Source organism: Streptomyces sp. NPDC046712 (genome assembly GCF_040645695.1).
Lineage (GTDB): Bacteria > Actinomycetota > Actinomycetes > Streptomycetales > Streptomycetaceae > Streptomyces.
Genome location: NZ_JBEYYW010000002.1, coordinates 115344 through 229979 on the forward strand (window position 1 = coordinate 115344; position 114636 = coordinate 229979).

General features: G+C 71.5%; 104 protein-coding genes and 2 pseudogenes (2 of these 106 running past the window's edge). 63 read left to right on the forward strand and 43 right to left on the reverse strand.

The annotated features are described in order from the left end of the window. The 3 genes from ABZ939_RS02795 to ABZ939_RS02805 all read left to right on the forward strand — a co-directional run. A protein-coding gene (locus ABZ939_RS02795) for a helix-turn-helix domain-containing protein (RefSeq protein ID WP_361848225.1) crosses the window boundary here: on the forward strand, positions 1 to 431 show its 3' portion. 214 nt of this gene lie to the left of the window's left edge; only the last 431 of its 645 coding nucleotides appear in the window; its start codon lies beyond the left edge, outside the window; the stop codon is at positions 429 to 431. A gap of 3 nt (positions 432 to 434) precedes the next feature. Next, positions 435 to 1700 carry an MFS transporter gene (locus ABZ939_RS02800; RefSeq protein ID WP_361848228.1) on the forward strand — a complete coding sequence of 422 codons (1266 nt, stop codon included), beginning with the start codon at positions 435 to 437 and terminating at the stop codon, positions 1698 to 1700. A 68-nt stretch (positions 1701 to 1768) separates the two neighbouring features. Next, positions 1769 to 2584 (forward strand): arylamine N-acetyltransferase, encoded by an 816-nt coding sequence (locus ABZ939_RS02805; RefSeq protein ID WP_361848230.1) that lies wholly within the window; start codon positions 1769 to 1771, stop codon positions 2582 to 2584. A 149-nt stretch (positions 2585 to 2733) separates the two neighbouring features. On the opposite strand, the gene ABZ939_RS02810 is transcribed toward ABZ939_RS02805, so the two are convergent. Further along, entirely contained in the window at positions 2734 to 2976 is a 243-nt protein-coding gene (locus tag ABZ939_RS02810; protein ID WP_361848233.1) for a hypothetical protein, read from the reverse strand. Between the two features lie 50 nt (positions 2977 to 3026). Here ABZ939_RS02810 and holA point away from each other — a divergent pair, with 50 nt between their 5' ends. Further along, positions 3027 to 4013 carry a DNA polymerase III subunit delta gene (holA, locus tag ABZ939_RS02815; RefSeq protein ID WP_361848236.1) on the forward strand — a complete coding sequence of 329 codons (987 nt, stop codon included), beginning with the start codon at positions 3027 to 3029 and terminating at the stop codon, positions 4011 to 4013. Positions 4014 to 4302: 289 nt separating this feature from the next. On the opposite strand, the gene rpsT is transcribed toward holA, so the two are convergent. Then, the gene (gene rpsT, locus ABZ939_RS02820; protein WP_137989361.1) at positions 4303 to 4569 is read right to left on the reverse strand and encodes a 30S ribosomal protein S20; all 267 of its coding nucleotides are present in this window, start codon (positions 4567 to 4569) and stop codon (positions 4303 to 4305) included. 185 nt (positions 4570 to 4754) lie between these two features. On the opposite strand from rpsT, the gene lepA reads away from it, so the two are divergent. The 3 genes from lepA (at position 4755) to hemW (ending at position 10031) form a co-directional block, all read left to right on the forward strand. Next, positions 4755 to 6626 carry a translation elongation factor 4 gene (gene lepA / locus ABZ939_RS02825; protein WP_361848239.1) on the forward strand — a complete coding sequence of 624 codons (1872 nt, stop codon included), beginning with the start codon at positions 4755 to 4757 and terminating at the stop codon, positions 6624 to 6626. Positions 6627 to 6858: 232 nt separating this feature from the next. After that, positions 6859 to 8733, forward strand: coding sequence for an AMP-dependent synthetase/ligase (locus tag ABZ939_RS02830; protein WP_361848242.1), 1875 nt, complete (start codon positions 6859 to 6861; stop codon positions 8731 to 8733). A 65-nt stretch (positions 8734 to 8798) separates the two neighbouring features. Beyond that, positions 8799 to 10031, forward strand: a complete 1233-nt coding sequence (gene hemW / locus ABZ939_RS02835) for a radical SAM family heme chaperone HemW (protein WP_361848245.1) — start codon at positions 8799 to 8801, stop codon at positions 10029 to 10031. 287 nt (positions 10032 to 10318) lie between these two features. Here the strand turns inward: hemW and ABZ939_RS02840 are convergent, their stop codons facing one another. Continuing rightward, positions 10319 to 11122: a DUF3097 domain-containing protein gene (locus ABZ939_RS02840; protein WP_361848248.1), complete on the reverse strand. Its 804-nt coding sequence runs from the start codon at positions 11120 to 11122 to the stop codon at positions 10319 to 10321. 10 nt (positions 11123 to 11132) lie between these two features. Further along, positions 11133 to 11855, reverse strand: a complete 723-nt coding sequence (locus ABZ939_RS02845) for an MBL fold metallo-hydrolase (protein WP_361848251.1) — start codon at positions 11853 to 11855, stop codon at positions 11133 to 11135. A 142-nt stretch (positions 11856 to 11997) separates the two neighbouring features. Between ABZ939_RS02845 and hrcA the strand changes: the two genes are divergently transcribed. The 4 genes from hrcA (at position 11998) to ABZ939_RS02865 (ending at position 16150) form a co-directional block, all read left to right on the forward strand. After that, entirely contained in the window at positions 11998 to 13017 is a 1020-nt protein-coding gene (gene hrcA, locus ABZ939_RS02850) for a heat-inducible transcriptional repressor HrcA (protein ID WP_329120693.1), read from the forward strand. After that, positions 13018 to 14157: a molecular chaperone DnaJ gene (gene dnaJ, locus ABZ939_RS02855; protein WP_361848255.1), complete on the forward strand. Its 1140-nt coding sequence runs from the start codon at positions 13018 to 13020 to the stop codon at positions 14155 to 14157. It begins immediately after the preceding gene. A gap of 176 nt (positions 14158 to 14333) precedes the next feature. Next, positions 14334 to 15410 carry a nitronate monooxygenase gene (locus ABZ939_RS02860; RefSeq protein WP_361848258.1) on the forward strand — a complete coding sequence of 359 codons (1077 nt, stop codon included), beginning with the start codon at positions 14334 to 14336 and terminating at the stop codon, positions 15408 to 15410. Beyond that, complete coding sequence (locus ABZ939_RS02865) at positions 15407 to 16150, forward strand: 16S rRNA (uracil(1498)-N(3))-methyltransferase (RefSeq protein WP_361848261.1); 744 nt, start codon at positions 15407 to 15409, stop codon at positions 16148 to 16150. The genes ABZ939_RS02860 and ABZ939_RS02865 overlap by 4 nt, the downstream gene beginning before the upstream one ends. Before the next feature lie 50 nt (positions 16151 to 16200). Here ABZ939_RS02865 and ABZ939_RS02870 read toward each other — a convergent pair whose 3' ends face one another. After that, a complete protein-coding gene (locus tag ABZ939_RS02870) occupies positions 16201 to 16632 on the reverse strand; it encodes a hypothetical protein (protein WP_361848264.1) in 432 nt (143 codons plus the stop codon). Between the two features lie 109 nt (positions 16633 to 16741). Here ABZ939_RS02870 and ABZ939_RS02875 point away from each other — a divergent pair, with 109 nt between their 5' ends. The 8 genes from ABZ939_RS02875 (at position 16742) to ABZ939_RS02910 (ending at position 24550) form a co-directional block, all read left to right on the forward strand. Further along, a complete protein-coding gene (locus ABZ939_RS02875) occupies positions 16742 to 18127 on the forward strand; it encodes an ATP-binding protein (RefSeq protein WP_361848267.1) in 1386 nt (461 codons plus the stop codon). Continuing rightward, entirely contained in the window at positions 18124 to 19182 is a 1059-nt protein-coding gene (locus tag ABZ939_RS02880) for a tetratricopeptide repeat protein (protein WP_361848270.1), read from the forward strand. The genes ABZ939_RS02875 and ABZ939_RS02880 overlap by 4 nt, the downstream gene beginning before the upstream one ends. After that, positions 19092 to 20255 (forward strand): tetratricopeptide repeat protein, encoded by a 1164-nt coding sequence (locus ABZ939_RS02885; RefSeq protein ID WP_361848273.1) that lies wholly within the window; start codon positions 19092 to 19094, stop codon positions 20253 to 20255. The genes ABZ939_RS02880 and ABZ939_RS02885 overlap by 91 nt, the downstream gene beginning before the upstream one ends. Before the next feature lie 109 nt (positions 20256 to 20364). Continuing rightward, entirely contained in the window at positions 20365 to 20724 is a 360-nt protein-coding gene (locus ABZ939_RS02890) for a histidine triad nucleotide-binding protein (RefSeq protein ID WP_361849092.1), read from the forward strand. A gap of 3 nt (positions 20725 to 20727) precedes the next feature. Next, on the forward strand, positions 20728 to 21630 hold the full coding sequence (locus ABZ939_RS02895; RefSeq protein ID WP_361848276.1) for a ribonuclease Z: 903 nt from the start codon (positions 20728 to 20730) through the stop codon (positions 21628 to 21630). A 29-nt stretch (positions 21631 to 21659) separates the two neighbouring features. After that, positions 21660 to 22658: an adenosine deaminase gene (locus ABZ939_RS02900; protein WP_361848279.1), complete on the forward strand. Its 999-nt coding sequence runs from the start codon at positions 21660 to 21662 to the stop codon at positions 22656 to 22658. Positions 22659 to 22829: 171 nt separating this feature from the next. Further along, positions 22830 to 24287, forward strand: coding sequence for a cytosine permease (locus tag ABZ939_RS02905; protein WP_361848282.1), 1458 nt, complete (start codon positions 22830 to 22832; stop codon positions 24285 to 24287). After that, entirely contained in the window at positions 24284 to 24550 is a 267-nt protein-coding gene (locus ABZ939_RS02910; RefSeq protein WP_361848285.1) for a hypothetical protein, read from the forward strand. Before ABZ939_RS02905 ends, ABZ939_RS02910 begins: the two co-directional genes overlap by 4 nt. A gap of 15 nt (positions 24551 to 24565) precedes the next feature. Here ABZ939_RS02910 and ABZ939_RS02915 read toward each other — a convergent pair whose 3' ends face one another. Next, the gene (locus tag ABZ939_RS02915) at positions 24566 to 25909 is read right to left on the reverse strand and encodes an MFS transporter (protein ID WP_361848288.1); all 1344 of its coding nucleotides are present in this window, start codon (positions 25907 to 25909) and stop codon (positions 24566 to 24568) included. A gap of 260 nt (positions 25910 to 26169) precedes the next feature. Here ABZ939_RS02915 and ABZ939_RS02920 point away from each other — a divergent pair, with 260 nt between their 5' ends. From ABZ939_RS02920 to ABZ939_RS02940, 5 genes are all read left to right on the forward strand, one after another. Continuing rightward, complete coding sequence (locus ABZ939_RS02920; protein WP_361848291.1) at positions 26170 to 27285, forward strand: PfkB family carbohydrate kinase; 1116 nt, start codon at positions 26170 to 26172, stop codon at positions 27283 to 27285. Between the two features lie 106 nt (positions 27286 to 27391). Beyond that, on the forward strand, positions 27392 to 28414 hold the full coding sequence (locus ABZ939_RS02925) for a PhoH family protein (protein ID WP_361848294.1): 1023 nt from the start codon (positions 27392 to 27394) through the stop codon (positions 28412 to 28414). Between the two features lie 12 nt (positions 28415 to 28426). Next, a complete protein-coding gene (ybeY, locus tag ABZ939_RS02930; RefSeq protein WP_361848297.1) occupies positions 28427 to 28924 on the forward strand; it encodes an rRNA maturation RNase YbeY in 498 nt (165 codons plus the stop codon). A 7-nt stretch (positions 28925 to 28931) separates the two neighbouring features. Further along, positions 28932 to 30239 (forward strand): hemolysin family protein, encoded by a 1308-nt coding sequence (locus ABZ939_RS02935; protein ID WP_361848300.1) that lies wholly within the window; start codon positions 28932 to 28934, stop codon positions 30237 to 30239. Beyond that, the gene (locus ABZ939_RS02940) at positions 30229 to 30582 is read left to right on the forward strand and encodes an MmcQ/YjbR family DNA-binding protein (protein WP_361848303.1); all 354 of its coding nucleotides are present in this window, start codon (positions 30229 to 30231) and stop codon (positions 30580 to 30582) included. Before ABZ939_RS02935 ends, ABZ939_RS02940 begins: the two co-directional genes overlap by 11 nt. 3 nt (positions 30583 to 30585) lie before the next feature. On the opposite strand, the gene ABZ939_RS02945 is transcribed toward ABZ939_RS02940, so the two are convergent. Then, positions 30586 to 31989: an MFS transporter gene (locus ABZ939_RS02945; RefSeq protein ID WP_361848306.1), complete on the reverse strand. Its 1404-nt coding sequence runs from the start codon at positions 31987 to 31989 to the stop codon at positions 30586 to 30588. Positions 31990 to 32101: 112 nt separating this feature from the next. Here ABZ939_RS02945 and ABZ939_RS02950 point away from each other — a divergent pair, with 112 nt between their 5' ends. The 8 genes and pseudogenes from ABZ939_RS02950 (at position 32102) to ABZ939_RS02985 (ending at position 38309) form a co-directional block, all read left to right on the forward strand. Continuing rightward, positions 32102 to 32968: a helix-turn-helix transcriptional regulator gene (locus tag ABZ939_RS02950; protein ID WP_361849095.1), complete on the forward strand. Its 867-nt coding sequence runs from the start codon at positions 32102 to 32104 to the stop codon at positions 32966 to 32968. A 120-nt stretch (positions 32969 to 33088) separates the two neighbouring features. Continuing rightward, positions 33089 to 33811, forward strand: coding sequence for a hypothetical protein (locus ABZ939_RS02955; RefSeq protein WP_361848309.1), 723 nt, complete (start codon positions 33089 to 33091; stop codon positions 33809 to 33811). 27 nt (positions 33812 to 33838) lie between these two features. Next, a complete protein-coding gene (locus ABZ939_RS02960; RefSeq protein ID WP_361848312.1) occupies positions 33839 to 34201 on the forward strand; it encodes a cytidine deaminase in 363 nt (120 codons plus the stop codon). Between the two features lie 247 nt (positions 34202 to 34448). Beyond that, the gene (locus ABZ939_RS02965; protein WP_361848315.1) at positions 34449 to 35783 is read left to right on the forward strand and encodes a beta-xylosidase; all 1335 of its coding nucleotides are present in this window, start codon (positions 34449 to 34451) and stop codon (positions 35781 to 35783) included. A 70-nt stretch (positions 35784 to 35853) separates the two neighbouring features. Then, positions 35854 to 36798 (forward strand): DUF916 domain-containing protein, encoded by a 945-nt coding sequence (locus tag ABZ939_RS02970; protein WP_361848318.1) that lies wholly within the window; start codon positions 35854 to 35856, stop codon positions 36796 to 36798. A gap of 38 nt (positions 36799 to 36836) precedes the next feature. Further along, on the forward strand, positions 36837 to 37778 hold the full coding sequence (era, locus tag ABZ939_RS02975) for a GTPase Era (protein WP_361848321.1): 942 nt from the start codon (positions 36837 to 36839) through the stop codon (positions 37776 to 37778). Positions 37779 to 37951: 173 nt separating this feature from the next. Continuing rightward, positions 37952 to 38044: pseudogene (locus tag ABZ939_RS02980) on the forward strand (tetratricopeptide repeat protein); the annotation flags it as partial. Between the two features lie 112 nt (positions 38045 to 38156). Continuing rightward, positions 38157 to 38309 (forward strand): hypothetical protein, encoded by a 153-nt coding sequence (locus ABZ939_RS02985; protein WP_361848324.1) that lies wholly within the window; start codon positions 38157 to 38159, stop codon positions 38307 to 38309. Here the strand turns inward: ABZ939_RS02985 and ABZ939_RS02990 are convergent. Both ABZ939_RS02990 and ABZ939_RS02995 read right to left on the reverse strand, forming a co-directional pair. After that, entirely contained in the window at positions 38306 to 38569 is a 264-nt protein-coding gene (locus tag ABZ939_RS02990; protein WP_361848327.1) for a protealysin inhibitor emfourin, read from the reverse strand. The genes ABZ939_RS02985 and ABZ939_RS02990 overlap by 4 nt on opposite strands. Positions 38570 to 38581: 12 nt before the next feature. Continuing rightward, positions 38582 to 39649 (reverse strand): M4 family metallopeptidase, encoded by a 1068-nt coding sequence (locus ABZ939_RS02995; protein ID WP_361848330.1) that lies wholly within the window; start codon positions 39647 to 39649, stop codon positions 38582 to 38584. Between the two features lie 332 nt (positions 39650 to 39981). Between ABZ939_RS02995 and leuA the strand changes: the two genes are divergently transcribed. Together leuA and ABZ939_RS03005 are read left to right on the forward strand one after the other, a co-directional pair. After that, a complete protein-coding gene (gene leuA / locus ABZ939_RS03000) occupies positions 39982 to 41739 on the forward strand; it encodes a 2-isopropylmalate synthase (RefSeq protein WP_361848333.1) in 1758 nt (585 codons plus the stop codon). A 356-nt stretch (positions 41740 to 42095) separates the two neighbouring features. Next, positions 42096 to 42788: a TerB family tellurite resistance protein gene (locus ABZ939_RS03005; protein WP_361848336.1), complete on the forward strand. Its 693-nt coding sequence runs from the start codon at positions 42096 to 42098 to the stop codon at positions 42786 to 42788. 13 nt (positions 42789 to 42801) lie between these two features. On the opposite strand, the gene ABZ939_RS03010 is transcribed toward ABZ939_RS03005, so the two are convergent. Then, positions 42802 to 44187 (reverse strand): FAD-binding oxidoreductase, encoded by a 1386-nt coding sequence (locus ABZ939_RS03010; protein WP_361848339.1) that lies wholly within the window; start codon positions 44185 to 44187, stop codon positions 42802 to 42804. An 85-nt stretch (positions 44188 to 44272) separates the two neighbouring features. Beyond that, positions 44273 to 46021, reverse strand: a complete 1749-nt coding sequence (locus ABZ939_RS03015; protein ID WP_361848342.1) for a LuxR C-terminal-related transcriptional regulator — start codon at positions 46019 to 46021, stop codon at positions 44273 to 44275. A gap of 234 nt (positions 46022 to 46255) precedes the next feature. Here ABZ939_RS03015 and ABZ939_RS03020 point away from each other — a divergent pair, with 234 nt between their 5' ends. From ABZ939_RS03020 to ABZ939_RS03030, 3 genes are all read left to right on the forward strand, one after another. Further along, positions 46256 to 48334: an MMPL family transporter gene (locus ABZ939_RS03020; protein WP_361848345.1), complete on the forward strand. Its 2079-nt coding sequence runs from the start codon at positions 46256 to 46258 to the stop codon at positions 48332 to 48334. A 64-nt stretch (positions 48335 to 48398) separates the two neighbouring features. Next, on the forward strand, positions 48399 to 49574 hold the full coding sequence (locus ABZ939_RS03025) for a histidine kinase (protein WP_361848348.1): 1176 nt from the start codon (positions 48399 to 48401) through the stop codon (positions 49572 to 49574). Then, entirely contained in the window at positions 49571 to 50242 is a 672-nt protein-coding gene (locus tag ABZ939_RS03030) for a response regulator transcription factor (RefSeq protein WP_361848351.1), read from the forward strand. The genes ABZ939_RS03025 and ABZ939_RS03030 overlap by 4 nt, the downstream gene beginning before the upstream one ends. Here ABZ939_RS03030 and ABZ939_RS03035 read toward each other — a convergent pair. The 5 genes from ABZ939_RS03035 to ABZ939_RS03055 all read right to left on the reverse strand — a co-directional run bounded on the left by ABZ939_RS03035 (position 50229) and on the right by ABZ939_RS03055 (position 54211). Next, positions 50229 to 51605 carry an FAD-dependent oxidoreductase gene (locus ABZ939_RS03035; protein WP_361848354.1) on the reverse strand — a complete coding sequence of 459 codons (1377 nt, stop codon included), beginning with the start codon at positions 51603 to 51605 and terminating at the stop codon, positions 50229 to 50231. The two genes, ABZ939_RS03030 and ABZ939_RS03035, sit on opposite strands and share 14 nt — an antisense overlap. 137 nt (positions 51606 to 51742) lie before the next feature. Beyond that, a complete protein-coding gene (locus ABZ939_RS03040) occupies positions 51743 to 52549 on the reverse strand; it encodes a hypothetical protein (RefSeq protein WP_361848357.1) in 807 nt (268 codons plus the stop codon). A 62-nt stretch (positions 52550 to 52611) separates the two neighbouring features. Then, positions 52612 to 53019: a hypothetical protein gene (locus tag ABZ939_RS03045; protein WP_361848360.1), complete on the reverse strand. Its 408-nt coding sequence runs from the start codon at positions 53017 to 53019 to the stop codon at positions 52612 to 52614. A 110-nt stretch (positions 53020 to 53129) separates the two neighbouring features. Further along, the gene (locus tag ABZ939_RS03050) at positions 53130 to 53396 is read right to left on the reverse strand and encodes a DUF397 domain-containing protein (RefSeq protein ID WP_361848363.1); all 267 of its coding nucleotides are present in this window, start codon (positions 53394 to 53396) and stop codon (positions 53130 to 53132) included. Beyond that, positions 53378 to 54211, reverse strand: coding sequence for a helix-turn-helix transcriptional regulator (locus tag ABZ939_RS03055; RefSeq protein ID WP_361848366.1), 834 nt, complete (start codon positions 54209 to 54211; stop codon positions 53378 to 53380). The genes ABZ939_RS03050 and ABZ939_RS03055 overlap by 19 nt, the downstream gene beginning before the upstream one ends. A gap of 93 nt (positions 54212 to 54304) precedes the next feature. Between ABZ939_RS03055 and ABZ939_RS03060 the strand changes: the two genes are divergently transcribed. The 4 genes from ABZ939_RS03060 to ABZ939_RS03075 all read left to right on the forward strand — a co-directional run bounded on the left by ABZ939_RS03060 (position 54305) and on the right by ABZ939_RS03075 (position 56636). Beyond that, positions 54305 to 54568, forward strand: coding sequence for a hypothetical protein (locus ABZ939_RS03060; protein ID WP_361848368.1), 264 nt, complete (start codon positions 54305 to 54307; stop codon positions 54566 to 54568). Continuing rightward, positions 54565 to 54780: a hypothetical protein gene (locus ABZ939_RS03065; protein WP_361848371.1), complete on the forward strand. Its 216-nt coding sequence runs from the start codon at positions 54565 to 54567 to the stop codon at positions 54778 to 54780. Before ABZ939_RS03060 ends, ABZ939_RS03065 begins: the two co-directional genes overlap by 4 nt. 263 nt (positions 54781 to 55043) lie before the next feature. Next, complete coding sequence (gene recO / locus ABZ939_RS03070) at positions 55044 to 55793, forward strand: DNA repair protein RecO (protein ID WP_361848374.1); 750 nt, start codon at positions 55044 to 55046, stop codon at positions 55791 to 55793. 18 nt (positions 55794 to 55811) lie between these two features. Continuing rightward, on the forward strand, positions 55812 to 56636 hold the full coding sequence (locus ABZ939_RS03075; RefSeq protein WP_361849098.1) for an isoprenyl transferase: 825 nt from the start codon (positions 55812 to 55814) through the stop codon (positions 56634 to 56636). A 60-nt stretch (positions 56637 to 56696) separates the two neighbouring features. On the opposite strand, the gene ABZ939_RS03080 is transcribed toward ABZ939_RS03075, so the two are convergent. Both ABZ939_RS03080 and ABZ939_RS03085 read right to left on the reverse strand, forming a co-directional pair. Then, positions 56697 to 57599, reverse strand: a complete 903-nt coding sequence (locus ABZ939_RS03080) for a hypothetical protein (RefSeq protein ID WP_361848377.1) — start codon at positions 57597 to 57599, stop codon at positions 56697 to 56699. 57 nt (positions 57600 to 57656) lie between these two features. After that, positions 57657 to 58817 carry a helix-turn-helix transcriptional regulator gene (locus ABZ939_RS03085; RefSeq protein WP_361848380.1) on the reverse strand — a complete coding sequence of 387 codons (1161 nt, stop codon included), beginning with the start codon at positions 58815 to 58817 and terminating at the stop codon, positions 57657 to 57659. A 170-nt stretch (positions 58818 to 58987) separates the two neighbouring features. Here ABZ939_RS03085 and ABZ939_RS03090 point away from each other — a divergent pair, with 170 nt between their 5' ends. Further along, positions 58988 to 59533, forward strand: coding sequence for a YcxB family protein (locus ABZ939_RS03090; protein ID WP_361848383.1), 546 nt, complete (start codon positions 58988 to 58990; stop codon positions 59531 to 59533). Between the two features lie 79 nt (positions 59534 to 59612). On the opposite strand, the gene ABZ939_RS03095 is transcribed toward ABZ939_RS03090, so the two are convergent. From ABZ939_RS03095 to ABZ939_RS03110, 4 genes are read right to left on the reverse strand one after another with little or no spacing between them, the layout of a single operon-like run. Further along, positions 59613 to 60023: a transcriptional repressor gene (locus ABZ939_RS03095; protein ID WP_361848386.1), complete on the reverse strand. Its 411-nt coding sequence runs from the start codon at positions 60021 to 60023 to the stop codon at positions 59613 to 59615. A 46-nt stretch (positions 60024 to 60069) separates the two neighbouring features. Beyond that, positions 60070 to 60978 carry a metal ABC transporter permease gene (locus ABZ939_RS03100; protein WP_361849101.1) on the reverse strand — a complete coding sequence of 303 codons (909 nt, stop codon included), beginning with the start codon at positions 60976 to 60978 and terminating at the stop codon, positions 60070 to 60072. 10 nt (positions 60979 to 60988) lie between these two features. Beyond that, positions 60989 to 61753, reverse strand: coding sequence for a metal ABC transporter ATP-binding protein (locus tag ABZ939_RS03105; RefSeq protein ID WP_361849104.1), 765 nt, complete (start codon positions 61751 to 61753; stop codon positions 60989 to 60991). A gap of 20 nt (positions 61754 to 61773) precedes the next feature. Further along, on the reverse strand, positions 61774 to 62775 hold the full coding sequence (locus ABZ939_RS03110) for a metal ABC transporter substrate-binding protein (protein ID WP_361848389.1): 1002 nt from the start codon (positions 62773 to 62775) through the stop codon (positions 61774 to 61776). A 231-nt stretch (positions 62776 to 63006) separates the two neighbouring features. Here ABZ939_RS03110 and ABZ939_RS03115 point away from each other — a divergent pair, with 231 nt between their 5' ends. Then, on the forward strand, positions 63007 to 64389 hold the full coding sequence (locus ABZ939_RS03115) for a glycine--tRNA ligase (protein ID WP_361848392.1): 1383 nt from the start codon (positions 63007 to 63009) through the stop codon (positions 64387 to 64389). Between the two features lie 73 nt (positions 64390 to 64462). Here the strand turns inward: ABZ939_RS03115 and ABZ939_RS03120 are convergent, their stop codons facing one another. Together ABZ939_RS03120 and ABZ939_RS03125 are read right to left on the reverse strand one after the other, a co-directional pair. Continuing rightward, entirely contained in the window at positions 64463 to 65047 is a 585-nt protein-coding gene (locus tag ABZ939_RS03120) for a TetR family transcriptional regulator (RefSeq protein ID WP_361848395.1), read from the reverse strand. A gap of 32 nt (positions 65048 to 65079) precedes the next feature. After that, the gene (locus ABZ939_RS03125; RefSeq protein WP_361848398.1) at positions 65080 to 66114 is read right to left on the reverse strand and encodes an aldo/keto reductase; all 1035 of its coding nucleotides are present in this window, start codon (positions 66112 to 66114) and stop codon (positions 65080 to 65082) included. Between the two features lie 246 nt (positions 66115 to 66360). Here ABZ939_RS03125 and ABZ939_RS03130 point away from each other — a divergent pair, with 246 nt between their 5' ends. Beyond that, positions 66361 to 66561, forward strand: a complete 201-nt coding sequence (locus ABZ939_RS03130; protein WP_361848401.1) for a DUF6243 family protein — start codon at positions 66361 to 66363, stop codon at positions 66559 to 66561. Positions 66562 to 66624: 63 nt separating this feature from the next. Here the strand turns inward: ABZ939_RS03130 and ABZ939_RS03135 are convergent, their stop codons facing one another. Beyond that, positions 66625 to 67974, reverse strand: coding sequence for an MFS transporter (locus tag ABZ939_RS03135; RefSeq protein ID WP_361849107.1), 1350 nt, complete (start codon positions 67972 to 67974; stop codon positions 66625 to 66627). Between the two features lie 197 nt (positions 67975 to 68171). On the opposite strand from ABZ939_RS03135, the gene ABZ939_RS03140 reads away from it, so the two are divergent. From ABZ939_RS03140 to ABZ939_RS03155, 4 genes are all read left to right on the forward strand, one after another. Beyond that, positions 68172 to 69134, forward strand: a complete 963-nt coding sequence (locus tag ABZ939_RS03140) for a helix-turn-helix domain-containing protein (RefSeq protein WP_361848404.1) — start codon at positions 68172 to 68174, stop codon at positions 69132 to 69134. A gap of 29 nt (positions 69135 to 69163) precedes the next feature. Then, positions 69164 to 70300: a tRNA dihydrouridine synthase DusB gene (gene dusB / locus ABZ939_RS03145; protein ID WP_361848407.1), complete on the forward strand. Its 1137-nt coding sequence runs from the start codon at positions 69164 to 69166 to the stop codon at positions 70298 to 70300. Positions 70301 to 70676: 376 nt separating this feature from the next. Beyond that, positions 70677 to 73388, forward strand: a complete 2712-nt coding sequence (ppdK, locus tag ABZ939_RS03150; RefSeq protein ID WP_361848410.1) for a pyruvate, phosphate dikinase — start codon at positions 70677 to 70679, stop codon at positions 73386 to 73388. A 562-nt stretch (positions 73389 to 73950) separates the two neighbouring features. Further along, positions 73951 to 74994: a winged helix-turn-helix domain-containing protein gene (locus ABZ939_RS03155; protein ID WP_361848413.1), complete on the forward strand. Its 1044-nt coding sequence runs from the start codon at positions 73951 to 73953 to the stop codon at positions 74992 to 74994. Here ABZ939_RS03155 and ABZ939_RS03160 read toward each other — a convergent pair. Beyond that, the gene (locus tag ABZ939_RS03160) at positions 74964 to 76124 is read right to left on the reverse strand and encodes an alkaline phosphatase PhoX (protein ID WP_361848416.1); all 1161 of its coding nucleotides are present in this window, start codon (positions 76122 to 76124) and stop codon (positions 74964 to 74966) included. The two genes, ABZ939_RS03155 and ABZ939_RS03160, sit on opposite strands and share 31 nt — an antisense overlap. Positions 76125 to 76296: 172 nt before the next feature. Between ABZ939_RS03160 and ABZ939_RS03165 the strand changes: the two genes are divergently transcribed. Further along, positions 76297 to 77379 carry a hypothetical protein gene (locus tag ABZ939_RS03165; RefSeq protein ID WP_361848419.1) on the forward strand — a complete coding sequence of 361 codons (1083 nt, stop codon included), beginning with the start codon at positions 76297 to 76299 and terminating at the stop codon, positions 77377 to 77379. Here ABZ939_RS03165 and ABZ939_RS03170 read toward each other — a convergent pair. Further along, entirely contained in the window at positions 77351 to 77920 is a 570-nt protein-coding gene (locus tag ABZ939_RS03170) for a hypothetical protein (protein ID WP_361848422.1), read from the reverse strand. The genes ABZ939_RS03165 and ABZ939_RS03170 overlap by 29 nt on opposite strands. 193 nt (positions 77921 to 78113) lie before the next feature. Between ABZ939_RS03170 and ABZ939_RS03175 the strand changes: the two genes are divergently transcribed. Then, positions 78114 to 78524: a VOC family protein gene (locus ABZ939_RS03175; RefSeq protein WP_361848425.1), complete on the forward strand. Its 411-nt coding sequence runs from the start codon at positions 78114 to 78116 to the stop codon at positions 78522 to 78524. Positions 78525 to 78538: 14 nt separating this feature from the next. Here the strand turns inward: ABZ939_RS03175 and ABZ939_RS03180 are convergent, their stop codons facing one another. From ABZ939_RS03180 to ABZ939_RS03205, 6 genes are all read right to left on the reverse strand, one after another. After that, the gene (locus tag ABZ939_RS03180; RefSeq protein WP_361848428.1) at positions 78539 to 79300 is read right to left on the reverse strand and encodes an SDR family oxidoreductase; all 762 of its coding nucleotides are present in this window, start codon (positions 79298 to 79300) and stop codon (positions 78539 to 78541) included. 36 nt (positions 79301 to 79336) lie between these two features. Next, a complete protein-coding gene (locus tag ABZ939_RS03185; protein ID WP_361848431.1) occupies positions 79337 to 80761 on the reverse strand; it encodes an MFS transporter in 1425 nt (474 codons plus the stop codon). A gap of 80 nt (positions 80762 to 80841) precedes the next feature. Beyond that, on the reverse strand, positions 80842 to 81426 hold the full coding sequence (locus ABZ939_RS03190; protein ID WP_361848434.1) for a TetR family transcriptional regulator: 585 nt from the start codon (positions 81424 to 81426) through the stop codon (positions 80842 to 80844). Positions 81427 to 81472: 46 nt separating this feature from the next. After that, on the reverse strand, positions 81473 to 81820 hold the full coding sequence (gene nirD / locus ABZ939_RS03195) for a nitrite reductase small subunit NirD (protein ID WP_361848437.1): 348 nt from the start codon (positions 81818 to 81820) through the stop codon (positions 81473 to 81475). Positions 81821 to 81826: 6 nt separating this feature from the next. Then, entirely contained in the window at positions 81827 to 84364 is a 2538-nt protein-coding gene (nirB, locus tag ABZ939_RS03200) for a nitrite reductase large subunit NirB (protein ID WP_361848440.1), read from the reverse strand. Position 84365: 1 nt separating this feature from the next. Continuing rightward, positions 84366 to 85562, reverse strand: coding sequence for an FAD-dependent oxidoreductase (locus tag ABZ939_RS03205; RefSeq protein ID WP_361848443.1), 1197 nt, complete (start codon positions 85560 to 85562; stop codon positions 84366 to 84368). Positions 85563 to 85945: 383 nt separating this feature from the next. Between ABZ939_RS03205 and ABZ939_RS03210 the strand changes: the two genes are divergently transcribed. Continuing rightward, complete coding sequence (locus ABZ939_RS03210; protein WP_361848446.1) at positions 85946 to 86728, forward strand: TSUP family transporter; 783 nt, start codon at positions 85946 to 85948, stop codon at positions 86726 to 86728. Positions 86729 to 86740: 12 nt separating this feature from the next. Here ABZ939_RS03210 and ABZ939_RS03215 read toward each other — a convergent pair whose 3' ends face one another. The 3 genes from ABZ939_RS03215 to ABZ939_RS03225 form a co-directional block, all read right to left on the reverse strand. Further along, entirely contained in the window at positions 86741 to 87358 is a 618-nt protein-coding gene (locus ABZ939_RS03215) for a class F sortase (protein WP_361848449.1), read from the reverse strand. Positions 87359 to 87477: 119 nt separating this feature from the next. After that, entirely contained in the window at positions 87478 to 87984 is a 507-nt protein-coding gene (locus tag ABZ939_RS03220; RefSeq protein WP_361848452.1) for a hypothetical protein, read from the reverse strand. Positions 87985 to 88229: 245 nt separating this feature from the next. After that, positions 88230 to 89060 (reverse strand): aminotransferase class IV, encoded by an 831-nt coding sequence (locus ABZ939_RS03225; RefSeq protein WP_361848455.1) that lies wholly within the window; start codon positions 89058 to 89060, stop codon positions 88230 to 88232. A 79-nt stretch (positions 89061 to 89139) separates the two neighbouring features. On the opposite strand from ABZ939_RS03225, the gene ABZ939_RS03230 reads away from it, so the two are divergent. Genes ABZ939_RS03230 through ABZ939_RS03250 form a run of 5 tightly spaced genes read left to right on the forward strand, consistent with a single transcriptional unit; the run spans position 89140 to position 94089 of the window. After that, the gene (locus ABZ939_RS03230) at positions 89140 to 89760 is read left to right on the forward strand and encodes an NAD(P)H-dependent oxidoreductase (protein WP_361848458.1); all 621 of its coding nucleotides are present in this window, start codon (positions 89140 to 89142) and stop codon (positions 89758 to 89760) included. 15 nt (positions 89761 to 89775) lie between these two features. Then, the gene (locus ABZ939_RS03235) at positions 89776 to 91509 is read left to right on the forward strand and encodes an ABC transporter ATP-binding protein (protein WP_361848461.1); all 1734 of its coding nucleotides are present in this window, start codon (positions 89776 to 89778) and stop codon (positions 91507 to 91509) included. Beyond that, positions 91506 to 93341 (forward strand): ABC transporter ATP-binding protein, encoded by a 1836-nt coding sequence (locus ABZ939_RS03240; protein WP_361848464.1) that lies wholly within the window; start codon positions 91506 to 91508, stop codon positions 93339 to 93341. The genes ABZ939_RS03235 and ABZ939_RS03240 overlap by 4 nt, the downstream gene beginning before the upstream one ends. 53 nt (positions 93342 to 93394) lie before the next feature. Beyond that, positions 93395 to 93697: a divalent-cation tolerance protein CutA gene (gene cutA, locus ABZ939_RS03245; RefSeq protein ID WP_361848467.1), complete on the forward strand. Its 303-nt coding sequence runs from the start codon at positions 93395 to 93397 to the stop codon at positions 93695 to 93697. Continuing rightward, the gene (locus ABZ939_RS03250) at positions 93694 to 94089 is read left to right on the forward strand and encodes a gamma-glutamylcyclotransferase family protein (RefSeq protein WP_361848470.1); all 396 of its coding nucleotides are present in this window, start codon (positions 93694 to 93696) and stop codon (positions 94087 to 94089) included. The genes cutA and ABZ939_RS03250 overlap by 4 nt, the downstream gene beginning before the upstream one ends. Here the strand turns inward: ABZ939_RS03250 and ABZ939_RS03255 are convergent. The 3 genes from ABZ939_RS03255 to ABZ939_RS03265 all read right to left on the reverse strand — a co-directional run bounded on the left by ABZ939_RS03255 (position 94043) and on the right by ABZ939_RS03265 (position 97805). Beyond that, the gene (locus tag ABZ939_RS03255; protein WP_361848473.1) at positions 94043 to 96226 is read right to left on the reverse strand and encodes a molybdopterin oxidoreductase family protein; all 2184 of its coding nucleotides are present in this window, start codon (positions 96224 to 96226) and stop codon (positions 94043 to 94045) included. The genes ABZ939_RS03250 and ABZ939_RS03255 overlap by 47 nt on opposite strands. A gap of 96 nt (positions 96227 to 96322) precedes the next feature. Continuing rightward, complete coding sequence (locus ABZ939_RS03260; RefSeq protein WP_361848476.1) at positions 96323 to 97036, reverse strand: ElyC/SanA/YdcF family protein; 714 nt, start codon at positions 97034 to 97036, stop codon at positions 96323 to 96325. A 31-nt stretch (positions 97037 to 97067) separates the two neighbouring features. After that, the gene (locus ABZ939_RS03265) at positions 97068 to 97805 is read right to left on the reverse strand and encodes an aquaporin (protein WP_361848479.1); all 738 of its coding nucleotides are present in this window, start codon (positions 97803 to 97805) and stop codon (positions 97068 to 97070) included. 66 nt (positions 97806 to 97871) lie between these two features. On the opposite strand from ABZ939_RS03265, the gene ABZ939_RS03270 reads away from it, so the two are divergent. The 7 genes and pseudogenes from ABZ939_RS03270 to ABZ939_RS03300 all read left to right on the forward strand — a co-directional run. Next, the gene (locus tag ABZ939_RS03270; RefSeq protein WP_361848482.1) at positions 97872 to 98564 is read left to right on the forward strand and encodes a hypothetical protein; all 693 of its coding nucleotides are present in this window, start codon (positions 97872 to 97874) and stop codon (positions 98562 to 98564) included. 89 nt (positions 98565 to 98653) lie between these two features. Then, positions 98654 to 99514 (forward strand): sirohydrochlorin chelatase, encoded by an 861-nt coding sequence (locus tag ABZ939_RS03275; protein ID WP_361848485.1) that lies wholly within the window; start codon positions 98654 to 98656, stop codon positions 99512 to 99514. 44 nt (positions 99515 to 99558) lie between these two features. Further along, positions 99559 to 103110, forward strand: coding sequence for an NB-ARC domain-containing protein (locus ABZ939_RS03280; protein WP_361848488.1), 3552 nt, complete (start codon positions 99559 to 99561; stop codon positions 103108 to 103110). A gap of 59 nt (positions 103111 to 103169) precedes the next feature. Further along, entirely contained in the window at positions 103170 to 104483 is a 1314-nt protein-coding gene (locus ABZ939_RS03285) for a deoxyguanosinetriphosphate triphosphohydrolase (RefSeq protein ID WP_361848491.1), read from the forward strand. 143 nt (positions 104484 to 104626) lie between these two features. Further along, complete coding sequence (locus ABZ939_RS03290) at positions 104627 to 105886, forward strand: FAD-dependent oxidoreductase (protein WP_361848494.1); 1260 nt, start codon at positions 104627 to 104629, stop codon at positions 105884 to 105886. A gap of 29 nt (positions 105887 to 105915) precedes the next feature. Beyond that, a complete protein-coding gene (gene dnaG / locus ABZ939_RS03295) occupies positions 105916 to 107808 on the forward strand; it encodes a DNA primase (RefSeq protein ID WP_361848497.1) in 1893 nt (630 codons plus the stop codon). Between the two features lie 103 nt (positions 107809 to 107911). After that, positions 107912 to 109033 (forward strand): annotated as a pseudogene (locus tag ABZ939_RS03300) (RNA polymerase sigma factor); the annotation flags it as partial. Between the two features lie 28 nt (positions 109034 to 109061). Here the strand turns inward: ABZ939_RS03300 and ABZ939_RS03305 are convergent. From ABZ939_RS03305 to ABZ939_RS03320, 4 genes are all read right to left on the reverse strand, one after another. Then, the gene (locus ABZ939_RS03305) at positions 109062 to 110240 is read right to left on the reverse strand and encodes a TerD family protein (RefSeq protein ID WP_361848500.1); all 1179 of its coding nucleotides are present in this window, start codon (positions 110238 to 110240) and stop codon (positions 109062 to 109064) included. A gap of 65 nt (positions 110241 to 110305) precedes the next feature. Next, a complete protein-coding gene (locus ABZ939_RS03310) occupies positions 110306 to 112234 on the reverse strand; it encodes an ABC transporter ATP-binding protein (RefSeq protein WP_361848503.1) in 1929 nt (642 codons plus the stop codon). Beyond that, the gene (locus ABZ939_RS03315) at positions 112234 to 113967 is read right to left on the reverse strand and encodes an ABC transporter ATP-binding protein (RefSeq protein ID WP_361848506.1); all 1734 of its coding nucleotides are present in this window, start codon (positions 113965 to 113967) and stop codon (positions 112234 to 112236) included. The genes ABZ939_RS03310 and ABZ939_RS03315 overlap by 1 nt, the downstream gene beginning before the upstream one ends. An 89-nt stretch (positions 113968 to 114056) precedes the next feature. Next, positions 114057 to 114636 carry the 3' portion of an FGGY family carbohydrate kinase gene (locus ABZ939_RS03320; RefSeq protein ID WP_361848510.1) on the reverse strand. Its footprint extends 860 nt past the window's final position, so 580 of the gene's 1440 nt are visible here — the last part of the coding sequence; its start codon lies off the right edge, out of view; it ends in the stop codon at positions 114057 to 114059.

Consider the following 114636-nt stretch of genomic DNA (forward strand, 5'->3'; position numbering starts at 1 on the left):
ACGGGCTGGTGGAGGAGGCGCAGGGCGGCCGGGGGCGGGAGAAGCCCTGGCGGGCCACCGCCCGGTACACGGAGTGGCCGGGGGACAGCGAGGACGCGTCCGTCGCGGAGGCGGCGGACGCGCTGAGCAGCGCGGTGGCCGAGCGGTACTTCGAGCGGGTCCTGCGCGCCATGGAGGACCGGCACCGCCTGCCGCGGAAGTGGCGGGAGGCCGAGCAGTTCGGCGACTCCCTCCTCTACCTCACCCCCGAAGAGCTGGCCGCCTTCGGCCGGCGGGTCGACGAGCTGCTGCGGCCCTACGAGGCCCGCGCGTCCGACCCGTCGCTGCGGCCGGAGGGGGCGAGGCCGGTCAGCGTGCTGCGCATCGCCTACCTCGACCGCGAGATCCCCGAAGAGATTCCCGAGTTGCTCGACGACGCCAGTGAGGAGTGAGAGATGAGCGTGGCGGAACGCATACCCGTGCTCCTGCGCGAACGGTCCTTCCGGCGCTACTGGACGGGCCAGACCGTCTCGCTCGTCGGGGACCAGATCTCCCTCATCGCGATCCCGCTCGCCGCCGTGCTCGTGCTCGGCGCCGACGCCGCGGAGATGGGCTGGCTCAAGACCGCCGAACTGCTGCCCGCGCTGCTGCTCAACCTCCCGCTCGGAGCCTGGGCCGACCGCCGGACCCGGCGCCGGCGCGCCATGATCGCCGCCGATCTCGGGCGGGCCGCGCTGCTGCTGACCCTCCCGGTCGCGTACCTGCTCGACATGCTCACCCTCGGCCAGCTGTACACCGTGGCCTTCGGTGTGGGTGCGCTGACGGTGCTCTTCGAGGCCTGCAACACCACGCTGTTCGTGGCGCTGGTCCCGACCGAGCGCTACGTGCAGGCGAACTCACTGGTCAACGGCAGCCGTTCGATGGCGTGGCTGGCGGGTCCCGGGGCGGGCGGTCTGCTCGTGCAGTTCCTCACCGCGCCCTTCGCCCTGCTCGCCGACGCCCTCACCTACCTGGTCTCGGCCGGCTACCTGGCCCGGATCAGGCCCGTGGAACCGCCACCTGCCCCGGTCGGCAAGGGCCACTTCACCGAAGGACTGCGCTGGGTCGTCCGTAACGCGTCCATGCGAGCGCTGTTCGCGGCCTCCGGGACGATCCAGTTCTTCAACTACATGTTCCACACGCTGTTCGTGCTGTACGCCACGACCGAACTCGGCCTGAGCGCGGGCGTGCTCGGCGCCGTCCTCGGCGCGGGGGCCGTCGGCGGGCTGATCGGGGCCGCGTGCGGCGGCGCGGTCGTACGCCGCTTCGGGATCGGCCCGTCCATTGTCGCCGGCTTCCTCGGCTTCACCCTGCCGCTGCTGCTGATACCGCTCGCCGCGGGCCCGACGGCCCTGGTCGTCGCCCTGCTGTTCGCGGCCGAGTTCCTCTCCTGCGTCGCCGTCATGGTCCTCGACATCGCGGCGGGCTCGTTCCAGATGGCACTGATACCCGACGCCGTCCGGGCCAGGGTGATGGGCGCCTACCGCACCCTCAACCACGGGTTCCGTCCCCTCGGCGCGCTCGTCGCGGGCCTGCTCGGTACGGCCGCCGGGCTGCGGCCGACGCTGTGGGTCGCCACCGCCGGGGCCGTACTCGCCGTGCTGTGGCTGCTGCCGTCGCCGCTGCCACGCACGCGGGAACTGCCTGCGACACCGGCGGAGGATCCGGTGCCGGCGGGCTGATCCCGTGGTCAACGGGCCTGGAAACAAAACCTTTTGGGCGTCGGAGGGAAGCCCGGCACACTCTCCGCATGAGCACTGACATCGAGCCGATCCCGGATGCGACCGTCGACGCCTATCTGCACCGGATCGGGGCCACGCGTCCGGACCGCCCCGACGCGGCAGCCCTGCGAGACCTGCATCTGCGGCACCTGAGGACGGTCCCTTTCGAGAACCTGTCGATCCACCTCGGCGAGGACATCGTCCTGGAGGAGAAGCCGCTGCTCGACAAGGTGGTCGGCGCCCGCAGGGGCGGCTTCTGCTACGAGATCAACTCCACCTTCGCCGTCCTCCTGCGCGAACTCGGATTCGCCGTCAGCCTCCTTCAGGCGCGCGGCTACGGGAAGGAGGGCCGACTGGCCATCCCGTACGACCACATGGCGGTGCTGGTGGCGACGGAGGACGGCGAACGGTGGCTGGTGGACGTCGGGTTCGGCGACCACAGCCACTTCCCGCTGGCGCTGGACGAGCGGGGCGATCAGGTGGATCCCGGCGGCACGTACCGCATCGTCGAGACCGAGGAAGGCGATCTGGAGGTGCTGCGGAGCGGTAAGCCGCAGTACCGGCTCGAGACGCGGCCGCGCGTGCTCGCCGACTTCACGGCAGGCGCCTGGTACCACCGGACCTCCCCGGACTCGCACTTCACCCGCTCCCTCGTCTGCTCCCGGCTCACCGAGGAGGGCCGGACCACCCTCAGCGGCCAGAAGCTCGTCACGCACGTGAACGGCCGGCGGACCGAGCGGCTGCTCGGCGGCGAGGACGAAGTGAGGGCGGCGTACCGCGACCTGTTCGGCATCGAGCTCACGGACCTGCCCGTGCCGCCGCCGCGGCACACACAGGAGGCGTAGGCGGCGGAGCCCTCTGATCCGGACCCTCGGTCACGCATGGGCATGGCCGGAGGCAGGCGAGGTGGCCCGCTCCTCGCGCGGGCCGTGGCCGTCTGGTCCGGCATCACGATCGACCTGGACGTCCGGGCCGTCCCCAGTCGGAGCCGACGTTACGGGGCCTCCAGCCAGCCCTCGTACTCCGCGGCGAGCTCGTCCAGCGCCGCGGAGTCCAGCCGGCTCTCCGGGTCCTCCACGACCACCAGCCACTGCGCGTCCTCGGCGTCGTCCTCACCGGCCAGTGCGTCCCGCACGAGCTGCGGCTCCTCGGCGACGCCGAAGCGGGCGGGAAGCTCTTCGGCGACCTCCTCGGCGGCGTCGCGGTCGGGCAGTACCAGTACGTGTCGTTCGCTCACCCCGCCATTGTCGGGCATCGCTGTCAGTGGCCCGTGGGATGCTGGTCGCGATGGCCACCAGGAAGAATTCGACCGACGACCTCCTCGCCCCCGTCACGCTCGCCGTGGGCCAGGAGGACCTGCTCCTCGACCGTGCAGTCCAGGAGGTGGTGGCGGCCGCGCGGGCCGCCGACGCCGACACGGACGTACGGGACCTCACCTCCGACCAGCTCCAGCCCGGGACGCTGGCGGAGCTGACGAGCCCCTCGCTCTTCGCCGAGCGCAAGGTCCTGGTCGTGCGGAACGCCCAGGACCTGTCCGCGGACACGATCAAGGACATCAAGGCGTACCTCGACGCGCCCATCGAGGAGATCACGCTCGTGCTGCTCCACGCGGGCGGCGCCAAGGGCAAGGGGCTCCTGGACGCGGCGCGGAAGGCGGGAGCGCGGGAGGTGGCCTGCCCGAAGACGACGAAGCCGGCGGAGCGGCTGACGTTCGTACGGCAGGAGTTCCGGGCGCTGGGGCGGTCGGCGACGCCCGAGGCGTGCCAGGCGCTGGTCGACTCGGTCGGCAGCGACCTGCGCGAGCTGGCGTCGGCGGTGTCGCAGCTGACGGCTGACGTCGAGGGGACGATCGACGAGGCGATCGTCGGGCGGTACTACACGGGGCGGGCGGAGGCGTCGTCGTTCAACGTCGCGGACCGCGCGGTGGAAGGGCGGGCTGCGGAGGCGCTTGAGGCCCTGCGCTGGTCGCTCTCGACCGGGGTCCCGCCGGTCCTGATCACCAGCGCGTTGGCGCAGGGCGTCCGGGCGATCGGCAAGCTCTCGGCGGCGCGGGGCGGGAGGCCGGCGGATCTGGCGCGGGAGCTGGGGATGCCGCCGTGGAAGATCGACCGCGTGCGGCAGCAGATGCGGGGCTGGACGCCGGACGGCGTCTCGCTCGCCCTGCGGGCGGTGGCGGAGGCGGACGCGGGGGTGAAGGGCGGGGGGGACGACCCGGAGTACGCGCTGGAGAAGGCGGTTGTGGCGGTGGCGAGGGCGGCGCGGCTGCGTCGGTAGGGCCGCGGGTGCTTTCCCCCACCCCGCCCCTTCCCGAAACCCTGCCGGGGGCTGGTGGGGGTTTGCGTGGGGCGCTGCCCCACGGCCCCTGCCGGGGTGGGGCGGCTTCGCCCTGCGGGCACGACGAAGGCCCCGTGGTCTCCTGGGGAAGGAGGGACACGGGGCCTTGTCGTATGGCTGGTGGGCTCGTACACGCGTGGCGAACGCGTGTCGCGTACGAGTCCGGGGTGCCGGTTGGGAGCGGGAGAGAGGGCCCGCTGGGTCCCGTCCGGCGTTACATCAGAGGGGCTCAGCCCTGCAGAGCGGCAACCTTGGTGGCCAGCGCCGACTTCTTGTTGGCGGCGGCGTTCTTGTGGATGACGCCCTTCGAGACAGCCTTGTCGAGCGCGCGGGAGGCGGCGCGAGAAGCCACGACGGCCTTCTCGACGTCACCCGCGGCGACGGCCTCGCGGGCCTTGCGGATCGCGGTCTTGAGCGAGGACTTGACGGCCTTGTTGCGCAGGCGCGCCTTCTCGTTCGTCTTGTTCCGCTTGATCTGGGACTTGATGTTCGCCACGAAAAGAGCCTTTTCAGGTTCGGTGTTGTTTCTGAGGTGTGCCCCATCGCTGAGAGGGCGTACGAGACACAGCTGTCCACGGTATCAGGGCGCATAACCTCCGCCCAAACCGAGCGGACCTCCCCAGTCATGGGACGATGGAGCCTACGTATCGATCCGACCATCGCCCCGAGACGAGACCCTGCGTGCCCGCGACTCCTACCCACGTGCCTGAGCCGAGCCGTACCGACCCGGCGCTGATCCGCAATTTCTGCATCATCGCGCACATCGACCACGGCAAGTCCACGCTTGCCGACCGGATGCTCCAGCTGACCGGTGTGGTCGACCAGCGGCAGATGCGCGCCCAGTACCTCGACCGGATGGACATCGAGCGCGAGCGCGGCATCACGATCAAGTCCCAGGCCGTCCGTCTGCCCTGGGCGCCCACCGAGGGCGCGGGCCAGGGGAAGACGCACATCCTCAACATGATCGACACCCCCGGGCACGTCGACTTCACCTATGAGGTCTCGCGGTCCCTGGCGGCCTGCGAGGGCACGATCCTGCTCGTGGACGCGGCCCAGGGCATCGAGGCGCAGACCCTCGCGAACCTGTACCTCGCGATGGAGAACGACCTCACGATCGTTCCCGTGCTGAACAAGATCGACCTGCCCGCCGCGCAGCCGGAGAAGTTCTCCGAGGAGCTCGCCAACCTCATCGGCTGCCAGCCCGAGGACGTGCTCAAGGTCTCCGCCAAGACGGGTCTCGGCGTCGAGGCGCTGCTCGACCGGGTCGTCGAGAACGTGCCGGCCCCCGTCGGTGTCGCCGACGCCCCCGCCCGCGCGATGATCTTCGACTCCGTCTACGACTCCTACCGCGGTGTCGTGACGTACGTCCGTGTCGTCGACGGCCAGCTCAACAAGCGCGAGCGCATCAAGATGATGTCGACCGGCGCCACCCACGAGCTCCTCGAGATCGGTACGAACTCGCCCGAGATGCTCGCGGCCGACGGCCTCGGCGTCGGTGAGGTCGGCTACCTGATCACCGGTGTGAAGGACGTCCGGCAGTCCAAGGTCGGTGACACGATCACCACCCTGACCAAGGGCGCGACCGAGGCACTCGGCGGGTACAAGGACCCGAAGCCGATGGTCTTCTCCGGTCTGTATCCGCTCGACGGCTCGGACTACCCCGAGCTGCGCGACGCCCTCGACAAGCTGCAGCTCAACGACGCTGCGCTGGTCTACGAGCCGGAGACCTCCGCGGCCCTCGGCTTCGGCTTCCGCGTCGGCTTCCTCGGCCTGCTGCACCTGGACGTGATCCGGGAGCGGCTCGAGCGCGAGTTCGGTCTCGACCTGATCGCCACCGCCCCCAACGTGGTCTACCGCGTGGTCATGGAGGACGGCAGCGAGCACACGGTCACGAACCCGAGCGAGTTCCCCGAGGGCAAGATCAACGACGTGTTCGAGCCCGTCGTGCGCGCCACGATCCTCGCCCCGAGCGAGTTCATCGGCTCGATCATGGAGCTGTGCCAGACCCGGCGCGGCACGCTGCTCGGCATGGACTACCTCTCCGAGGACCGGGTGGAGATCCGCTACACCCTCCCCCTCGCCGAGATCGTCTTCGACTTCTTCGACCAGCTGAAGTCCAAGACGCGCGGTTACGCCTCCCTCGACTACGAGCCCACCGGCGAGCAGGCCTCCAGCCTGGTCAAGGTCGACATCCTGCTGCACGGCGACAAGGTGGACGCCTTCTCGGCGATCACCCACAAGGACGCCGCGTACGCGTACGGCGTGCGGCTCGTCGCCAAGCTGCGCGAGCTCATCCCGCGGCAGGCCTTCGAGGTGCCGATCCAGGCCGCGATCGGCTCCCGGGTGATCGCCCGCGAGACCATCCGCGCCATCCGCAAGGACGTCCTCGCCAAGTGCTACGGCGGTGACATCTCCCGTAAGCGGAAGCTGCTCGAGAAGCAGAAGGAAGGCAAGAAGCGGATGAAGATGGTCGGCTCCGTGGAGGTCCCGCAGGAGGCCTTCATCGCCGTCCTGTCGAGCGACGACTCCGCGGGCGGCAAGGGCAAGAAGTAGGCAAGCGGTAGGAAAGAAGTAATCAGCCAATCAGCTGACAGTTACATCGAACGGGCCCACGCATGGACAGTGCGTGGGCCCGTTCGTTATGAACCGGGTATGAAGCGGCGGGCCGCAGGCTCTTACGCGCCGGTCTTCAGCCATCTACTCTGATCCCGGCTCGAAGGTTACTCGCCAGTTAGTACGCATGGAACGCACCGCCAGAACGCACCGCCGCCGCCCGGAGGACGTCGTGAGCGACACACAGACCCTGATCGAGAACCGGCCGCCCTCCGTGGCGACCCTCTTCCTTGAGCGCGTCGCGCGGACTCCCGACGCGGAGGCCTATCGCTACCCGGTCCCGGCCGCTTCCGGCCAGGGCCCGGACGAATGGAAGTCGCTCAGCTGGGAACAGGCCGCCGAGCGGGTCTACGCCATCGCCGCCGGTCTGATCGACCTGGGAGTCCAGCCGGAGGAGCGGGTCGCCCTGGCGTCCTCCACCCGGGTGGAGTGGATCCTCGCCGACCTCGGTGTGATGTGCGCGGGAGCCGCCGTCACCACCATCTATCCGCAGACGAACGCCGAGGAGTCGGCGTTCATCCTCTCCGACTCCGAGTCGAAGGTGCTGATCGCGGAGGACGCGGCCCAGGTCGCCAAGGCCGTCGAGCGCCGCGCGGAACTCCCCGGCCTCCGCCACGTCGTGGTGATCGACGCGGCCGGCGTGGAGACCGACGACTGGGTGCTCTCCCTCGCCGACCTGGAGACGCGAGGCAAGGCGTACCTGGAGAAGCACGCCGAGGCCGTGAAGGAGCGGGTCGCGGCGATCACCGCCACGCAGCTCGCCACCCTCATCTACACCTCGGGCACCACCGGCCGCCCCAAGGGCGTCCGCCTCCCGCACGACAACTGGTCGTACATGGCCAAGGCCATCGCCGCCACGGGCCTGGTCACCAAGGACGACGTGCAGTACCTGTGGCTGCCGCTCGCCCACGTCTTCGGCAAGGTGCTGACCTCCGGCCAGATCGAGGTCGGACACGTCACCGCGGTCGACGGCCGCATCGACAAGATCATCGTGAACCTGCCGGTCGTCCAGCCGACCTACATGGCGGCCGTCCCGCGCATCTTCGAGAAGGTCTACAACGGAGTCGCGGCCAAGGCCCGCGAGGGCGGCGGCGCCAAGTACAAGATCTTCCAGTGGGCGGCCGGCGTCGCCCGCGAGTACGCCAAGGTCACCCAGGACAACTTCCGCCGCACCGGCACGGCCTCGGCCCCCTTCGGCCTCACGGCCAAGCACAAGATCGCCGACGCGCTGGTCTACAAGAAGCTCCGCGAGGCGTTCGGCGGGCGGCTGCGCGCCGCCGTCTCCGGCTCGGTCGCGCTCGCGCCCGAGATCGGCTTCTTCTTCTCCGGCGCCGGCATCCACATCCTGGAGGGCTACGGCCTGACGGAGACCAGCGCGGCCTCCTTCGTCAACCCCGGCGAGGCCTACCGCACCGGCACCGTCGGCAAGCCGCTCCCCGGCTGCGAGGTCCGCATCGCCGACGACGGCGAGATCCTGCTGCGCGGCCCCGGCGTCATGGAGGGCTACCACGGCCTGCCCGAGAAGACGGCCGAGGTCCTGGAGCCGGACGGCTGGTTCCACACCGGCGACATCGGCGAGCTCTCGGCCGACGGCTACCTGCGGATCACCGACCGCAAGAAGGACCTGTTCAAGACCTCGGGCGGCAAGTACATCGCACCGAGCGAGGTCGAGGGCCAGTTCAAGGCCGTCTGCCCCTTCGTCTCCAACATCGTCGTCCTGGGCGCCGACCGGAACTACTGCTCCGCGCTCATCGCCCTCGACGAGCCCTCCATCCTCGGCTGGGCCGCCGAGCACGGCCTCGCGGGCAAGTCCTACGCCGAGGTCGTCGGCTCGCCGCAGGTCGAGAAGCTGATCCAGGACTACGTGGACCGCCTCAACGAGGGTCTCCAGCGCTGGCAGACGATCAAGAAGTTCCGCCTGCTGCCGCGCGACCTCGACGTCGAGCACGGTGAGCTGACGCCGTCGCTGAAGATGAAGCGGCCGGTCGTCGAGCGGACCTACAAGCACCTGATCGAGGAGATGTACGCGGGCTCGCGCGAGGCGTAGCCACTGCGGCACGGGGTTTTCCACAGGTCGGCGGATTACCTCGGGCAGTACGGGACAATGGGCTCATGCCTTCCGTACTGCCCGATGGTGAGCCCATGCCCGAGGACGGGGCGCTGCCCGCGCACGCCCTGGAAGGGGCCGGGGAGCGGCCGCTCGGGTTCTATCTGCATGTGCCGTACTGCGCGACGCGGTGCGGCTACTGCGACTTCAACACGTACACCGCGAGCGAGCTGCGCGGTGCCGGAGGCGTGCTCGCCTCCCGGGACAACTACGCCGGGCAGGTCGTGGAGGAGATCCGACTCGCCCGGAAGGTCCTCGGCGACGACCCGCGGCCGGTGCGGACGGTCTTCGTGGGCGGTGGCACGCCGACGCTGCTCGCCGCCGGGGATCTCGTACGGATGCTGGGGGCGATCCGGGACGAGTTCGGGCTCGCGGACGACGCCGAGGTGACGACGGAGGCGAACCCGGAGTCGGTCGATCCGGCGTATCTGGCGGAGCTGAGGGCCGGGGGCTTCAACCGGATCTCGTTCGGCATGCAGAGCGCCCGGCAACACGTCCTGAAGGTCCTGGACCGCACCCACACGCCCGGGCGGCCCGAGGCGTGCGTCGCGGAGGCGCGGGCGGCGGGCTTCGAGCACGTCAACCTCGACCTCATCTACGGCACGCCCGGCGAGTCCGACGACGACTGGCGCGCCTCGCTGGAGGCGGCGATCGGCGCCGGGCCCGACCACGTCAGCGCGTACGCCCTCATCGTGGAGGAAGGGACGCAGCTGGCGCGGCGGATCCGGCGCGGCGAGGTGCCGATGACGGACGACGACGTGCACGCGGACCGGTATCTGATCGCGGACTCCGTCTTCGCGGAGGCCGGCTTCGAGTGGTACGAGGTGTCGAACTGGGCCACCTCGGAGGCCGGGCGCTGCCTGCACAACGAGCTGTACTGGCGGGGCGCCGACTGGTGGGGCGCGGGGCCGGGGGCGCACTCGCACGTGGGGGGTGTGCGGTGGTGGAACGTGAAGCATCCGGGGGCGTATGCGGCGGCGCTGACCGCCGGGAGGTCTCCCGGCGCCGGGCGGGAGGTCCTCTCGGCGGAGGACCGGCGCGTCGAGCGGGTGCTGCTGGAGCTCCGGCTCCGGGAAGGCGTCGAGCTGGGGCTGCTCAAGCCCGCGGGGCTTGCCGCGTCGCGTAAGGCCCTGGACGAGGGGCTGCTTGCGGCGGGGCCGTACGGGGAGGGGCGCGCGGTCCTGACCCTGCGGGGGCGCCTCCTCGCTGACGCGGTCGTCAGGGACCTGGTGGACTAGGACCCCGGGCCGTGGCCGCCGGCCCCGTGCGGGGGGCTTGGGGGGCGCCGTCCCTGTGCGGGTGCCTGAGGGGGCGCCGTCCCCGTGCGGGTGCCTGAAGCGGCGCGCTCCCGTGCGAGGGGCCTGAAAGGGCGCCGCCCCCGTGGGTTGTGCCCACCCGTTCCGCCCCGCGGAACGATTGCCCACAAGGGTGGGGGGTGGGGCGGGGCGGTTGCCCACAACGGTGGGGGGTGGGGCGGGGCGGCTGCCCACAAGGGGGAAGGGCGGCTGCCCACAACCGAACGGGGCTATGGCGCCGTCACGAAGTCGATCAGTTCTTCCACGCGGCCCAGCAGTTGTGGTTCCAGGTCCTTGTAGGAGTGGACCCGGGACAGGATGTGCTGCCAGGCCGCGCCCGTGTTCTCCGGCCAGGAGAGGGCGCGGCAGACGCCCGTCTTCCAGTCCTGGCCGTGGGGGATCACCGGCCACGCGGGGATGCCCACGGAGGCCGGCTTCACCGCCTCCCAGACGTCGATGTACGGGTGGCCGACGATCAGGACGTCCGGAGACGTGACCTGCGCCGCGATGCGGGACTCCTTCGAGCCCGGCACCAGGTGGTCGACCAGGATCCCCAGCCGCGCGTCCGCCGCCGGAGCGAAGTCCGCGACGATGGCCGGGAGGTCGTCGATGCCCTCCAGGTACTCCACCACCACGCCCTCGATGCGCAGGTCGTCGCCCCAGACCCGTTCCACCAGCTCGGCGTCGTGCCGGCCCTCCACGTAGATCCGGCCCGCGCGCGCCACCCGGGCCCGTGCGCCCGGCACCGCGATCGAGCCCGACGCCGTGCGGGCGGGGCGCGCAGGGCCCGCCGCGGACGGCCGGACCAGGGTCACCACGCGGCCCTCGAGCAGGAACCCACGCGGCTCCATCGGGAAGACCCGGTGCTTGCCGAAGCGGTCCTCTAGCGTCACCGTGCCCGCCTCGCAGCGGATCACCGCCCCGCAGAAGCCCGTCGAGACCTCCTCGACGACGAGGTCGGCCTCCGCCGGCACCTCCGGCACGGGCGCGGAACGCTTCCAAGGGGGCGTCAGGTCCGGGTTGTAGCTGCGCATTTGGGGGACGTTATGACACTCCGAAGCGGCGTGCCAGTTCATCCCGCTGGGCCCGTACGAATGTCGCGTCCACGGCCGCGCCGTGGCCCGGCACGTACACCGCGTCCTCCCCGCCCAGACCGAGGAGGCGGTCCAGCGCGTCCGGCCAGCGCGCGGGCATCGCGTCCCGCCCCGCCTGTGGCTCGCCCGACTCCTCCACCAGATCGCCGCAGAAGACGACCTCCCTGGAGCCGGGGACGCAGAGAGCCAGATCGTGCGCCGAGTGACCCGGGCCCACGTTCGCAAGCAGCACCTGGCGGCCGCCCAGGTCCAGCGTCCACTCGCCCGACACCGAGTGCTGCGGGACCACCAGGGCCTCCACCGCCGCGGCCGCCGCGAACGCGTCCACCCCGTGCCGTACCGCGGCGGCGTGCAGCGAGTCCGCCTCGAGCCGCAACAGCTTGTCCAGGCCCACCGCCCCGAAGACCTCCGCCTCCGGGAACGCGGCCGTCCCCAGCAGATGATCGAAGTGCGGGTGGCTCAGTGCGATGTGCGTCACTCTCCGGCCGCCCGTCAGCGCCTCGATCTGATCCCGGAGCTCCGCGCCCTCCCGGAGCGTGGAGCCCGTGTCGTACAGCAGCACCGCCTTCTCGCCCAGCACCAGGCCCACCGTGGCGTCCCAGACGGGCAGCCGGCGCCGCCCCACTCCGTCCGCGAGCCGCTCCCAGCCGAACTCTTCCCAAGTGACATCCATACCGCGACGCTAGCGGCTACCACCCCGCCTCCTTGCCAGGAGCGATGCCCGCCGCCGTACACTGGCCGGGGGATTCCTGGCACTCGAACAGGGCGAGTGCCAAAAGCGGAGCAAACCGATACGACAGCTGGAGGTGTGCGCGATGCTCAGCGAACGCAGACTCGAGGTGCTGCGCGCCATCGTCCAGGACTATGTCGGGACGGAGGAGCCGGTCGGCTCCAAGGCGCTCACGGAGCGCCACAAGCTCGGCGTCTCGCCCGCCACCGTGCGCAACGACATGGCCGTACTGGAGGACGAGGGCTACATCGCCCAGCCCCACACCAGCGCCGGACGCATCCCGACCGACAAGGGCTACCGCCTCTTCGTCGACAAGCTCGCCGGCGTCAAGCCGCTGTCGACCCCCGAGCGGCGCGCGATCCACAACTTCCTCGACGGCGCGGTCGACCTCGACGACGTCGTCGGGCGCACGGTCCGGCTGCTCGCGCAGCTCACCCGTCAGGTCGCCGTCGTCCAGTACCCGTCGCTGACCCGCTCCACGGTCCGGCACGTGGAACTGCTCTCGCTGGCCCCCGCCCGCCTGATGCTCGTGCTGATCACGGACACGGGCCGGGTCGAACAGCGGATGATCGACTGCCCGGCGCCGTTCGGCGAGACCTCGCTCGCGGACCTGCGGGCCCGGCTCAACAGCCGCGTCGTCGGTCGCCGTTTCGCGGACGTGCCGCAGCTGGTGCAGGATCTTCCGGAGTCGTTCGAGGAGACCGAGGACCGCGGCACGGTGTCGACGGTGCTCGCGACCCTGCTCGAAACCCTGGTGGAGGAGCACGAGGAGCGGCTGATGATCGGCGGCACCGCCAATCTCACCCGCTTCGGCCATGACTTCCCCCTCACGATCAGGCCGGTGCTCGAGGCGCTGGAGGAGCAGGTCGTGCTCCTCAAGCTGCTCGGCGAGGCCAAGGACTCGGGCATGACCGTACGGATCGGGCACGAGAACGCCCATGAAGGGCTGACCTCCACGTCCGTCGTCGCGGTCGGCTACGGTTCGGGCGACGAGGCAGTCGCCAAACTCGGCGTGGTCGGACCGACCCGCATGGACTACCCCGGAACGATGGGAGCGGTACGCGCAGTGGCACGTTACGTCGGACAGATCCTGGCGGAGTCGTAAGTGGCCACGGACTACTACGCCGTACTCGGCGTACGCCGCGACGCGTCCCAGGACGAGATCAAGAAGGCATTCCGGCGGCTCGCGCGCGAGCTGCACCCGGATGTGAATCCCGATCCGAAGACGCAGGAGCGCTTCAAGGAGATCAACGCCGCGTACGAGGTGTTGTCGGACCCGCAGAAGAAGCAGGTCTACGACCTCGGCGGCGACCCGCTGTCCGCGTCCGGCGGCGGTGGTGGAGCCGGTGGCTTCGGCCAGGGCGGCTTCGGGAACTTCTCGGACATCATGGACGCGTTCTTCGGTACGGCGTCGCAGCGCGGGCCGCGCTCGCGCACGCGCCGCGGCCAGGACGCCATGATCCGGCTGGAGATCGACCTCAACGAGGCCGCCTTCGGTACGACCAAGGACATCCAGGTCGACACGGCCGTCGTCTGTACGACGTGTTCCGGTGAGGGCGCCGCGCCCGGCACCTCCGCCCAGACCTGTGACATGTGTCGCGGCCGTGGCGAGGTCTCGCAGGTCACCCGGTCCTTCCTGGGCCAGGTCATGACCTCCCGCCCCTGCCCCCAGTGCCAGGGCTTCGGCACCGTCGTCCCGACCCCGTGCCCCGAGTGCGCGGGCGACGGGCGGGTCCGCTCGCGCCGGACGCTCACGGTGAAGATCCCGGCCGGTGTCGACAACGGCACGCGCATCCAGCTCGCGGGCGAGGGCGAGGTCGGGCCGGGCGGCGGTCCCGCCGGTGACCTGTACGTCGAGATCCACGAGATCCCGCACGAGGTCTTCCAGCGACGGGGCGACGACCTGCACTGCACGGTCACCATCCCGATGACGGCGGGCGCGCTCGGTACGAAGGTGCCGCTGCAGACGCTCGACGGGCTGGAGGAGGTCGACATCCGCCCGGGCACGCAGTCCGGCCAGTCGATCCCGCTGCACGGGCGCGGCATCACGCACCTGCGCGGCGGCGGCCGCGGCGACCTGATCGTGCACGTCGAGGTGACCACGCCGTCGAAGCTCGACCCCGAGCAGGAGCGGCTGCTGCGCGAACTGGCGAAGCTGCGGGGCGAGGAGCGGCCGACGGGTCAGTTCCAGCCCGGACAGCAGGGGCTGTTCTCGCGCCTGAAGGACGCGTTCAACGGGCGGTAGGCAGGCGACTGCCGGGGGGCCGGGGGTTGCCCCCGGGTCAGCACAGTCAGCCCGGACAGCAGGGGCTGTTCTCGCGCCTGAAGGACGCGTTCAAGGGGCGGTAAGGCCGAGTTCGGGCCTGGAAGGGCGGCATCCGCGGGCGCGGATGCCGCCCTTCCGTATGACACGATGCCTGCATGTCCAGCGCGCTGAACGATCTCTCCCGATACCCGATCGTGCAGGCCCCCATGGCGGGTGGCGCATCCTGTCCGCAGCTCGTCGGTGCCGTGTGCGAGGCAGGCGGGCTCGGGTTTCTCGCCGGGGGGTACAAGACCGCCGGCGGGCTGTACCAGGAGATCAAGCAGGTGCGCGGGCTGACCGGGCAGCCCTTCGGCGTCAACCTCTTCATGCCGCAGAGCGGACAGCCCGCGGACGCCGCCGCCGTCGAGGTGTACCGGCACCAGCTCACCGGCGAGGCCACCTGGTACGAGACGCAGCTCGGTGACGCCGACAGCGGGCGCGACGACGCCTACGACGCCAAGCTCGCGATCCTCCTGGAGGACCCGGTCCCCGTCGTCTCCTTCACCTTCGGCTGCCCCGGCCGCGACACGTTCCACGCGTTCGCACGCGCCGGTACGTACACGATCGTCACCGTCACCTCGCCCGAGGAGGCCCAGGCCGCGCAGTGGGCGGGGGCCGACGCGGTCTGTGTGCAGGGCGTCGAGGCCGGCGGGCACCAGGGCACGCACCGTGACGACCCGGACGCCGCCGTCGCGGGCACCGGACTGCTCACGCTCGTCACCCAGGTCCGGGAGGCCGTACAGCTGCCGATCGTCGCGACCGGCGGGATCATGCGCGGGGCGCAGATCGCCGCCGTCCTCACCGCCGGGGCCGACGCCGCCCAGCTCGGCACCGCGTTCCTCGTGTGCCCCGAATCGGGCGCGCACGCCCTGCACAAGCAGGCCATGACCAACCCCCTCTTCGTCCGCACCGAACTCACCCGCGCCTTCTCCGGGCGCCCGGCGCGCGGGCTCGTGAACCGCTTCATGCGTGAGCACGGGCCGTACGCCCCCGCCGCCTACCCCGAGGTCCACCACCTCACCGCCCCCCTGCGCAAGGCCGCCGCCACCGCCGGCGACGCCCAGGGCATGGCCCTGTGGGCCGGCCAGGGGCACCGGCTGGCCCGCGAACTCCCGGCGGGGCAACTGGTCGAGGTGCTGGCCGCCGAACTCGACACCGCACTGACCGCGCAGGCCCACAGGAGCGCTTCATGACCGCACCCGTCTTCGTCGTCGAGGCCGTCCCCGGCCCCGGCTCCTTCCTCCTCGACGGCCCCGAGGGCCGCCACGCCGTCTCCGTGAAGCGACTGCGTGCGGGGGAGGAGCTCGTCCTCACGGACGGGCGGGGCGCCTGGGCGGAGTGCGTGGTGGCCGCGGCCGAGGGCAAGGACCAGCTGACCGTCGACGTCACCGCGGTGCACGAAGACCCCGAGCCCATGCCTCGTATCACCGTCGTCCAGGCGCTGCCCAAGGGAGACCGGGGCGAACTCGCCGTCGAGATCATGACGGAGACCGGCGTCGACGCGATCGTGCCGTGGGCCGCGTCCCGCTGCATCACCCAGTGGAAGGGCGACCGCGGGCTCAAGGCCCTCGGCAAGTGGCGGGCCACCGCGCGCGAGGCGGGCAAGCAGTCGCGGCGCACCCGGTTCCCCGAGGTCGCCGACGCGATGACCACCAAGCAGGTCGCCGCGTTCCTCGCGGACGCCGACTTCGCCGCCGTCCTGCACGAGGACCGGGACCACCCCAGTGGCGCGCTCGCCGACGCCGAACTCCCCGCCGAGGGTCGGATCGTGCTCGTCGTCGGGCCCGAAGGGGGCGTCTCGCCCGAGGAGTTGGCGGTCTTCGAGGAGGCGGGCGCGAAGCCGTACCGGCTCGGCCACAGCGTGCTCCGTACCTCCACGGCCGGTACGGCGGCGACGGCGCTTCTCCTGGGTCGTACGGGCCGCTGGAGCTAGGCCTCTCGTTTGGATCTTGCCGGGCTCGCGCCTGATCCAAACGAATGACCCTAGGGCCTGTCCGACCCTGATGCGCCGGACACGCCCTGGCTCGGGTCCTGTCCCGCCACCACGCTGTCGAACAGCGGCCAGCCGTCGACCTCCGTCATCCCGTGCGGGACCGGGAACAGGCCGCGGGCCTCGGCCTCTTCGAGCAACCGGCGGACGGCGCCCGGCTCGTGGAGGTTGAGATCCGGGCCGTCCACGCTGCCGACGGTGCCGGCCGCCCCCGTTCCGTCGGACGCGAGGCGCCCCTGCCCCGTCGGGAACACCAGCCGCAGCTGGGCGTGCCGGTCGTCCGCCCGCCGCAGGGTCAGCAGTTCGCGGCAGTCCGGGTAGTCGGGGCCGAAGGGGGTGCGGCCCGGGGTGTGCGTGTGCCCCACCGACCACAGCCAGACGGTCTCGCCCACCACGAGCCTGCGCGGCACTCGTTCACGTCTCATGCGGCCACCCTAGGCGGGTCGGGGCGTTCCCCGCTGTTGCATTTCAGGCGCCTCGGATTGCTGGAACCCGGTGGACGACGAGGCCGGACCGCTCCCTAGGCTGGGCCGTATGTCCGACGAGTCTCCCCTGATCCGTAGTCTGCGCGCCGCGGTCGCCGCCGCGCCCCAAGACGTGCCCCTGCGGCTCCACTTCGCCGCGCTGCTTCTCGCCGAGGGTCGCGGCGACGAGGCCGTCGCCGAGGCGGCGGTCGCGCTCCAGCACGCGCCGGGCGACGAGGCCGCACGGCTGCTGATGGTCCAGGCGATGGGGCTGCCGAAGGCGGCCCAGGACACGCCGGCCCCCGCTCCGGCACCCGCCCCGACGTCCGCCGAGCTCCCCGCCCCGACGTCCGCCGAGCTTCCTGCCCCGACGTCTGCCGAGCCCTCCGCCGCGGCTGCTCCGGCCGCCGCGTCCGAAACGCCCGAACCTCCCGCCGAATCGGGCTCCTTCGACTGGGCCGCCGCCGAGCAGGAGGTCGGGAACGTCGTCGGACCCCGGTTCGTCACCGGTGACGACGGCCTGGACACACCCCTCACCTCCGACGGCAGCGGCGACGCCGGCGACGTGTCCGCCTGGGACATCGACCGCCCCGGCTCCGTACGCCTCGCCGACGTCGGCGGGATGCAGGAGGTGAAGGACCGCCTGGAGGCAGCCTTCCTCGCCCCCATGCGCAACCCCGAACTGCGCAAGCTGTACGGCAAGTCCCTGCGCGGCGGCCTCCTCCTCTACGGTCCGCCCGGCTGCGGCAAGACGTTCATCGCCCGCGCCGTCGCGGGTGAGCTCGGCGCGAGCTTCATGTCGATCTCGCTCTCCGACATCCTCGACATGTACATCGGCACGTCCGAGAAGAACGTCCACGACATCTTCGAGACCGCCCGCGCCCAGGCCCCGTGCGTCGTCTTCCTCGACGAGCTGGACGCGCTCGGCGCCAAGCGCTCCCGTACGCATCACAGCGGACTGCGCAACGTCGTCAACCAGCTGCTCACCGAACTCGACGGCATCGACGGGGCCGAGAACGAAGGCGTCTTCGTGCTCGCCGCCACCAACGTCCCCTGGGACGTGGACCTCGCGCTGCGCCGCCCGGGCCGCCTCGACCGGACCCTGCTCGTGCTGCCGCCCGACGCCCCGGCCCGCGAGGCGATCCTCCGCTACCACCTGCGCGAGCGCCCCATCGAATCGGTCGACCTCGGCAAACTCGTCAAGGTCACCGAGGACTTCTCGGGCGCCGACCTCGCCCATGTCTGCGAGACCGCGGCCGAGTCCGCGCTCCTCGACTCGGCCCGCACCGGCAACGTACGCATGATCAACATGAAGGATCTGCTGGGCGCGGCGAAGCAGATCAGGCCGTCCAGCGAGTCCTGGTTCGCCTCCGCGCGCAACGTGGCGATGTTCGCCAACGACGGTGGGATGTACGACGACCTGGTCGCCTACCTGAAGAAGAAGCGCAAGCTGTGAGCAAGCACCCGGAGATCGAGAAGGCCTATGCCTTGTACGACCTGGGCCGCTACGAGGAGAGCCGCGAGCTGGCCGCGCGCCGGATCGCGCAGGACCCCGACGACCCGTACGCCTGGCTGACGCTCTCCCGCTGTCTGGCGGCACAGCTCCTGCGCGAGGAGGCGCTCGACGCGGCCGGCGAGGCGGTGCGCCTGGCGCCCGACTGGAGCAGCGCCCACCTCGTGCGCGGCTTCGTCCTGCGCAGGATGGACCGCATCGAGGAGGCCGAGGAGGCGCAGCGCGAGGCGATCCGGTGCGACCCGGAGAACTGGGCTCCGCGCGCCCAGCGGGCCGAGCTGCTGATCTTCTTCCCCGGGCAGAAGGCGGCGGCGCTGGCGGAGGCCCACGAGGCGGTACGGGTCGGCCCGGACGAGCCGGAGAGCTGGGAGGCGATGTACAAGGCGGCCGCGTTCAACGAGCGGCCCGACCTGTCGCGCAACGCGCTGGAGCAGCTGCTGCGCATCGACCCCACCCACCCGCTCGCCGTCACACTGACCACCCGGCAGGAGGCCGCGGAGCCCGGCACATCCGCGGCGCGAGCAGCCGACCTCTACGCCGGCGGCCTGGCCGCCGCCCCGGACTCCGAGTGGCTGCGCAAGAGCCTCGACCAGGCGGTCTACCGGATGCTGCGCGGCACCCGCTGGCTCGCCCTGCTCTGCCTGGTCATGGCGGGTGTGACCGTCGACATCTTCCCGACTGACGGCGAGGAGCCGAAGGAGCTCCCGATCCACCTCGGCACCCGGCTCTGGGTCCTGTGCCTGATGGCGGCGGTGTGGGGATTCGGTGCGTGGCGCCGCTACCTGCGGATGCGCACCGGCGTGCGGCTGACCGTACGCGACCTCGTGCGGCGGCTGTTCTGGCCGCGGGTGGTCCTCGGGCAGGCCACCCTCGCGACCCTCTGCGCCCTGCTGATCGTCAGCGTGCCGTGGGCCGACCGCACCATCCCCCAGGTCCTGTTCTGGCTGGGACTCGTGCCGAACCTGCTCAGCATCACGCACGACCGGGACAAGGTCTGATGAGCCCCGCCCTGGACAGGGCCGACGCGCTCTTCGACGTCGGACGGTATGAGCAGGCCGCCGCCCTCGCCGCCCAGCATCTGGCGACCGAACCGCACGACGCCGGGGCGCTGGTCCTGCTGGCCCGCTGCCAGCACCGCCTGGGCCGTGAGCAGGAGGCCTTGGCCTCCGTCGAAGCGGCCTTGGTCGCCGATCCCGACTCGCTGCCCGGCCGGCTGATGCGCACGCACATCCTGATCGCGCTGAAGCAGTACGAGGAGGCCGAGCTCTCCGCCCGGCACACCGTCGAACTCGCCCCGAACTACTGGGGCAGCCACTACGCCCTCGGCACCGTCCTCGACCGGTCCGTCCGCATGGAGCGCCGGCGCGAGGCGTACGAAGCGGCCCGCACCGCCGTCGCCCTCGCCCCCGAGGAGAGCGACGCGCACTTCCTCGTCGGGCTCACCGCCCAGCGCACCGGCAACCACGGCGTGGCCAAGCAGGCCTACGAGACGGCTCTGCGACTCGACCCGCAGAGCAGCGAGGCCCACAACAACCTCTCCCTGCTGCATCTGCGCCGCCGCTGGTTCCGGCCGGGCGCTTGGACGAAGGCCGCCGAGGGCTTCGTCGAGTCCGCCGCCCTCGACCTGAACGACCGGCAGGCCCGCTACAACCTGGAGACCATGGCCTGGGGCACCGCCGCGGGTGCCCGCTGGGTGGCCCTGCTCGGCTTCGTCGCCTCCGCCCTCGGCTCGTCGCCGCTGCGTACGGGGGCGTCGGGCGGCGAGGCCGTCGTCCCGTACCTGATCGGCGCGGCCGTGCTCGTCGGCGGCTGGGCCGGCTGGGGCGTGTGGATCAGCCGCCGGGTGCCGCCGCGGCTGCGTCGCCCGCTGCTCCTGGTGGCCCGTGGCTGCAGGCCGGTGATCGCGATGGCGGTCGCCGTCGGCCTGCTCGGTCTGCACTCGGTCGTGTCACTCGCGCTGTGGCGGGTGGACGCGGGGATCGTCGGCGGTCTCGGGACGCCGCTGTTCTGGGCGGTGATCATCACCTACTGGGCGAGCCGGTCGGCCCTCGGCCGCCGCGCCCCGAGGTAGGGGCGCGGGGCGCAGGGCTCCGGCGCCCCGCTCGCCGCCCGCACCGCGGGCTCGCGCGGCCGATACGATGCCGGAGTACCTGATCATCGAAGGCGAGGAGGCCCGGGCCATGGCCGGAGAGCCGCAGAGCGACTGCCTGTTCTGCAAGATCGCGGACGGGGAGGTTCCGGCGACGATCGTGCGCGAGACGGAGACGACCGTCGCCTTCCGGGACATCAACCCGCAGGCGCCCACGCACGTGCTCGTCATCCCGCGCGTGCACTACCCCGACGCCGCGACCCTCGCCACGGCCGCGCCGACCATCGCGGCCGACCTGCTGCGCGAGGCCGGTGAGATCGCCGCGCAGGAGAAGGTCGACGGCAGCGGCTTCCGGATCGTCTTCAACACCGGGACCGGCGCGGGCCAGACCGTCTTCCACGCCCACGCCCATGTCCTCGGCGGCCGCGGGCTCAACTGGCCGCCCGGATAAGACGTGTCCGTACGTGAACTCGTCGTGCTCGGGACCGCCAGCCAGGTCCCGACCCGGCACCGCAACCACAACGGCTATCTGCTGCGCTGGGACGGTCAGGGCATCCTGTTCGACCCCGGTGAGGGCACCCAGCGCCAGATGCTGCGGGCGGGGGTCGCCGCGCATGACCTCGACCGGATCTGTGTCACGCACTTCCACGGGGACCACTCCCTGGGCCTGGCGGGCGTGATCCAGCGGATCAACCTCGACCAGGTCCCGCACCCCATCACCGCGCACTACCCGGCGAGCGGGCAGCGCTTCTTCGAGCGGCTGCGGTACGCGACGGCCTACCGCGAGACGGTGCGGCTGACGGAGACCCCGGTGGCCGCCGACGGCCCCCTCGCCGTCACCGAGTCGTACACCCTCGACGCGTACCGGCTCTCGCACCCCGTCGAGTCGTACGGCTACCGGCTCACCGAGCCCGACGGGCGCCGCATCCTGCCGGAACGGCTCGCCGCGCACGGCATCAAGGGCCCGGACGTCGGCCGGATCCAGCGCGAGGGCGTCCTGGACGGCGTGACGCTGGACGAGGTCAGCGAGGTCCGGCGCGGGCAGCGGTTCGCGTTCGTCATGGACACCCGGCTCTGCGACGGGGTGTACGCGCTCGCCGAGGGCGCCGACATGCTGGTCATCGAGTCGACCTTCCTCGATGAGGACGTCCGACTCGCCACCGACCACGGCCATCTGACGGCCGGACAGGCCGCCGCCGTCGCCCGCGACGCGGGGGTGCGACACCTCGTCCTGACGCACTTCTCGCAGCGGTACGGCGACCCGGCCGAGTTCGAGCGCCAGGCGCGGGCGGCCGGGTTCGAGGGCGAACTGAGCATTGCCCAGGACCTGATGAGGGTCCCCCTCCCCAAGCGATAGCCGCCCACCGAGAGACAGACGAGAAGACCATGCCCCTCCCCAAGGCCGAACTCCATCTGCACATCGAAGGCACCCTCGAACCCGAGCTGGCGTTCGCGCTCGCCGCCCGCAACGGCGTCACGCTGCCGTACGCGGACACCGAGGAGCTGCGCAAGGCGTACCTCTTCAGCGATCTGCAGTCCTTCCTGGACCTGTACTACGAGCTGATGGCCGTCCTGCACACGGCCGAGGACTTCACCGAGCTCGCCGACGCCTATCTGGCGCGGGCGGCGGCCCAGGGGGTGCGGCACGCGGAGATCTTCTTCGACCCGCAGGCGCACACCGCCCGTGGGGTCCCGATCGGCACGGTGATCGAGGGGCTGGCCGGCGCGCTCGACCGGGCCGAGGAGCGGTACGGCGTCTCGACGCGGCTGATCATGTGCTTCCTGCGCGACGAGTCCGCCGAGTCGGCGATGGCGACGCTGGAGGCCGCGAAGCCGTACCTGCACCGGATCACCGGTGTCGGCCTCGACTCGGCGGAGGTCGGCCACCCGCCGTCGAAGTTCCGCGAGGTGTACGCGGCGGCCGATGCGCTCGGTCTGCGCAAGGTCGCCCACGCGGGCGAGGAGGGCCCGCCGGCGTACATCCGCGAGGCCCTGGACGTGCTCGGTGTGGAGCGGGTCGACCACGGGCTGCGCTGCATGGAGGACCCCGAGCTGGTGGCGCGGCTGGTGCGCGAGCGGGTGCCGCTGACGCTCTGCCCGCTGTCGAACGTACGTCTCCGGGCGATCGACGTCCTGGAGGACCACCCGCTGGAGTCGATGCTGGCCGCCGGTCTCGTGGCGACGGTCAACTCCGACGATCCGGCGTACTTCGGCGGCTATGTGGGCGACACGTTCGACGCCGTGCGGGGCGCGCTCGGTCTGGACCGTGAGCAGCTGCGGACCCTGGCCCGCAACTCCTTCGAGGCGTCCTTCCTCGACGACGACGAGGAGCGCAGGGCGCGGTACCTCGCCGAGGTGGAGGCGTACGACTTCGACGCGGAGTAGCAGGCAGGGGCGGTGGCCCCATCGGAAGGGCCCAGGGGGCGTGGCTCGTCGAGCCACGCCCCCTTCGCGTGCGGTTCTCGATGCCGCCGAACCCTTGACGCCATGGAACGGATGCTATTGAGTGTGCGACCAATAACTTATTAGCCGCTTGACCAATACCCGGAGGTCCCCGTGGCGTCCACGCTTCCCGACCCGCACCCCAGAACGGACGACGAGCCCGGGTCCGCCCCGCCGGCATCGGACCGTGCGGGCCGCATCGAGGCCCACGGCGTCGACCACATCCCCGACTCCGAACGCCGCGGCCGTCCCCGGGAGCTCTTCTCCGTCTGGGCGGCGGCGAACGTGAACTACCTCAGCCTGGTGATCGGCGGCGCCCTCGTCCTCATGGGCCTGAGCCTGTGGCAGTCCCTCGCGGTCATCGTGGTGGGCAACCTCTTCTGGCTGCTCACGGGGCTGCTCACCACCTCGGGCCCCGCTGCGGGCGCCCCCAGCGAGGTGATCACCCGGGCCCTCTACGGCGTCATCGGCAACCGGGTCAACAACGCGGTCGGCGGCTGGCTGGTCTCCGTCTGCTACTTCGCCCTCAACCTGGCGGCCGCCGCGGCCGCCGCCTTCGCCCTCGTCGAGAAGGCCGGCATCACCGCGAACACCGGCGTCAAGGTCGTCGTCGTGGTGGTCATCGCGGCGCTCACCCTGGTCATCAGCGTCTACGGACACGGGGTGATCATGAAGCTGTACCTCCCGATCACCCTGGCGCTCGCGGCCGCCTTCGCCGTCGTGGCCTTCGCCGTCGCCGGACACGCCGACTTCGCGTACCGGCCCGCCGAGCCGCTGACCGGCATCGACCTGTGGGCGGTCCTCATCGCCGGCACCACCATGATCGCCTCGGGGCCGCTGTCCTACACCACCAGCGCCGACTTCTCCCGCTACCTGCCGCGGACGGCCTCCCGGAAGGGCATCGTCGGCTGGACCGCGTTCGGCGCCTTCCTGCCCAGCGTCATCACCTCCTTCCTGGGCGCCGTCGCCGCGACCGCGGTCGACATGACGGACCCGCAGACCGGTCTGGAGGGGATCCTCCCCGGCTGGTTCCACCCCGTGTTCCTGCTGGCCCTGGTCCTCGGCACCATCGCCATCAACGCCCTGACCGCGTACAGCGCCGGACTGGCACTCCAGGCCGTCGGCATCCGCATCCGCCGCTCCGTCAGCGTCATCTTCGACGGAATCGTCGCCGTGGCCCTGACCCTCTACGGACTGCTCGCCTCCAGCCTCCTCGACACCGTCAGCAACGCCCTCCAGCTGGCCGTCGTCCTGATCGGCCCCCTCATGGCCGTCTACGCCACCGACATCGTGCTGCGCCGGGGCCGCTACGACGGACTCGCCCTCTCGGACGAGACCCCCGACAGCCCCTTCTGGTACACCGGCGGCGTCAACGCGGCGGGCGCCCTCGCGCTCGTCGCGGGCGTGGCCTCGGCAGCCCTCTGCGTCAACACCCTCTACACGGGCCCGGTCGCCGACGCGCTGGGCGGCGTGGACCTCTCCCTGCCCGTCGGCATGGTGGTCTCCGTGGTCGTCTACGCCGTCCTGATGCGGAAGGACGCCACCCTGCGGGCCGCGAGGGCGGAGGCGTGAGCGACCGTACGATCCTGCGGATCGCCGGGGACGCCCCCAGGGAACGCGGCCTCGACCGGGGCCGCCGGGGCCGCGACGGGATCGCCCGCTCCTGGCGCGTCTACGACAAGCTCTTCGAGAACGTCGCCACGCGGAGCGGCCGGACGCTCGACGTCCCCGCGCTCGCGCTGGGCACCGTTGCCGCGACCCGCGCGTGGGCGCCGGAGCTGGTCGAGGAGAACGGGCGCGCCCCGCACGGCGGCGGCCGCGGGCTCCGGCCCTGACCCGCCGGACAGGCCCTAGCCCCGGCCGCTCGGCCGGGCCAGGCGGAAGGCGCGGCGGTCGGCGCGGCGTCGGGACGGGACCAGGATCTCGGCGACTTCCTGCTCCGGCGCGCCCATCTGCGGAACGAGGCCCGTTGCGGCGGTCGTCGTGCCCGCGACCACGGCCGCCGGGGCGCCGCCGCGGCGGCGGACGGAGCCCGGGACCAGGGGGCGGCCCGAGGTGTGCAGGGCGACCGCGGTCATCGGGACCGCGATCAGCAGGAGCAGAGCGCACAGCACCATGCCCATGCCCGGGTACCCGGCCCGCTCGGACAGGACGCTGCCGACGACCGGGCCGCAGGCCACGCCCAGGGAGGACGCCGAGCCGACGAGCACGGCCCAGCGGCCGCGCGGGTCCAGGGAGGCGGCGAGGCCCAGCAGGTAGGAGAGGACGACCGGGTAGAAGAGGTTCCAGAGGATCTCGCCGGCCGCGAAGGCGGGCAGGCTCCCGGCGCCCGAACTCACCAGGACGCACACGGCGATGACCGCCGTACCGGCCCCGATCGGGACCGCGCGGCCCAGCCGTGAGCCGAGCGCCCCGGCGGCCGTGACACCCGCGAGCCCGGCCCCCAGCGCCACGGCGAAGACCGCGCCGACCGTGACCTCGCTCAGCCCGGCCTGCGTGAGGCCGATCCGGCCGCTCACGCCCCACAGGGCGTTCTGCGCCATCGACCACAGAAGGATCGCGGCGGCGAGCACGAGACCCGAACGCCGGTGGGGGAGCGGCGATCCTTCGCCCCTGCCCGGCACCTCCGCGGCGCGGTCGGCCCGGTCCACCCGGCCCGTACCGCCCGCCAGGCCGCCCGTCAGCGGCCACACCAGCGCCGCCGCCAGCGCGATCGAGGCGAACGGCAGCGCGTGGCCGCCGCCGAGGTGCGGCAACGTGAGGTAGAGCGCGCCGGCGGTCGCCGAGACCGAGAGCAGGCCGAGCGTCGAGGCCCGGTGCGGGTCCCGCTGCGCCGCGATGCCCGCCGCGGCCACCGCCAGCGTCGTGCCCGAGCCGAAACCGCCGACGACCGCGCCGCCGACCACCAGGGGAACGCTCGCGGTGAGCGCCGCCGAGCCGTAGCCGACGCACATGGCCAAGAGGCCGGCGCGGGCCGTCCCGCGCGGCCCGAACCGCTCCACGCGCGAGGCCAGGGTGAAGCCCGCCGAGGCGGAGGCGAGGAGGAGGACCGATCCCACGAGGCCCGCCTGGGCCGGGGTGAGACCGAGTCCGGCGGAGAGCCGGCCGACGACTGTCGGCAGCAGGTACGGGGCGAGATATCCGGCCGTGAACAGGGCGACAAGAGGCCCCAGGGCGCGCGGGCGCGACAGCATGGGCGTTCCAGGAACAAGGAGAAATGAGGGTGGAGCGCCCGGTGTTGCACGGGATCGCGGGACATATGTATCAAGCAACGGACGGCCCGGAGAAGCCCGGAGGGTCGGAATTTACCCATTCCGCTTGTGATCTGGGTCACCATGGGTTTGGAGCCGGATTCCCAGGGTATGAGCGCCCGCTTTCCTGGCCTCGTCACCCCCGTCACCCGACCCCCATCAGGCACACTGACCTGATCCGCACCACGTTCGGGGAGGCCGCCGTGACCAGCGCAAGGGGAGACCAGCAACACGACGCCGGAGTCGACCCGTTGGTGTGCCTGCGCGAGCCCACCGACCCCGACTGCGACGTCTTCCTCACCGGCACGGTCTTCCTCGACATCATCTTCACCGGCCTCGACAGCGCCCCCGTGCGCGGCACCGAGTCCTGGGCCAGGGGCATGGGCTCCAGCCCCGGCGGCGTCGCCAACATGGCCACCGCCCTCGCCCGCCTCGGCCTGCGCACCTCGCTCGCCGCCGCCTTCGGCGACGACCACTACGGCGAGTACTGCTGGGACGCCCTGGAGCAGGGCGAGGGCATCGACCTCTCGCTCTCCCGGACCGTGCCCGGCTGGCACTCCCCGGTCACCGTCTCCATGGCGTACGAGGGCGAGCGCACGATGGTCTCCCACGGCCACGAGGCACCGCCCCTGGACGGCGCCCTGCCCGCCTATCCGCCGCACGCACGCGCCGCCGTCGCCTCGCTCGCGCCCGGCCGCACCGAGGAGTGGGTCGCCCAGGCCGCCCGCGGCGGGGCGAAGGTCTTCGCGGACGTCGGCTGGGACGAGACCGGCCGCTGGGACCTGAAGGGCCTGAGCGACCTGGAGCACTGCGAGGCGTTCCTGCCCAACGCGCAGGAGGCGATGCGGTACACCCGTACCGACTGCCCGCGGGCCGCCGCCCGGGCGCTCGCCGACAAGGTCCGCTACGCGGTGGTCACCCTGGGTGCGGAGGGCGCCTACGCGGTCGACGGGGCCACCGGCGAGACCGCCGAGGTGCCGGCGATCCAGGTCTCCGCCCTCGACCCGACCGGCGCCGGAGACGTCTTCGTGGCCGGGTTCGTCACCGGGACGCTCGCGGACTGGCCGCTCGCCGACCGGCTGGCCTTCGCCGGACTCATCGCGGCGCTGTCGGTGCAGGAGTTCGGCGGCTCGCTCTCCGCGCCCGGCTGGGGCGAGGTCGCCGCCTGGTGGGAGCACGTCCAGGACCACGCCGGCCAGGACCCGGACGCCCTGCGTGCCCGCTACGCCTTCCTGGAGCGGCTGCTCCCCGCGGCCACCCGCCCCTGGCCCCTGCGCCGGGCGGTCCCCACGATCGGCTTCAGGCCGGCCCCGTCGTAAAAGCCTTCGGCCTTGTCAGTGACAAGTCGTAGGCTTGGTATCCGAGAGGTTGTCGAGCAGCGAGAACCCTGCAACGGGAGGTATGTGCAGGCCACAGTGCCGGCCCATGACTCAGACACCCACAGCCCCCAATGGCGCGCCGGGCGAGGCCCGCGCCCACTTCACCGTCCCCGCCAAGCATCCGATGGTGACCGTTCTCGGCTCCGGTGACGCTCTCCTGCGCGTGATCGAGAAGGCGTTCCCGAAGACCGACATCCATGTCCGGGGAAACCAGGTCAGCGCGGTGGGCGAGGCGACGGAAGTCGCCCTGATCCAGCGACTGTTCGACGAGATGATGCTGGTGCTCCGCACCGGACAGCCGATGACGGAGGACGCAGTGGAACGCTCGATCGCCATGCTCAGGGCGAGCGAGAACGGCAAGACGGAGGCGGGCCAGGAGACCCCGGCCGAGGTGCTCACCCAGAACATCCTCTCCAGCCGCGGTCGCACCATCCGCCCCAAGACCCTCAACCAGAAGCGGTACGTCGACGCGATCGACAAGCACACGATCGTCTTCGGCATCGGCCCCGCGGGCACCGGCAAGACGTATCTGGCCATGGCCAAGGCGGTCCAGGCCCTGCAGTCCAAGCAGGTCACCCGGATCATCCTGACCCGGCCGGCCGTCGAGGCGGGCGAGCGGCTCGGCTTCCTGCCGGGCACGCTCTACGAGAAGATCGACCCGTATCTGCGGCCGCTCTACGACGCGCTGCACGACATGCTCGACCCCGACTCGATCCCGAAGCTGATGGCCTCGGGCACGATCGAGGTCGCGCCGCTGGCGTACATGCGAGGACGGACGCTCAACGACGCGTTCATCATCCTCGACGAGGCGCAGAACACGAACCCCGAGCAGATGAAGATGTTCCTCACCCGCCTCGGCTTCGACTCGAAGATCGTCATCACCGGTGACATCACCCAGGTCGACCTGCCCGGCGGCACGAAGAGCGGTCTGCGCCAGGTCCGCGAGATCCTGGACGGCGTCCAGGACGTCCACTTCTCGATGCTCACCTCCCAGGATGTCGTCCGGCACAAGCTCGTCGGCCGTATCGTCGACGCGTACGAGCAGTACGACAGCCGCAACGGGAAGTAGCAGAAGAGCACCATGTCGATCGACGTCAACAACGAGTCCGGAACCGAGGTCGACGAGCAGGCGATCCTCGACATCGCCCGCTACGCCCTCGCGCGGATGCGCATCCACCCGCTCTCCGAGCTCTCGGTGATCGTCGTGGACGCGGAAGCGATGGAGCAGCTCCACATCCAGTGGATGGACCTGCCGGGCCCGACGGACGTCATGTCCTTCCCGATGGACGAGCTGCGCCCGCCGTCGAAGGACGACGAGGAGCCCCCGCAGGGGCTCCTCGGTGACATCGTGCTCTGCCCCGAGGTCGCCACCCAGCAGGGCAAGGACGCTCCGACGCAGCACTCCATGGACGAGGAGCTCCAGCTCCTCACCGTCCACGGAGTGCTGCACCTGCTCGGCTACGACCACGAGGAGCCGGACGAGAAGGCCGAGATGTTCGGCCTCCAGGCGGCCATCGTCGACGGCTGGCGCGCGGACAAGGGCCTGACCGGCCCGTCCCCGGCGCCGACCGTCTCCTGAGCCCCCGATGAACGCATCGCTGATCCTCGGCGCGGTCGGCCTGGTGATCGTCGCCTGGCTGGCCGCCTGTGCCGAGGCCGGAATCGCGCGCGTCTCCAGCTTCCGTGCCGCCGAGGCCCTGCGGTCGGGACGGCGCGGTGCCGAAAAGCTCGTCGAGGTCGCCTCCGACCCCACCCGCTACCTCAACATGGCGCTGCTCGTCCGTGTCTCCTGCGAGATGGCGGCCGGGGTCCTCGTCACGTACGCCTGCCTGGAGGAGTTCTCCGAGACCTGGCAGGCGCTGCTCGTCGCCATCGCGGTGATGGTGCTGGTCTCGTACGTGGCCGTCGGTGTGTCGCCGCGCACCATCGGCCGGCAGCACCCGCTGAACACGGCGACCGCCTCCGCGTACGTCCTGCTGCCGCTGGCCCGGGTCATGGGCCCGATCCCGCAGCTGCTCATCCTCATCGGCAACGCGCTCACCCCCGGCAAGGGCTTCCGCAAGGGCCCCTTCGCCTCCGAGGCCGAGCTGCGCGCGATGGTCGACCTCGCCGAGCAGGAGTCGCTGATCGAGGACGAGGAGCGCCGGATGGTGCACTCCGTCTTCGAGCTCGGTGACACGCTCGTACGGGAGGTCATGGTGCCGCGTACCGACCTCGTCTGCATCGAGCGGTACAAGACGGTCCGTCAGGCGCTCACCCTCGCGCTGCGCTCCGGCTTCTCGCGGATCCCGGTCACGGGTGAGAACGAGGACGACATCGTCGGCATCGTGTATCTGAAGGACCTGGTCCGCAAGACGCACATCAACCGCGAAGCCGAGGCCGACCTGGTGTCGACGGCGATGCGCCCGGCGGCCTTCGTGCCGGACACCAAGAACGCGGGCGACCTGCTGCGGGAGATGCAGCAGGAGCGCAACCACGTCGCCGTCGTCATCGACGAGTACGGCGGCACGGCCGGGATCGTCACGATCGAGGACATCCTGGAGGAGATCGTCGGCGAGATCACCGACGAGTACGACCGGGAGCTCCCGCCGGTCCAGGAGCTGGGCGACGACCGCTATCGCGTCACCGCCCGCCTCGACATCGGGGACCTCGGCGAGCTGTACGGCTTCGGCCCGGACGAGTACGACGACGAGGACGTGGAGACCGTCGGCGGCCTCCTCGCCAAGGCGCTGGGCCGCGTGCCGATCAGCGGCGCCAAGGCGGCCGTGGAGCTGCCCGACGGGCGCTCGCTCCGGCTGACCGCCGAGTCCCCGGCGGGCCGGCGGAACAAGATCGTCACGGTGCTCGTGGAACCCGTGACCGTCGCGGTGGAGGGGAAGCCCGATGACGCCTGACCAGGTGCGCGCCTTCTGCCTGGACTTCAACGACGCGACGGAGGAGTTCCCCTTCGGGCCGGACACCTCCGTCTTCAAGGTCGCCGGGAAGATGTTCGCGCTGTCCTGGCTCGACGGCCGACCGCTGCGGATCAACCTCAAGTGCGAGCCGGAGGAGGCGGTACGGCTCCGTGAGGAGTACCCGGCCGTCGCCCCCGGCTACCACATGAACAAGCGCCACTGGAACACGGTGACGGTCGGCGGGCTCCCGGACCGGATGGTCCGGGAACTCATCGAGGACTCGTACGACCTGGTGGTCGCGGGTCTGCCGAAGGCGGTACGGCTCCGCCTCGACCGGCCGTAGCGCCTACGCGCGCTTCCGGAGGCCGACGGCCACCAGCACCGCCGCGCCGAGCACGATCGCCGCGTCCAGGGCGAGGACCGTGCGGACACCCCCGTACAGGTCCCCGCCCGTGGTGGCGAGCACCCCGAGCAGCGGGATCCCGACGGTGATGCCGACCTGCTGGGTGGTGGTGACCAGACCGGTCGCCAGACCCTGCTCCTCGTCCGGGACACCGGAGGTGACGGTCAGTCCGTACGAGATGATCGCGCCGAGGTGGCACATGGACGCCAGGGAGACGGCGACCGCGGCGAGAACAGCGCCCGATTCCGTACCGATCCCGAGCAGCGCCGCCACGAACACGCCCTGCCCGGCGAGGGAGAACACCAGGGTGCGGCGGGCGCCGAGCCGGCCGATCACCTTCGGCGCGACCGATCCGGCGAAGACGGACACCGCGCCCTGCACGCCGAAGACCAGGCCGGTGGCGAACGCCGAGAGGCCCAGCGTCTCCTGGAGGTACAGGGTCAGCACGAAGACGACCGTGGACATCATGGAGAAGGTGATGAGCCCGCCGAGGTTGCCGAAGGCGACCGTCCGCCGGCGCAGCATCGGCAGGGACACCAGCGGGGACTCGTGCCGGGACTCGACGACCACGAAGGCGGCGAGCAGCAGCACCCCCGCGACCAGGGTGACCAGCACGTCCGCGCCGCCGAAGCCGCGTTCGGCGGCCGTCGACAGGGCGTAGATCAGGGCGAGCAGTCCGCCGGTGACGGTCACCGCACCCGGCACGTCCAGGCGCGGCCGGTCGGGGGTACGGGACTCGGGCAGCAGCCCCGGCGCCAGCGGCAGCACGATCGCGCTGAACAGCGCGAGCAGCCCCATCGTGGAGCGCCAGCCGAGCGTGTCGGTCATGACCCCGCCGAGGATCATGCCGGTGGTGAAGCCCAGCGAGAGCAGGGTGCCGGAGATACCGAGCGCGCGGTCGCGCAGCGGACCCTCCGGGAACGTGGTCGTCAGCAGGGACATGCCGGTCGGCACGATCGCCGCCGCACCGAGGCCCTGCAGGGCGCGGCCGGCCAGGAACGAGGCGGGGTTCCAGGCGAAGGTGGCGAGCAGCGAGGCGGCGCCGAAGAGCGCGAGACCCGCGAGGAACAGCTTCTTGCGCCCGTAGAGGTCGCCCAGCCGACCGGACAGCAGCAGGAAGCCGCCGGACGGAAGGGCGAACGCCGTGACGGCCCACTGGAGCCCCGACTGCCCGAGTCCGAGGTCCGCGCCGAGCACCGGGAGCGCCACGTTCAGGACGGAGAAGTCGAGGGCGACCATGAACTGGGCCGCGCACAGGACGAAGAGGATCAGCCGGGAGCGGCCGGTCAGGGACGGGGGAGCGGTGGTGCCGGGGGAGGAGGTGGAGGGGGACGTGTCGATTGCCATGGCCACCACCCTCGGCGCGCGGGAACAACCGTGGGGAGCGGGAACTTATCCTGTTGGTCGCACCACCAGGCATCCCGGGGGAGGAAGCATCGTGGCCACAGCGCTCGAGAGCATGGACGCCAAGGCGCACCGACTTGCCGAGCTGCGCGAGTTCCTGATGAGCCGTCGGGCCCGGGTCTCCCCGGCCGACGCGGGTCTCCCGGACGGCGGCGCCCGTCGCCGTACGCCCGGTCTGCGCCGGGAGGAGGTCGCCGTCCTCGCGGGCGTCGGGGTCTCCTGGTACCAGTGGCTGGAGCAGGGCCGGGACATCACGGTCTCGCCGCAGGTGCTCGACTCGGTGGCGCGGGTGCTGCGGCTCAGCGGGGCCGAGCGCCGCCACCTGTACGTCCTCGCCGGGCTCAACCCGCCCGCGCCCGAGGTCGATCCGGAGGCGCGGGACATGTGCGCGGGGCTGCGCCGGCTGATCGACGCGTGGATGCCGTTCCCGGCGCACATCATGGACGTGTACTGGAACACGATCATGTACAACGAGTCGGCGGCGGTCGTCCTCGGCATGCGCCCCGAGATCTCGCAGAACTGCCTCATCTCGTTCTTCACCGACCCGATCTACCGCTCCCGGGCGACCGACTGGGAACGGCTCGCCCCGCAGGTCGTCGCCCAGTTCCGGGCCGCCTGCTCGGAGTGCCCCGACGACGAGGGCTTCCGCGCGGTGGTGGAGGAGGTGAAGGCGGCGAGCGAGGAGTTCACCGAGCTGTGGGAGCGGCGGGACATCGCCCCGGGCGGCCAGATCCGCAAGCAGATCGAGCACCCGCTCGTCGGTGTCCTGCACGTGGAGTCCACGCAGTTGAGGGTGCCCGCACGCCCCGACCTGACGATCATCATGCACACCCCGCTGCCGCAGGGGGACACGGCCGCGAAGCTGGAGTGGCTGGTCTCCCCGGAGGGGCGGCGCGGGGCGATGTATCCGATCGCGGGCTGAACGGGCTCCTGCCGTAAGGCACTGTCGGAGGGCCCGTATATTCTCCTCGCGATCCGGCCGTCCCCCACCGTGTGCCGGGCTTGTCCCATCACCCTCGTACCCGCAAAGGGCTCATTCACCATGCGCACTCGCATCCGCCACGGACTGGCCGCCGCTCTCGCCGTCTCCGCGCTCTCCCTGACCGCCGCGTGCGGTGGTGGCGACGCCAAGGACGACGCGAAGAAGGACGGCGACAAGCCGGCCGCCACGTCCGCGGCGCCCACCTCCGAGGCGCCGGCCACGCCGCTGACGGCCGCCCAGATGAAGGCCGCCGTCCTGGAGCTGAAGGACCTTCCGTCGGGCTGGAAGGTCAGCAAGGCGGACCCGACCACGACCGTCTACAAGGCCGACAAGCCCGAGTGCCAGCCGTTCGCCGACGTGATGAGCGACGAGATCGCCGGTGCCACCAAGGGCGCGAGCGTCGACTTCACCGTGGGCAACAACGAGGCCGAGCTCAGCGAGGAGGTCGTGACCTTCGCGGGCACCGGCGCGGCGGACTTCACCAAGAAGCTCGGCACCGCGCTGAACAGCTGCACCGACTTCACCGTCGAGGCCGAGGGCAACAAGATCAAGTTCGCGGCGACGAAGCTCACCGGCCCGCAGGGGGTCGAGGAGGCGCACGCCTTCGGTCTGTCGATGGAGGTCGCTCCCGGCATCAAGATCACGCCGAACCTCGTGGTCGCCCGCCAGGGCACCGGCGTCATCCGGTTCCTGCACCTCGCGGACGCCGCCACGGCCAAGAAGGACTTCGACACCCTCGCCAAGCTCGCCACCGACAAGTTCGTCAAGGCCGCGCAGGGCTGACCTCATGCCCCGACCTATGCTCGGGGCATGACACTCAGCAGCGACCACGGCGACCTCGGCGCCGAGGACCTCAAGATCATCACGCTGGCGCGCAGCGCCCGCGCCCGCAACGGTGTGCCCGAGGGCGCGGCGGTACGGGACGAGACCGGCCGCACGTACGTGGCGGGGACCGTGGCTCTGGAGTCGCTCAAGCTGAGCGCGCTCCAGACCGCGGTCGCGATGGCCGTGGCCAGCGGCGCCCAGTCCCTCGAGGCCGCGGCCGTCGTCTCGACCGCCGACGCCGCCTCCGACGCGGACCGCGCGGCGGTACGCGACCTCGGCGGGCCCGAGACCCCCGTCCTGCTCGCAGGCCCCGACGGGCAGCTGCGCGCGGCGGTCACGGCGGGCTGAGGTCCGGCGGACTCGAAGGGGGCCCGGCATGACGCCGGGCCCCCCTTTCGCGCGCCTGCGCAGAACGACTCCTCCGAGGAAGCGCTCTTCGTACCGCAGGCCTCCGTGCTGACCAGGTAAAACGTCGATCTTGACGGTGATCTTGACAGTATCTGATGGGTCATCAGTCGGTGCATTTCGATTCCATTGACTTCTCCTGACGCTCGGCCGTCAATGGCGCCCTCTCATCCCTCAGGAGGGGGCACACATGGCACTCAGAACCCCGACCCGAAGACGGCGCTGGACCGCCGCCCTCGGCGTCGCCGCACTCGCGGTCGCCGGCGGCGGCGCGCTGGCCGCTCCCGCCGGCGCCCTGGCGGCCGCGTCCCAGGCGGTGGACTTCCCGACGCACTGCGTCCCGCCGCCGATCGCCGGCATCCCGCCCATCGACGGCACCACGACGGCCGAGATCACCGTGGACAAGCCCACGCCCAAGGTCGGCGACACGGTCACCGTCACCTACAAGGTCACCAAGCCGGCCGCGTCCAACCCGGTCGACCTGGCCCTCCCGGCCGACATCATGACCCCGAGCGGCAAGGTCGTCCTCGGCGGCGCCCAGACCGGCGCGGTCACCGTCACCGGGCCCAAGAAGAACGACCCCGTCCCCGGCAAGGGCGCGTTCCCGCCGTTCTCGATGACCGGCACGTTCACGGTCACCGCGCCCGGCTCGATCACCCTCTCGCCCGGCGACTACAACATCCACACCAGCTATCTGATGGAGCTGGACACCCCCTGTACCGTCACCAACCCGCCCGCCCCCGTCTCCGAGACGATCACGGCGAGCGCGCAGCCGGGTGCCAACGAGCGCAACATCTCGCTCGGCACGGCCTCCGGCGCACCGGGTGTCCGGGTCACCGTGACCGGCGCCAAGTTCACCCCGCTCGCCGAGGTCACCGTCGTCGGCCGGTCCGGAGCGGCGGAGACCGCCGACCGGATGACCGTCACGACCGACAGCGAGGGCGGGTTCGCCGCCCGTCTGATGGTCAACGACAAGGCGACCACCGGGATCGTGGCGTACGAGGGGGCGGCCTGGGACCCGGAGAAGGGCGCCGGACCGGCCGCGTACACCGTCATCGACGACACCCCGCCGCCGCCGAACAGCCAGAAGCTCAACGCGGCCGTCACGGCGGGCGAACTGTCGATGACCCAGGCCGGTGACACGGTCCAGCTGTCGTCCGTCGACTTCGGACAGGGCGGCGCGGCGACCGGCGATCTGAAGACGGTGACGGTCAAGGACTTCCGCGGCGGCCCCGCGGGCTGGTCCCTGACCGGCAAGGTCACCGACTTCACCGGACCCGGCGGCTCCATCGGCGCCGGAAAGCTCAGCTGGACCCCTGCCTGCACCACCAAGGCCGGCAGCCCCAGCACCTGCGTTCCCGGCTCGGCGGGCACGGTCGGCAGCGGCGGGGCGACCCTCGCCTCGACCCCGAACGGCACGCTCACCGGCGGTGAGTTCACCGTCGACGCGAAGGTCTCCCTCGACGTCCCGGCGTTCACCGCGCCCGGCTCGTACGCGGGCGTCCTGACCCTGACCCTGAGCTGATCGCCCACAGAAACAGCGGGCCGGGCGCGCACCCGGTCGGCCCGCTCCGACCCCGGGGGTTCACCGCACCGTGCGCAGGAAGCTGTACGTCATCGTCCTCACCGCCGCCCTCGTCCTGCTCGGGGCACCCGCCGCCCCGGCCGCGGAGAACGGCGAGTGGGCCGTCTACCCGGCCGCCTCCCGGCTCGGCAGCCGGCCCTACTTCTATCTCTCCGCAGACCCCGGCACGACCCTGACCGACCGGGTCACCGTCACCAACAAGACCGGCGCCCCGCTCAGCTTCCGTCTCTACGGCGCTGACGCCTACAACACCGAGCGCGACGGCGGCTTCGCCGTCCGTACCAGCCGGGAGAAGCAGACCGGCGCCGGTGCCTGGATCACGCCCGAACGCACCCGCGTCACGGTCCCGCCCCGCTCCTCCGTCACCGTGCCCTACACCCTCACCGTCCCCGCCGACGCCGAGCCCGGCGACCACCCCGGCGCGCTCGTCGCCCTCGACGAACGGATCGAGGCGGGCGGAGGCTCCGTCGCCGTCGGTGTGCAGCGGGCGGTCGGAGCGAGGGTCTACCTCAGGGTCAACGGCCCCACGGTCCCCGCCCTCGCCGTCGAGGACGTCACCCTCGACCAGGACCGCCCGCTCGTCCCCGGCGCCGGTACGAGCACCGCCCTCATCTCGTACACCCTCCACAACCGTGGCAACGTCACGCTCAACCCCAAGGTCGCCCTGCGCGCCGAGGGCGTCTTCGGCCGCACCCTGCTCGCCCGCGACCTGGCGAAGATCCCCTCCGAGCTGCTGCCCCGCCAGAAGATTCGGCTCACCGAGCGCTGGACGGGATCGCCGCAGTTCGACTGGGGCGAGGTGACCCTCACGGCCACCGCGAAGGACGTACGGGAGTCCGGGCGCGCGTCCTTCCTCGCCCTGCCCTGGCTCGCCGCCGCGGCCGTGCTCGCAGGGGGAGTGGCGGCGCTGATCGGGCTGCGGGTGCGGCGTCGCAGGGGGTCCGCCGGGCGCTGAGTACGTGACGACGCCGCGCATCGGGGAGAATGGCCCGCATGAGCGCTCGTAATCAAGAATCCGAAGCCGTCCACCGGGCCGGCTTCGCCTGCTTCGTCGGCCGCCCCAACGCGGGCAAGTCCACCCTCACGAACGCTCTGGTCGGCCAGAAGGTGGCGATCACCTCCAACCGGCCACAGACCACCCGGCACACCGTCCGCGGCATCGTGCACCGCCCGGACGCGCAGCTGATCCTGGTGGACACGCCCGGCCTCCACAAGCCGCGCACCCTCCTCGGCGAGCGGCTCAACGACGTCGTGCGGACCACGTGGGCCGAGGTCGACGTGATCGGCTTCTGCCTGCCGGCCGACCAGAAGCTCGGCCCCGGCGACCGCTTCATCGCCAAGGAGCTCGCGGGGATCAAGAAGACCCCGAAGGTGGCGATCGTCACCAAGACCGACCTGGTCGACTCCAAGACGCTCGCCGAGCAGCTCATCGCCATCGACCAGCTCGGCAAGGAGCTGGGCTTCGAGTGGCAGCAGATCGTCCCGGTCTCGGCCATCGGCAACAAGCAGGTCCAGCTCGTCGCCGACCTGCTGATCCCGCTCCTGCCGGAGTCCCCGCCGCTCTACCCGGAGGGCGACCTCACCGACGAGCCCGAGCAGGTGATGGTCGCGGAGCTGATCCGCGAGGCGGCTCTGGAAGGCGTACGGGACGAGCTGCCGCACTCGATCGCGGTGGTCGTCGAGGAGATGATCCCGCGCGAGAACCGCCCGGCGGACAAGCCGCTGCTCGACATCCACGCGAACGTCTACATCGAGCGCCCCAGCCAGAAGGGGATCATCATCGGCCCGAAGGGCAGCCGCCTGAAGGAGGTCGGGATGAAGTCCCGCAAGCACATCGAGGCACTGCTGGGGACCCCCGTCTTCCTCGACCTCCACGTCAAGGTCGCGAAGGACTGGCAGCGCGACCCGAAGCAGCTGCGCAAGCTCGGCTTCTAGCCCGGCCCGAGACGGTACGGCCGGAGGCCGGCGCAGCCGCCCGAAGCCCGTCCGGCCCCCCGGGGCCGAGCGGTGCGAGGACGGCAATGTGAGAGGGGTCCCGAAGCAGCTGCGCGAGCTCGGCTTCTGGCCCGGCCCGAGACCGCCCGGCCGGAGGCGGCGCTCGAAGCAATCTCGCCCTCATCCATCTGCAGAGGGGAGAGCCGGACAAGGCGATCCCCCTGTTCGAGCAGGCCCTCGCCGCGAGCGTGCGCGTGCTGGGCGAGGGGCATCCGCACCTCCCCGCCGGCCGTCTCAATCGCGCAGAAGCGCGTCCTCGGCACGGCCCACACCGACTCCCTCACGTCCGCCCACAACCTCGGGCTCGCCCACCACACGGTGGGACACCTGGGCAAGGCCATCCGGCTCTACTGGAAGGTGCTGTTCCTGAGCACCTCCGTCCTCGGCGAGGACGACCCCCTGACGATGTCCGCCCAGGCCCACTACGCCGCCGCCTCCGCCGAGCGGGACGCCCGCCGAAGGGCGCGCTAGGCGCCTTCGTTCAGGACCTTCGTGATCAGAGCGCGCTGCGACTCGGTCAGGCGGGGGTCCCCGCAGCGGACCGTCTCGCCGTCGATCGTGATCTCATACGAGAAGCCGTCCGGCACGCTCCGGACGTCACCGTCGCCCTGCCGGAGGACGGTGACGGCGAGCGTGCGCCACTCCCCGGCGTCCGGCCGGCCGGAGGTGTCCACCTCGGCCGACCGCTCGATGCCCGCGAAACCGCCGGTGCGCCGCACTCGAATACGCATGCCTCAGGTCTATCAGTCCGTCGGCACGCCCACGGCCGCCCAGGACTTCAGCACCGCCTGGATCTCCTGCCCGTCCCCGTACCGCGCCTTCGCCGCCGCCACCGTGGCCGCCGCGAACTCGGCGAACCGGGTCTCGGGCGTCAGCGTGCCGCCCGTCATCACGTCGTACCAGATCTGGCCTGCCCGCTCCCACGCGTTGCCGCCCAGCTCGGTCGCCGCCAGGTAGAAGGCGTGGTTGGGGATGCCCGAGTTGATGTGCACCCCGCCGTTGTCCCGGCTCGTGCGGACGTAGTCGTCCATGTGGCCCGGCTGCGGGTCCTTGCCGAGGACGTCGTCGTCGTACGCCGTGCCGGGCGCCTTCATCGAGCGCAGCGCCGTCCCCTCCACGTTCGGGTGGAACAGCCCCTCGCCGATCAGCCAGTCCGCCTCCGCGGCGCTCTGGCCGCGCGCGTACTGCTTCACCAGTGAGCCGAAGACGTCGGAGACGGACTCGTTGAGCGCACCCGACTGGCTGAAGTACTCCAGATTCGCCGTGTGCTGGGTGAAGCCGTGTGCCAGCTCGTGACCGATCACGTCCACGGGGAGGGTGAAGTCGAGGAAGATCTCGTCGTCACCGTCGCCGAACACCATCTGCTCGCCGTTCCAGAAGGCGTTGCCGTAGTTCCGGTCGTAATGGACCGTCGCGAGCAGCGGCAGGCCCGCGCCGTCGATCGAGTCCCGGCCGAAGGCCTTCAGGAAGAGGTCGAAGGTGGCGCCGAGCCCGGCGTACGCGCGGTTGACGGTGGCGTCCCCGGTGGCCTCCTGTCCCTCGCCGCGGACCTCCGTGCCCGGCAGCTCGGTGCCGTGCTCGGCGTCGTAGATGGTCCGCCGCGGGCGCGCGGACTCCGCCGGTTCCGCGGCCGGGGCGGAGAGGGCGGAGGTGGCCGGGGGGAGCACGCGGGCGGTACGGGCCGCGGCGTCCGCGACCAGCGTGCGCCGGGCGGCGGCCGCGATCGCCGGGTTCCCGGAACGGGCCAGGTGCTCCAGCAGGTGCGGGGGCACGATGGAGCAGAAGACGGGGTGGTGCGCGTGGGAGGTCATCCCAGCAATGTGGCACTGGGTCATGGAACTGTCACTAGGGGCGACCATGATCCGCGAAATGGAGTGATTCGTCACTCTTTCGTATTGACGCCCGACCCGTCCCGCATACTGAAACAGGACGTCCGCCTCCGACGTCCTTGAGCTAGGCTGCGGCACATCATGCGTTTCGGGCTGCTTCTCCTTAGCTGCCGCGGCGAGGGCCTGTAGTCGTAGGCCGACCCCCTCCCCGCGGGACCTGGTGTTGCGTTCGACCAGTCGGCCTCCCCCAAGCTCTCGGCTTCGCTCGAGCAGGGGGGACCTCCACTCCCGCTGGACCCGAGGAGCCCCACGCAATGTCCCAGCCCGTTGGCCGCCCGACGCCCATCACCAACGCCACCCAGATGCAGAAGCCGTCCGGGATGCCGATCCACAAGTACGGCCGGTACGAGGCCGTGCACATCCCCGATCGCACCTGGCCCGAGCAGCGCATCACCAAGGCCCCCCGCTGGCTGTCGACCGACCTGCGCGACGGCAACCAGGCCCTGATCGACCCGATGAGCCCCGCCCGCAAGCGCGAGATGTTCGACCTGCTGGTGCGCATGGGCTACAAGGAGATCGAGGTCGGCTTCCCGTCCTCCGGCGACACCGACTTCGCGTTCGTGCGCTCCATCATCGAAGAGGGCGCGATCCCGGACGACGTCACCATCTCCGTACTGACCCAGGCCCGCGAGGACCTGATCGAGCGGACCGTGGAGTCCCTGGTCGGCGCCAAGCGCGCCACCGTCCACCTGTACAACGCCACCGCGCCCACCTTCCGCCGGGTCGTCTTCCGCGGCTCGAAGGAGGACATCAAGCAGATCGCCGTCGACGGCACGCGGCTGGTCATGGAGTACGCGGACAAGCTGCTGGGCGACGAGACGGTCTTCGGCTACCAGTACAGCCCGGAGATCTTCACCGACACCGAGCTGGACTTCGCCCTGGAGGTCTGCGAGGCGGTCTGTGACGTCTGGCAGCCCGAGGAGGGCCGCGAGATCATCCTCAACCTGCCTGCCACCGTGGAGCGTTCGACGCCGTCCACGCACGCGGACCGGTTCGAGTGGATGTCCCGGAACCTGACCCGCCGCGAGTTCGTCTGCCTGTCCGTCCACCCGCACAACGACCGCGGTACGGCGGTGGCGGCGGCCGAGCTGGCCATCATGGCCGGCGCCGACCGCATCGAGGGCTGCCTGTTCGGCCAGGGCGAGCGCACCGGCAACGTCGACCTGGTGACGCTGGGCATGAACCTGTTCTCGCAGGGCGTGGACCCGCAGATCGACTTCTCGCAGATCGACGAGATCCGCCGGACGTCCGAGTACTGCAACCAGATGGAGGTCCACCCGCGCCACCCCTACGCGGGCGACCTGGTCTACACGGCCTTCTCCGGCTCCCACCAGGACGCCATCAAGAAGGGCTTCGACGCCATGGAGGCCGACGCGGCCGCCGCCGGCAAGACCGTGGACGAGATCGAGTGGGCGGTGCCGTACCTGCCCATCGACCCGAAGGACGTCGGCCGCTCGTACGAGGCCGTGATCCGGGTCAACTCGCAGTCCGGCAAGGGCGGTATCGCGTACGTCCTGAAGAACGACCACAAGCTGGACCTGCCGCGCCGGATGCAGATCGAGTTCTCGAAGATCATCCAGCAGAAGACGGACACCGAGGGCGGCGAGGTCACCCCGGCCGCGATCTGGTCCGTCTTCCAGGACGAGTACCTGCCGAACCCGGACAACGCCTGGGGCCGTATCCAGCTGCGTTCCGGCCAGACCACCTCCGACACGGACGGCACCGACACGCTGACCGTCGAGGCGGTCGTCGACGGCGCCGACACCGTCCTGAGCGGCACCGGCAACGGTCCGATCTCCGCCTTCTTCGCCGCCCTGCAGTCGATCGGCGTGGACGCCCGCCTGCTGGACTACCAGGAGCACACGATGAGCGAGGGTGCCTCCGCGCAGGCCGCCTCGTACATCGAGTGCGCCATCGACGGCAAGGTCCTGTGGGGCATCGGCATCGACGCCAACACCACCCGCGCCTCGCTGAAGGCCGTCATCTCGGCGGTCAACCGCGCCGCGCGCTGACGCTCCGCGAGCCGGTGCCCCGCATCCCCTCAGGGGGTGCGGGGCACCGCTGCATGTGATCCCGCCACCCTTTCAGGTTGACTCGATCTTCGCGCCGAACACGAGTGAGGGTGACCTGGCGACCACCGGATCCCCGTTCGGGCCGGGTGTGATCGGGATCGCCGCGGCCGTGGTGGCCGTGGGCGTGGTTTCGTCGCGTACTCGGTGCGGAAGCGCCGCGGCCGCCTCTCCTGGCGGCGTCGTGTCTCGGCCATGTCCGTGGCGTTCTGCCGACGAGGTGCTGACGCCACATCACGGATGTGGTTAACATCACGCCCACGTCGGCAGCGTTGCCGGTTCGTCAAGGGAGGTGCGGCATGCGGTCTGCCCGGGAGTCACGTAGTCGAAAAGTGGGCATCTGCGGCATTCGCACTTCCTGGAACACCGTAGGCGACGGCGAGTTCTTCTGCGAGGAGTGCGGCGGCGACCGCAACTACCGCCGCCGCACCGGCCGTCGGCGCTTCGCGGTCCTGGGCGTCCCCGTGCTGCCCCGCGGCCACGCCGGACCGGTCGTCGAATGCGCCGCCTGCCACACCCACTTCGGCACCGACGTCCTCGACCACCCGACGACGAGCCGCTTCTCCGCGATGCTGCGGGACGCCGTGCACACCGTCGCCCTCGCCGTTCTCGCGGCCGGCGGCGCCTCCTCCCGTACGGCGGTGGACACCGCGGTCGCGGCGGTCCGCGCCGCCGGATTCGACGAGTGCACGGGCATCCAGCTCACCGACCTCGTCGAGGCGCTGGCGGCCGACACCGGCCGCTTCCTGCCCGACGAGGGCAGCGGGGGCGCGGCCCTGGCCATCGAGCTCCACGAGGCCCTGGAGCCGCTCGCCCCGCACCTCGCCGCCTCCGGGCGCGAATCGATCCTGCTCCAGGGAGCCAGGATCGCCCTCGCGGACGGGGCGTACAGCCCGGCGGAACGGGACGTGCTCAACACGGTCGGCAACGCGCTGGCGCTGTGCGCCGACGACACCGCCCGGCTGCTCGCCACCGCCAGGACGCTCCTGTAGCGGACGGCTTTCGTCACGGCGCGATGTTGTGGTTGAGGCGGAACAGGTTGCCGGGGTCGTAGCGGCGCTTCACCGCCCGCAGCCGGTCGTAGTTCTGCCGGTAGTTGGCCCGCACCCGGTCCTGGTCGTCGGTGTCCATGAAGTTGATGTACCCGGCCTCCTCGGTGTGCGGCCGCAGGTCCCGGTCGTACGCCCGCGTCCAGGCGATGTTCGCCTCGTTGTCGGCCGGGTCGGTGTGCGTCGTGCCGAAGGCGGCCGAGAAGGAGGCGTCCCGGTAGGCGAACGCGGTCTCGTCGGGCCCGACCCGGTGGCACGCACCGTCGATCGGGAAGAGGGCCGTGTCGCTCTCCAGCGAGGGCATCGTCTCCCCGTAGCGCATGTGCACCTCGATGGCGCCGTCGCTGAGATCGCGGCTGAAGTTCCCCTTCCAGTAGTGGTAGAGGCCCGGCGGCAGCTGCTCGTCGAAGAGCGTGTTGATCACCGGGTACGGCATCCGCTCCACGAACCGGCCGATGACGGGACCCAGCTCGCCGAGGAGACGGAGCACCTTCTCGTCCTCGGAGGCGGGGCCGCTGAAGCAGGTCATCAGAGCGCAGACCGGGCGGCCGTGCCAGCGCTCCGGCAGGAACGGCATGTCCGGGCCGAGCGCGATGACGAAGATCGTGTTGAGCTCCTCGGGGGCGTCGGCGTTCATGTCGCGCCAGCGCCGGGCCAACTCCGCGTCGAGCGGATAGAACACCGCGCCGCCCAGGATGTCCGACAGCGGGTGGACGCGGTAAACGAGCGAGGTGACGACGCCGAAGTTGCCTCCGCCGCCGCGCAGCGCCCAGAACAGGTCCGGGTGCCGCTCGGCGTCGCAGGTGACGAGGGCGCCCTCGGCGGTGACGACATCGGCCTGGACGAGGTTGTCGCAGCTCAGCCCGTAGCGGCGGGCCAGATTGCCCATGCCGCCGCCGAGGGTGAGACCGGCGACGCCGGTGGTGGAGACGACCCCGCCGGTGGTGGCCAGGCCGAAGGCGTGCGTGGCGTGGTTGAAGTCGCCCCAGGTGCAGCCTCCGTCGGCACGGGCGGTGCGGGTCACGGGGTCGACGCGGACCGAGCGCATCCGGGACAGGTCGACGACGAGCCCGTCGTCGACGGTGCCGTACCCGGCGACGGCGTGGCCGCCGCCACGGACGGCGAGCGGCAGCCCGTTGTCGCGGGCGAAGAGGACGCCGGCGATCACGTCGCCCGCGTCCACGGCGCGGACCACGACGGCCGGGTGGCGGTCGTGGATGGCGTTGTAGACCCGGCGGGCCTCCTCGTACGACGGGTCGCCGGGGACGACGACCTCGCCGCGGACGGCGCCGCGCAGGGTGTCCAGCGATTCGAGCGGGAGTTCCGTGGTCATGGTGTTCATGACCCCGTTCTAGGCCGCGGGGGCAGGCGCGGGCATCGCCGGAACCACCCACATCGGAGCGCCGGGCGGGCATGGGCGAAACGGCCTATGCCGGGGTTCTGACCAGACCGTGCGCAAAGGCGTAGGCCGTGGCGGCGGTACGGGAGGTCACGTCCAGCTTGGCGAAGATGTTGTTCAGGTGCCGGGCGACCGTGTGCTCGCTGATCACCAGGGCCTGGGCGATGTCCCTGTTCGTGCCGCCCTCCGCGACCAGTCGCAGCACCTCCGCCTCCCGGCCGGTCAGGCCGCCGGGCAGCGGGCGGCGCCGTTCCGTCAGGAGGGCCGCCGCACGGCGCGCGTCGGGGACCGCGCCGAGTCGCTCGAACGTCGCCCGGGCGGCCGCCAGCTCCAGCCGGGCCGCCTCCTCGTCACCCGCGGCCCGGTCGGCGGCGGCGAGCAGCATCCGTACCTGCGCGGCCTCGTACGGGACACGCAGCTCCAGCCAGCCGGCCAGCGCCCGGCGCAGCGGCCGCTGGGCCGGCTCGTGGCGGGCGAGCGCGAGGGCGCCCCGGGCGGTGTCGGCCATGGCGCTCAGGAGCGGAGCCCCGCCGGAGACCCCCTCCAGTTCCGCGACCGCCTCCGCGGCCCCGTCCAGGTCCCCGACGGCGAGCGCCACCTCGGTCCGGGCGGCGAGCAGCCGGGCCCGGCCGAGGACGTCGTGCTGCGGATCGCTCTGGCAGGCCAGGGCCAGCTTCAGGCCGGCGACGGCGGCGTCGGCCTTGCCCTGGGCCAGCCGGAGCAGGGCCAGACCCGGCTGCGGGAGGCGGCCCAGCTCATGGGCGTGTGCGTACGAGACGGCGGCGGCGCCCAGCCGTCCCTGCCGGCGCCGGATCTCCCCGGCCGCGTAATGCGCCCCGGCGGCCGCCTCCAGGCTGTCCACCAGTACCTCCGCACACACCCGCTCGGCCTCGGCCTCGGCGAGCGCCCACACCCCGAGCAGATCGAGCACCTCGACATGGTGGATCCGGCACAGGCCCCGGAAGGGGTTGTCCGTGGCCGGTTCGGGGGTTTCGGGGGTGAGGGCGGGGGCGGCGAGGGAGTTGGCGGTGCCGGGCGTCCTCGCCGGGCGCGTGTGCTGCGACCAGGGGACCTCGCACCAGGCCATCGCCGCGTCCGTCCATTCCACCGCGCGGCCGAAGTCCGCCACCTCCATGCACTGGGTCAGCGCCAGGCAGAAGAGCCAGCCCGTGAACATGCCGCTCAGCTCGCCCGCCGTGACCGCGCACATCGCGTCGTCGAGGAGGGCAAGACCCTCCGCGCGGCGGCCGTTCGCGAGGAGGACCGCGGCATGGGCCTGTCGGCTCAGGGCGATCATGCCAGGGTCGCCGGAGTCGCGGGCGAGGCGCTCCATGCGCCGCGCGGCGGCCAGGGCGCGTTCCGGGTCGTGATGCTCCTGGGCCTCCTCCGCGTCCGTCCAGGCGAGGAAGCACTGCTCGGGGCAGTCCGGTTCACCCTCCAGGTGGTGCCGGGACCGGTGCAGCCAGCCCGCCGCGGCCGCGTGCCGCCCCAGGCAGCGGTACTCGAAGTACAGCCACCAGGCCACCTGACCCGCCCCGCGGTGGTCGCCCGCCGCCACGTACGCCGCGTGGGCCCGCAGCCGGGCCGCGACCGACTCGTCCACATGGCCCGTCCACCAGGCGGCGTCCGCGAGGAGGTCCAGGTCGTCGGGGCCCAGGGCGACGGACGGATGCAGATCGGCCTCGCGCAGCAGCACGTACGCCTCGGCCCATGACTCCCGGGCCGCCGCGTCCCGCGCCCGCTCGACGGCGGGGGCCTCATCGACGGGGACGGCCATCGCCGCTCACTCCCCTTTCCGGTCCTTCCAGGGTAGGACCGGTCCGGGCGGCCCGCGCCCGGTCCCCGCGGCGTACCGCGCGCGGGGGCCGACCGGTACTCCCCAGGGAGTAACACCGCTGCCGCACCGCCCCCGGCAGTAGCCCGCAACTCGACCGCCGGGCCGACGAATCCCCCCTGCCGCGACGGGAGTCTGGGAACGACCCGGACGACAGACGCAGGAGGGAGGCCCGACATGGGGGCCCCGAACAGGACCATCGGCGAGCGCAGGGGACGGCGGGCCGTCCCCTGGGGAGTGCTCGCCCTGTGGGTGATCGTCATCGCGATCGCCGCACCCTTCGCCGGCAAACTCGGCGACGTGCAGCGCGACCGCGCCGTCGACTATCTGCCCGCGAGCGCCGACTCCACCCAGGTCGCCAAGATCACCGAGCAGCTGCCGGGCGGCGACTCCACGGACCTCGTCCTCGTCTACCACCGCGACGGCGGACTGACCCCGGCCGACAAGGCCACCGCCGCCCGCGAGGTCACCCGGGTCGCCGCCGAGCACCCGCTCACCGCGACCCCGCGGCCCGTCCCCTCCGAGGACGGCACGACTCTTCTCTACGCGGTCTCCAGCACCGAACCGGGGCAGGACGAGGAGGCCAGGGACGCCTTCGTCAACGACATCCGGGCCATCGTCACCGGCGAGGTCGGCGGACCCGGCGCCCTCGCCACCGACGCGAGCGAGGTCTACAACTCCCTCGACGGGCCCCTGCTCTACACGACCGTCGCCGTCGTCGCGATCCTCCTGATCATCATCTACCGCAGCCCGTTCCTCTGGCTCGTCCCCCTGGTCGTCGCCGGGATCGCCGACTACCTCTCCATGGCCGTCACCTACGGCCTCCACCAGGGCTTCGACATCAGCGTCTCGGGCCAGAGCACCGGCGTCATGACGATTCTCGTCTTCGGCGCCGGCACCGACTACGCCCTCCTGCTCGTCGCCCGCTACCGCGAGGAACTGCGCCGCGTCCCGCGCCCGTACGACGCCATGCTCGCCGCGCTGCGCGGCTGCGGCCCCGCCGTCCTGGCCTCCTCGGGCACCGTCGCCGTCGGCATGCTCTGCCTGCTCGCCGCCGACATGAACAGCAGCCGGGGCATGGGCCCCACGGCGGCTGTCGGGGTCCTGTGCGCGCTGGTCGCCATGATGACGCTGCTTCCCGCCCTCCTCGTCGTGCTCGGCCGCCGGGTGTTCTGGCCGCTGGTCCCGGCGTACGGGAGCGAGCCCAAGGCCCCGCGCCGCTCCCTCTTCGCCGCCATGGGCGGCTCCGCGGGACGCCGGCCGCTCGCCGTCCTGCTCACCGGCGCGGCGACCCTGGCCGCACTCGCCCTCGGCGCGCTCAACCTGCCCGGCACCCTCAAGCAGGAGGACTCCTTCACCTCCACCCCGGAGGCGGTCGCCGCGATGAAGACGCTGGCCGCCGCGTACCCCGAGATGGGCACCCAGCCGATCACGGTCGTGGCCCCGACCGCCGGTGTGCCCGGCGCGCTGCGGACCGCCCTCGCGACCGAAGGCGTCGCGAGCGCCGAGCGCGGCCGCAGCGGCGACGGCTGGACCGAGATCTCCGTCCTCGCCGCCCATCCGCCGCAGTCCGCGGCCGAGACGGCGACCATCAAGGAGCTGCGGCAGGCGCTCGGCGACGGCGTGTACGTGGGCGGGCCCAGTGCCGAGCAGCTCGACCTGACCGACACCAACGCCCGCGACCGGAACATCGTCGTCCCGCTCGTCCTCGCCGCCGTGCTGATCATCCTGATCGTGCTGCTGCGCAGCCTGGTCGCCCCGCTGATCCTGATCGGCGCCGTCGTCGCCGTCTGGGGCGCGTCCCTCGGCATCGGCGGACTCGTCTTCGAGTCGCTCTTCGGCTTCGAGGGCACCGATCCCGGCCTCGCCCTGCTCTCCTTCGTCTTCCTCGTCGCCCTCGGCGTCGACTACGGCATCTTCCTGATGCACCGGATGCGGGAGGAGTGCCTGAGCGGCATGGAACCCGGGGCCGCGGCCCTGACCGCTCTGCGCACCACCGGCGGGGTGATCGCCTCGGCCGGACTCGTCCTCGCCGCCACCTTCGGGGTCCTGATCAACATGCCGATGGTGCAGCTGGCGGAGCTGGGCTTCGTGATCGCGGTCGGCGTCCTGCTCGACACCTTCCTGGTCCGCACCTACCTGGTCACCAGCGCGAGCGTGCTGCTCGGCCGGAAGGTGTGGTGGCCCGGTCCGCTGGCCAAGGCGCCGCAGCCGGCCGCCGGTCAGGGTCCGGAGCGGACTCCCGTACGGGTGTGATCAGGGGAGGGCGGGGGCCGTCCCGGACTGTCAACGGCCCCCGCCCACAGGGAGGATGGACCCCGTGGACTTCGCAGCAGCTCTGACCCGAGACCCGCTGGCCGCCCCGTACCCGGTGCGGTGCGACGCGACGGCCGCCGCCGTGTTCGCGGTCGTCGCGACCGTGCTCGCCCTGACCACCGACGACGGCCGCAGGCCGGACGCCCTCGGCTGGGCGCTGCTGCTCGCCGCGCACGTCCCGCTGGCCTGGCGCCGGCGCCACCCGCTGCCGGTTCTGCTCGTCGTGGTCGGGTTCGTGGTTCCGTACCACGCGCTCGACTACATGCATCTGGCGCCGATCCCGGCCTCGATGACCGCGCTCTACACGGTCGCGGCGAACGGCCGTCCGCTGCGGACGCTGATCGTCGGCCTCTCGGTCACCGCCGTCACGCTCACCACCCAACTGTTCGCCAACCCGCACGAGATAGCCGAGATGCTGCGGGTCTCCGGCTGGGTGATCGCGATGCTCGTCTTCGGCGCGAGCATCCGGCTCTACCGCCAGCTGGTGGCGGGCATGGTGGAGCGGGCGGAGCGCGAGGCCGAACAGAGGGTCGCCGAGGAGCGGTTGCGGATCGCCCGCGATCTGCACGACCTCCTGGCGCACTCGATCACCCTCATCGGCGTCCAGACCTCGGTCGCCGCGCACGTCCTGGTCGCCGACCCGGACCGGCTCGACCGGGAGGCGATCGCCAAGGCGCTCGACGGGATAGCCGAGACCTGCCGCGAGGCGCGCGCCGAGGTCCGTACGACGCTGGACGTGCTGCGCGCTGCCCCGGAGGGGCCGTTGCCGGACCTGGCGGCGCTGCCCGATCTCGTACGGTCGTCGGGCGCGGAGCTGACGGTACGGACGGGGGAGGCGCGGGTGCCGGCGGCGGTGGGCGCGGCGGCGTACCGGATCGTGCAGGAGTCGCTGACGAACGCGGTACGGCACGGGGGGCCGGACGCGGCCGTACGGGTCGATGTCGGCCTGGCGGACGAGGTGTTGACCGTACGGGTCACGGACGACGGATCCTCCCCCTGGGGTTCCTTCCACGCCCGCCAGGGCGTAGGGGGAGGTACGGGCGGCTCCGGCTACGGAATCCTCGGGATGCGCGAACGCGCCCGGAGCGTGGGCGGCACACTGAGCGCGGGCCCGCGCACCGGCGGGGGTTTCGAGGTCACGGCGGCCCTGCCGCTGCAGACACGGGAGGTCATGGCGTGAGCGCGATCCGGGTCCTGCTGGCGGACGACCAGACACTCGTCCGGGCCTCGTTCGCGATGCTCGTCGACTCGGCGCCCGACATGGAGGTCGTGGGTCAGGCCGCGACCGGCAAGGAGGCGGTGGAACTGGCCCGTTCGGCCCGGGCGGACCTGGTCGTCATGGACATCCGGATGCCGGAGCTCGACGGGATCGCGGCGACCCGGCTGATCGCCGCGGACGAGGACCTGGCCGGCGTGCGGGTGCTGGTCCTGACCACGTACGACACGGACGAGCATGTGATGGAGGCGCTGCGGGCGGGCGCGTCCGGCTTCGTGGTGAAGGACATCCGCCCGGCCGAACTCCTCGCGGCGATCCGCACGGTGGCGGCGGGGGAGTCCCTGCTCTCGCCGGGTCCGACGGCCCGGCTGATCGCCCGTGCGCTCGCGAGCCCGGACACCCCGGAGACCGGGGGGCCGGGGGAGCTGTCGGAGCGCGAGCGCCAGGTCCTGGTGCTGGTGGCCCGGGGCCTCAACAACACCGAGATCGCGGAGAACCTGGGCCTGTCGCCGCTCACCGCGAAGACCCACGTCAGCCGGATCATGGGCAAGCTGGGGGCCCGGGACCGGGCCCAACTCGTCATCGTCGCCTACGAGTCGGGCCTGGTCCGGCCGAGTGCTACCGCGGGGTGACGGCGTTGCTCGCGCGGAGCATGTCCTCGCGCTCGACGATCTTCACGCGATCGCGGCCCTGCGGCTCGCCCAGCGCCTTCTCGGCGGCGTCGAGGGCGTACCAGCCCTCCCACGTCGTGTACGTGATGCCCTTGCCCTCCAGGAAGGACACGACCGCGTCCGTCTCCGGGGACTCGGGGGTGAGCAGGCGGCCGTTGGCGAAGTCGTCGAGCAGGTTCGCGACCGTCTCGTTGGCGTCGCCCTTGGTGTGGCCGATGAGGCCGACGGGGCCGCGGCGGATCCAGCCGGTGACGTACGTGGAGGCCAGGTGCTCGCCGCCCTCCTCGATGACCCGGCCGCCCTCGTCCGGGACGGTGCCGCTGACGGTGTCCCAGGGGAGCTTGGGCAGTTCGTCGGAGAGGTAGCCGACGGCCCGGTAGACGGCCTGGACGTCCCAGTCGGTGGTCTGGCCGGTGGAGGTCACGTTGCCGGTGCCGTCGAGCTCGGTGCGCTCGGTGCGCAGACCGACGACCTTGCCGTCCTCGCCGAGGATCTCGACGGGGGACTCGAAGAAGTGCAGGAAGAGCTTGTGCGGACGGTCGCCGACGTCGCGGATCGCCCAGTTCTCCAGGGTCTTCGCGACCATGTCGGTCTGCTTGTTCTTGCGCCGCTCGGCGATCGAGCCCTCGTCGTAGTCGATGTCCTCGGGGTTGACGATGACCTCGATGTTCGGGGAGTGGTCCAGCTCGCGCAGCTCCATGGGGCTGAACTTGGCCTGGGCCGGGCCGCGGCGGCCGAAGACGTGGATCTCCACGGCCTTGTTGGCCTTGAGACCGTCGTAGACGTTCGGCGGGATCTCGGTCGGCAGCAGCTCGTCCGCGGTCTTGGCGAGGATGCGGGCGATGTCGAGGGCCACGTTGCCGACACCGAGGACGGCGACCTTCTCGGCCTCCAGCTCCCAGGTGCGCGGGACGTCCGGGTGGCCGTCGTACCAGGAGGCGAAGTCGGCGGCGCCGAAGGAGCCGTCGAGGTCGACACCGGGGATGCGCAGCTCGCGGTCGAACATGGCGCCCGTGGAGAAGACGACCGCGTCGTAGAAGGAGCGCAGGTCGTCGAGGTGGACGTCGGTGCCGTAGTTCACGTTGCCGAAGAGGCGGACCTGCGGCTTGTCGAGGACCTGGTGCAGGGCGGTGATGATGCCCTTGATCCGGGGGTGGTCGGGTGCCACGCCGTAGCGGATGAGGCCGAAGGGGGCCGGCATCCGCTCGAAGATGTCGATCGACACGCCCGGCTCGGCGGCGGCCTCGGACTTCAGCAGCGCATCAGCGGCGTAGATCCCGGCGGGGCCGGCGCCGACGATCGCGACCCGGAGAGGGCGGGGCATGTCAGGTTCCCTTCGCAAGCGACGTGACGACGATGGCTGTCGTCACTTAGGTCACCCTAAATAACGCCTGTCGCGGAGCGGTACCCGCCCCCGGTCTATGAGCTCATAAGGTGCACTTATGACTTCCCAAAGCCGGACTAGGACCCGCTGTCGGCGAGGGCCTCGACGATCACGACGGCCAGCGCCGCCACGCCGCCGAGCCCGCAGAACAAGAGGAACGTCCCCGCCGAGATGCTGAGGCGCTGCATGAACCCCGACCTCAGCGTGAAGACGTCCGCCGGGTCCTTCGGGTCGTAGGCGACCTCTACGTACGGTCCGGAGTCGAAGCGGGACACGGTGCGGGTCATCCCGGCGTTGTCGACGTAGAGGTAGGTCCCCGGCACGTTGGCCGGTCGGGCGAAGTCCTTGACGCCGTGCCTGAGCACGCGCCGCCTGTGGAGCCATGCCCCCATCTCGAACAGGCCGGCCCCGAGGGCCGCGGCCGTGAAGAGCCCGATCATGACGGTGCCTACGACGTAGATGGCGCCTCCCGTCACTCCGGCGATCACGGACAGGACGACGATCGCCCCGAGGCAGCCGAGCATGAACCACATGAACCGTCGCAAGTGCCTCTGGTGCCAGCGCGTCCTGATGGTCCTGAGGACGACGAGGGTGGCGCCGTCGACCTCCTCGTCCGGCTCGAGCAACAGCGAGTTCACGCCGTCGGCGAAGGCGGTGGCGCGGGCCTCGCTCACGCCCTCGATCCGGTGGACCGCGGGCGCGGCCCCGCCCGGGGCCCGCAGTTCGACGGCGACGGACCCCCCTTCGGCCCGCACCCGGGCGATGGCCTGGCCGGGGATCGTGAGCTCTTCGCGGGGGCGCTCCAGTATCAGGCCCTCACTGACTGCGCTCAGGGCGGTGCCGCCGTGGCCCTTGAGTACGGGTATGGACGCGATGATCGACATGATCGGGATCGTAGGGCGGGCCGGTCCGCCGGGACAGTCCCCGGTCGCGGTCGCCGACGCGCTCAGATGCCGAGGCCCATGAGGATCATCAGGGCGGCGAGGCCGATCGTCCCGGCCCACAGGCCCAGGGACAGGAGCGTGACCAGCACGCGCGCGGCAACGGGATAGACGCCGATCACCGTGCCGGGGGCGTCAGGGTCGTAGCTGATCTCGATCGCGCTCGCGTACGCCTGCCGGTAATAGCTGTGGGACGCGCCGCTCCGGTCCGTGTACTCGTACGTCCCCGACTTGCCGTGAGGACTGGTGCGGACCGCCATCACCGTGATGCCGCGGCTGGGAAGGCGCCACATCAGGTAGGCCCGCTCCATCGAGTAGGCGCTCACCACGTTGAAGGGCAGGACCACGATCCCCATCAGCACCGAGAGGACGAGCGCGCCCGGCTCTCCGCCGACGACGACCAGCACGCTCATGGCGATGAGCGCCCCGAGTGCGGGGCCGAGGGCCACCAGGGCCCAGGCCGGACCCCTGGTCCTCTCACCTGCACTGATGGGCTTAGGGGGAGTGCGCAGCGAGCGCGTGGTCATCCCTTGACCCCGGCCACGAAGGCGGCCCAGGCGCCGGCGGGGACGACGAGGGCGGGACCGTGGGGGTTCTTGGAGTCACGGACGGGGACGACGCCGGGGATGTTGTCGAGGACCTCGAGGCAGTTGCCGCCTTCGCCGTGGCTGTACGAGCTTTTGCGCCATGCGGCGGTGAAGTCGTACGAGACTTCGACACAGTCTCCGCCCTCGCCGTTGCTGTACGAGCTCTTGAACCAGCGGGCGTTGCTCAGGTCGTACTCGCGCATCGTCTGTAGTCCTCCGCCGCCGAGTCGATCAGGGCCAGGGACGCCTCCGGCGACAGCGCGGCGGCCCTGAGCAGATCGTAGGCGCGCTGTACCCGCTTCACCACTGCCGGATCGTCCAGCAAAGTCCCCGAAAACGACGTCTCTGTATAGGCGGTTGGCGGCGCGTCTTCGAACTCCATGAGCTTCAGCGAGCCGGTCATGGAGGCGTACGCTCCGGCCGTGCGCGGCAGCACCATCACCAGCACCACACGCTCGCGCGTCAGCGCTGCCAAGTGCTCTAGCTGCGCCGCCATCACCCCCGCCCCACCCACCGGCGTCAGTAGCGCGTTCTCATGCACGATCACCCAATACTCGGGCCTTGTAGCGTCCTTGAGGATTCGCGCCCGATCCACCCGCGCGGTGACCTTCTCCTCGACGTACGCCTCTGTGGCGAAAGGGTTCGCCGCCAGCGTCACCGCCCGCGCGTACTCCGCCGTCTGCAACAACCCCGGCATCACCGCCGGCGCGAACTCGCAGATCTTCGTCGCCACCGCCTCCAACTCCACCACCGGCTCGAAATAGGACGCGTACGGCGAGGCGTTGATGAGTTTGCGACACGTCCGTTCGAAAATACCGCCGGTTTGTAGGACGTCGTCGATTCGCTGTGCCACGTCCAGTTGCGGTTTTCGGATTCCCTGTTCGAACTGGCCGATGTATCCGCCCGAGACGAACACCCGATCGCCCAGCTCTCCCTGCGTCAGCCCCTTTGCTTCCCGCTGCGCCTTCAGCTCCTGGCCGAAGAACCGCCACGTGTCCTGTCGCCTTGCTTTGGCCATGGCTTAACTCCCCAACGCTGCCATGCAGTTGTAGGACCTGCGCATCTGCCGATTCTACGGATCCGGTACCACCCTGGGTGCGGTAAACGGGAAATGGATTCGGAAAGGGATGCGTTGGTGAAGGAACACAGCACGCGGTCGACAACGGGGTCCGTGGAAGAAGCGAGTGAGGCGGTGACGGAATTGCGCGAGGCGCTCGTACGGGCGGGAATCGTGCTCCCCTCCCTCGGGCTCGACGCCGTCACCCTCGCCTCCGACAAGCCCCGGCCGCTCATCGAATTGGGACGCTGCACGGTGGAAACGGCGCGTCGGCTGGCCGCCGCCGTACTGCCGGGGGAAGAAGGGGGCCGGTCATGAAACTGCCCATCGGGTCGTATGTCGTAGAGATCCGCACCGGGCGTGTGGGCACGGTCATGGGGCACGAGGGCCCGTACGTCCAGCTGCGGCCGCTCGGCGGCGGGCGGGAGTGGGACGCGGAGCCGGAAGGGGTCCGGGAGGCGACCTCGGCCGAGCGTCTGCGCGCGGCGACCGCGCACGCGAACGCGCGCAGCCGCGGAGAGGTGCCGTGAAGGCGGCGACTCGGGCGTAGCAGGTCTCGGCGATCGCCTCCGTCGGAGCGATCTTCGCCACGACGGCGCGGAGAGCATCGGGGGTGAGCCAGGGGGAAGGGATCAGCGGTCCGTGAGGGCCGTCGGGATGCGTACGCACAGTAGGGCCTCCGGTGCGGGTGGGGCGGGCCCTGGTGCCGTGCCGCTCCGGCGGGGCCGAAGCCGTCGGGTCGGGTTTCGGGGCCGGGCCCGGCGGCTCTCTCCCGTACGGGAGAATGGGGTCCATGAGTCTGTTCCGCGACGACGGCATCGTGCTGCGCACCCAGAAGCTGGGTGAAGCGGACCGCATCATCACGCTGCTCACGCGCGGTCACGGCCGGGTACGCGCCGTAGCGCGCGGCGTGCGGCGGACCAAGTCCAAGTTCGGGGCGAGGCTCGAGCCCTTCTCTCATGTCGACGTGCAGTTCTTCGCACGGGGGAGCGATCTCGTCGGGCGCGGGCTTCCGCTCTGCACCCAGAGCGAGACCATCGCCGCGTACGGCGGCGGGATCGTCACCGACTACGCCCGCTACACCGCCGGGACGGCGATGCTGGAGACGGCGGAGCGGTTCACGGACAACGAGGGCGAGCCCGCCGTGCAGCAGTACCTGCTGCTCGTCGGCGGTCTGCGGACGCTCGCCCGGGGCGAGCACGCGCCCCACCTCATCCTCGACGCCTTCCTGCTGCGCTCCCTCGCCGTCAACGGTTACGCGCCGAGCTTCGAGGACTGCGCGAAGTGCGGCCTCCACGGACCCAACCGGTTCTTCTCGGTCGCGGCGGGCGGCGTCATATGCGGCGACTGCCGGGTGCCCGGCAGCGTCGTACCCTCTCCGGAGGCCATCGGCCTGCTCAGCGCGCTGCTCACCGGCGACTGGGAGACTGCGGACGCGTGCGAGCCGCGTCACGTCAGGGAAGGGAGCGGGCTGGTGTCCGCCTATCTGCACTGGCACCTGGAGCGCGGCCTGCGCTCGCTGCGGTACGTAGAGAAGAGCTAGGAGATCCATCGCATGGCCATCGCACGACGCGGAATCCTCGGACGGCAGCGCCGGGAGTACAAGGTCCCCGAGCCGCACCCCTCCGGTGCCCGTCCGCCGAAGCTCCCCGCCGAGCTGGTGCCCAACCATGTGGCCTGCGTGATGGACGGCAACGGCCGCTGGGCCAAGGAGCGAGGCCTGCCGCGCACCGAGGGCCACAAGGTCGGCGAGGGCGTGGTCCTCGACGTGCTCAAGGGCTGCCTGGAGATGGGCGTCAAGAACCTCTCCCTCTACGCCTTCTCCACCGAGAACTGGAAGCGCTCCCCCGAGGAGGTCCGCTTCCTCATGAACTTCAACCGGGACGTCATCCGGCGCCGGCGTGACGAGATGGACGAGCTGGGCATCCGTATCCGCTGGGTGGGCCGGATGCCGAAGATGTGGAAGTCGGTCGTCCAGGAGCTCCAGGTCGCGCAGGAGCAGACCGTCGACAACGACGCGATGACGCTGTACTTCTGCGTGAACTACGGCGGCCGCGCCGAGGTCGCCGACGCCGCGAAGAAGATCGCGGAGGACGTGGCGGCGGGCCGGCTCGACCCGTCGAAGGTCAATGAGAAGACCTTCCAGAAGTACCTGTACTACCCGGACATGCCGGACGTCGACCTCTTCCTCCGCCCGAGCGGCGAGCAGCGCACCTCGAACTACCTGATCTGGCAGAGCAGCTACGCCGAGATGGTGTTCCAGGACGTGCTGTGGCCCGACTTCGACCGCCGTGACCTGTGGCGGGCCTGCGTCGAGTACGCCTCCCGGGACCGCCGCTTCGGTGGTGTGGACGCGGCGGACATGGCCGTCCTCGACAAGGGCTGAGAGAGGGGCGGGGCCCGAGCGGTACGGACGCTGTCGTCCGTACCGCTCGGGCCCTCGCCTTTACTGCGCGCAGGTGCCCGCGAACGAGTTCCGGGTCACGACGTCCGTCGACGCGGCCGTCGTGTCCAGCCAGACCGTCCGCTGCCCGTCGCCGAGCTGCGGGGACAGCTGCATACCGGAGGAGCAGGAGACCCTGCTGTACGTCGGAGTGCCGCCCACCACGTCCGCGAGCGGGGCCACGTTCACCTTGCCGATCTTTCCGGTCCAGGCGCCGAGGGCACCGCTGGGGTCGTACGTCGAGTAGGCGAAGTACTGCTCGTTGACGGAGAACTGGCCGCCGTAGGTCGTGGACGGAGTGCCGATCCTCTTCTTCTGGGTGAGGTCGCTCAGAGGAGCCGACCAGAAGGTGTCGCTCCGGAAGAGGAACGCGGTGGTCTCGCGCCAGAAGACCCGGTCCCCGGTGAGCTGGATGTCCGTGGCCTCACCGAAGACGAACGACTGGATCCGCACGCGCTGCGAGGCTCCGGTGGCGATGTCGTACACGCTGATGTGGTCGTTGTCGCCGTCCCGCCAGGCCACCGTGCCGTCCTTCATGGCCAGGCGCGCGGCGGTGGTGCCCGGGGCCGGGGTCAGGTTGACCGTGGTGCCGTCGCGGTCCCGCAGCATGATGTCGGACTCGCCGTCCCGCTTGCTGACGTAGGCGAGCCGGCCGTCGTCGGTCACGGGCTCCATCTCGTCACCCGGGCCGTCCACGAGCCGGCGGATCGCGCCCTGGCCCTTGTCATCCGCGGTGTAGACGCCGATGGAGTCGGCGGTGATCCGGGTGAAGACGATCCGGTCCTCGTCGAGCGACGGGTCGAGGAGGTAGGCGTCCGGGTCAACAGGACTGAACCGGTTGCCGCGGCGACGACGCCGGCGGCCAGGATCCGACGGATCCGTTGTGTTCTCACGAAGTCTCCCCATCACACACGTACGCGAGGGCTGGTGGCCCTCGCGATGGATGGGGTCGATCGTTCGGTATTAAAGGTTCCGCTTACAAGGGATGGGCTGTGGCGCGAAGCCGCCCAGGCGTAAAAGCGCCGCCTGGGCGGTGACATGAGGGCCTGTCAGGGCGTGGGTGACGCGGTCGGGTGACGCGGTCGGGGGACGGGTCGTGCCGTCGTCCAGCCAGCCCGACCGGGCGGCATGCCAGCCGAGTTGGAAGCGGGTCGCAGCGCCCACCGCCTCCATCAAGGCGTGCAGGCGCCGTTGGACGGTGCGGTGTCCCATGCCCAGCTGGCGGGCGATGGCCGAGTCGGTGAGACCCACGTGGAGCAGGGCGACGATCTGCCGGTCGACCGGGTCGAGCCGCCCCGCATCGTCCGCCGGGCTCTCCTCCCCGGACGCCGTGCTGACCCGCCAGCCCTTCTCGAAGTACTGCTCGAAGAGCGACATCAGCGCCGTGAGGAGACCGCTGCGGTGCACCACGAGCGCCACCGGGTCCTCCGTCTCGTCCCGCTCGGGATCGAGCGGGAGCAGCGCGCATTCCCCGTCCATGATGATCAGCTTGATCGGCACGTCGTCGATGACCACGATCCGCTGGCCGTCCGCGGCGAGCCTCGCGAGCCAGTTCGTCGCGTTCGGATCCTCCAGCCAGGAACGCGCCACGACGGACCTCAGGGTCAGGCCCCGCCGCATCGAGTCCCTCTCGGCCTCGTCGAAGTTGTCCTCGAACGTGATGACAGCGGCCGCCCGCATCGCCGGGACCATCGAGCGGACCTCGTGCCGTGCCTCACGCTGCATCGTGACCAGGCGGCGCCGGATCGCCGCCGCGCCGGAGAGGACCTCGACGGGCGCGCCGGAGGTCCGGGCGTGGGCGGCTCGGTGCCGCTCGGAGAGTTCGGTGACGAAGTGCTCGACGCGGTGCAGGGCGGTCCGGCGCGACTCCAGGAGCGGCGCGAGCGCGAGGACGGGGGAGGCCGCCCGGTACCGTACGGTGTCCCCGTCCCGCTCGGCGCTGGCGAGACCGCTCTCGACGAGCCCGGTGAGGGCTCGCAGGACCGTCTCCGGGGCCGCCGTGGGGTGAGCGAGGGTGGCGGGTTCGCTGTCCGGCCGGTCCACCAAGAGCCGGTAGACACTGTCCTGTTCGGCGTCGAGGCCGAGCAGCGAGAGCAGGGACGCCTCCCCGGACACCGGATCCACCCGTACGCCACCCCTCCCGGCCGCCTCTCCAGAGGGGTCAGGGTAACGCCGCGACCTGTGGCGGGCGTGCGTCGAGTACGCCGCAGGGTCCGGCGGTCAGACCCTTCTTGAACCACGGTCCGGCTCGGTCGCTACGATCACGCATCTTGCCGTCCGAGGCCGGAGGGGCCGTGAACGAAAAGCAGCACGAGACGACGCGGGAGACCGTGGAACTGACCTATCTGCCCGTCGTCTCCGACGCGACGGAGGCGCTCCGCGCCCGCATGCGAGCCACGCCGGCGGGACGGCTGCAGAACGCCGTCCTGCTGGCCGCCGGGGGCCTGATGCTCCTGGCCTTCGCCCTGACGTTCGTGGGGCCGAAGGGGCCGAGCCTGGGCACCACCGTGATCTGCCTCCTCGCGCTGGCGCTGATCGCCGCCATGTACGTGATGATCCCCGGCATCCAGGGGCGTCAGGTGCACCGGCTGTTCGGCCCGCAAGGGGAGTTCCGGGGCTTTGTCGACGAGGCCGGGGTGCGCGTGGTGTCGCGGGACAGCGACACCACGTACCGGTGGACGATGCTCACCAGGTACGCCGAGACACGTGACCTCTTCGTCCTGCTGACCCCCGACAAACACGGCATCGGCCTGGTCGTCCTGCCGAAGCGCGGGGTCGCGGACCCGCTGGAGATCGACCGGCTGCGGGCCGTGCTCGACCGGTACAGCAATCGGGTCTGAACCGCCGTACGTGACATACGGAAGGGGCCCCGCCGGATCTCTCCGCCGGGGCCCCTCGTCCGTGTCGCCGGGCGGTCGTCTACTTGGCCGCGCACTCCGCGCACGTCCCGAAGATCTCGACCGTGTGCGCCACGTTGACATAGCCGTGCTGGGACGCGATCGTCTCCGCCCACTGCTCCACCGCCGGGCCCTCCACCTCGACCGCCTTGCCGCAGACGCGGCAGACGAGATGGTGGTGGTGGTCGCCCGTCGAGCAGCGGCGGTACACCGTCTCGCCCTCGCTGGTGCGCAGCGCGTCGACCTCGCCCGCGTCCGCGAGGGACTGGAGCGTGCGGTACACCGTCGTGAGGCCGACCGAGTCACCGCGGTGCTTGAGCATGTCGTGCAGCTCCTGGGCACTGCGGAACTCGTCCACCTCGTTCAGTGCCGCCGCCACCGCGGCCCGCTGCTTGGTCGAGCGGCCGCGTACGGGGGGTCCTGCCGTCGCCACAGGGGCCTCCTAGGGATGTCGTCGCCCCCGCCATTCTGCCAGGCTGCTAGACCGCGGCGTCGTCCGTGGGTCGCCGGGTGGCCGGAACGGCCATGTCGCACTCCGCCGAGGACGAGGCCACGGCCTCCGCGGCCCGGGCGCGGCGCCTGGCCAGGGGCGTCGCGAGGACCGTGAGGAGGACGAAGACGGCGATCGCGAGCAGCACGATCGTCGCGCCAGGCGGCAGGTCCTGGTAGTACGAGGTGACCGTGCCGGTCAGGGTGGTGCCCGTACCGATCACGACCGCGAGCACGAAGGTCGTACGGAACGATCGCGAGAGCTGCTGGGCCGCGGCCACCGGGACCACCATCAGGGCGCTGACGAGGAGCAGGCCGACGACGCGCATGGCGACCGTGACGGTCACGGCGGCGGTGACGGCGACGAGCAGGTTCAGGGCGCGCACCGGCAGACCGGTGACGCGGGCGAACTCCTCGTCCTGGCTGACCGCGAAGAGCTGGCGCCGCAGCCCGACCGTCACCAGGATCACGAACGCGGCGAGGATGCTGATCGCCGTGACGTCCTCGCGGGAGACCGTGGTCAGGGAGCCGAAGAGGTACGAGCTCAGGTTGGCGTTGGAGCCGGTCGGCGAGAGGTTGATCAGCAGGACACCGCCGGCCATGCCTCCGTAGAAGAGCAGCGCGAGCGCGAGATCGCCGCGGGTCTTCCCGTAGGCCCGGATCAGCTCCATCGCGACCGAGCCGACGACGGCGACGAGGGTCGCCATCCACACCGGGCTCCACGAGAGCAGGAAGCCGAGACCGACACCGGTCATGGCGACATGCCCGATGCCGTCGCCCATGAGCGCCTGGCGGCGCTGGACGAGGTAGATGCCGACGGCGGGGGCGGTGATACCGACGAGGACGGCCGCGAGCAGCGCCCGCTGCATGAACTCGGGTTGCAGGAATTCCATGGTCAGGTCAGCTTCCTCAGGTCAGCAGACCCGTGCGGAGCGGCTCACCGGCCGCGTGCGGATGGACGTGGTCGTGGCCGGGCAGCGCGTGCTGGCCGACGGCCTGCGGCGGCGGGCCGTCGTGGACGACACAGCCGTCGCGCAGGACCACGGCCCGGTCGATCAGGGGCTCGAGGGGGCCCAGCTCGTGCAGGACGAGCAGGACGCTGGTGCCGCCCGCGACCTGTTCGCGCAGGGTGGCGGCGAGGATCTCCTGGCTGGCGAGGTCGACGCCGGCCATCGGCTCGTCCATGATCAGCAGCTCGGGCTCGGAGGCGAGCGCGCGGGCGATGAGGACGCGCTGGTGCTGGCCGCCGGAGAGGGCGCTCACCGAGTCCTTGGCGCGGTCGGTGAGTCCGACGAGGTCGATGGCCCGCGCGACGGCAGCCTTGTCGGCCTTCGTCAGCGGGCCGAACGTGCGGCGGGAGAGCCGGCCGGAGGAGACGACCTCGCGGATCGTGGCGGGCACGCCGGAGGCGGCGGTGGTGCGCTGCGGTACGTAACCGACGCGGGCCCACGAGCGGAACCGCTTCTGCTCGGTGCCGAACAGGGAGATCGTGCCGCCGGTCAGCGGCACCTGGCCGATGACGGCGCGGACGGCGGTGGACTTGCCGGAGCCGTTGGCGCCGAGCAGCGCGACGACCTCACCGGGGTTCACGGTGAGGTCGACGCCGCGCAGGACGGGGCGCGAGCCGAGGGTCGCCGTGGCTCCGCGGACGGAGATGACGGGCGCGGTCACGATTGCCTCCTGCTGTGCGTGGATCACTTGGCGCCGAGGGCCTTCTTCAGCGCGGCGAGGTTGGACTGCATGACCTCGATGTAGTCATCGCCCTTGGACCGGTCCGTGATTCCCTCCAGCGGGTCCAGGACGTCGGTCTTGAGGCCGGTGTCCGTGGCGAGGGTCTTCGCGGTCTTGTCGCTGGCGAGCGTCTCGAAGAAGACGGTGGAGACGTTGTCCTTCTTCGCGACGTCCTGGAGTTCCTTCATACGGGCGGGGCTCGGCTCGGACTCGGGGTCGATGCCGGTGATGCCCTCCTGCTCCAGGCCGTAGCGCTCGGCGAGGTAGCCGAAGGCGGAGTGGGTGGTGATGAAGGTCTTGGTGGTGGTGTTCTTCAGACCGGTCTCGAACGCGGTGTCGAGGTCGCCGAGCTTCTTCACCAGGGCGTCGGTGTTCTTCTTGTAGTCGGCGGCGTGGTCCGGGTCGGCCTTCTCCAGGGAGGCGCCGACACCCTTGGCGACCTCGGCGTACTTCACCGGGTCGAGCCAGATGTGCGGGTCGGCACCGGCCTCGGAGCCGTGGCCCTCCTCGCCGTGCTCCTCACCCTCGTGGGCGGCGTGCTCCTCGGCGCTCTCGCCCGCGTGGTCGTGGCCGCCCTCGGCGCCGTGGTCCTCGAGCGTGGTGAGGGTGGTGGCGTCGACGGTGTGCTCGACGCCGGCCTGCTTGATCGCCTCGTCGACGGCGGGCTGGACGCCCTTGAGGTAGAGGATGTAGTCGGCCTCGCCGAGCTCGCCGATCTGCCTCGGCTTGAGCTCCAGGTCGTGCGGCTCGACGCCCGGCTTGGTGAGCGTGTCGACGGAGACGTGGTCGCCGCCTATCTGCTCGGCCAGGTACTGCATCGGGTAGAACGACGCCACCACGCTGAGCTTGCCGTCGGCCTTCTTGTCCGCGGCGTCGGAGGTTCCGGAGCAGGCGGACAGGGTCACGAGACCGAGCGTGACGGCTCCGGCGACGGCGGTGGTGGGTATCAGACGGCGTACGTTCATGACACTCATTTTCAACAAAGGTGGAAACGGTTGTCAATTGCCGCACCTGTGTTCCGCCCCACTGCAGTGCAGACTGGTACAAGTCGGGAGGCGATCCGATCGCCGCCGTCGACGCCCGCGTTCCTCTCTCTGCGCTTCCCGATGAGCGAGGCCGAACCGATTTGATACCGGGGGTGCGGGCGCCGGTAATCTGAAGCATTCGCACTTCGTCGTCGTAATGAAGAGAGCACCGTGGCCGCCGACAAGATCGACACCATCGTCAGCCTGAGCAAGCGCCGTGGCTTCGTCTACCCGTGCAGTGAGATCTACGGCGGCCAGAAGGCCGCCTGGGACTACGGACCGCTGGGTGTCGAACTCAAGGAGAACATCAAGCGTCAGTGGTGGCGTTACATGGTCACCTCGCGCGAGGACGTCGTCGGCATCGACTCGTCGGTGATCCTGGCCACCGAGGTCTGGGAGGCCTCCGGTCACGTCGCCACCTTCACCGACCCGCTGACCGAGTGCACCTCCTGCCACAAGCGCTACCGCGCCGACCACCTGGAGGAGGCGTACGAGGAGAAGCACGGCCGCCTCCCCGAGAACGGCCTCACCGACCTCAACTGCCCCAACTGTGGCAACAAGGGCACCTTCACCGAGCCGAAGCAGTTCTCCGGCCTGCTCTCCACCCACCTCGGCCCCACCCAGGACACCGGCTCGGTCGCCTACCTGCGCCCCGAGACGGCCCAGGGCATCTTCACCAACTTCGCCCAGGTGCACCAGACCTCGCGCAAGAAGCCGCCGTTCGGCATCGCCCAGATGGGCAAGTCCTTCCGGAACGAGATCACCCCCGGCAACTTCATCTTCCGCACCCGCGAGTTCGAGCAGATGGAGATGGAGTTCTTCGTCAAGCCGGGCGAGGACGAGCAGTGGCACGAGTACTGGATGGAGCAGCGCTGGAACTGGTACACGGGCCTGGGTCTCCGTGAGGAGAACATGCGCTGGTTCGAGCACCCGCAGGAGAAGCTCTCCCACTACTCCAAGCGCACCGCCGACATCGAGTACCGCTTCCAGTTCGGCGGCAGCGAGTGGGGCGAGCTGGAGGGTGTCGCCAACCGCACCGACTACGACCTGAAGGCCCACTCCAAGGCGTCGGGCAACGAGCTGCAGTACTTCGACCAGGATGCCGGCGAGCGCTGGACCCCGTACGTCATCGAGCCGGCGGCCGGTGTCGGCCGCACCATGCTGGCCTTCATGCTCGACGCGTACAACGAGGACGAGGCGCCGAACGCCAAGGGCGTCATGGAGAAGCGCACGGTCATGCGCCTCGACCCGCGTATCGCGCCGGTCAAGGTCGCCGTCCTGCCGCTGTCCCGCAACGCGCAGCTGTCGCCGAAGGCCAAGGGCCTCGCCGCCGACCTGCGGCAGAACTGGAACATCGAGTTCGACGACGCCGGCGCCATCGGCCGCCGCTACCGCCGCCAGGACGAGATCGGTACGCCGTTCTGCGTCACCGTCGACTTCGACACCCTGGACGACAACGCGGTGACCGTGCGCGAGCGCGACACCATGAAGCAGGAGCGCGTCTCCCTCGACCAGATCCAGGGCTACCTGGGCAGCCGCCTGCTCGGCTGCTGACGGTCGCACCCCGCGGTAAGCGAAAGCCCCCGGCTCCGGAAGGAGTCGGGGGCTTTCGCGTGTCCTGGGCGCCCTACGGGCGCAGGCCGCGCAGCAACAGGTCGACCACCGCGTCGAACTCGGCCTCGATCGAGGGGCGCCGCCACTCCGGGGCGTAGGCCGGATCGTGGAAGTGTGCCGTCGCGGCGAAGAGCGCGCGGGCGGTGGCCTCGGGGTCGGCGGCGGTGAACTCGGCCTTCCGTACGCCCTCTTCGACGATCGCCCGGACCTGGCCGACCAGCGCGTCGATGTGCTGCTCGACCACACCGCTGGCCTCGTCGATCAGCACCCCGTACGTGGCGAACAGCTCGGGGTCGTCGCCCGCCTTGTGCCGCTTGGCCTCGAACAGGCCGGCGAACCAGGCGCGGAGCTTCTCTGCGGCCGGCCGGTCCGAGGTCTCGATCAGCTCGGCGAGGGCGACCTCGGCGCGGGTGAGCCAGCGGTGGGTGACCGCCTCGCGCAGTGCCGCCTTCGTACGGAAGTGGCGGTAGACGCTGCCGTGGCTGACGCCGAGCACCCGGGCCACGTCCACGACCGTCGCCTTAGCCGGTCCGTAGCGCCGCAGCACCTCCTCGGTGGCTTCGAGGATGCGCTCTGCGGTCAGGGTCTCGGTGGCCATGGGATGACAGTACCTGTCAGCCGAACGGCGGATCAGTGCTCGCTGTCCAGGTGGGCCATCTGTGCCGCCGGGTAGCGCTCGCCGGCCGCCGCGCCCACGGGCACGGCCTGCTCGATCGCGGCCAGGTCGGCGGCGTCGAGCGTGAGGTCCAGGGACCCGAGGGCCTCCGCGAGCCGGTCCCGGCGGCGGGCGCCGATCAGCGGCACGATGTCGGCCCCGTGCCGCGGCCCCTGGGCCAGCACCCAGGCGATCGCGATCTGCGCGACCGTCACGCCCTTGGCCTCGGCCAGGGCGCGCAGCCGGTCCACCAGGTCCAGGTTCCGGTGCAGGTTGTCCCCCTGGAAGCGCGGGCTCATGCCCCGGAAGTCGCCCGGGCCGAGCTCGCGGTCACGGGTGAAGTGGCCGCTGATCAGACCGCGCGACAGCACGCCGTACGCCGTGATGCCGATGCCCAGCTCACGGGCGGTGGGCAGGATCTTCTCCTCGATGCCACGGGATATCAGCGAGTACTCGATCTGGAGATCGGCGATCGGGGCGACGGCCGCCGCCCGGCGCAGGGTGTCCGCGCCGACCTCGGAGAGGCCGATGTGGCGGACGTGCCCGGCCTCGACGAGCTCCGCGATCGCGCCGACGGTCTCCTCGATCGGCACGTCGGGGTCGACGCGGGCGATCCGGTAGATGTCGATGTGGTCGGTGCCGAGGCGCTGCAGGGAGTACGCCGCGAAGTTCTTCACCGCGGCCGGCCGGCCGTCGTATCCGGTGAAGCCGCCCTCGACCGTGCGCAGGGCGCCGAACTTCACGCTGGTCAGGGCCTGCTCGCGGGCGGCCGCGGGGGCCGTGCGCAGGGCCTCGTTGATCAGCAGCTCGTTGTGTCCCATTCCGTAGAAGTCGCCGGTGTCGAGCAGCGTGACCCCGGCGTCGAGGGCGGCATGGATGGTCGCGATCGACTCGGCGCGGTCGCTCTCGCCGTACAGCGCGGACATGCCCATGCAGCCGAGGCCGAGGGCGGAGACCTGGGGGCCGGTCGTGCCGAGGGAGCGCGTGGGGAGGTGGGGCAGGGAGGTCATGAGGGTCTCCTCGGAAAGGGATCGGAGGGTGACGCATGACAACTATGACATGACGGCTGACAGATTTCAATGTTTGTCATTCGTCTTGGTGGTGGAGAGGAAAAGTGGGTGCCGCGGCCTCCCCGGCGGGGTAGCGTCTGGGGCATGTCTTCGTTCTTCCAGATCTACGAGTGAGAGCGCGGCGGGCCCCGACGCCCGCCCCCGCCGGACGATCCCCTCACCACTTCTCACCATTGGGAGAACCCCATGGCCAAGGGCCGCAACAACCTCCTCGGCGTCGGCGGACAGCGCAAGAAGCTGTCCCGCGGCGACCAGCAGGGCGCCGTTCAGAGCCGTAACGCCGACCGCAAGGCCGCGGTCGACCAGAAGCAGGAGCTGCTGAAGAAGATGCGCGAGCGTGCACAGGGCGCCGAGGGCGCCGAGGCCGCCACGGGCGGCGAGGAGTAACAGTCAGGACGCACGAGGGGCCCGGGTCACGGAAGTGACCCGGGCCCCTCGGTGTGTGCGCTCCTAGGCCACCCTCCGCGGCAGGCGCAGGCTGAGCAGGACTGTCAGGAGTACCGCGGCCAGCTGGACCAGGAGGGTCACGGTCAGCGCGGTGCCCATCGAGCCGGAGGCGGCCAGGGACAGGAAGAGCGAGCCGAGCGTGGCCACCCCCAGGGCCAGGGCCGACTGCTGGGTGGTCACCATCACGCCGCTGCCCACACCCGCCCGGTCCGCCGGGACCTCGGAGAGCACGACCCGGAACAGGACCGGAAGCTGGAGACCCTGGCCGAGGCCCGCGACGGCCATGCCCGGCAGCAGGCTCCAGGCCGAGAGATCGGGCCAGGAGCGCCAGGCCGTCAGCGCGAGCAGACCGATCCCGAGGGCCTGCAGGAGACCGCCCGCCGTGACGATCCGGGTGCCCCAGCGGCGTACCAGACGGGGCCCCGCGAGCGAGGCCCCGAAGAAGGCCACCGCCATCGGGACCAGCGCCAGGCCCGAGACCACCGCGCCCATGCCGAGGCCCTGCTGCAGCGCGACCGCGATCACGAACATGAAGCCGCCGAAGCCGATCGAGAACGGCAGGACCAGGGCGAGGCCCCGGCGCAGCGAGACAAGCCCCAGCAGGCTCGGCGGCACCAGCGGCGTACGGCCCTGCCGGTCGGCCCGCAGCTCCACCCACCAGAACGCCCCCGCGGCGAACGGGAAGACGCCCATCGCGATCCAGGTCCACAGCGGCCAGCCGGCGGCCCGTCCCTCGGTCAGCGGCGCGAGCAGGGTGAGCAGCGCGAGCGCGAGGAGCAGAGTGCCCGGAACGTCGACCGGAGCCGGGCGCTCCGAGCGGGTCTCCGGAACGGTACGGACGGCGAGCAGCAGCCCGGCCACCGCCACCGGCACGTTGACCAGGAAGATCGCCCGCCAGCCGGTGCCCGCGAGATCCGCCGCGACGAGGACCCCACCCAGGATCTGACCGGCCACCATCGCGAGGCCGGCGGTCGCCCCGTACAGGCTGAGCGCCTTCGCGCGCCGGGCGCCCGTCGTCGACGAGTGAATGGTCGCGAGGACCTGCGGGAGCATCAGCGCGGCCGAGGCACCCTGTGCCACCCGCGCCCCGACCAGGGTCCAGGCGTCCGGTGCGAGCCCGCACGCGAGCGAGGTCAGGCCGAAGGCGGCCATGCCCGTGAGGAAGAGCCTGCGCCGACCGAACAGGTCCCCGAGCCGCCCGCCCAGGACGAGCAGCACGGCGTACGAGAGCCCGTACCCGGCGACGACCAGCTCCAGCATGGCCGGCCCGGCCGCCAGGTCGTGGTCGATGGTCGGCAGGGCGACGTTGACGATGAAGAAGTCGATCAGCGGCAGCGCGGCGCCGAGGAGCACGGTGAACAGGCCGAGGGAACCGAGGGCGGGCGTCGCGTGGTCGACGACGACAGCGGCCCTCCGGGCGGAGGTCGTGGTGGAGGCTGTAGTACTCACGGCATCGACGATCGGCCCTTCCTCAGCCTGGTACCAGAGTGTCTTTATCCTGGTACAAGCACTACCTGGCAACGGGCTGACGGCCCCGGCACCCTGGGAGCATGACGACCATGGCGGTGGAGACGGCGACGACCGGAACGACGACCGGGCCACGGACCGGAACGACGTCCGGACCGAGCACCGGACCCACGACCGGGACGACCACCGGGACGAACACCGACGTCCGGCGGCACGAACTCGCCGCCTTCCTGCGCAGCCGCCGTGAGCGCATCACCCCCGAGCAGGTGGGCCTGCCCCGCGGCCGGCGCCGCCGTACCCCAGGGCTGCGCCGCGAGGAGGTCGCGCACCTCTCCGCCGTCGGCGTCACCTGGTACACGTGGCTGGAGCAGGCGCGCGACATCCATGTCTCCCCGCAGGTCCTCGACGCCCTCGCCCGGGCCCTGCTGCTCGACGCGACCGAGCGCACCCACCTCTTCGCCCTCGGCGGGGAGGCCGACCCGAACCCCGAGTCGCCCTGTCCGACCGTCACGCCCGCCCTGCGCGCGATGCTCGACCAGCTGGAGCCGCTGCCCGCCTGCATCCAGAACAGCCGGTACGACATCCTCGCGTACAACCGCACCTACGGCAGGCTGCTCTGCGACCTCGACGCGCTGCCGCGCGAGGACCGCAACTGCATCTGGCTGGCCTTCACCAACGACGAGTGGCGGGCCGCCGTCGCCGAGCTGCCGGACGTCACGCGCTCGATGGCGGGCAAGTTCCGGGCCTCGATGGCCGAGCACCTCGCCGAGCCCGCCTGGAAGGCGATGCTGCACCGCCTGGAGGCGGCCTCGCCGGAGTTCCGGGAGATCTGGGCGCGCCACGAGGTGGTGGCCCAGGGCGGCCGCACCAAGATCATCCGCAATGCCCATGTCGGCACCCTGCACCTGGAGCACACCAACCTGTGGCTCGGGCCGACCTCCGGGCCGCGCCTGGTGACGTACGTACCCGTGGACGAGGAGTCCCGGGCGGGTCTCGAACGCCTGCTGGCCTGCGCGGACGGTGCGGCGGACAGCACGGCTGACTGAGGACCGCGGCGGTGCGCGACAATGGCTGAATGACCGCGTTCTCCCCTCTCGCCATCGGGCCGCACATCGTGCAGCCGCCGGTGGTGCTCGCGCCGATGGCCGGCATCACCAACGCCCCTTTCCGCACCCTCTGCCGTGAGTACAGCGGCGGCAAGGGCCTGTTCGTGAGCGAGATGATCACGACGCGGGCGCTGGTCGAGCGCAACGAGAAGACCATGCAGCTCATCCGCTTCGACGAGAGCGAGAAGCCGCGGTCGATCCAGCTGTACGGCGTCGACCCCGTCACGGTCGGCAAGGCCGTGCGGATGATCGCGGACGAGGACCTGGCCGACCACATCGACCTGAACTTCGGCTGCCCGGTCCCCAAGGTCACCCGCAAGGGCGGCGGCTCGGCCCTGCCGTACAAGCGGCCGCTGCTGCGCGCGATCCTGAACGAGGCCGTGTCCAACGCGGGCGACCTGCCGGTCACGATGAAGATGCGCAAGGGCATCGACGACGACCACATCACCTTCCTTGACGCGGGCCGGATCGCGGTCGAGGAAGGCGTCACTGCGATCGCCCTGCACGGGCGGACGGCGGCGCAGCACTACGGCGGTACGGCGGACTGGGACGCGATCGCGCGGCTCAAGGAGCACGTGCCGGAGATCCCGGTGCTCGGCAACGGCGACATCTGGTCCGCGGACGACGCGCTGCGGATGATGCGCGAGACCGGCTGCGACGGCGTGGTCGTGGGCCGGGGCTGCCTGGGACGGCCGTGGCTCTTCGGCGACCTCGTGGCGGGCTTCGAGGGCACGGGCGCGTACGCCCAGCCCGGGCTGCGCGAGGTCGCGGACGCGATGGTGCGGCACGCGCGGCTGCTCGGCGAGTGGCTCGGGGACGAGTCGCGCGGTGTCATCGACTTCCGCAAGCACGTGGCCTGGTACCTGAAGGGCTTTTCGGTCGGTTCGGAGATGCGCAAGAAGCTGGCGATCACCTCGTCCCTGGACGAGCTGGGCGCTCAGTTGAGCGAGCTGGATCTGGACCAGCCGTGGCCGGTGGGCGCGGACGGCCCCCGGGGCCGTACGTCCGGAAACAACCGTGTGGTGCTGCCGGACGGCTGGTTGAAGGACCCGTACGACTGTGCGGGCGTTGGCGAGGAGGCCGAGTCGGACACGTCCGGAGGGTGACCCGGGACGTCCGGATCGTGGGAAACGAGGCGCTTGTACGGAGTGATTCGCGCCACCCTTGATAAGGGTAGTGCTCAGATGAGCATGTTTCGCGGCGTTGCACTTCTGGAGGGGTGGCACTGGGTGCCACCCCTTCTGTGTTCAAGAGTTGAACGCAGATGCTCAGGAAGGCGCTCATCTGAGCGTGTAGGCTCTGCTTTGAGTCAAAGGGGCTTCGACGTTTGAAAGCGGAAGCTACCGGTCAGTTACTTTCGATGTGCTGGCGGACGGGTGGTTAAGACCAGGTGACCGGTAGGCGTACCTCCCCAGGAGCCTTCGATCTGGGTATGTTCCTCGCCGTCAGGGCAGCCACCGAGTCCTCGAGGAGTCGAGACACGTGTCGGAAAACAAAGATCAGAAGTTCGTGTACGACTTCACCGAGGGCAACAGGGACCTGAAGGACCTGCTCGGTGGCAAGGGTGCGAACCTCGCCGAGATGACCAACCTCGGCCTCCCGGTTCCCCCCGGCTTCACGATCACCACCGAGGCGTGCAAGGTCTACCTCGACAGCGGCTCCGAGCCGGTCGAGCTCCGCGACGAGGTCAGCGCGCACCTCGACGCCCTCGAGCAGAAGATGGGCAAGAAGCTCGGCCAGGCCGACGACCCGCTGCTCGTCTCCGTCCGCTCCGGCGCCAAGTTCTCCATGCCCGGCATGATGGACACGGTCCTCAACATCGGCCTCTCCGACGAGTCCGTCACCGGTCTCGCCACCCAGGCCGGCGACGAGCGCTTCGCCTGGGACTCGTACCGCCGCCTCATCCAGATGTTCGGCAAGACCGTCCTCGGCGTCGACGGCGAGCTCTTCGAGGAGGCCCTCGACGAGGCCAAGGCCGCCAAGAAGGTCACCGTCGACACCGACCTCGACGCCGCCGACCTGAAGAAGCTCGTCAAGGGCTTCAAGAAGATCGTGAAGGCCGAGGCCGGCCGCGACTTCCCGCAGGACCCGCGCGAGCAGATGGACCTGGCCATCAAGGCCGTCTTCGACTCCTGGAACGGCGACCGCGCCAAGCTGTACCGCCGCCAGGAGCGCATCCCGCACGACCTGGGCACCGCCGTCAACGTCTGCTCCATGGTGTTCGGCAACCTCGGCCCGGACTCCGGCACCGGTGTCGCCTTCACCCGCGACCCCGCCTCCGGCCACCAGGGCGTCTACGGCGACTACCTGCAGAACGCGCAGGGCGAGGACGTCGTCGCCGGTATCCGCAACACCGTGCCGCTGGCCGAGCTGGAGTCGATCGACAAGAAGTCGTACGACCAGCTGATGCAGATCATGGAGACCCTCGAGACGCACTACAAGGACCTGTGCGACATCGAGTTCACCATCGAGCGCGGCCAGCTGTGGATGCTGCAGACCCGTGTCGGCAAGCGCACCGCCGGTGCCGCCTTCCGGATCGCCACCCAGCTCGTGGACCAGGGCCTGATCGACGAGGCCGAGGCGCTCCAGCGCGTCAACGGCGCCCAGCTCGCGCAGCTGATGTTCCCCAAGTTCGACGAGAACGCCAAGGTCGAGCAGATCGGGCGCGGCATCGCCGCCTCCCCGGGCGCTGCCGTCGGCAAGGCCGTCTTCGACTCGTACACGGCCGTCAAGTGGTCGCGCTCCGGCGAGAAGGTCATCCTGATCCGCCGTGAGACCAACCCGGACGACCTGGACGGCATGATCGCCTCCGAGGGCATCCTGACCTCGCGCGGCGGCAAGACCTCGCACGCCGCCGTCGTCGCCCGCGGCATGGGCAAGACCTGTGTCTGCGGCGCCGAGGAGCTGGAGGTCGACACCAAGCGCCGCCGGATGACCACCGCCTCGGGGCAGGTCGTCGAGGAGGGCGACGTCGTCTCCATCGACGGCTCCACCGGCAAGGTCTACATCGGTGAGGTACCGGTCGTACCGTCCCCGGTCGTCGAGTACTTCGAGGGCCGGATGCACGCCGGCGCGGACGACGCCGACGAGCTGGTCGCCGCCGTCCACCGGATCATGGCCTACGCGGACCGCGTCCGCCGGCTGCGCGTCCGCGCCAACGCCGACAACGCCGAGGACGCGCTGCGCGCCCGCCGCTTCGGCGCCCAGGGCATCGGCCTGTGCCGCACCGAGCACATGTTCCTCGGCGAGCGCCGCGAGATGGTCGAGAAGCTGATCCTCGCGGACACCGAGGAGGAGCGCGAGGAGGCCCTGCAGGCCCTGCTCCCGCAGCAGAAGCAGGACTTCGTCGAGCTCTTCGAGGCCATGGACGGCCTGCCCGTCACGGTCCGTCTGCTCGACCCGCCGCTGCACGAGTTCCTCCCCGACATCACCGAGCTCTCGGTGCGCGTCGCCCTCGCCGAGGCCCGCAAGGACCCGAACGAGAACGACCTGCGCCTGCTCCAGGCCGTGCACCGCCTGCACGAGCAGAACCCGATGCTGGGTCTGCGCGGTGTCCGCCTCGGCCTGGTCATCCCCGGCCTGTTCACCATGCAGGTCCGGGCGATCGCCGAGGCCGCGGCCCTGCGCATCGACGCCAAGGGCGACCCGCGCGCCGAGATCATGATCCCGCTCGTCGGCACCGTCCAGGAGCTGGAGATCGTCCGCGAGGAGGCCGAGCAGGTCATCGCCGAGGTGCAGGCCCGCACCGGCGTGGAGCTGAAGCTCGCGCTCGGCACCATGATCGAGCTGCCGCGCGCCGCCGTGACCGCCGGTCAGATCGCCGAGGCCGCCGAGTTCTTCTCCTTCGGCACCAACGACCTCACCCAGACGGTGTGGGGCTTCTCCCGGGACGACGTGGAGGCCAGCTTCTTCACCGCGTACCTGGAGAAGGGCATCTTCGGTGTCTCGCCGTTCGAGACCATCGACAAGGACGGCGTCGGCTCGCTGGTCCGCAGCGCCGTCGAGGCCGGCCGTGCCACCCGCCCGGACATCAAGCTCGGCGTCTGCGGCGAGCACGGCGGCGACCCGGAGTCGGTGCACTTCTTCCACGAGGTCGGTCTCGACTACGTCTCCTGCTCGCCGTTCCGGATCCCGGTGGCGCGCCTGGAGGCGGGCCGTGCCGCCGCCGAGTCGAAGGGCTCCGACAGCCGCTGAACCCTGCCGGGCGCCCGCTGACCGGGCGTTCAGTAGCAAAGACCGCCGGAGCCGCCGCTCGTCCCCGACCCTCAAACCGATGGGCGGTGGCTCCGGTCAGCAAGAGAGACGGGGCGGACACCTTGTGCGGAGGTGTCCGCCCCGTCGTATTTCGTCCGCCCCGAGCGGGCACCGGGATGTTCGCCAAATGTGAGTTCATGTTCAATCGAGGCCGGTTGAATTATTGGCCGTTGAACTTTCCGCTTTGAACTTTCCACGATTGGTCCCGCAAAGAACGGGACGGGCGCGGCCCCCGGATCCCCACCCGGTGACCGCGCCCATTACCCATGTCGGGCAGGTGAGCCGCAACCCTCGCCGACCGCCGCCGGACGTGTGAAGCCCCCCACGGTCTTCGTCACGCCACCTCGGTCCTGAAGGTTTCCTGCCCGACCCGCACAGCTTTTCGGTTTGCCCCCGTTCTCCGCGATGCTTTTCAAGTGTGGCTGAAACACCCTGGTAACGTCCTGTGATGGCGTGCATACTCATCGACGGGGGTGGTTGCTAGTGCACAGGTGGGGGTTCAATGCTGCGGATTCATTTCACCGCTAACGACGTGGCCGGGGTCCGGATGGCCGCCCGGCCGGACGTTCTGTGGGAAACGATTCTCAGTTTTCACCGTTTAAGGGACCGGCGTGGGTCCGTCGTCTACGGAGAATGGCGCTCGGACACCCGCACACGCCTCAACGGTGAGACCCGGCTCCTCGCGGCCCTTGTTCCCAGTCGCGGTTACTTCCCCGACTTCCTGACCCCGTCCCAGGGCGTGCACGGCCTCGACGAGGGCCTCCAGGCGATCCGCGCGACCTCTCAGGCCCGGCTCCGGCGCGAGCTGGCCCTGCTGGGCCCCGACCGGGCGGCCGGCCGGACCGTGCCCCACTCGCTCCGCGCCCTCGCCGAGGGCGGCGCCGAACCGTTCAGCCGGCTCGTCGGGGCGCTGCGCAGCTACCACCGGGCGGCCATCGAACCGTACTGGCCCCACATCCGCGCCCGGGTCGAGGCCGACCGGGCACGGCGCGGCCGGGCCCTGCTCGACGGCGGAGCCGAAGAACTCCTCGCCTCGCTGCCGCCGATGCTCCGCTGGCGCGCGCCCGTCCTGGAGGCCGACTATCCCGTCGAGCGCGACCTGTACCTCGACGGCAGGGGCCTGCTGCTCCAGCCCTCGTACTTCTGCCGCGGCACCCCGGTCGTTCTGCGCGACCCCTCGCTGCCGCCGGTGCTCGTCTACCCGATCACCCACTGCGAGGCGCCGACCGTCCGCGAGCCGGGCGGCTCGTCGCTGGCCAAACTCGTCGGCAACACCCGCTCCGCCGTCCTGCACGCCATCGGGGACGGCGGGACCACCAGCGAACTGGCCCGCAGGGCAGGGGTGTCGCTCGCCTCGGCCAGCCAGCACGCCGGTGTCCTGCGCGAGGCCGGACTCGTCGCCACCCTGCGGCACGGCAACGCCGTCCTTCACACCCTGACACCGCTGGGCGCCGCCTTGCTCGGCGGCGCCCAGCGGGTCGCGGAGGCCGCCTCAGCGGCCCCGGTGGAACGTCACTACGCGCGGAACGGGCCCTTCACCTCGTAGGTGATGCCGCCCGAGGAGCTGCCGGTGGTGCCGCGCTGGCTGGAGAAGTACAGCCGGGTGCCGTCGGGGGAGAAGGCCGGTCCGGTGATCTCGGAGCTGGACTGGCCGGTGATCCGCAGGAACGGGGCGACGACGTCGTCCGGCGTGATGATGCAGATCTCCATGTTGCCGCCGTCCTCGGCGATGAACAGGTCGCCGGAGGAGGAGCCGGTGACGTTGTCCACACCCGTCAGCGGGGCGCCGCCGCCGACCACGAGCGAGTCGTCGTAGGCCAGTTCGTACGTGCTGTTGGCGAGGTTGAGCTGCCAGAGGCGGTTGTCGCCCTTGGTGGTGAACCAGACGGTGTCGTTGGCGTAGTGGCAGCCCTCGCCGCCGTTGAAGCGCTTGGCGCCGGAGACCTGGTCACGGGTGACGGTCGGGGAGCCGTCCGGGTCCGGGACGGTCTGCCAGGTGAAGGAACCGGAGGTGGCCGTGCCGGCCTTCAGGACCTGAAGCGTGCCGGAGGAGAGGTTGCCCCAGGTGGTGGGGATGAACCGGTAGAAGCAGCCGTTCGACTCGTCCTCGGTCAGGTAGATCACCTGACGGACGGGGTCGGCGGCCGCGGCCTCGTGCTTGAACTTGCCCATGGCGTCCCGGCGGACGGCCGCGTTCACACCGTACGGGTCGGCCTCGTAGACGTAGCCGAGGCTGACCTCCTCGCAGGAGAGCCAGGTGTTCCACGGCGTCTTGCCGCCCGCGCAGTTCTGCCGGGTGTTGGACAGGATGCGGTACGCGCCCGTGATGGCGCCCGTCGAGCTGAACTTCACCGCGCTCGCGCCGCCGGAGGGGTTGATCTCCGAGTTGGAGACATAGATCCAGCCGCTTCCGTTGGCGTAGCAGGCGCCGCCGTCGGGGGCGTTGTGCCAGGTGTACGAGGTGCCGGAGACGGTCTGTCCCGACCGGGCGATGACCCGGCTGCTGAAACCGCTCGGCAGCTGGATGCCGTTGGCGTCGGCGGAGCCGAGGGCCCCGTACGGGCCGGGGCCGGGCTGGGCGGGCGCCGCGTAGGCGGCCCCGTGCATCAGGGTGCCGCCGAAGGCGGCGGCCGACGTGCCGATGACCGCTCCGCGCAGGAAACTGCGTCGCTCCACGTCTCACTCCAGGGGTGGTGGTGATGACCGCCCCGCCGCACCGGTCGGCGGCGGGGTCGCGCGCTTCCGGAACCTAGAAGTACGGAGTTGGTTCGGAGTTGACGGTGCAGCAACAGCCGATGAAGGGGAAGCGTCGGGCCGAATGTCAGAGGGGTTCGCTACCTTCGGCACCATGTCGATCACCGCACAACTGCTCGACTCGGTACGACTGCCGGGTGCGGGCGCACTGGTCAACGGCTTCGCCTTCGAAGGCCGTCGGGACGGGCTGGGCCGGGCCCTGCTGCTGAAAGGGCACGAGCTGGCAGCCCACGAGCTGGACGAGCTCCTGGCGGGGGAGCGTGCCCCGCGCGCCGTCTTCCCGCTGCCGTGGCCGGGCTGGGGTCACGGTGTGCACTCGGTGAGCCCCGACGGCACGTTCGCGGTGTTCTCCGGGCAGCGCTCGGTGCGTGCGGTGGACGCGGGCGGCGCGACGCGATGGGAGTACCGGCACGGGTGCTGGGACCAGGAGATCGGGCACGAGCACACCGGTGACGAGCGGCAGATCTGCCCCGGGATCGAGTCAGGCTCCTGCCGGATCTCCGACGACGGCCGGTTCGTCTGGGCGCATGTCGTCGAGGGGGAGGACGAGGAGTGGCAGGAGCTGTGGGTCGTCCTCGACGCCGCCGACGGCACCGAGCTCGCCCGGTTGCCCCTGGACAGCGTCACCTCCGGCTCCCACCACCTCTCCCACCCCGACGGTGTGCACATGGCTCTGGACATCGGCATGGGCCAGGACGGCATCCTGCTCCACTGGGGGCGCTGGGACGGGGACAAGCTGACCACCTGGGACCTGAACGAGACGATGGACCGGATCCTGATGGACGTCCATCCGGAGCACCCCGGCTTCCTGACGGTCGAGCACTACGGGCACGACATCCAGCTGCACGACCTGGCCGGGACGGTGGTGGCGGAGGTGGAGCCCCCGCAGCCCCGGGACGACGAGGAGGACCCGCTCGGCTGGGACTGGGCATGCGGCTTCGTCGACGCCACGACCGTCATCGCCTCCACCATGGAGTACGGCGACGACCCCGAGGACCACAAGCACTGGCTCCTGGACGCCCACACCTTGGAGATACGCGGGACCGTCGACTACCCGACGGGCCCCGTCGACGGCTTCGCACGGCCCCTCGGGGACGGCACCTGGCTCACGTACGACCAGGAGAGCGGGACGCTCAGCCGGTGGGGGCTCAACCCTCCGACTCCAGCAGCGTCTTGAGCTCGGCGAGGCGCTCGCGCCAGAAGTCCTTGTACGCGGAGACGGCGTCGGCGTCCGGCAGCTTGGTGTGGCCGAGTCCGATCTGGGTCTTCGCCTCGCCCTTCGGCGTCAGATAGACCTCGATCCGGCTCGTCCCGCCGCCCCAGTCAGCCGTCACCGACTTTCCCGGCCGGTGGGTGCGCACCTCCAGCTCACCGTCCGGAAGCCAGCGACGGCGCAGCTCCTCCTCGGCGAAGGCGGCCGTGCAGCGGGCGGCCGGGGCGTTCACCGTCTTGCTCGCGCTCACCTGCCAGTCGCCCGTGGAGGACTGACCGACCGCGCGCATCCCGCGCTCCTGCTCGTAGCCCACGGTGATCGACTGGGCGTGCCAGCCGCTCACCCCTTCGGCGTCCACCAGATGGCGGGCGATCTCGGCATGCCCGCGCTCCGTCGCCCCCCACGCGTCGAGCAGGGCGAACCAGGCGGCCCAGCCCTTGCCGGTCGCTCCGGCGAGGGCCTCGTCGGAGAGCTTCTCGGTGATCTTCTTGGCTGCGGGGCTCACGGTTCGACGCTAGCGTGAGCCGGGACCGGGTGCCTCGCCGGAGGTCTCCGCCGGGGGTCTCCGGTGGCCCTCGAAAGATCTTCCAAAGAGATCTCCGAGCACCGATGAGTTCCGCTCGGCCCCGCCGTCTTACCTCTCGAAAGCGCCGACACAGAGCGACGACACAGACGAACCACAGGAGAGAGTGACCATCATGACCCAGATGATCTTCGTGAACCTGCCCGTGAAGAACCTCGACACCTCGAAGGCCTTCTGGAGCAAGCTCGGCTACTCCTTCAACCCGCAGTTCAGCGACGAGAACACGGGGTGTCTGGTCATCAGCGACACGATCTTCGCCATGCTGCTGACCGAGTCCAAGTTCAAGGAGTTCACCGCGCCGGGCAAGGAGGTCTCCGACGCGACGAAGTCCACCGAGGTGCTGATCGCGCTGAACGCCGAGAGCCGCGAGAAGGTCGACGAGCTGGTCGAGGGGGCCTTCGCCGCCGGTGGTTCGGCGGCGAAGGACACCCAGGACCTCGGCTTCATGTACGGGCGCTCCTTCACCGACCCGGACGGCCACCACTGGGAGGTCTTCTGGATGGACCCGGCGGCCGTCCAGGGCTGAGGCCCCCGCGGGTGTCAGGCGGAGACGCCGCCGTCGATCACCAGATCGGTGCCGACGACCGAGCCGGCGTCCTCCGAGGCCAGGTACAGCACGGCGGCCGCCACCTCGGTGGCCGCCGAGATGCGGCCGAGCGGAGACTGCTCCTTCATCCGCACCTCCCGCTCGGCCTCGGTCTCACCGGGCAGCAGCGACATCGTGGACTCCGAGGCGCCCGGGCTCACCGCGTTGATCCGGACGCCGTCGGCGATGTGGTCGCGGGCGGCGGCGCGGGTGATCGCGGACACGGCCGCCTTGGAGACCTGGTAGCCGAAGACGCCCGGGATGCGGACGTGCGGGCCGAGGTTGGACGAGATGTTGACGATCGCGCCGCCGCCGTTGGCGCGCATGTGGGCGATCTCGGCCTGGAGCGAGTGCAGGACGCCGGTGACGTTGGTGTCGAGCAGCGCCTGCCAGTCCTCCAGCGGGAAGTCGGCGGCGGAGGCGCCGCCCCGGAAGATCCCGGCGTTGTTCACCGCGACGTCGAGAGCGCCGAAGATCTCGACCGTACGGTGGACGAGGTGACGGACGTCCTCGGCCCGGGCCACATCGGCGGTGACGGCGGCCGCGGTGCCGCCGGCGGCCTCGATCAGGGACACCGTCTCGTCGAGGGTCGCCGCGCTGCGGCCGGAGACGACGACCTTCGCGCCCTCTGCGGCGAAGGCGAGCGCGATGGCCCGGCCGAGGCCGGTGCCGGCGCCGGTGACGAGGACGGTCTTGTTCGTGAAGCGTGCGGACATGGTGATGACAACTCCTTGTCAGGGAAATGAACTTCGCTACTTCGTGCGCGTGGTGCGCGTGGTGGTCGTTGTACGCGTGGTGCGCATGGTCAGTGCGGCCAGGGCGGCGAAGCCGACGGCCGTCGCGGCGAGCGACGACGCGTCGCTGCCGAGCGTGAGCAGGACGGCGAAGAGGACGGTCGGGCCGAGCTCCATCGCCGTGTTGAGGACACCGCCCGCGAGTCCCGCGCGGTGCGGCGGTACGCCGTCGGTGGCCAGGACCGCGGCCCCCGCGAAGGAGGCGGCGGCGCCCGCCGGGAGCAGGAGCAGGCCGGGCAGCAGGCCGTAGGCGTACGGCACGGCGGGGTCGAGCCCCGTCGCCGCGAGGAGCGCGAGCCCGGACGCCCCCGTCGCGAGTCCGGCGGCGGTGACCCGCCCGGGGCCGTACCGCCCGATCAACGGACCCGTGAGCCGTCCCGTGGCGAGCAGGGCGGCGGCGAACGGGACGAAGGCGGCCGAGGTGAGGAGCGCGGAGTAGCCGCGCTGCTGCTGGAGGCCGAGCGAGAGCAGGACGAAGACGGTGGCCGTGCCCGCCGCGGTGAGCGCGATCGCGGCGAGGCCGGTGCCGCGGCGGCGGTCGCGCAGCAAGTCCGGCGGCAGCAGCGGGTCCCCGGCCCGCCGCTCGACGGCCACGAAGGCGGCGAGGAGGACCAGTCCCGTGAGCAGCGGGACCAGGACGGCCGCCGAGCTCCAGGGGTGGGCGTCGGTGCGGACGAGGCCGTAACTGCCCAGCGTGATACCGGCGGTGGCGAGCAGCGCTCCGGGCAGGTCGAGCGTACGGCCCGGGCCCGGTGGGGTGCGGGGGAGGAGCCGGGGCCCGAGGGTGAGGCCGAGGACGGTGACGGCGACCGGGACCGCGAAGGCCCAGCGCCAGTCGGTCAGGGCGGAGACGACTCCGGAGAGCAGGTTGCCCGCGGTCGCACCGAGGACGGAGAGGCCGCCCCAGGTCGCCATCGCCCTGCCGTACGCGGCGGGTTCGGGGAACAGTGCGCGCAGCACCGCCATGGCGGCGGGTGCGACAAGGGCCGCGCCGACGCCCTGCGCGAACCGGGCGGCGAGGAGCGCCTCGTACCCGGGGGCGAGCGGGGCGAGGGCGGAGGCCGCGCCGAAGACGAGGAGCCCGGTGGTGAGGACGCGGCGGCCGCCGTACCGGTCGGTGAGCCGTCCGCCGAAGAGCAGCAGTCCGGCGAAAGTCAGCCCGTAGGCGGCGCTGAGCAGGATCAACTCGGCGCGTTCGAGGGATAATTCGGCGCCGATACGGGGCAGGGGCACGGCGATCGACGCGAGCGTGAAGATGAGCGTCACCTGCACGGCCCCGAGCAGCCCGAAGCCCCCGACCGGGACGCCCTCCGCCGGCGCGCCCCCGACCGCCACGCCCCCGACCGGCTCCCGCAGTGTCTTCCCCCGTGTCGACTCCGACATGATCCCCCCTTTTCTTGACCGTACGTTCCAATATGAAGGCCCAAGAAAAGGGCGCCGTGAGGCGCCCTTTGTGAAGGGTCTCAGTTCAGCAGGGACAGCGCCTGCTCCGCCGCGTCGCGGACCCTGGCCGGGTCGCTCGACGCCTTGCCGACCAGGCGGATGCCCTGCATCAGGACGAGCAGCATCCGGGCCAGCGCCTGCGGGTCGCGGTCCGAAGGCAGCTCGCCCTGGGCGCGGGCCCGGACCAGCGAGGCGTGCAACAGGGTCTCGATCTGCTCCCAGCTCAGCTCCACCCGCCGCGCCACCGCCCCGTCGTGCGGCCCCAGTTCGGCCGCCGAGTTGGTGATGAAACAGCCGGTCAGGCGGACCTCGTCCGTCCCCGCCTCGTCGGCGAACCGGCGCACCAGGGCCCGGACGGGCGGCAGTGCCGGCCCCGGCGCGGACAGTTCCTCCAGCATCAGCGGGTCCCGCGTCCGGAGGTACTGGTCCATCGCCTTCATGTACAGCTCGTGCTTGTTGCCGAAGGTGGAGTAGATGCTGGCGCGGCCGATCCCGAGGTGCTCGACGAGGTCCGACATCGTCGTCGCCTCGTAGCCGCGCCGCCAGAACAGCTCGAGCGCTGCCTGGAGCGCGGCGTCCGGATCGAATTCCTTGGTCCTGGCCACGCCTTCACCGTAGAACTATCTGGAACGTACGGTCAAGTACGATCGGTCATACCGCGTGGAGCGCGCCCTCGTGGACCCGGACCGGGTACACCGCCACCGCGACCTCCTCGTCGTCCAGGCAGCGGCCCGTCTCCAGGTCGAAGCGCTGCTTCAGGAGCGGCGAGGCCACGAACGGACGCCCGTTCGCCGACCCGAGCAGCCCCCGCGACAGCACCTGCGCCCCGGTGAACGGATCCCGGTTGTCGATCGCGTACGCGCGCCCCGACCGGTCCTTGAACAGCGCCACCTGCCGGCCGTCCGGCAGCAGCGCGGCCACGCCCCGGCCCGGCGTCAGCCGGGACTCGTCGCAGACCGTCATCCAGGTTTCGGGAGACGGAGACAGTTCGAGATTCATCGGGCTTCAGACCCCTTCCAGAGTTCCGATGGTGAGGACGGTCAGGTCCGGCTTGATCTGGTCGCGCTCGGGCACGAACTTCACCGACGGGTCCGGCGCTTCCGGCGCGTTCACGAACGACACGAAGCGACGCAGCCGGTCCGGGTCGTCCAGGGTCTGTGCCCACTCGTCCTGGTAGTCCGCGACATGGGCCGCCATCAGCGCCTCCAGTTCGTCGCAGAGCCCCAGCGAGTCGTGCACGACCACGTCCTTGAGGTGCTCCAGGCCGCCCTCCAGCCGCTCCAGCCAGGTCGAGGTGCGCTCCAGGCGGTCGGCGGTACGGATGTAGAACATCAGGAACCGGTCGATCAGCCGCACCAGTTCGGCGTCCGACAGATCCTGGGCGAGCAGGTCCGCGTGGCGCGGGGTCGCGCCGCCGTTGCCGCCCACGTACAGGTTCCAGCCGCTCGCCGTCGCGATGACGCCGAAGTCCTTCGACTGCGCCTCCGCGCACTCGCGCGCACAGCCGGAGACCGCCGACTTGAGCTTGTGCGGGGAGCGCAGGCCCCGGTAGCGCAGCTCCAGCTGGATCGCCATCTTCACCGAGTCCTGCACGCCGTAGCGGCACCAGGTCTGCCCCACACAGGACTTCACGGTGCGCAGCGACTTCCCGTACGCGTGCCCCGACTCGAAGCCCGCGTCGACGAGCCGGGTCCAGATCGCCGGCAGCTGCTCGACCCGGGCGCCGAACATGTCGATCCGCTGACCGCCCGTGATCTTGGTGTAGAGCCCGAAGTCCCGGGCCACCTCGCCGATCACGATCAGCTTGTCCGGGGTGATCTCACCGCCCGGGATGCGCGGCACGACCGAGTACGAGCCGTTGCGCTGCATGTTCGCGAGGAAGTGGTCGTTGGTGTCCTGCAGGGACGCCTGCTCGCCGTCGAGGATGTACCCGCCCACCCCTATCGTCGGCGCGAGGCTGGCCAGAATCGAGGCGACGGTCGGCTTGCAGACCTCGCAGCCCTCGCCGCCCCGCGCCTCCGGCCGCCCGTGGGAGTCGAGCAGCTCGGCGAAGGACGTCAGCCGCAGCGTGCGGGTGATCTCGTACAGCTCACTGCGGGTGTACGAGAAGCAGGCGCACAGCCCCTTGTCCTTCGGCTCCGGCAGCAGCTGCCCGATGAGCTTCACGCAACTGCCGCAGCCCGTACCGGCCTTGGTGCACTTCTTCACCTCGGGCAGCGAGGTGCACTGGGTGATCGCGTGCTTGGTGACGTTGTGGCACGAGCAGATGACGGCGTCGTCGGGGAGCGACGACGGGCCCAGCGCGACCGGCGCGCCCGCACCCGCCGGCAGGACCAGCTGCTCGGGGGAGACCGGCGGTACGGTGCCGGTGAGCGGCCGCAGCATGCCGTACGAGTCGGCGTCGCCGACCAGGACGCCGCCGAGCAGTACGCCCTCGCCGTCGACCACGAGCTTCTTGTAGACCCCGGAGCGGGAGTCGGAGTAGACGACGTCGAGGCAGCCCTCGGCCGTGCCGTGCGCGTCGCCGAAGGAGGCCACGTCCACACCGAGCAGCTTCAGCTTGGTCGACATGTCGGCACCGGTGAAGCCGTCCACGGTCTCGTCGGCGATCGTGGCCGCGGCCGTCAGCGCCATCTCGTAGCCGGGGGCCACCAGGCCGTACACCCGGCCGTCGGAGGCCAGCGCGCACTCGCCGATCGCGTACACGGCCGGGTCCGAGGTCCGGCAGTGCTCGTCGACCGCGATGCCGCCGCGCTCGCCCACGTTCAGACCGCAGTCACGGGCCAGCTGGTCCCGGGGCCGTACGCCCGCCGAGAACACCACCATGTCCGTGGCCAGTTCGGAGCCGTCCGAAAGGCGCATCCCGGTGACCGCGCCGTCCTCGGTCACGACCTCCTGGGTGCCCGTGCCCGTGTGGACGGTCAGCCCCATCTGCTCGATCGTGCGCAGCAGCGCCGCGCCACCGCCCTCGTCGACCTGCACCGGCATCAGCCGGGGCGCGAACTCCACGATGTGCGTGTCGAGCCCGAGACCCTTGAGCGCGCCCGCCGCCTCCAGGCCGAGCAGGCCGCCACCGACGACCGCGCCGGTCGTCGCCGTCTTCGCGTACTCCTCGATGTCGAGCAGGTCCTCGATCGTCCGGTACACGAAACAGCCGCGCGCGTCCTTCCCGGGGACCGGGGGGACGAAGGGGTACGAGCCGGTGGCCAGCACCAGCGTGTCGTACGCGAAGACCTGCCCGGAGCGCGCGGTGACCGTGCGGGCCGCGCGGTCGATCGTCTCCGCCGGGTCACCGACGTACAGCTCGATGCCGTGCCTGGCCATGAAGCCGTCCTCGACCATCGACAGATCGTCGGGGGTGCGGCCGTTGAAGTACGAGGTGAGCTGGACGCGGTCGTAGGCGGGGCGCGGCTCCTCGCAGAGCACGACGACCCGCGCGCGCTCGGTGACGCCCCGGTCCGCCAGCGCCTCCAGGAAACGCTGGCCCACCATTCCGTGGCCGACCAGGACGACAGTGGGGGTGTGCACGGGCATGGTCGACATCTCAGGAGCCTCCGTCATGGGTGAGCAGGTGGAGCAGGGGAGCGTTCGGAAGGGCCTCGTCGCCCTCCCACGCCCGGGCGAGGGTCCCGACCGCGGCGAGATCGCCGAGCAGCACGCCGCCGACCAGCCGGTCGCCGCGGACGACGACCTTGCGGTAGGCGCGCCGGGTGGCGTCGGTCAGCTGGACGACGTCGTCGCCGGGCAGGGGCGTGGCCTCGCCGAACGAAGCCAGGTCGAGCGAGACGGGACCGCCGAGCGTGAGCCGCGTCAGGGCCCGGGTGCCGGTGTAGTTCGCCGCGGCGGCGGCCGGCTGCGCCAGCAGCACGTCCGCGAGGGCGTCCGCCTGTTCCAGGGCCGGGCCGGCCAGGCCGTAGACCCGGCCGTCGTGCTCGGCGCAGTCGCCGATGGCGTGGATATACGGGTCGGAGGTCCGCAGCTCGTCGTCGACGACGATGCCCTTGCGGACGTCCAGACCGGCGTCCCTGGCGAGACCGACACGGGGCCGGACCCCGCAGGCCAGCACCACGACCTGGGCGTCGAGCACGAAGCCGTCGGCGAGCTCCACGGCCGTGACCGAGCCGTCCTCCTGGCGCAGACCGCTCACCCGGCACTCGGTGTGCACCTCCACGCCCAGCGACTCCACGTGTTCGCGGAGCAGCGCCGACGCGTGGGCGTCCAGCTGGCGTTCCATCAGCCGTTCGCCCTGCTGGGTCAGCATGACCTCGGCGCCCAGCGCCGCCAGCGCGCGGGCCGCGGAGACCCCGAGCAGCCCGCCGCCGATGACGACCGCGCGGACGCCGGGCCGGACGAGCGCCCGCAGCTCCAGGCAGTCGTCGAGCGTACGGAACGGGTGGACGCCCGACGGCAGCTGCGAGCCGCGCAGGCCGCGCAGCGGCGGCAGCACCGGGTTGGAGCCGGTCGCCAGGACCAGCCGGTCGTAGCCGACCGTCGTCCCGTCCTCGCACTCCACGGTCCGGGCGGCCCGGTCGATCCGCACCGCCCGCACTCCGCGCCGCACCGGCTCCTGCGGAGCGGGCAGCGCGATCACCTCGGGCGCGTACCGCCCGGCGAGGACGTCCGCGAGCAGCACCCTGTTGTACGGTGCGTGCGGCTCTTCGCCGAGGAGGGTGACCGGCAGGCGCTGGGCGAGCCGGAGGCCCGCCGTTCCGCCTCCGACCACCACGATCCGTGTACTCATGTCTCGAAGAGTGCGGTGCGGGTGTTACCCGTCGGCATCCCGTTTGTTTCCCGCACGGAACGCTGATCTCAGATCCGGGGGGTTCGCACTGTGAGGCGGTCGGGTGTGAGGCTCAACCGGTGGTCAGGGTGTCCTCAAGGGGCCTCAAGGATCGTGGGGGAGGGGCTGACCTGGGGTTCTCGTATACCGCCGGACCCTGGTGTGCGGGTGTGACGACCGAGGTCGGTGAACCCCTCTTCGACGTGGAGCGCGCCGCGTCTTCGACGTGGAACCCGCCGCGCCGCCCGCGCCCGACCGGGCACCGATCGGCACAACCTCAGACGTAGCTCAAGACTCCCGGGATCGATGGACGGCACAGCGATCGCCTCCCTAGGCTCGCGATCATGCCGCCTGACCTCTCTCTGACCACTCTCGTCCTGCTCTGTACCGCCGCGCTCGTGGCCGGCTGGATCGACGCCGTGGTCGGCGGGGGCGGGCTCCTTCTGCTGCCCGCGCTGCTGCTCGGGCTCCCGCAGGTCCCGGCGGCCCAGATCCTCGGCACCAACAAGGCCGTCGCGATCGTCGGCACGTCCGGGGCCGCCGTCACGTATGTGCGCAAGGCCCCGGTGCAGGTGAAGACGGCGGTACGCATCGGGCTCGCGGCCCTCGCCGGATCCATGGGCGGTGCCTTCTTCGCGGCCGGGATCAGCAGCGACGTACTGCGCCCCGTGATCATGGTGGTGCTGCTCGGCGTGGCCGCGTTCGTGATGCTACGGCCGTCCTTCGGGACCCAGGCGGCGGACAAGGCGCCCGTCGGCCGGGCGCGGATCGTCACCGCGATCGTGATCGTCGGTGGCGGGATCGGCTTCTACGACGGACTGTTCGGACCGGGGACCGGGACGTTCCTGGTCCTGGCGCTCACGGCCGTGCTCCATCTCGACCTGGTGACCGCCTCCGCCACCGCCAAGATCGTCAACGTCTGCACCAACGCGGGCGCGCTCGCGATGTTCGCGTACCAGGGCAGTGTCCTGTGGCAGCTGGCCGCCGTCATGGCGGTCTTCAACCTGGCCGGCGGGATGATCGGGGCGCGGATGGCCCTGAGCAAGGGCGCCGAGTTCGTCCGCGGGGTGCTGCTGTTCGTCGTCTTCTCGCTGGTCGCGAAGCTGGCCTTCGACCAGTGGAGCTGACGTAGGGCCGCCCTAGCGCACGCCGATGAGGTGGCCGAAGGCCACGACGTTCCCCTGGTAGCCGGACTTCTTGGTGAACGCGCCGCCACAGGTGATCACCCGCAGTTCGGCGCGGTCCGTCTCCCCGTAGACCTTCTCGTCCGGGAAGTCCTTGTTCTCGTACACCTCGACGGCGTCGATCGTGAACACGGCGGTACGGCCGTCCTGCCGGTCCACCTCGATCCGGTGGCCCTTCTTGAGCGCGCCGAGCGCGTAGAAGACGGCGGGGCCCTGCGCGTTGTCGACATGGCCGGCGACGATCGCGGTGCCCGTGGCACCGGGCATGGTGCCGCCCTCGTACCAGCCGGCGATGTTCCGGTCGGCCGCCGGCGGCACGTCGAGCGCGCCGTCCCGGCTCAGCCCGAGCCGCATCATGGGCGCGTCGACGTCGATCTCGGGGATGCGCAGCCGGACGGGCGCGGAGGGCGGCAGCGGGTCGGCCGCGGCGTCGGTGTGCGCGTTCGGCCCGGCCGCGAACGCCTCGGCGGCCGACGGGACCGGCGGGGTGACGTTCTCCGAACCGTTGTGAACGAGCCAGATGCCGACGCACGCGGCGATGGCTATGCCCCAGCCCTTGCGACTGCTGCTCACGGTCTGCCCTCTCGGGATCGTGCGGGGGTGTGGACCTGCCCCCGCCGGGCCTCATGCGGGCGCGCGGCGGGGGCAGGGCACGGGCGGTACGGCCAGGGAGCCCGGGAGAACCCGGAGCCCTAGCGGCCCTGCACGCCGCTCGCCCGGCGACGCAGGAGCCAGGTACCGCCGACGGCAGCCGCGGCCAGCACCGCCACGCCCGCCGTGACCTGGGCGGTGTCGGGGCCGACGCTGCCCCCGACACCGGTCTTGACATGGCCGCTCGGGCTCCTGTGCTTGACGACGAGTTCGCCGCGGGCGGTCTTGCCGTTGTCGCAGGCGACGCTGATGCCGAACGTGCCGGGCTTGGCGTGCTGCGGAACCGTGAACTGACCGACCACGACCTCCTTGTGCGTGCTCGGGTTCAGCTCGAACTCGCCCGCGCCGAGCGAGTTCGCGTCCCCGATGCCGTGCCCGTGCTTCCCGCAGGCGAGGGTGTTGACCGTGACGGTGGTGCCGGGGGTGGCGGAGGACGGGTAGACCTCCAGCGACTCGGAGTACCCGGCGTACGCCGCCGGTGCGGCGAAGGCGCCGATCGCGGCGGCCGTCAGCGCGGTACCGGTGAGCAGGCGGGCAGTGGTGCGCATGGGGATCCTCCGGGGCGCGCGAGCGGTCTTCCGTAGGACCGAGGTAAGTGCCGCGGCGCGCCCGGCGCCTGCTGACATCACATCAGAATTACGCCGTCCGATGCGGCGTGTCGTCTGGCGAGCGGGTGTTTGTGCAGGTCAGAGTGGATTACGGAGCGTCAGTCGACGCCTCGTGCCGAACGGGTGAACGGGTCACCCCGGCCCGGCGTCCGGCGTGACCCTTGATCCGCGAGGCGACGCCCCTCCTACAGCTCGTCCCACGGCACCGACGCGTAGGCCGCGTACACGCGGTCCATCAGCTTCTCGTCCACCTCGAAGTCCACCCCGCCGGACTCCACCCCACCCGACTCCACCCCTCCGGACGCCGGTCCGCCGGACGTCGGCCCCTCGATCCGGGTCACCGGCGAGATCCCGCGGGAGTTCGTCACGAAGGCCGCCCGGAAGTCCGTGAGGTCGTTCAGCGTCACCCGGCGCAGTACCGAATCCAGGCGGCGCTCCAGCAGGGTCATCGTGATGCCGTGCAGGCAGGGCGCCGACGGCCAGACCAGAGACGTGCCGTCCCAGAAGGCGATGTTGGTGACCGCGCCCTCGGCGATCTCGCCGTCCGGGGACGTCAGCAGCGCCTCGTCGAAGCCCTCGCGCCGCACCGCGTCCCCGAAGTATGTCTGGGCGAAGCCGCCCAGGTGCTTGATGTGGGGCACGGGCCGCCAGTAGGCGACGGACCTCAGCCGCTGCGGGGTCGGGACGTGCGTGTACGGCTCCCGCAGGGTCACCGCGGTCCGGGCGCCCCCGGCGAGGTCCGGGTACACGTACACCCGCGCCGCCGCGTCCCGCCGGCCCGCCGCTTCCAGGGCGCCCCGCAGCAGGGCCCGTACGTGGTCCCTGTCGATGCCCTCGCCGAACAACTCCCGGTTGGCGCGGTCGAGTCGGTCGAGGTGGAGGTCGAGACCCTGGACCCGTCCGTCACGCACCTGTGCCGCCGTGAAGTGGCCGTAGCCGGTCATGGTGCTCGCGAGCAGGGCGGGCTCGGACGCGGGGGAGCCGTCGAACTCGATGTGCGGGGGAGGCGTCGTCATGCCCTCACCGTAATGCGGAAACATCCGCGGAAAATCGGTGCTTGACCTCAACCAAACTTGAGGTACCAAGATCCTCGACATGGACATCACGAACCCCGCGAACTCCGAGAATTCCGCCACCTCCGCGCCGCTCAAGCTGGCCGTCGTCGTCGCCAGCAACCGCGCGGGCCGCTTCGGCCCCGTCGTCGCCGACTGGTTCCTCGGCCGGACCGCCGAACGCGACGATTTCACCGTCGACGTCGTCGACCTCGCCGACATCGACCTGCCGACCTCCCTGTCCTACGACCCCGACGCCACCGTCCGCGCCGAACTGGCCAAGGTCTCCCCGGTCCTCGCCGCCGCCGACGCCTTCGTCGTCCTCACCCCCGAGTACAACCACTCCTTCCCCGCCTCGCTGAAGTCCCTCATCGACTGGCACTCCACCGAATGGCACGCCAAGCCCGTCGGCTTCGTCTCGTACGGCGGAATGGCCGGCGGTCTGCGCGCCGTCGAGCAACTGCGCCAGGTCTACGCCGAGATGCACGCCGTCACTGTCCGCGACACCGTCTCCTTCCACAACGCGCACGGGCTCTTCGACGAGGACGGCCGCCACAAGGACCCGACCGGAGCCGGCGCCGCCGCCAAGTCGATGCTCGACCAGATCGCCTGGTGGGCGCACGCGCTCCGCGACGCCAAGTCCAGCCGCCCGTACGCGGCGTGAGGAGGGACGAGACCCATGCTCCTCCGACTCGTCGGCGGCCGGCTGCGGCCCTACCGGCGCACCCTGGCCCTTGTCGTCCTCCTCCAGCTCGTCCAGATCGTCGCCTCCCTCACTCTGCCCACCCTCAACGCCGACGTCATCGACAACGGAGTCCTGCGCGGCGACACCGCCCACGTCCTGGCCGGCGGCGGCCTGATGGCCGCCGTCACCCTCGTCCAGGCGGCCGCGGCCGCGACCGCCGTCTACTTCGGCGCCAAGATCGCCATGGGTGTCGCCCGCGATCTGCGCGCCGCGGCCTTCCGTCGCGTCCAGGACTTCTCCGCCCGCGAGATGAGCCGCTTCGGCACCGCATCCCTCATCACCCGCACCACCAACGACGTCCAGCAGGTCCAGACGTTCGCCGTCCTTGTCCTGACGATGCTCGTGGCGGCACCCCTGATGTGCGTCGGCGGCATCGTCATGGCCCTCGACCAGGACGTCCCCCTCGCCCTCCTCCTGATGCTCTTCGTCCCGCTCATGGCCGGGGCGGTCGGCACCGTCGTCCTGCGCATGAGGCCGCTGTTCCGCGGGATGCAGGAGCGCGTCGACCGGGTCAACCGCGTGATGCGCGAACAGATCACCGGCATCCGGGTCGTCCGCGCCTTCGTCCGGGACCGGCACGAGCAGCGGCGGTTCGCCGCCGCCAACGACGAGCTGCGCGAGGTCGGCCTCCGGGTCGGCCGGCTCCAGTCCGTCATGTTCCCGATCGTGCTGATCGTCTGGGAGCTCGCGACCGTCACCATCGTCTGGGCCGGCGCCCACCGGATCGAGTCCGGTGCCCTGCAGGCCGGTTCGCTGATCGCGTTCCTCGGCTACCTGCTCCAGATCATGATGTCCGTGATGATGGTGCTCTTCCTGATGATGCACATGCCCCGCGCCGAGGTCAGCGCCGAACGCATCCAGGAGATCCTCGCCACCGAACCGTCCGTCGCCCCGCCGGCCGCGCCCGTCCACGAGCTGCGCGGGCCGGGACAACTCGACATCATCGGGGCCGACTTCAGCTACCCCGGTGCCGAGGAACCCGTCCTCCGCTCGGTGAGCCTCACCGCCCGCCCCGGCCGCACGACCGCCGTCATCGGCTCCACCGGAAGCGGCAAGACCACCCTCCTCGGCCTCGTCCCGCGCCTCTTCGACGCGACCGGCGGCGAGGTCAGGGTCGGCGGCGTGGACGTGCGCGACATGGACCGCACGCTGCTCGCCCGTACCGTCGGGCTCGTCCCGCAGAAGCCGTACCTCTTCTCCGGCACGGTCGCCGGCAATCTGCGGTACGGAAAGCCCGAGGCGACCGACGAGGAGCTGTGGCACGCCCTGGAGGTCGCCCAGGCCGCCGACTTCGTACGGAACCTCCCGGACGGACTCGACGCGCCGGTCGCCCAGGGCGGCACCAACCTCTCCGGCGGCCAGCGCCAGCGCCTCGCCATCGCCCGGGTGCTCGTCGCCCGCCCGCGGGTCTACCTCTTCGACGACTCCTTCTCCGCCCTCGACTACCGCACCGATGCCCTGTTGCGCGAAGCCCTCGCCGCGGAGACCGCCGACGCGACCGTCGTCATCGTCGCCCAGCGCGTCTCCACCATCCGCGGCGCCGACCGGATCGTCGTCCTCGACCAGGGCCGCGCCGTCGGCAGCGGCACCCACGAGGAACTGATGCGGGACAACGCCACCTACCGGGAGATCGTCCTCTCCCAACTCACCGAGGAGGAAGCAGCGTGAGTGCACCGCAGCGCCGGGGGCCCGCCGTACAGCAGCGCGGGCCCGGCATCAGCACCCCCTCCCTCGAACGGTCCCTGAACTTCCGCTCCTCCGGTCTGCGCCTGCTGCGCACCATGGCCCCCGAACGCCCCCGGCTGCTCGCCGTGCTCGCCGCCGCGGCCGTCGGTGTCGCGCTCGCCGTCCTCAGCCCGATGATCCTCGGCCGCGCCACCGACCTCGTCGTCTCCGGCGCCGCGGGCCCGGCCGGTGTCGACTTCCCGGCGGTCGCCCGGGTGCTCGCGCTCGCGCTGGCCCTGGTCGTCGGCTCCGCCGGGCTCAACTGGCTGCAGCAGCGGCTCGCCACGACCGTCGTCCAGCGGGCCGGCCACCGGCTGCGCGAGGAGGCCCAGCACAAGCTGGCGCGGCTGCCGCTCTCGTACTTCGACCGGCAGCCGCGCGGCGAGGTCCTCAGCCGCACCACCAACGACATCGACAACATCACCCAGACCCTCCAGCAGGCCTTCAGCCAGATGGTCCGGGCGCTGCTCACCCTCGTGGGCGTGCTGGTGATGATGTTCTGGATCTCGCCACTGCTCGCCCTGGTCGCGCTGGCGACCGTCCCCGTCTCGCTGCTCGTCGCCGCCCGGATCGGCAAGCGCGCCCAGCCGCAGTTCGTGAAGCAGTGGGCCGTCACCGGGCGACTCAACAGCCATGTGGAGGAGATGTTCACCGGCCACGCGGAGGTCGTCGCGTTCGGGCGGCGCGACGAGGCGGTGGCACGCTTCGACGAGCTCGGCGAGGAGCTGTACGCGGCGAGCTTCCGCGCCCAGTTCATGTCCGGCTTCATCCAGCCGGCCCTGACCTTCGTCGGCAACGTCAACTACGTCCTGATCGCCGTGGTCGGCGGTCTGCGGGTGGCGAGCGGGACGCTGACCGTCGGTGACGTCCAGGCGTTCATCCAGTACTCGTACGAGTTCAACGGCCCGATCACCCAGGTCGCCGCCATGGCGAATCTGCTCCAGTCCGGAGTCGCCTCCGCCGAGCGGGTCTTCGACCTCCTCGACGCCGAGGAGGAGTCCCCGGCGGCCGCCGGCGCCCCGCGCCCGGAGAAGGTCACCGGACGGGTCTCCTTCGAGAAGGTCGCCTTCCGCTACGAGCCGGAGAAGCCGCTCGTGGAGGATCTGTCGCTGACGGTGGAGCCGGGGCAGACGGTGGCGATCGTCGGTCCGACCGGCGCGGGCAAGACGACGCTGGTGAACCTGCTCATGCGGTTCTACGAGGTGACCGGCGGCCGGATCACCCTCGACGGCGTGGACGTCTCCACGATGTCCCGGGAGGACCTCCGGTCCGGGATCGGCATGGTGCTCCAGGACACCTGGCTGTTCGGCGGGACGATCGCCGACAACATCGCTTACGGGGTCCCGGGAGAGGTCTCGCGCGAGCGGATCGTCGAGGCCGCCATGGCCACCCACGCCGACCGCTTCATCCGGACCCTGCCCGACGGCTACGACACGGTCCTCGACGAGGACGGCGCCGGACTCAGCGCCGGAGAGAAGCAGCTGATCACCATCGCCCGGGCGTTCCTGTCCGAGCCGGTGATCCTGGTCCTCGACGAGGCGACCAGTTCGGTCGACACCCGCACCGAGGTCCTCATCCAGCGAGCCATGTCCTCGCTCCGCGAAGGCCGCACCTCGTTCGTCATCGCCCACCGGCTCTCCACCGTCAGGGACGCGGACGTGATCCTCGTGATGGAGGACGGCGGGATCGCCGAGCAGGGCACGCACGAGGAGCTGCTGACAGCGGGCGGCGCGTACGCCCGGCTGTACGCGGCCCAGTTCGCGGCGGCGGCCTGAACGCGGAGCACCGGGCTGAGTACGGTGGAACGGTGACCGTCGCACTCACCGTAATGACCACGACCGACAGCGCCGCCAAGGCGCAGGAGCTCGCGCGCGGCGCGGTCGAGGCCCGCCTCGCCGCCTGCGCGCAGATCGCCGGGCCCGTCACCTCCGTCTACCACTGGCGGAAGGCGATCGAGACCGAGGAGGAGTGGCAGGTGCTCTTCAAGACGACCGAGGCCCGCTACGAGGCCCTGGAGGCCCATCTGTTGGCCGTGCACGACTACGACACACCGGAGATCGTGGCCACCCCGGTGGTCCGCGCGTCGGCCGCGTACCTGGAGTGGATCGAGACGGAGACCGCGGCGCCGTGAGGGAGTTGCCCTTCTTCGTCTACGGCACCCTCCGCCCCGGCGAGTACAACCACGACCGCTTCCTCCTCGGCCGCACGGCGGGGGAGGAGCCCGCCCGGCTCGCGGGCGCGCTGCTCCACGACGGGCCGGGCTACCCGTACGCCGTACCGGGCGAGGGCCTGATCGCCGGCGACCTGGTGACCGCCGCACCCGGTGCGTACGGCGAACTGCTCGCCGAACTCGACCAGGTGGAGGGGGGCGCCGGGTACGAGCGGGTGGAACGCGCGGTCGTACGGCTCCGGGACGGCGCGGCCGTCCGCGCCTGGGTCTACTTCGCGGCGCCCGGCACCCCGTACGGCCCGCTCATCAAGGGCGGGGACTGGCGGGTTCGAGGCGGACCGCGCACACCTTGAACTCGGGCATCCGGGAGACCGGGTCGAGGGCGGGGTTGGTGAGGGTGTTCGCCCGGCCCTCGCCGGGCCAGTGGAAGGGCATGAAGACCGTGTCCGGCCGGATGGCGGTGGTGACCCGGGCGGGCGCCACCGACCGCCCGCGCCGCGAGACCACGGCGACCTGCTCGCCGTCGGCCACCCCGAGCCGCTCCGCGAGCCGCGGGTGCAGCTCGACGAAGGCGCCGGGCGCGGCGGCGTTCAGCTCGTCGACCCGCCGGGTCTGCGCCCCGGACTGGTACTGCGCGACGACCCGTCCGGTCGTCAGCACGATCGGGTACTCGGCGTCCGTCTCCTCGGCGGCGGCCCGGTGCACGACGGGCACGAACCGTGCGCGCCCGTCGGCGGTCGCGAACCGGTCGAGGAAGAGCCGGGGGGTGCCGGGGTGCGGCCGCGGGGCCTCCCCGCCCGACGGCGCGGCCCCGGCTTCCGCCGCGGCCCCGTCCGGGCCGGAGCCGGGCAGTCCGGCCGCCCGGGCCGGCTCCTCCGGTTCCTCCGGGCAGGGCCAGAACACGCCGTTCTCCTCGCGGATGCGGCGGTAGCTGATGCCGGAGTAGTCGGCCGGGCCGCCGGCCGAGGCGCGGCGGAGTTCGTCGAAGACCTCCTCCGGGTCCGTGGGGAAGCCCTTCTCCCAGCCGAGCAGACCGGCCAGCGCGTGCATCACCTCCAGGTCGCTGCGGACGCCCTCCGGCGGGGTCAGGGCCCGCTGCCGCAGCAGCACCCGGCCCTCCAGGTTGGTCGTGGTCCCGGTCTCCTCCGCCCACTGGGTGACCGGAAGGACCACGTCCGCCAGTGCCGCCGTCTCGGACAGGACCACGTCCGCGACGGCAAGGAAGTCGAGCGAGCGCAGCCGCTCCTCGATGTGCGCGGCGCGCGGCGCCGAGACGACGGGGTTGGAGCCCATGAGGAGGAGGGACTTCACCTCGCCGCCCAGCGCGTCGAGGAGTTCGTACGCGCTCCGGCCCGGCCCCGGCAGCGATTCCGGGGCCACCCCCCACACCTTGGCCACATGGGCCCGCGCGGCTGGGTCGTCGAGCTTGCGGTAGCCGGGGAGCTGGTCGGCCTTCTGGCCGTGCTCCCGGCCGCCCTGGCCGTTGCCCTGCCCGGTGAGACAGCCGTAGCCGGAGAGCGGCCGGCCCGCCCGCCCCGTCGCGAGGCAGAGGTTGATCCAGGCGCCGACCGTGTCCGTCCCCTTCGACTGCTGCTCAGGGCCCCGCGCGGTGAGCACCATCCCGCTCTCCGCGTCGCAGAACATCCGCATCGCGTCGCGCAGCTGCGGCACCGGCACACCGGTGATCCGCTCCACCAGCTCGGGCCAGTGCGACATCGCCCCGGCCCGGGCTGCCTCCCACCCCTCCGTACGCTCCCGGACGAACTCCTCGTCCACCCGTCCCTCGGCCACCACCAGGTGCAGCAGTCCGAGGGCGAGCGCGAGGTCGGTGCCCGGGCGGGGCGCGAGATGGAGGTCGGCCTGCTCGGCGGTGCGGGTGCGGCGCGGGTCGACGACGATGAGCTTCCCGCCGTTCGCCTTCAGCTCGGTGAGGTAGCGCAGCGCGGGCGGCATGGTCTCGGCCAGGTTGGAGCCGACGAGGATCACACAGCCGGTGCGGGGGATGTCCTCCATGGGGAAGGGAAGCCCCCGGTCGAGCCCGAAGGCCCGCTGGTGCGCGGCCGCCGCCGACGACATGCAGAAGCGGCCGTTGTAGTCGATCTGCGAGGTGGCGAGGACCAGCCGGGCGAACTTTCCGAGCGTGTACGCCTTCTCGTTGGTCAGGCCGCCGCCGCCGAAGACCCCCACGGCATCGGGTCCGTGGTCGGCGCGGGTCCGGCGCAGCCCGTCGGCGACGGCGGCGAGTGCCTCCTCCCAGGAGGCTGGCTTCAGGGCACCTGTGTCAGGGCATCGGACCAGGGGCCCGGTCAGCCTGACCCGGGAGGAGAGCACGGCCGGGGCGGTGCGGCCCTTGCCGCAGAGCGCGCCCCGATTGACCGGGAAGTCCGTGCGCTCGACCACCTCGACGGTGCCGCCCTGCGGACGCAGTGACATGCCGCACTGGAGGGCGCAGTAGGGGCAGTGCGTGGGGGTGGTGACAGCCTCGGACATGCGGAAAGCATGCGACGGGCGTGTTACGGGAGGGGGCGCCCCGGATTACAAGTCCCGTGCCATCTGCTCCCCCGGACCCCGTCCCCGACGTGAGGGTCAGCCTGCCGAGGCGAGCGCCTCGGTCACGCCCTTCTCGCGCTCCCCGAGGAAATGCGGGTCCGGTCGCACCGTCGCGTCCAGGGCCGCCTTGCCCGCGGCGACCAGCTCCCGGACGCCGCCGTAGTAGAAGACGGAGTCGTGGGGTTCGACGACCTTCACGCCGTACGACTCGATCCCGGCCGCCCGGCAGAGGGCCACCGCCCGCTTGATGTGGAAGTCCTGGGTGACGAGGACGGCCCGGTCGACGCCGAAGATCTTCTTCGCGCGGACGCAGGAGTCCCAGGTGTCGAAGCCCGCGTAGTCGCTGACGATCCGGCCTTCCGGCACCCCGCGCTCGGTGAGGTACGCGCGCATCGCGTCGGGCTCGTCGTACTCCACGCGGCTGTTGTCACCGGTGACGAGGACGACCTTGACCTTGCCGGCGCGGTAGAGCTCGGCGGCGGTGTCGAGGCGGTGGGCGAGGTACGGGGTGGGGCGGCCGTTCCAGAGTCCGGCGCCGAAGACGACGGCGACGTCCTGGGCGGGTACGTCGGCGGTGGTCCGCAGCCGGCTGTCGGCGACGGCGTGCGTCCAGGTGGCCGGGGCGAGGGCGAGGACGGCGCCCAGCATCACGGCCTGGACGGTACGGCGGCGGGCACGCGTGGTGCGGGGCAGTGGTGTCACCCGCTTCAGCCGGGTGGCCACCCGGGCCGGTACGCGTACGCGTCGCATGGACGAACCTCCGTGGATCTTGTCTGCCCCGTCACTCCTCTCGACGCGAACGGGGGCCGTTCGGTTCACCGCGGCCGTACAGAACGGTGGCGAGGGCGATGCCGAGCAGGGTGCCGAGGAGCTGCGCGCCGATGAATCCGGGCAGCGAGGCGGGGGCGATTCCGGTGAAGGAGTCGGAGAAGGCGCGGCCGACCGTCCCGGCCGGGTTGGCGAAGGAGCCCGAGGAGGTGAACCAGATCGCCGCCAGCAGGTATCCGGCCACGGCGACCGGGGCGAGCGAGGAGCGGCCGATGCGGCGCAGCCCCTGGACGAGCAGGACGAGCCCGGCGGTGGCGACGGTCTCGCCGAGCAGCAGATGGGTGTCCGAGCGGATCTGTGTGGACCAGATGCCGGGTGTGCGCCCGAACATGGCCTCGGCGAGCAGTGCGCCGGCGACCGCGCCGACGAGTTGGGCGGCGAGGTAGACGGCGACCTCGCGGACGCCCGGGGCGTCGTCCTCGCCCCGCCGGGCCCACCACTCGGAGAGGGTGACGACCGGGTTGAGGTGGCCGCCGGAGAGCGGGCCGAGGAGGGCGATCAGCAGGCCGAGCCCGAGAGCTGAGGCGAGCGAGTTGGCCAGCAGACGCACGCCGACGTCCTGGCTGAGCGCGGTGGCCTGGATACCCGAGCCCACGACGACGGCCACCAGCGCCGCGGTGCCGACGAGTTCGGCGACGGCCCGTCTGAGGAGCCCGGGGAGTTGGGGCAGAGGAGAGGAAGTCATTCGCATGGCGGAAAAGATATTCCGCTAGATAAAAGAATGAGTAAGTGAGGGGGAGAACCGTACGATCCGCACATGATCACGGAAGCTGTCCGCAACAACGCCGAGTGGTGCGAGGCCATGTGCCGCGCCCACGGCCGCCCCGGAGCCTTCGGCCCGCACGCCTGGACGAACGCCCGAAGGACCCCGCTCTACTACCCGGACGCCGTGACGTTGACCGCCGACGCGTCCGTACGGGACGTCCTCGACGGCATCGACCGGAAGGCGCCCGGAGCCTCCGTCAAGGACAGCTTCGCCCGTCTGGACCTGACCGGTGAGGGCTTCCGTACGCTCTTCGACGCCCAGTGGATCCACCGGCCCGCCGGACTCCCCGTGCCCGCCGTCGACACCCGCTGGCAGGCGGTCCGCACCGCGGAGGAGCTCGCCGCCTGGGCCCTCGCGTGGAGCGGCGGGGACGCCGACGAGGCCGCCCTCTTCCGTGCCGAACTGCTCACCGACCCGGCGACGACGGTCGTCGCCGGGTACGGGGCCGACGGCCGGATCACGGGCGGCGCGGTGCTCAGCGACAGCGGCCGGGTGACCGGCGTGTCCAACCTCTTCGCCGCGGACGGCGCCGACCCGGCCGAGGCCTGGGCCGGCTGCCTGGGCCTCGTGCCCGACGGCCGCCCCGTCGTCGGCTACGAGTCCGGCGACGATCTGCCGCCCGCCCTGGCCGTCGGCTTCGAGGAGATCGGGACGTTGCGGGTCTGGCTGGACGCCGGCGCCTGACATCGCGGCCGGGCGGGAGGTGAGCCGAAGGAAAACACTCGTGACACCTGCGCAACGGGGAGGCAACGAGCCGCCGTCAGGATCGGTGCATGACGGAGCCGGACACCACGTTCGACAGCACCGCCGAGCTGCTCGGCCGGATCACGGCGCAGCTCGGCAGCCAGCTGAGCCATCTCCACCGCGACAGCACGCGCAGGCGGCCCACGAGCCCGCCCACCCTGATAGCCGTCGGCCACGGCAGCCGCGACCCCCGGGCGCGCGCCACCCTGGCCCTGCTGCTCGACCGGGTCCGTGAACTCCGCCCCGGCCTCGACGTCCGCCTCGCCCACATCGAGCTGAACGCCCCCCTCCTCACCGAGACCCTCGCCGGCCTCACCGAGGAGGGCGGGCGCGACGCCGTACTCGTGCCCCTGCTCTTCGGTCGCGGCTACCACGTCAAGCACGACCTGCCCGCCGCGGCCGCCGCGGCGCCCGCCCTGCGCACCCGGATCGCCGCCCCGCTCGGCCCGCACCCCCTGCTCGTCGAGGCCCTCGCCGACCGGCTCGCCGAGGCCGGCTGGACCTCCGCGGACAGCGCCTCCCGCTCCACCGGCGTCGTCCTGGCCGCCGCCGGCTCCCGCGACCCCGAATCCCTCGCCGACATCCGCCACACCGCCGCCCTCCTCGGCGAACGGCTCGGGGGAGTGCCCGTCCTCCCCGCGTACGCCTCCGCCGCCGCACCCACCGTGCCCGAGGCCCTGCGCATGCTCGCCGCCCGCGGCCGGCACCGGATCGCCGTCGCCTCCTGCTTCACCGCCCCCGGCCTGTTCGCCACCCGCGCCGCCGCCCACGCCCCCTGGATCGCCGCCACGCCCCTCGGCGCCCACCCCGCCCTGGCCCGCCTGGTCCTGCACCGCTACGACCGCGCCCTGACCCTCGCCGCGCCGAGGGAGCTCGCCGTCAGCCGCTGACGCCGCCCGCGGGCCGTGGCTATTCTGCGGGCGGGGGGTGGATCATGCGCGGTGCCGTCAAGGGAGCCTCGCTCGCCGCGATCGCGGCGGCGGTCGCCGTACTGGTCTCACTGGCGGCCAACGCGGCGACGTCCAGGGAGCGTTGGCCGGGAGTGCTCGACCGTGTCCGGCAACAGCCGTGGTGGTGGGTGGCCGGCCTCGCCGCCGTCGGCGTCCTCGTCGCCGTGGTCGTGGCCTGGCGGCAGGAGCGGACCTCCACCGTGGCCACCGACCCGCCCCCACCCCCGCAACACCCTGTCCCGGACTGGGTGGTCGACCGGGCCGAACGCGCGCGGACGGTCAAGGCCGTGTGCCGCACCGGCCGAGGGCGCGGCAGCCGGACGGTGGCCATCACCACCTCCCTGGAGGGCGCGGGCGGCTTCGGCAAGACCGTCCTCGCCGGAGCGGTGGCGGCAAGTCCCCGGGTACGCAGGCACTTCCGTGGCCGGACCTACACCGTCACGATCGGTCGCGACGTCCGCGGTCGCGCCGCCGTCGCGGCGAAGGTCGCCGAGGCCACCCGCTTCATCACCGGCGACACCACGACCTTCGACGACCCGGGCCTCGCCGGCGACCACCTCGGGCGGCTCCTCGACAGCCGTCCCCCGACCCTCCTCGTCCTGGACGACGTCTGGGACGCCGAGCAGCTCGACCCGTTCCTGAGGGGCGGAGCCCGGTGCGTACGCCTGGTCACCACCCGGGTCCCCGGGGCCCTGCCCCGCGGCACGGAGCGGGTCCGGGTCGACCAGATGTCCCCCGCCCAGGCCCGCGCCGTCCTGACCCGGGAGCTGCCCGCACTCCCCGAGACGCTCGTACGGGACCTCCTGGAGGCCACGGGGCGCTGGGCGCTCCTGCTACGCCTCACCAACCGCCTGATCACGCGCCGGATCGCCACCGGCACGGACCCGGCGGCCGCGGCGGCGGACGCCCTGCGCGGGCTCGCCGCGAACGGCCCGGCAATCGTGGACGCCGACTCCGCGCCACTCGACCTCGACGATCCGGCGCGCCGTGCCCTGGCCGTCCGGGCCACGGTGGAGGCGGCCACCACACTGCTCCCGACCGGCGGCGACCGGCGGCTCGCGGAACTCGCGGTGTTCGCCGAGGACGAGTCGATCCCCGTACCCCTGATCGCCCGCCTCTGGTCGGAGACCGGAGGACTCGACGAGTCGGAGACCCGGGCCCTCTGCGGGGAACTCGACCGGCTGTCCCTGGTCTCGCTCTCCTCCGACCACGGCGGCCGGATCACCCTCCACGACGTGCTCCGCGACTACCTGCAGAAGGAACTCGGCGAGCCGACCGTGACCGCCCTGCACGGCACGCTCGCCGACGCCGTCGGTCCGACCCCCTGGGCGCCCGCCGAGGACATCCGGGGCTACGTCCTCGACCACGCCGTCGAGCACCTGCTCGCGGCCGGGCGGAGGCAGGAGGCGCAACGCGTCGCGAGCGACCTCCGCTGGATCGAGACCCGACTGCACCAGCGCGGCCCACTTGCGGCCTGGGCGGATCTGGCCGCCGTCCCCACCCGTACGGCCGCGCACCTCGCCGACGACCTCACCCGCACCGCCCACCTCCTCACCCCCACCGACCCGCCCGAACTGCTGACGAACGTCCTGCACAGCCGCCTGGAGTCGCTCCCGCTCTGGCGCGACCGCATCGACGAACGCCGCGCCGATCCCGGACTCGGGCCGCACCTCCGAAACCGCCGCACCCCGCCGGACCTGCCGGAACCGGCGCTGATCCGTACCTTCTTCGGCCACAACGGGCCCGTGTGGGCCGTGGCGGTCTCCCCGGCCGGCGACGCGCTCGTCACGATCGGAGCCGACGGCATGGCCCGCGGCCTCGACCCGAACAGCGGCGGCCGACTGGCCGTGGACGTCCGCGGCCAGGGCCGGTTCCGGTCCCTGGCGATGTCCCCCGACGGCACCTGGCTTGCGACCGCCGGCTCCGGCCGCACCGTTCACCTCTGGTCACTCGACCGAGCCACCATGCCGACGAAGACGCTCGGGCCGGTCGGGGAGGAAGGCGCGTCGGTACACGCCCTGGCGATCACCCCCGACGGCACCCGGGTGGTGACGGTCTCGGACCGTCATGTGGAGCTCTGGGACGCCGTGGGCGGGGTGCGGCTCGCCGAAGCCAGACGGATATCCAGTGCGGCCGCCACCTGCCTGGCCGTCGCTCCGGACACCACCCTGCTGGCACTCGGTGGGTGGGCCGGCGCGAGGCGGATGTCCGGGGACCTCTCTTCGTACCTGCCGGCCCGGGGAGGTCGCGCGGGCCGCCAGGTGAACGCTCTCGCCTACGGGCCGGACGGCGGGTGGTCGGTCGCGGCCTGGGACGACGGCACGCTGCACCTGTGGGACGAGTCGGGCCCGCAGGGCTCGGGTGCCACGACCACGATCGACGACGCCCACAGCGGCGCCGCCACCGCCGTCGCGGTGTCCCCGGACGGCAGGTGGCTGGCGAGCGGCGGCGAGGACGGGACGCTCGCGGTCTGGAATCGCGCGCTGCGCACCTGCCGTGCCCGCTACTCGGCCCACCAGGGCGGGGTCCACGCCGTCGCCTTCACGCCCGACGGCGACCGGCTGATCAGCGCGGGGGAGGACGGGTCGGTCAAGATCTGGGACCGCTCCGGACCCGAGCGGTTCCGGTCCGGCGAGGGCGAGGGGATGCGGACCGTCACCGCCCTCGGACACGGCGGACTGCTGGCCGTCGCACACCGCGACGGAGTCACCCGGCTCGGCGACCCGCTCGGCGACACCTGGCGGAGCCCGCTGTCCTCCGGGAACGGAGACGACTACCGGGGGCCGGTCGCGTTCGGCGCGAACGGCGGCTGGTACGCCGCCGGGCACCTGTTCAGGGTCGAGATCGGGAGCGTCGAAGGCTCGCCGGGCGCGAGCCCCGTCGTCCTCCGGCTCGGCCACACCGTCTCGGCGCAGGCCCTCGCCGTCGCCCCCGATGACAGCTGGATCGCCGTCGCCGACTCCGACGGCGCGCTCCAGCTGTGGGACCGCTCCACCGAGCGGCGGACCGCCCTCCTGGCACGCCCCCCGGGCACGGTCGGCCGGGCGCAAACGGTTGCCATCGCGCCGGACGGCACCTGGCTGGCCGTACTGCGCCACCGGTCCGGCTCTGGCCCCGCCGGGGCGGAGTCGTCGGTGCACGTGTTCCGGCTCGCGCCGGGCCGGCGGTCGGCCGAGGGGCACCTCGACCTCCCGCACGACGGAAGGATCACCGCCCTCGCCGTCACCCACGACGGCACCCGCCTCCTCACCACCTCCACCACCGGAGCCCTCACCCACTGGGACCCCCGCACCGGCGAGCCCCTCGCCACCCACACCGACCCCGACGGCCCGGTGAACGGCCTCTCCGTCTCACCGGACGGGAAGTGGATCGCCATCGCCGGCACCATGCTCCGCGTCCTGGACGCCGCCACCGGCCGTACCGTCGCCGCTGTCCGAGCCGAGACGCCCTACACCTCCTGCACCTGGCTCCCCGACGGCCGCGGACTCGTCGCGGTCGGCGAACGTGGCCTGTACTCCTACGAGTTCCTGACCTGAAGGCCAGTCCCGGGTGGCGTCACGCCCCGGTTGTCCGTCCCGCCGGTTACCGTCGGAGCATGGAAGGCTTCACGGACACCCCCGGCATCACGGACACCCCCGGCTACGACGACACCGCGACCGAGCGCTGGGCCGCAGAGCCCGACAAACGGCCGGGGCGGACCGCCTTCCAGCGCGACCGCGCGCGGGTGCTGCACTCCAGCGCCCTGCGCAGACTCGCCGGCAAGACCCAGGTCGTCACCCCCGGATCGCGAAGCCACGCCTGGGACGCCAGCCCCCGCACCCGGCTCACCCACTCCCTGGAGTGCGCCCAGGTCGGGCGCGAGCTCGGCGCCGCGCTCGGCTGCGACCCCGATCTCGTCGAGGCCTCCTGCCTCGCCCACGACATGGGCCACCCGCCCTTCGGGCACAACGGCGAGCAGGCGCTCAACGACTTCGCCAAGGACTGCGGCGGCTTCGAGGGCAACGCGCAGTCCCTCCGCCTCCTCACCCGGATCGAGCCCAAGCGGTTCATCGCCGACCCCGCCACCGGCGAGCCCGTCAGCGTCGGACTCAACCTCACCCGCGCCGCCCTGGACGCCGCCACCAAGTACCCCTGGCCGCGCGGCGGTCACCCCGAGAACCCCGACTCGCCCAAGTTCGGCGTGTACGAGGACGACCTCCCCGTCTTCGCATGGGCCCGGCAGGGCGCCCCCGCGCACCGCAAGTGCTTCGAGGCCCAGGTCATGGACTGGTCCGACGACGTGGCGTACTCCGTCCACGACTTCGAGGACGGCCTGCACGCCGGCCACATCGACCCGAACATGCTCTTCTCCGAGCCCGAGCGCGCCGACATCTGGACCGTCGCCATCGGCCGCTACGTACCGGAGGACACCGACCCGCAGGAACTCGCCGAGGCGCTCGACCGGCTCGTCGACCAGGACTGGTGGCCGCACGGCTACGACGGCTCGGCCGTCGCCCAGGCCCGCCTCAAGGACGCCACCAGCCAGCTCATCGGCCGCTTCTGCCTCGCCGCCGAGGGCGCCACCCGCCAGGCGTACGGCTCCGGCCGCCTCACCCGGTACGCCGCCGAGCTCGTCGTCCCCCGCGAGACCCGCAACGAATGCGCCGTTCTCAAGGCCGTCGCCGACCGGTACGTCATGCAGCGCGCCGAACAGGAAGCGCTCCGCGCCGACCAGCGCATCGTCCTCGCCGAACTCGCCGAGGCGCTCACCGCCCGCGCCCCCGAGGGCCTCGACCCGCAGTTCCGCGCCCTGTTCGACACGGCCGGCGACGACAGGTCACGCAAGCGGGTGATCATCGACCAGATCGCCTCACTCACCGACGCCTCCGCCCGCACCCTCCACGCGCGCCTGCGCCGCCACCACTCCTAGGGCCTGTCCGGCGCCAGGGAGCCCGCCCGCCCCCTTTCGCCCTCACGCTCCGTGCGGGACGCTCGTCCGGGAGCCCGAGGCGGTACGGCTCGGCGAACGCCCGGAGGCGTAGCGTAGAAGCGGTCGCAACGAGGAGGCATCAAGTGGTCGACGCAGATCAGACCTTCGTCATCGTGGGCGGGGGCCTGGCCGGGGCCAAGGCGGCGGAGACGCTCCGCTCCGAGGGATTCACGGGCCGGGTGATCCTCATCGGCGACGAACGCGACCACCCCTACGAACGCCCACCCCTCTCCAAGGGCTACCTCACCGGCAAGGAGGCCCGGGACAGCGTCTTCGTCCACGAGCCCGCCTGGTACGCCCGCGCCGAGGTCGAGCTCCACCTCGGCCAGCCCGTCACCTCCATCGACCGCGAGGCCCGCACCGTACGCCTCGGCGACGGCACCACCATCCGCTACGACCGTCTCCTGCTCGCCACCGGAGCCGAGCCGCGCCGCCTCGACATCCCCGGCACCGAACTCGCCGGCGTCCACCATCTGCGCCGGCTCGCCCACGCCGACCGGCTGCGCCAGGTCCTGGCCGCCCTCGGCCGCGACAACGGCCACCTGGTGATCGCGGGCGGCGGCTGGATCGGCCTGGAGGTCGCCGCCGCGGCCCGCGGCTACGGCGCCGAGGTCACCGTCGTCGAGTCCGAGCCCACTCCGCTCCACCACGTCCTCGGCCCGGAGCTGGGGCAGCTCTTCGCCGATCTGCACGCCGAGCACGGCGTCCGCTTCGTGTTCGGCGCCCGGCTCACCGAGATCGTCGGCCAGGACGGCATGGTCCTCGCCGTCCGCACCGACGACGGCGAGGAGTACCCCGCACACGCCGTCCTCGCCGCGATCGGCGCCGCCCCGCGCACCGCCCTCGCCGAGGCCGCCGGCCTCAACCTGGTCGACCGCGCCCACGGCGGCGGCATCGCCGTCGACGCCTCGCTGCGCACCTCCGACCCCGAGATCTTCGCGGCCGGCGACGTCGCGGCCGCCCACCACCCGCTCCTGCACACTCGGCTGCGCGTCGAGCACTGGGCCAACGCCCTCAACGGCGGCCCGGCCGCCGCCCGCGCCATGCTCGGCCAGACGGTGTCCTACGACCGCGTCCCGTACTTCTTCTCCGACCAGTACGACCTGGGCATGGAGTACTCCGGCTGGGCGCCGCCCGGCTCCTACGACCAGGTCGTGCTGCGCGGCGACGTCGGCAAGCGCCAGTTCATCGCCTTCTGGCTCAAGGACCGCAAGGTCCTGGCCGGGATGAACGTGAATGTGTGGGACGTCACAGACCCGATCCAGCAGCTCATCCGATCCGGTGCCCAGGTGGACACCGAGGCCCTCGGGGACCCCTCCGTACCCCTGGAGAGCCTGGTCTGAAACCCTCCGCCACACCGTAGGATTCATGCGTGGCAGGCAGGATCAACGATGACGACGTGAAGGCGGTACGGGACGCAGTCCCGATCGACGCCGTCGTGTCCGAGTACCTCCAGCTCCGCAACGCCGGCGGCGGCAACCTGAAGGGCCTGTGCCCTTTCCACGACGAGAAGTCCCCCTCCTTCCAGGTCAGCCCCAGCAAGGGTCTGTTCCACTGCTTCGGCTGCCAGGAGGGCGGCGACACCATCGCCTTCGTGATGAAGATCGACCACCTCTCCTTCTCGGAGACGGTCGAGCGCCTCGCCGCGAAGGCGGGCATCACGCTGCGGTACGAGGAGGGCGGCTACAACCCCGGCCACCAGCGGGGCGAGCGCATCCGCCTCGTCGAGGCCCACAAGGTCGCCACCCAGTTCTACATCGACCAACTCGCCTCGCCCGAGGCCGAGATCGGCCGGAAGTTCCTCGCCGAGCGCGGCTTCGACCAGGCCGCCGCCGAGCACTTCGGCGTCGGCTACTCCCCGGCCGGCTGGGACCACCTCACCCGCTTCCTGCGCGGCAAGGGCTTCTCCGACAAGGAACTGATCGTCTCCGGCCTCTCCCAGGACGGCCGGCGAGGCCCCATCGACCGGTTCCGCGGCCGGCTCATGTGGCCGATCCGGGACGTCGGCGGCGACGTCGTCGGCTTCGGCGCGCGCAAGCTCCGCGACGACGACAACGGGCCCAAGTACCTGAACACGCCCGAGACGCCGATCTACAAGAAGTCCCAGGTGCTCTACGGCATCGACCTGGCCAAGAAGGACATCGCCAAGGTCAGCCGGGCCGTCGTCGTCGAGGGCTACACCGACGTCATGGCCTGCCACCTCGCCGGGGTGACCACCGCCATCGCCACCTGTGGCACCGCCTTCGGCGGCGACCACATCAAGATCCTCCGCCGGCTCCTGATGGACAACGGCTCGGCCCGCGTGATCTTCACCTTCGACGGCGACGCGGCCGGTCAGAAGGCCGCCCTGCGCGCCTTCGAGGACGACCAGAAGTTCGCCGCCGAGACCTACATCGCCATCGCCCCGGACGGCATGGACCCCTGTGAGCTGCGGCTCGCCAAGGGCGACCAGGCCGTCGCCGAACTGGTCGAGCCGCGCACCCCGCTCTTCGAGTTCGCGCTCCGCCAGATCGTGAAGCGGTACGACCTGGAGACCCCGGCCGGCCGGGCCGCCGCCCTCGACGAGGCCGCGCCGATCGTCGCCCGGATCAAGAACGTCGCCTCGCAGCACGAGGTCGCCGTCCAGCTCGCGGGGATGCTCGGCATCCTCGACACCCAGTTCGTGGTCAAGCGCGTCGCGCAGATCGCCCGCTGGGCCCGCGACCGCGGCGGCCGCGGCCCGGCGCCCGCCGCCCCGAACCGCCAGGCACCGCCGCCGATCCAGGCCCCCGCCGCGAGCAGCGGCCCGGCGCTCAATCTGCGCAGCCCCGCCCACCGCACCGAGCGCGAACTGCTCAAGCTCGCCCTCCAGCGCCCCGAGCTGGTCTCCCCGGCCTTCGACGCGTACGGCGCCGACGAGTTCACGGCCCCGCCCTACGCCGCCGTCCGCCAGTGCATCCAGGACGCGGGCGGCGCCACCGGCGCACCCGCCGACTACCTCTCCGCCGTCCGCGAGGCGGCGCCCAACGACACCGTCCGCGCGCTCGTCACCGAACTCGCCGTCGAGGCGATCTTCGCCAAGGCCGTCGACGAGGTCTACGCGGGCGCCCAGCTCGTCTCGGTCCGCCTGCGCGCCGTCGACCGGCGCATCCGCGACATCCAGGGCACCCTCGCCCGCCTCGGCGCCCACGGCGACCCGCAGCAGCTCGCCGCCGTACAGAACGAGCTGTGGGTCCTCACCCAGTACGGCCAGTCCCTGCGCACCAACGGGGCCGCGGCGCTCTGACGTTCGGTGACCCACCGGACTCAAAAAGTCACCGCACGCCCCTCGTGGCAGCGATGTGTCGTACCCCACACTGGGGAGCGGTGCCTGAGCCCCCGGAGCACCGGCAGCGATCACCCTGGAGGTCGCCCCCGTGCAGACCCAGACCCTGTCCCCGACGGATGTCGTGCCCGGGCAGCGCCCGGCCGCCCACCACCCGGAGGCGCCGGCCTCCGCAGAGCCGGCCGAGGCTTCAGAGCCGCCCGAGCCCGCCGAGTTCGTGGACGACACGCCCGATCCGGAGCCGGTCCCCCGCCGCACCGACCTCGGCGGGAACGGACCCACTTCCGATCTGTTCCGCCAGTACCTGCGGGAGATAGGCCGCATCCCGCTCCTCACCGCCGCCGAGGAGGTCGAGCTCGCGCGCCGCGTCGAGGCCGGGCTTTTCGCCGAGGAGAAGCTGGCCAACACCCCTGATCTGGACTCCCAGTTGGCGCTCGACCTGGACCGGCTCGTCGTCCTGGGCCGGATGGCCAAGCGCCGTCTCATCGAGGCCAACCTGCGGCTCGTCGTCTCCGTCGCCAAGCGGTACGTCGGGCGCGGGCTGACCATGCTCGACCTGGTCCAGGAGGGGAACCTGGGCCTGATCCGGGCGGTGGAGAAGTTCGACTACGCGCGCGGCTACAAGTTCTCGACGTACGCGACCTGGTGGATCCGCCAGGCCATGTCCCGGGCCCTCGCCGACCAGGCCCGGACCATCCGCGTCCCCGTGCATGTCGTCGAGCTGATCAACCGGGTCGTCCGCGTCCAGCGCCGGATGCTCCAGGAGCGCGGCTACGAACCCACCCCCGAAGAGGTCGCGGGCCAGCTCGACCTGGTGCCCGAGCGGGTCAGCGAGGTGCTGCGCCTCGCCCAGGAACCGGTCTCCCTGCACGCCCCCGTCGGTGAGGAGGACGAGGTCGCCCTCGGCGACCTCATCGAGGACGGGGACGCCACAAGTCCCGTGGAATCAGCGGCGTTTCTCCTGCTGCGCGAGCACCTGGACGCCGTCCTCTCCACCCTCGGCGAGCGTGAACGCAAGGTGGTCCAGCTCCGCTACGGCCTGGACGACGGCAGACCCCGCACCCTGGAGGAGATCGGCCGGCTCTTCGGCGTGACGCGCGAACGCATCCGCCAGATCGAGTCGAAGACCCTCAACAAGCTGCGGGACCACGCCTACGCGGACCAGCTCAGGGGATACCTGGACTAGGGCCTGTCCGGCGGATCATGGCCGGGCCCTAGTGGCCCAGCTCCTTGACGCCCAGTGCCCACGCGCCGGCCGCGTAGTACTCCAGTACCACCGGACCCTCCGGGAGCGGGACCGTCTGCCGCATCGCCCCGCTCTTGCTGAGCAGCAGGTCCCCACTCCCCTTGAACTTCGTGCGTCCGGCGACCTCATGGGAGTAGAGGCTGACGTAGCCGTCGTCCCGGTCCGGCCCGCCCTTGAAGTCCACCCGGAGATCGGCCGTTCCGCCGGTGTGGAGGAGCACCTCGGGGCCGTAACCCCGGAGCGTTCCCTGCATCCGGCGTGCGGCGGCGAGGGGCTTCACCCGCAGGATCCACCGGTTCGTGGCGGTGATCCGGAACCGTAGCGGTCGGTTCCCGGGGGCCATGGTGGTCCTGCTGCCCCGGAAGTCGGGCAGTGGGGAGGCGAAGATGAAGTCCCCGTCCTTGTTCCGCGCGTCGAGCGGATACAGGGAGACGTACCCCTCGCCCTCGTGCGCGACCTCGACGAGCACCGGCCCGCCCGGGACATGGGTGTCGACGGTGATCACCTGGTCGCCCTCCCCCTCGGCGGTGAACGGCTCGAAGACCGGACCGAACTCCCAGCCCTCGACGAGGCGGTACTCCCGGTCCGGCGGCGGGAAGGGCCCCCCGAGCACCGGCTCCCCGTCCACGGGCGGAGCCTGCCCCGGCACCTTCACCACCCCGGTCAGGGGGACCGGCCCGGAGGCGGCCGCGGCGGGCTCGTCCTCCGCCACCTCGACGCCGTACGCCTGGACAAGGCTGGCGAGCCCGGAGCCGTACCCCTGCCCCAGCGCCCCGAACTTCCAGCCGCCCGACTCCCGGAAGAACTCCCCGAAGGCGACCGCGGACACGCCCCCCGCGTCCGTCACCGTGTACGAGACGACGGTCGACCCGTCCGGGGCGACCGCCTCCAGGACGCCGCCCTCCGCCGAGCCGGCGACGACGATCCGCTCGACCGCCGCCTCGACCACGTTCAGATCGAGCTCCAGGCCCGAGAACCCGTGCCGTACCGCTCCCGACGGATGCTCGGGTTGCCCGTGGAAGACCATGTCGGCGTCCCCGCGCACCCGGCCGAAGGAGTCGAGCAGCAGCGCGGCGAGTTCGACACCTGGCACGCCCACCCGCAGCCTGACCGACGGCATCCAGAAGCCATTGGCTATGTGACCCATGCCGATCATGATGCGGCATGGATCACCGCACGTCGATCACTTCTCCTTCACTTCTTCCGCACAGCTCAGTCCACTTCGGCGACGGCCTGGGCGAACTGCGCCGCGTACAGCCGGGCATAGGCCCCGTCGGACGCCAACAGCTCGTCGTGCGTGCCCTGTTCCACGATCGAACCGTTCTCCATCACCAGGATCACGTCCGCGTCCCGGATCGTGGAGAGCCGGTGCGCGATGACGAACGACGTACGCCCATGGGACAGGCGTGCCATCGCCTTCTGGATCAGCACCTCGGTGCGGGTGTCGACCGAGCTGGTCGCCTCGTCGAGGACCAGGATCACCGGGTCGGACAGGAACGCCCGGGCGATGGTGATCAGCTGCTTCTCGCCGGCGCTGACGCCCGAGCCCTCGTCGTCGATGACGGTGTCGTAGCCGTCGGGCAGGGTCCGGATGAAGCGGTCGGCGTGCGCGGCCCGCGCCGCCTCCTCGATCTCCTCGCGGGACACCTCGCGGGACGCGCCGTACGCGATGTTGTCGGCGATCGTCCCGCCGAACAGCCAGGTGTCCTGGAGGACCATGCCGATCCCGGACCGGAGGTCCTCCCGGGACATCGTGGAGACGTCCACGCCGTCGAGGGTGATCCGGCCGCCGGTCACCTCGTAGAACCGCATGAGCAGGTTCACCAGCGTCGTCTTGCCCGCGCCGGTCGGACCGACGATCGCGACCGTCTGCCCGGGCTCGACCGTCAGCGACAGGTCCTCGATGAGCGGCTTCTCCGGCTCGTAGCGGAAGGCCACCTCCTCCAGCGCGACCTTGCCCAGGGCCTCCGAGGGAATCTCCCTCGCAGGAGCGTCCGGCGCCTGCTCCTCGGCGTCCAGGAGCTCGAAGATCCGCTCGGCCGAGGCGACGCCCGACTGCACCAGGTTCGCCATCGACGCGACCTGCGTCAGCGGCATCGAGAACTGTCGGGAGTACTGGATGAACGCCTGGACGTCACCGATCGACAGTGTCCCGCTCGCGACCCGCAGACCGCCGACCACGGCGACGAGCACGTAGTTGATGTTGGAGACGAAGAACATCACCGGCTGCATGACACCGCTGTTGAACTGCGCCTTGAACCCGGCCTCGTACAGCGCCTCGTTCTGCTCGCGGAAGTCGGCCGCCGACTCGTCCTGCCGCCCGAAGACCTTCACCAGCGCGTGGCCGGTGTACATCTCCTCCACATGGGCGTTGAGCTTGCCCGTGGACCTCCACTGCTGCACGAAGTGCGGCTGCGAACGCTTGCCGATCTTCGTGGCCACGACCACCGACACCGGCACGGTCACCAGCGCGACCAGCGCGAGCAGCGGTGAGATCCAGAACATCATCGCCAGGACGCCGACGATGGTGAGCAGCGAGTTGATCAGCTGCCCCATCGACTGCTGGAGCGTCTGGGAGATGTTGTCGATGTCGTTGGTCGCCCGGCTCAGGACCTCGCCGCGCTTGGCCTTGTCGAAGTACGACAGCGGCAGCCGCGCCAGCTTCGCCTGCACGTCCTCGCGCATCCGGTAGACCGTCCGGTTGATCACCTTGATCGACATCCGGGTCGAGACCAGCATGAGGAGTCCGGCCGCCACGTAGATGATCAGCACCCACAGCAGCACCTCCCCGACCGCCGTGAAGTCGATGCCCTGCCCGGGGGTGAAGTCGACCCCGGACAGCATGTCGGCCATCCCGCCGTCGCCCGCCGCCCGCAGCTGCTCGATCTGCTGCGCCTTCGTGGTGCCCTCGGGCATCTCGCGTCCGACGACACCCGCGAAGACCAGGTCGGTCGCCTTGCCGAGGATCTTCGGACCGACCACGGAGGCGGCCACGCTGAGCACACCGGCGATCAGCATCAGCCACAGCGCGCCCCGCTCGGGCGCGAGCTGTTTGAGCAGCCGTTTGCCCGAGCCCTTGAAGTCCATCGACCGCTGGTCGGGGCCGCCACCGGCCATCATTCGTCCGCCAGGACCGGCCATCAGGCTGCCTCCGCCTCGGTCAGCTGGGAGAGCACGATCTCCCGGTACGTCTCATTGCCCGCCATCAGCTCGTGATGGCGCCCGGTGCCCACGACCCGGCCCTCGTCGAGGACCACGATGCGGTCGGCGTCACGGATGGTCGACACCCGCTGGGCGACGATCACGACGGTCGAGTCCGCCGTCTCCTCCTTGAGCGCCTCCCGCAGCAGGGCGTCGGTCTGGTAGTCGAGCGCGGAGAACGAGTCGTCGAAGAGATAGATCTCCGGCCGCTGCACCAGGGTCCGCGCGATCGCCAGCCGCTGGCGCTGTCCGCCGGACACGTTCGTGCCGCCCTGCGCGATCGGCGCGTTCAGCCCGTTCTCCAGCTTCTTCACGAAGTCGGCGGCCTGGGCGACCTCCAGCGCGTGCCACAGCTCGTCGTCGGTCGCGTCCGGCTTTCCGTACCGCAGGTTCGTCGCCACCGTCCCGGAGAAGAGGTACGGCTTCTGCGGGACGAGCCCGACGGTCCGCGCCATCAGCCCGGGATCCAGCTTCCGTACGTCCACACCGTCGACCAGCACCTCGCCGCCGGTCACGTCGAACAGCCGCGGCACCAGACCCAGCAGGGTCGACTTCCCGCTGCCCGTCGAACCGATGATCGCCGTCGTCTCCCCGGGCCGTGCCACCAGCTCCACGTCCCGCAGGACCGACGCCTCGGCGCCCGGGTAGCGGAAGTCCGCGCCCCGGACCTCCAGATGGCCGCGCCGCCCCAGCTCGGTCACCGGCTCGGCCGGCGGCACGACACTGCTCCCGGTGGCCAGCACTTCCTCGATCCGCTCGGCGCACACCTCGGCCCGCGGCACCATCATGAACATGAAGGTGGCCATCATCACGGCCATCACGATCTGCATCAGGTAGGCGAGGAACGCGGTCAGCGCCCCGATCTGCATCCCGCCGCTGTCGATGCGGTGCGCACCGAACCAGACCACCGCGATCGACGACACGTTCACGACCGTCATCACGGTCGGGAACATCAGCGCCATCAGCCGGCCGGTCGCCATCGAGACGTCGGTCAGCTCGGTGTTCGAGCCCTTGAACCGCTCGCGCTCGTAGTCGTCCTTCACGAACGCGCGGATCACGCGGTTGCCGGTGATCTGCTCGCGCAGCACCCGGTTCACGGTGTCGAGTCGCTCCTGCATGGTCCGGAACAGCGGCCGCATCTTCTTCACGATCAGCGAGACCGCGACGCCGAGGATCGGCACGACCGCGATCAGCACCGCGGACAGCGGCACGTCGAGACTCAGCGCCATGACGATGCCGCCGACGCACATGATGGGTGCGGAGACCATGAGCGTGAACGCCATCAGGACCAGCATCTGGACCTGCTGGACGTCGTTGGTGGTCCGGGTGATCAGCGACGGCGCGCCGAACTGCCCGACCTCCCGGGCGGAGAAGGACTGCACCCGCTCGAAGACGGCGGCGCGCACGTCCCGGCCGAGGGCGGAGGCGGTCCGCGCTCCGTAGTACACGGCCCCGATGTTGCAGACGACCTGGACCACGGAGACCGCGATCATCAGGGCGCCGAACCGCAGGATGTAGCCGGTGTCCCCGTTCACGACACCGTTGTCGATGATGTCCGCGTTCAGGGTCGGCAGGTAGAGGGAGGCGCAGGTCTGCAGGAACTGCAGCAGCACCAGCAGGCCGATGGGCTTCTTGTACGGTCGAAGGTGAGTTCGGAGAAGTCGTAGGAGCACGGGTTCTACTATCGCCCGCGCCCCCACGACGTTACGACCGGGTTTTGTCGAGTCTTGAACGGACTCCGCTACCAGCCGAATGCGTTCGGCTAAGCACCGAACGCGCCCGGGTGGGTCTGCTCCCGCGTGGCCACGTACTGCTGCCGTACGGCCTGACCCACCGCCAGCTCCTCGCCGGCCTCGAACACCTGGGCGGCGGCGCCCTGCCAGGCCGGGGGAGCGGCCGGCGAGAGCTTGCCCTGCGAGACACCGAGCGCCCACGCGGCCTGCCGGGCGGCGCCGAGCGCCGCGTAGTCCGCCGGCTGCGGGACGACGACCTGCGCACCGAAGATCGCCGGAGCCATCGCCTGCACGGCGGGCAGCTCGGCCGCGGCGCCGAGCAGGAACACGCGGCGCACCTCGACCCCCCGCCCGCGCAGCACGTCCATCGCGTCGGTGAGCGAGCAGAGCATCCCCTCGAACGCGGCCCGCGCGAGGTGCTCGGGCTTCATCGACTCGCGGCGCAGTCCGCTGAGCGTGCCGGCCGTGTGCGGCAGCTGCGGGGTGCGCTCGCCCTCCAGATACGGCAGGAGGACGAGTCCGGAGGCGCCCGGCGTCGACTTGAGCGCCAGCGCCGAGAGCTCCTCCAGGTTCTCCACGCCCAGCATCTCGGCGGTGCCGCGCAGCGCC

Coding starts and splice junctions, on each gene's coding strand:
- ABZ939_RS02800 (WP_361848228.1), top strand. CDS start 435: ATGAGCGTGGCGGAACGCATACCCGTGCTCCTGCGCGAACGGTCCTTC.
- ABZ939_RS02805 (WP_361848230.1), top strand. CDS start 1,769: ATGAGCACTGACATCGAGCCGATCCCGGATGCGACCGTCGACGCCTAT.
- holA (WP_361848236.1), top strand. CDS start 3,027: ATGGCCACCAGGAAGAATTCGACCGACGACCTCCTCGCCCCCGTCACG.
- hemW (WP_361848245.1), top strand. CDS start 8,799: ATGCCTTCCGTACTGCCCGATGGTGAGCCCATGCCCGAGGACGGGGCG.
- ABZ939_RS02840 (WP_361848248.1), bottom strand. CDS start 11,122: ATGCGCAGCTACAACCCGGACCTGACGCCCCCTTGGAAGCGTTCCGCG.
- ABZ939_RS02845 (WP_361848251.1), bottom strand. CDS start 11,855: ATGGATGTCACTTGGGAAGAGTTCGGCTGGGAGCGGCTCGCGGACGGA.
- hrcA (WP_329120693.1), top strand. CDS start 11,998: ATGCTCAGCGAACGCAGACTCGAGGTGCTGCGCGCCATCGTCCAGGAC.
- ABZ939_RS02860 (WP_361848258.1), top strand. CDS start 14,334: ATGTCCAGCGCGCTGAACGATCTCTCCCGATACCCGATCGTGCAGGCC.
- ABZ939_RS02865 (WP_361848261.1), top strand. CDS start 15,407: ATGACCGCACCCGTCTTCGTCGTCGAGGCCGTCCCCGGCCCCGGCTCC.
- ABZ939_RS02870 (WP_361848264.1), bottom strand. CDS start 16,632: ATGAGACGTGAACGAGTGCCGCGCAGGCTCGTGGTGGGCGAGACCGTC.
- ABZ939_RS02875 (WP_361848267.1), top strand. CDS start 16,742: ATGTCCGACGAGTCTCCCCTGATCCGTAGTCTGCGCGCCGCGGTCGCC.
- ABZ939_RS02890 (WP_361849092.1), top strand. CDS start 20,365: ATGGCCGGAGAGCCGCAGAGCGACTGCCTGTTCTGCAAGATCGCGGAC.
- ABZ939_RS02900 (WP_361848279.1), top strand. CDS start 21,660: ATGCCCCTCCCCAAGGCCGAACTCCATCTGCACATCGAAGGCACCCTC.
- ABZ939_RS02915 (WP_361848288.1), bottom strand. CDS start 25,909: ATGCTGTCGCGCCCGCGCGCCCTGGGGCCTCTTGTCGCCCTGTTCACG.
- ABZ939_RS02925 (WP_361848294.1), top strand. CDS start 27,392: ATGACTCAGACACCCACAGCCCCCAATGGCGCGCCGGGCGAGGCCCGC.
- ybeY (WP_361848297.1), top strand. CDS start 28,427: ATGTCGATCGACGTCAACAACGAGTCCGGAACCGAGGTCGACGAGCAG.
- ABZ939_RS02935 (WP_361848300.1), top strand. CDS start 28,932: ATGAACGCATCGCTGATCCTCGGCGCGGTCGGCCTGGTGATCGTCGCC.
- ABZ939_RS02940 (WP_361848303.1), top strand. CDS start 30,229: ATGACGCCTGACCAGGTGCGCGCCTTCTGCCTGGACTTCAACGACGCG.
- ABZ939_RS02945 (WP_361848306.1), bottom strand. CDS start 31,989: ATGGCAATCGACACGTCCCCCTCCACCTCCTCCCCCGGCACCACCGCT.
- ABZ939_RS02950 (WP_361849095.1), top strand. CDS start 32,102: ATGGACGCCAAGGCGCACCGACTTGCCGAGCTGCGCGAGTTCCTGATG.
- ABZ939_RS02955 (WP_361848309.1), top strand. CDS start 33,089: ATGCGCACTCGCATCCGCCACGGACTGGCCGCCGCTCTCGCCGTCTCC.
- ABZ939_RS02960 (WP_361848312.1), top strand. CDS start 33,839: ATGACACTCAGCAGCGACCACGGCGACCTCGGCGCCGAGGACCTCAAG.
- ABZ939_RS02965 (WP_361848315.1), top strand. CDS start 34,449: ATGGCACTCAGAACCCCGACCCGAAGACGGCGCTGGACCGCCGCCCTC.
- era (WP_361848321.1), top strand. CDS start 36,837: ATGAGCGCTCGTAATCAAGAATCCGAAGCCGTCCACCGGGCCGGCTTC.
- ABZ939_RS02990 (WP_361848327.1), bottom strand. CDS start 38,569: ATGCGTATTCGAGTGCGGCGCACCGGCGGTTTCGCGGGCATCGAGCGG.
- ABZ939_RS02995 (WP_361848330.1), bottom strand. CDS start 39,649: ATGACCTCCCACGCGCACCACCCCGTCTTCTGCTCCATCGTGCCCCCG.
- leuA (WP_361848333.1), top strand. CDS start 39,982: ATGTCCCAGCCCGTTGGCCGCCCGACGCCCATCACCAACGCCACCCAG.
- ABZ939_RS03005 (WP_361848336.1), top strand. CDS start 42,096: ATGCGGTCTGCCCGGGAGTCACGTAGTCGAAAAGTGGGCATCTGCGGC.
- ABZ939_RS03010 (WP_361848339.1), bottom strand. CDS start 44,187: ATGAACACCATGACCACGGAACTCCCGCTCGAATCGCTGGACACCCTG.
- ABZ939_RS03015 (WP_361848342.1), bottom strand. CDS start 46,021: ATGGCCGTCCCCGTCGATGAGGCCCCCGCCGTCGAGCGGGCGCGGGAC.
- ABZ939_RS03020 (WP_361848345.1), top strand. CDS start 46,256: ATGGGGGCCCCGAACAGGACCATCGGCGAGCGCAGGGGACGGCGGGCC.
- ABZ939_RS03035 (WP_361848354.1), bottom strand. CDS start 51,605: ATGCCCCGCCCTCTCCGGGTCGCGATCGTCGGCGCCGGCCCCGCCGGG.
- ABZ939_RS03040 (WP_361848357.1), bottom strand. CDS start 52,549: ATGTCGATCATCGCGTCCATACCCGTACTCAAGGGCCACGGCGGCACC.
- ABZ939_RS03045 (WP_361848360.1), bottom strand. CDS start 53,019: ATGAGCGTGCTGGTCGTCGTCGGCGGAGAGCCGGGCGCGCTCGTCCTC.
- ABZ939_RS03050 (WP_361848363.1), bottom strand. CDS start 53,396: ATGCGCGAGTACGACCTGAGCAACGCCCGCTGGTTCAAGAGCTCGTAC.
- ABZ939_RS03055 (WP_361848366.1), bottom strand. CDS start 54,211: ATGGCCAAAGCAAGGCGACAGGACACGTGGCGGTTCTTCGGCCAGGAG.
- ABZ939_RS03060 (WP_361848368.1), top strand. CDS start 54,305: ATGGATTCGGAAAGGGATGCGTTGGTGAAGGAACACAGCACGCGGTCG.
- ABZ939_RS03065 (WP_361848371.1), top strand. CDS start 54,565: ATGAAACTGCCCATCGGGTCGTATGTCGTAGAGATCCGCACCGGGCGT.
- recO (WP_361848374.1), top strand. CDS start 55,044: ATGAGTCTGTTCCGCGACGACGGCATCGTGCTGCGCACCCAGAAGCTG.
- ABZ939_RS03080 (WP_361848377.1), bottom strand. CDS start 57,599: ATGGGGAGACTTCGTGAGAACACAACGGATCCGTCGGATCCTGGCCGC.
- ABZ939_RS03110 (WP_361848389.1), bottom strand. CDS start 62,775: ATGAACGTACGCCGTCTGATACCCACCACCGCCGTCGCCGGAGCCGTC.
- ABZ939_RS03120 (WP_361848395.1), bottom strand. CDS start 65,047: ATGGCCACCGAGACCCTGACCGCAGAGCGCATCCTCGAAGCCACCGAG.
- ABZ939_RS03125 (WP_361848398.1), bottom strand. CDS start 66,114: ATGACCTCCCTGCCCCACCTCCCCACGCGCTCCCTCGGCACGACCGGC.
- ABZ939_RS03130 (WP_361848401.1), top strand. CDS start 66,361: ATGGCCAAGGGCCGCAACAACCTCCTCGGCGTCGGCGGACAGCGCAAG.
- ABZ939_RS03140 (WP_361848404.1), top strand. CDS start 68,172: ATGACGACCATGGCGGTGGAGACGGCGACGACCGGAACGACGACCGGG.
- dusB (WP_361848407.1), top strand. CDS start 69,164: ATGACCGCGTTCTCCCCTCTCGCCATCGGGCCGCACATCGTGCAGCCG.
- ABZ939_RS03155 (WP_361848413.1), top strand. CDS start 73,951: ATGCTGCGGATTCATTTCACCGCTAACGACGTGGCCGGGGTCCGGATG.
- ABZ939_RS03165 (WP_361848419.1), top strand. CDS start 76,297: ATGTCGATCACCGCACAACTGCTCGACTCGGTACGACTGCCGGGTGCG.
- ABZ939_RS03175 (WP_361848425.1), top strand. CDS start 78,114: ATGACCCAGATGATCTTCGTGAACCTGCCCGTGAAGAACCTCGACACC.
- ABZ939_RS03180 (WP_361848428.1), bottom strand. CDS start 79,300: ATGTCCGCACGCTTCACGAACAAGACCGTCCTCGTCACCGGCGCCGGC.
- ABZ939_RS03185 (WP_361848431.1), bottom strand. CDS start 80,761: ATGTCGGAGTCGACACGGGGGAAGACACTGCGGGAGCCGGTCGGGGGC.
- nirD (WP_361848437.1), bottom strand. CDS start 81,820: ATGAATCTCGAACTGTCTCCGTCTCCCGAAACCTGGATGACGGTCTGC.
- nirB (WP_361848440.1), bottom strand. CDS start 84,364: ATGTCGACCATGCCCGTGCACACCCCCACTGTCGTCCTGGTCGGCCAC.
- ABZ939_RS03205 (WP_361848443.1), bottom strand. CDS start 85,562: ATGAGTACACGGATCGTGGTGGTCGGAGGCGGAACGGCGGGCCTCCGG.
- ABZ939_RS03210 (WP_361848446.1), top strand. CDS start 85,946: ATGCCGCCTGACCTCTCTCTGACCACTCTCGTCCTGCTCTGTACCGCC.
- ABZ939_RS03220 (WP_361848452.1), bottom strand. CDS start 87,984: ATGCGCACCACTGCCCGCCTGCTCACCGGTACCGCGCTGACGGCCGCC.
- ABZ939_RS03225 (WP_361848455.1), bottom strand. CDS start 89,060: ATGACGACGCCTCCCCCGCACATCGAGTTCGACGGCTCCCCCGCGTCC.
- ABZ939_RS03230 (WP_361848458.1), top strand. CDS start 89,140: ATGGACATCACGAACCCCGCGAACTCCGAGAATTCCGCCACCTCCGCG.
- ABZ939_RS03235 (WP_361848461.1), top strand. CDS start 89,776: ATGCTCCTCCGACTCGTCGGCGGCCGGCTGCGGCCCTACCGGCGCACC.
- cutA (WP_361848467.1), top strand. CDS start 93,395: ATGACCACGACCGACAGCGCCGCCAAGGCGCAGGAGCTCGCGCGCGGC.
- ABZ939_RS03255 (WP_361848473.1), bottom strand. CDS start 96,226: ATGTCCGAGGCTGTCACCACCCCCACGCACTGCCCCTACTGCGCCCTC.
- ABZ939_RS03260 (WP_361848476.1), bottom strand. CDS start 97,036: ATGCGACGCGTACGCGTACCGGCCCGGGTGGCCACCCGGCTGAAGCGG.
- ABZ939_RS03265 (WP_361848479.1), bottom strand. CDS start 97,805: ATGCGAATGACTTCCTCTCCTCTGCCCCAACTCCCCGGGCTCCTCAGA.
- ABZ939_RS03270 (WP_361848482.1), top strand. CDS start 97,872: ATGATCACGGAAGCTGTCCGCAACAACGCCGAGTGGTGCGAGGCCATG.
- ABZ939_RS03275 (WP_361848485.1), top strand. CDS start 98,654: ATGACGGAGCCGGACACCACGTTCGACAGCACCGCCGAGCTGCTCGGC.
- ABZ939_RS03280 (WP_361848488.1), top strand. CDS start 99,559: ATGCGCGGTGCCGTCAAGGGAGCCTCGCTCGCCGCGATCGCGGCGGCG.
- ABZ939_RS03285 (WP_361848491.1), top strand. CDS start 103,170: ATGGAAGGCTTCACGGACACCCCCGGCATCACGGACACCCCCGGCTAC.
- ABZ939_RS03305 (WP_361848500.1), bottom strand. CDS start 110,240: ATGGGTCACATAGCCAATGGCTTCTGGATGCCGTCGGTCAGGCTGCGG.
- ABZ939_RS03310 (WP_361848503.1), bottom strand. CDS start 112,234: ATGGCCGGTCCTGGCGGACGAATGATGGCCGGTGGCGGCCCCGACCAG.